We start from the raw sequence: 114,268 nt of genomic DNA on the forward strand, positions 1-114,268 counted from the left end.
CTCCCCCGCCCCCGCCCGGGCCCCGCTCTGCTTCCCCCGCGCGCCCCCCCCCCGGGGGGGGGGGGGGGGGGGGGGGGGGGGGGCCGCTGGGGGCCGCCGCGGGGGGCGCGGCGACCACACGCGCCGCCTGCGCGGCGACCGGACCTACGCGGCGTCGGTGCCCAGGGTGCCGAGGTAGAGGCCGATGACCTTGGGGTCGTTCAGCAGGTCGCGCCCGGAACCCTCGTACGCGTCGCGTCCCTGGTCGAGCACATAGCCCCGGTCGCAGATCTGCAGGCAGCGGCGCGCGTTCTGCTCGACCATGATGGTCGTCACGCCGGCCCTGTTGATATCGGAGACGCGGATGAACGCATCGTCCTGACGCACCGGCGACAGACCGGCGGACGGCTCATCGAGCAGCAGCACCGCCGGGTCCATCATCAACGCGCGCGACATCGCCACCATCTGGCGTTCACCGCCCGACAGGGACCCGGCGCGCTGCTTGAGGCGCTTGCCGAGTTCGGCGAAGATCCCGGTGACGAACTCCAGACGCTCCGTGTAGGCCTTGGGCTTCTGATAGAGCCCCATCTGCAGGTTCTCCTCGATCGTCAACGAGGGGAACACATTGTTCGTCTGCGGCACGAATCCGACGCCTCGGGCGACGAGCTTGTCGGCCTTCAGCCCGACGATGCTCTCGCCGTTGACGGTGACTTCGCCCTGACGGATCTGCACCATGCCGAAGATCGCCTTCAGCAGCGTCGACTTGCCGGCGCCGTTCGGGCCGATGATGCCGATCAGCTCGCCCTTGCGAGCGACGAGATTCGCGCCGTTGAGGATGTTGACGCCCGGAAGATATCCGGCGTGCACATCCGTCAGTTCGACGACGATGTCGCGGGTGTCTTCCCCGGTCATGGCTTCTCCTCCTTGGCGTCCTCGGATGCGTCGAGTTCGGCTTCCGCCTCGGCCTCGATCTGTTCGCGCAGGCGCGCGGCGTCGGCATCCGTCACGACGGGCATGCGTCCGGTGACGGCACCGAGATCGAGATCCTGGTGGGCGCCGAGATAGGCGTCGACGACCGCCGGATCCGCCATGACCTGATCCGGTGGGCCTTCGGCGACCACACGACCCTCGGCCATGACGACCACCCAGTCGGCGATGTGGCGGACCATGTGCATGTCGTGCTCGACGAACAGCACCGTCATGCCGAGATCCTTGAGGCTGAGGATGTGCTCCAGCAGCGACTGGGTCAGGGCCGGGTTGACGCCGGCCATCGGCTCATCGAGCATCACCAGCGTCGGATCGCTCATCAGCGCGCGGGCCATCTCGAGCAGCTTGCGCTGACCGCCGGACAGCGAGGCGGCGAAGTCCTTCTCCTTGGCATCCAGCTTGAAGCGGGCGAGCAGCTCGCGGGCGCGCTTCTCGATCTCCGCCTCCTGGTCGCGCCAGAGGAACGGGAACAGGCTGGCCCAGAAACCCTCACCGCGCTGGTGAGGGGCGCCGAGCTTCATGTTCTCGAGGACCGTCAGCAGCGACAGCGACTTGGTGAGCTGGAACGTGCGCACCTGTCCCATCTGGGCGACCTTGAAGGAGGGGACGCCCGAGAGGTTCTTGCCGTCGAACGACCAGGTACCGGAGTTCGGCTTGTCGAACCCGCAGAGCAGGTTGAACAGGGTCGTCTTGCCGGCGCCGTTGGGGCCGATGAGGGCCGTGATGGCACCCCGCGGGATCTCGATGTGGTCCACGTCGACGGCCGTCAGGCCGCCGAAGCGACGCGTCACGCCATCGGCGACGAGGATCGGGTCGACCTTCGCGACGCCGGGCGCCGCCGGTCCCTTGGCGAGGCCGGTCGTCTTCGCACGCGGCACGGCCGGCTGTGCGGGGTTCGATTCACTTGACAAAGGTCATCTCCCTCTTGTTTCCGAGGATGCCCTGCGGCCGGAAGATCACGATCAGCATCAGCACGACGCCGATCAGGATGTAGCGCACCATGTCGGCCTGCGCGGCGGTCATCGGCAGCAGCCCTGCATCCGCCATGGCGGGGAGCAGGCTTCCGAGGAAGGCGAAGACGACCCAGAACAGCACGGCGCCGAGCGTCGGGCCGAGTACGGTCGCCGCCCCGCCGAGCAGCAGGATGGTCCACAGGAAGAACGTCAGCGATGTCGAGTAGCTGCCGGGGATCACGGCCGACGGCAGCACGAACACGATGCCGCCGAGCGCACCGAAAACGCCGCCGACGACGAGCGCCTGCATCTTGTAGGCGAACACGTTCTTGCCGAGTGAGCGGACCGCGTCCTCGTCCTCGCGGATGCCCTTGAGCACGCGCCCCCACGGGCTGCGCATGAGCGCCCAGACCAGGAGCACCGCGATCGCGAGCATGATGAGGCCGAAGACGCGCACCCACAGGTCGTTCGCGTTGTACGTCCACGGCCCGAAACCGTACGTTCCGGGCGGGAACGGGTTGATGTCGCGGAAGCTCTGGTGGTAGCCGGACAGGCCACCGGCCGAGTTCGTCCACTCCTTGAACAACTCGGTCAGGAACAGCAGCCGGACGACTTCCGCTGCCGCGATCGTCGCGATGGCGAGGTAGTCGGCGCGGAGCCGCAGCGTCGGGATGCCGAGGACCAGGGCGAAGCCCGCACCGGCGATGAGGCCGATCAGCATGCCGATCCACCACGGGACGCCGAAGCTGAGGATCGAGATCGCGTAGCCGTATCCGCCGACCGCCATGAAGGCCGCCATGCCGAAGTTCAGCAGGCCGGTGTAGCCGAAGTGGACGGCCAGGCCCGTCGCCGCGAGCGCGTACGCCATCGTGGTCGGGCTGAAGAGATACGCGGCGGTGTTGCCGAGGATGTTGCCGAAGTCCATGCGTCAGCCCAACCTTTCCTTGCGGCCGAGCAGGCCCTGAGGCCGTACCAGCAGGATCACGATCAGCGCGACGAGCGCGGTGGCGTACTTGAGGTCGCTCGGGACGCCGAGCAGCGTCGACACCTCGACGGCGAGACCGACGATGATCGAGCCGATGAGTGCGCCGATGGCCGACCCGAGGCCGCCGAGGGTGATGGCGCAGAAGATGAGCAGCAGCATCTGCATGCCCATGTCCCATTTCACACCCGGCCGGAAGTATGCCCACAGGATGCCGGAGATCGCGGCCAGGACGCCGGCGAGGATCCACACGATGCGGATGACCTTGTCGACGTCGATGCCGGATGCCGCGGCCAGCTGCGGGTTGTCCGAGATCGCGCGGGTGGCCTTGCCGACCCTCGTGCGCGTCAGGAAGAACGCGACGCCGAGGATGACGAGCAGGCTCACTCCCATGCCGATCATGTCGATGTACGACAGCGAGATCGGGCCGAGCTTGATCGGCGTCGGGCTGGAGCCGGGCAGCTGGTAGGTGCCGCCGCCGATCATGTACTGCAGGGCGTAGCGCAATGCCAGTGAGAGGCCGATGCTCACGATCATGAGCTGTACGACGCCGAGGCCGCGTCGCCGCAGCGGGCGCCAGAGCCCGGCATCCAGACCCCACCCGAGCAGACCGCCGGCGATGACGGCGGCGATGATGCCGAGCCACATCGGCAGCTGCCAGAACGAGGTGACCAGCAGCGCGACGACCGCACCCCAGGTCACCATCTCGCCGTGCGCGAAGTTCGACAGCTTCGTCGTGCCGTAGATGAGCGCTGCGCCCATGGAGGCGAGCCCGAGCAGCAGACCGAAGTTCAGCCCTCCGACGGTGCGCGACAGCAGCTGGTCGAGGAACGACGTCGTCTCGCGCACGCCTTCGCCGAGGAACAGGTTGACGATCTTGGTCCCGGTGAGCCCGAACTCGACTTCGAACGACGCCGTGGTCCCGGAGATCGGCTGCATGCCCTCCGGCAGCTGCGTCGCGTCGACGATCACGCCGTCGGGGAGCGTGTCCTCGTCGACGGTGAGCGTGTACGTCGCTGCCTCGGGGACGTAGAGGCGCCATTTGCCCTCGGCGTCCGTCTCGGTGTCGGCTTCGAAGCCTTCGCCCTCGACCGACATCGTGACGTCGGCGACAGGATCGTCGTCGAAGGTGATGACGCCGGCGAGATAGAAGTCGGTGATCTCCTGGCCGTCGTCGGTCTCCTCTGCGGATGCCGAGGACACGGCCGAGGCGGGCGACGGCGGCTGGAGCGCCAGGAAGGCGAAAGCGAGGAGCGTCCCGATGAGGGCGATCGCCCATCGGATTCCGCTCCGCTTCGCCGAGATCGTCGGACTCACAGAACCTCCCGTCCAGTACACAGGCCAAGACGGAGTTGTGCATCGGCCCTGATGTACGACGGTATGAGCGTAGTGTGTCGATTCTGTTTCAGCCAATGCACGATCTGCTCACGATTCTCCCGTTCGCGCGAGCGATAGCCCTCGGGAATTCTGAGAGGCCCTGCGGCGCTTAGAATTGGTACACCCTCGCCGCCAGTCGCCCCCCAGGAGGATCATCCATGGACCAGCACGATCCGTTCGGTTTCGTCGGCCTCACCTACGACGACGTGCTGCTCCTTCCGGGGCACACCGACGTCATCCCGAGCGAGGCGGACACCTCGTCGCGGATCACGCGTCGCATCTCGGTCGCGACCCCGTTGCTGTCCAGCGCCATGGACACGGTCACGGAGTCGCGCATGGCCATCGCGATGGCACGAGAGGGCGGCATCGGCATCCTGCACCGCAACCTGTCGATCGCCGACCAGGCCGCGCACGTCGACCGCGTCAAGCGCAGCGAGTCGGGCATGATCACCGACCCGATCACGACGACCCCCGACGCGACCGTCGAAGAGGTCGACGCGCTGTGCGCGCGGTACCGCATCTCCGGTCTGCCGGTGGTCGACCCCGCCGGCAAGCTCGTCGGCATCATCACGAACCGCGACATGCGCTTCGTCTCCGGGTTCGAGCGTCAGACGACCTTCGTGAAGGACGTCATGACCAGCGAGGACCTCGTCACCGCTCCCGTCGGCGTGGCCGCGGGCGAGGTCATCGCCCTGTTCGCCAAGCACCGCGTCGAGAAGCTTCCGCTCATCGACGAGGACGGCAAGCTCGCGGGCCTCATCACGATCAAGGACTTCGACAAGAGCGAGAAGTACCCCCTCGCGACCAAGGACGACCAGGGCCGACTGCGCGTCGGCGCGGCGATCGGCTTCTTCGGCGACGCCTGGGAGCGCGCAGAGGCGCTGCGGGATGCCGGCGTCGACGTGCTCGTGGTCGACACCGCCAACGGCCAGTCGCAGGGCGTCATCGATCTGGTCAAGCGACTCAAGGCCGACCCGACGTTCGAGCACATCGACATCGTCGGCGGCAACGTCGCGACCCGCGAGGGCGCCCAGGCGCTCGTGGATGCCGGAGTAGATGCCGTCAAGGTCGGCGTCGGCCCCGGGTCCATCTGCACCACCCGCGTCGTCGCCGGCGTCGGCGTTCCGCAGGTCACCGCGGTCTACGAGGCGTCGCTGGCGGCGCGCCCCGCCGGTATCCCCGTGATCGCCGACGGCGGGCTGCAGTACTCGGGCGACATCGCGAAGGCACTCGTCGCCGGCGCGGATGCCGTCATGCTCGGCTCGCTGCTCGCCGGAACCGACGAGTCGCCGGGCGAGATCGTCTTCCAGAGCGGCAAGCAGTTCAAGCAGTACCGCGGGATGGGATCCCTCGGCGCCATGCAGACGAGAGGCAAGCAGACCTCGTACTCGAAGGACCGCTACTTCCAGGCGGATGTCCCGAGCGACGACAAGCTGATCCCCGAGGGCATCGAAGGCCAGGTCCCGTACCGCGGGCCGCTCGGTGCGGTCGCGTACCAGCTCATCGGAGGCCTGCGTCAGTCGATGTTCTACGTCGGCGCGCGCACGATCGAAGAGCTGAAGACCCGCGGCAAGTTCGTCCGCATCACGCCGGCCGGGCTCAAGGAATCGCACCCGCACGACGTGCAGATCGTCGTCGAGGCGCCGAACTACAAGCGCTGACCGGGCGCCGGGCATACCTGTCCCGGCATCGGATGAGGAGGGCCGGATGCGAGGCATCCGGCCTTCCGTCTGTCCGGCCGCGGGCGTAGCGTGCCGGTATGTGCCGAAACATCCACACCCTTCACAACTTCGAACCCGCCGCGACCTCTGACGAAGTGCAGGCGGCGGCGCTGCAGTACGTGCGCAAGATCGCCGGGACGACGAAGCCGTCGAAGGCGAACCAGGAGGCGTTCGACCGGGCGGTCGCCGAGGTCGCGCACATCACGCAGCATCTGCTCGATGATCTCGTCGCCACGACCCCGCCGAAGAACCGCGAGGAGGAGGCCGAGAAGAAGCGCGCCCGCGCGATCGCGTCCGGTCGCTACGCCGCCTGAGCGCGCCATCCTGCCAGCGCGTCCCCCGAGTGGGGCGCCATTAGAGTGAGCGCATGGATTCACCGGGGAGTTCGGCGCTGACCAGGAGCCAGGTCGCCCGCTACGCGATCGGCTCGCTCGGCACCGGCGGGTTCGCCACGCTGCCGGGCCTCGTGCTCGTCTACTACCTCACCGATTCGCTCGGGGTGACGGCGCTCGCCGCCGGCGCGATCGTCACGGCCGCGAAGATCTGGGACGTGCTGATCGATCCCGTGATCGGCGGGCTCAGCGACCGGTCCTACGCGCAGGCCGGGTCGCGCAAGCGGTTCATGGTCCTCGGGGGCATCGGCCTGCCGATCGCATTCGTGCTGACGTTCGCCGTCCCGGGCGGACTCGGACCGCTGCCGTCCGCCCTGTGGGTGCTGGTGGCCTTCATGCTCGCGGCGACCTGCTTCAGTCTGTTCCAGGTCCCCTACATCGCGCTGCCGGCCGAACTCACGGACAGCTATCGCGAGCGCACTCGACTGCTCAGCTGGCGGGTGGTGGTGCTCACCAGCGCGATCCTGCTGTTCGGCGCCGGCGGCCCGGAGCTGCGGGGGCTCTTCCCCGACGATCCGCTGCGCGGCTACCTCGTCATGGCGCTCGTCGCCGGCGTCGTGCTCGCGGCGGGGATGCTGGTGTCCGCGTCCGTCGCACCGCAGCGCCCGCCGCTTCCTGTGGTCGCAGGCCTGTCGATCGGTGCACACTACCGCGCAGGCATCCGCCTGCTGCGCGAGAGCCAGCCGTTCCGCACGCTGCTGGCGACGTTCATGCTGCAGGGGCTCGCGACCGGGCTGATGCTGGCGTCGGCCCAGTTCGTCGCGCGCTGGATCCTCGAGGACGAGGGCGCCGTCACGCCGCTGTTCGCGTCGCTCATCGCTCCGGCGCTGCTGATGGCGCCGGTGTGGAAGGGCATCGCCGATCGCGTCGGCAAGGAGCGCGCGTTCCGGCTGGCGAGCCTGATCTTCCTGCTCGCGACCCTCGTGCTCGTGGCGATGATCTGGGTGCCAGGCTGGTGGATCCTCGTCCCGGTGGCGCTCGCCGGCGCGGCGTACGCGGGCATGCAGACGCTGCCGATGGCCATGCTCCCCGACGTCATCGCGCACGACCGATCCGCACACGCCGGGACGAATCGTTCCGGCGTCTTCAGCGGAGTGTGGACCGCGGGGGAGACGACGGGGATGGCGCTCGGCGCGACCGTGCTGTCCGTCGTGCTCGCCATCACGGGCTATCTCGAGTCCACCGCGGGCGTGGTCGTCGACCAACCGGTCGCGGCCGTCGCCGGCATCGCGGTCGCGTTCAGCGTCCTGCCCGCCGTCCTGATGGCGCTGAGTCTCGTCGCGCTCTCGCGCTACCGGTTGCGTGAGCGGGACATCGCGGGGACGAGCGCATGAGCGGCGGCATCCTCGGTCGTCTGCGCGACCTGCGCGCGCTCGACGCTCTGACCCACGGCGGGCACGTGCTCGCCTATGTCTACGACTCCGGGATGCCGGAGCTGGATGAACTGGCGGATGCCGCGGCATCCCTCGCCCGACCGGTGAACGCGCTCGACCCCACCGTGTTCCCGTCCGTCGCGGCGATGGAGCGCGAGGTCCTCGGTTTCGTGCGTCGAGCCGTGCACGGTGGACGGGACATCGTCGGCTCGGTGACCAGTGGCGGCACCGAGAGCTGTCTGCTGGCGGTGAAGACGGCGCGCGATCTGTGGCGAGCGGAGCATCCGGATGCCGTTGCCGGCGGCGCGCGACCCCGCCTGCTCGCGCCCTCCACGGCGCATGCCGCGTTCCAGAAGGCGGCGCGCCTGTTCGACCTGGACTTCGATCCGGTGCCCTGCGGACCGGACGGCGCCGTCGCGGCATCCGACCTGATCAGCAGGATGGGCGGCGACGTCGCGCTGGTCGTCGTGTCGGCGCCGGCGTACCCGAGCGGCGCGCTCGATCCGATCCGTGCCGTGGCGGCGGCGGCGAAGGTCCGCGGCATCCGATGCCATGTCGACGCATGCTTCGGCGGCCTCGTGCTGCCCTGGTGGCGCGACGTGGCGGCGTGGGACTTCCGTCTTCCCGGCGTGACGAGCCTGTCGGCGGATCTGCACAAGTTCGGCTATGCGCCCAAGGGCGTCTCGGTGCTGCTGCATCGTGGTCGACGGCAGCACCGCGCACAGTTCTTCGCCACGACGCGCTGGCCGGGTTACCCCGTCGTGAATCCCACGCTGCTGGGGTCGAAGTCCGCGTCGCCGCTGGCCGCCGCGTGGGCGATCGTGCAGCGGCTGGGCGACGAGGGATTCGCCGAGTTGACCTCGTCGATCGAGCGCGTCGCGGCGGGCATCCGGAGCGAGGTAGCACGCATCCCCGGTCTGGTCGTGATGGGGGATCCGGTCGGCCCGGCGATCACGCTCGTCGCTGATGTCGACGCCTCTCGTGAGCAGCGCGTGGATCCGCATCGGCTCGCGGATGAGCTCGCTCGGCACGGCTGGCGCATCCAGCACCAGCCGGGGTTCGTGCAGAGCGACGGAACCCGCTTGCCGCGCAGCGCCCATCTCACGTTGACTCCGGTCCTCGAACGCCGCGTGAAGGACTTCCGCCGCGAGCTGACCCGGGCCGCCGACGCGGTGCGGGGACGACCGCCCGCCGACGCCCGGGTGCTGGCGGGTGCGGTGCGCCTGCTCGGCTACGGCGTCGATCGCGTGCCGGATCCCTCGGCGTCGTGGCGGCTGCTGCGGCTCGCCGGCGCGGGGCAGGTGAAGCAGAACCAGCCGATGGCGACGCTGATGGCGCTGATCGAAAAGCTTCCGGCGCCGGTGGCCGAAGCGCTGCTCTCCGAGCTGCTCGCGCGGATGTCGGAGCCACGCGTCCCGGGATCCTGATAGCCTGGTCGGCTTGCTGTGCGACGGTCGCGGTGGGCGGAAGGACGACCCACCGTGGGCTACATCGATGTCTCGGCGATCTCGCTGACCCTGCCGGATGGCAGGCCGCTGCTCGACGAGGTGACATTCCGTGTCGGCGCCGGCTCGACCAGCGCGCTGATCGGGCCGAACGGCGCCGGCAAGACGACGCTGCTGAGGATCATCCGCGCCGACGCGGCGGCGGATTCCGGCGCGATCACGATCGACGGCGGCCTGGGCGTCATGGACCAGTTCATCGGGCACGGTGAAGCGGGCCAGACCGTGCAGGATCTGCTGACGCGCGTCGCCCCTCGCCGCATCCGCACCGCCGCCGAGACGCTCGAATCGGCGGAGAACGCCCTCATCGAGCGCGACGAGCACGACACCCAGATGGCGTACGCCGCGGCGATCGCCGAGTACGCCGATGCGGGCGGGTACGAGCACGAGACGGTGTGGGATCAGTGCACGGTCGCCGCCCTCGGCGTGCCCTACGAACGCGCCAGGTACCGCGAACTGCTCACGCTGTCCGGAGGCGAGCAGAAGCGACTCGCCCTCGAGGCGCTGCTGCGCGGTCCTGACGATGTGCTGCTGCTGGACGAGCCGGACAACTATCTGGATGTCCCGGCCAAGCGCTGGCTGGAGGAGCAGCTGCGGCAGACGCCGAAGACCGTGCTGCTGGTCTCGCACGACCGCGAACTGCTCGCGAGGGCCGCCGACCGCATCATCACGCTCGAACCAGGCGGTGCCGGCGCCACCGCCTGGGTGCACGGCGGGGGATTCGCCACCTACCATCAGGCCCGCGAGGACCGGATGGACCGTCTGGACGAGCTGCGCAGGCGCTGGGACGAGCAGCACGAGAAACTGCGCACGCTGGTCGCGACGCTCAAGGTGAAGGCCGAGGCGAACGACGGCTTCGCGTCCCGGTATCGCGCAGCGCAGACTCGACTGCGCAAATTCGAGGAGGCCGGTCCTCCGGAGGAGCGGCCGCCGGCGCAGGACTTCGACATGCGCCTGCGCGGAGCGCGGACCGGCAAGCGGGCCGTCGTCGCCGAGCGGCTGGAGCTCACAGGGCTGATGCGGCCGTTCGACGCCGAGGTCTGGTTCGGAGACCGCATCGGCGTGCTCGGATCGAACGGCTCTGGGAAGTCGCACTTCCTCCGTCTGCTGGCCAGGGGAGGAACCGATCCGGACGCGACGCTCGGTCACGTGACGTCGACCGGCGAGAACCTGGCCGAGGTCCCCCATACCGGCCGTGCCGTCCTGGGGGCCAGAGTCGTGCCCGGTCTGTTCGCGCAGACGCACGCGCACCCCGAATTCGCCGGGCGGACGCTGCTGGAGATCCTGCACCGTGGCGACGACCGGCGGGATGGTCTGCCTCGGGAAGCCGCGAGCAGCGCACTGGACCGCTACGGCCTCGTCCGGCAGGCCCAGCAGAGCTTCGATTCGCTTTCGGGCGGGCAGCAGGCGCGATTCCAGGTGCTGCTGCTCGAGCTCTCGGGTGCGACGCTGCTGCTGCTGGACGAGCCGACGGACAACCTCGACCTCGAGTCGGCCGAGGCTCTGGAGGACGCGCTGACCCGCTTCGACGGAACGGTGCTCGCGGTGACGCACGATCGCTGGTTCGCGCGCTCGTTCGACCTGTTCCTCGTGTTCGGATCGGACGGCGAGGTGTACGCGGCCGACGAACCCGTGTGGGACGAGCGGCGGGTGGTGCGGGCGCGCTGACTTCCAGCCAGCCAGCCAGTCAGGGAAGGCGGAACGGCCCGGCGGCGCGCGCCGCCGGGTCGAGCGCGAGGTCGGCGAGCACACCGCCGACCCCGGTCGCGAACTTGAAGCCGTGCCCGGAGAAGCCCGCACCGATCACGATCCGGCCTCGCCGATCCAGCACGAAGTCGCTGTCATCGGTCGAGGTGTACGTGCAGCTCAGATGCACGGCGGAATCGGCATCCAGCCCCGGCATCCATTCGCGCACGTACGCGCGGAGCGACTCCGCATGCGTCGTGCGCCGGGGTCGAGCGTCCGGATCGACCTCGTCGCCGACCTGGTGGAAGCCCACCTTGATGCCTTCTCCCGGGGTGGGCATGCCGTAGACCGTCGCCGGGTAGTCGTTCGGCGGGACGTAATGGTTGAACGACGGCCAGGACGCGTCAGTGAGTGGCGGGAAGTGCGCGGGCGCCTCCTCCGTGACGCGCAATCGCGGCAGGCCGATTCCGCCGAGCAGCTTTGCGCTCCATGCTCCGGCCGTGACCACGACGGTGTCCGCCCTCAGGGTCGTCCCGTCGGCCAGAGCGAGCAGCGCACTGGCCGGATCCTGACCGATGCGATCGACCGGAGTCTCCCACCGCACGGCTCCACCACCGGCGACGATCCGCCGCTCCAGCTCCCGCAGCGCGTCGGCAGCCCGGACGACACCGGCATCCGAGGACCACAGCACGTCGGAACCGAATCGCATTCCCGGCCATCGCCGATGTGCCTCCGCCGGTGTCCACAGTTCGGCGGGGATGCCGCGGCGTGCGAGACCCGCCTGCACCGATACGACGTCGACGTCACCGTGCGTGACCAGTCCGTGCAGGCGCAGCAGTGGAGCGCCGTCGACGGGCCCGAGGGCATCCCATCCTGCGCGCGAACGCTCCAGCAGATCGAGGTAGTGCTCCTCGGAGTAGGCGTTGTTGAAGTTGCGCGTGGCACCATGCGAGGCACCGTGCGTGTGACCGGGCGCGAACCGCTCGAGCACGACCGGTCGGAGACCCCGCCGCACGAGCTCCCACGCCGTCGCCAGCCCCATGACGCCGCCACCGACGACGGCGATGTCCACGGCATCCTGCGCCATCCTCGCACCCTCCTGCTCTCTCCCAGTCTCTCAGCCGCGGTCGCCCCGGGTAGGCTGGACGGGTGAGCATGGACATCGAACTCGGCCGAGGCAAGCGTGCGCGTCGCGCGTACACGTTCGACGACATCGCGGTGGTGCCCTCACGGCGCACACGCAACCCGGAGGATGTCTCGACGGCGTGGACCATCGACGCCTACGGCTTCGACATCCCTGTGCTGGGCGCCCCGATGGATTCGGTCGTGAGCCCGGCGACCGCGATCAAGCTGGGCCAGCTCGGCGGGCTCGGCGTGCTCGACCTCGAAGGTCTCTGGACTCGATACGAGAACCCCGAGCCGCTGCTGGCCGAGATCGCGGGCCTCGCACCGGCCGAGGCGACGCAGCGCATGCAGCAGCTGTACAGCGAGCCCATCAAGCCGGAGCTGATCAAAGCTCGACTTGCCGAGATCCGAGCCGGCGGTGTCACGGTGGCCGGATCCCTCACACCGCAGCGCACCCAGGAGCTGTACGAGACGGTTGTCGCCGCAGGCGTCGACCTGTTCGTGATCCGCGGAACGACCGTGTCGGCCGAGCACGTCTCCAGTGCGGCCGAGCCGCTCAACCTGAAGAAGTTCATCTACGACCTCGACGTCCCCGTGATCGTCGGCGGCGCGGCCACCTACACCGCGGCGCTGCACCTCATGCGCACGGGTGCAGCCGGTGTGCTGGTCGGCTTCGGCGGGGGAGCGGCATCCACGACGCGCGCCACCCTCGGCATCCACGCGCCGATGGCGACGGCCGTCTCCGACGTCGCCGCCGCGCGGCGCGACTACCTCGACGAGTCGGGCGGACGCTACGTGCACGTGATCGCCGACGGCGGCGTCGGCACCTCGGGCGACGTCGTCAAGGCCCTCGCGATGGGTGCGGATGCCGTGATGCTCGGCGTCGCCCTCGCCCGGGCGACGGACGCACCTGGTCGTGGGTTCCACTGGGGCCCCGAGGCGCACCACCCCAAGCTCCCGCGCGGCCGCCGCGTGGCCGTCGACGGCATCGCGCCGCTCGAAGAGATCCTGTTCGGCCCGGCCCCGGTCGCCGATGGCACCGCGAACCTCATCGGGGCACTGCGCAAGTCCATGGCGACGACGGGATACTCCGACCTGAAGGAGTTCCAGCGCGTCGAGGTCGTGCTGGCTCCGTACGAGCAGGGCTGAGCATCCACCTGCCGTGACGACACCAGAGCTGTTCCCGCCGACGCTGCGCGAGGTGATGCTGCGTCCGCGATGGATCGGTGTGCTCGCGCTCTGTCTGCTCGTCGCGGGCGTCTTCGCCTTCCTCGGGCAGTGGCAGCTCGGACGAGCGATCCAGACCGACCCGCCGCCGGCCGGCGTCACCGAGGAGTTCCGCGCACTGGACGACGTCGTCGTGCCGGGCGAGTACCTGCCCGAGCCGTACGTCGGCCAGCGAACCGAAGCCGCTGGCACGTGGATCGGCGGCGACTTCCTGGTGGTCTCGTCGCGGTACAACGATGACATCGAGGGCTACTGGGTCACCGGCCAGCTGCGGCTGGACGGCGACGTGTCGATCGCCGTCGCGCTGGGATGGGCGCAGGAACGGGCCGACGCGGATGCCGCGGCCCTCGCGCTCGAACAGACCGCAGCGGGAACCGGAGCCACGATCAGCGGTCGCCTCATCTCGGACGAGGGTGTGCAGATCCCGCCGGTCGATGATCCGCAGCGCATGGACCGCATGTCGCCGGCCGCCCTGCTCAACCACTGGCACGACACCGAGAGCCTCTCGGTCTACCGTCCGTACCTCGCGAGCGTCGAGGCTCCTGACGGGCTCGTCGACATCTCCTCCCCGGCGCCCGATGAGCTGTCGCCGGTGAACTGGCTGAACGTGTTCTACGCGGCCGAGTGGGCGATCTTCGCATGCTTTGCGTTCTACATCTGGTACCGGCTCGCGAAGGATGCCTGGGAGCGCGAGGTCGAAGACCTCGAGGATGCTGCTGGCCCGGCGTCCTGAGCCCGTCGACCTGCGCATCCGAGCAGTTCTCCGTGCGCATCTGAGCGAGTTCGCGGCGATTCGGTGAGCGAGCGGTGACCATTCGGCGAACACCGTTGATCCTGTCCCCGGCCCTCCGTATGCTCCCGAATATGTGTGTGCGCTGAGAGCGTCCACGGGCGGTGGGTTCACGAGAGCCGCCGCACCACCCGATCGAGGAGACAGCAACGATGATGCCAGCCCCCGATGCCGGGAACCGAACGGTTCCGGCGTCCTTCCGCAGCAGGGGGCGCGTCAGCGTCCTCGCCGTGACCTGCGTCGCCGCCCTCGGCGCCGGCGCCCTGGTCGCGACACCCGCCATCGCGAACACGACCGGAACGGGGGTCGTCATCAACGAGGCGTACCTGTCCGGTGGCAGCGCTGGCGCGCTGTTCACGAACAAGTTCGTTGAGCTCTACAACCCGACCTCCGAGCCGATCACCCTCGACGGGCTTTCGCTGCAGTACCGCTCGGCGACCGGGACCGCGGCCTTCAACGGTGTCGTGCCGCTGACCGGTGAGATCCCCGCCGGCGGTCACTACCTGGTCCAGGGGGGCAGCAACGGTGCGAACGGTCAGGCGCTGCCGACGGCCGACGCCGTCGGCAACCTGAACCCGAGCGGTACGAACGGAACGCTCGCGCTGGTCGAGGGCACAGCGGCGGTCACGCTCACGCCCGGTTCGATCACGGACACCGACGGAGTCGTCGATCTGCTGGGCTACGGCACCTCGAACACCTTCGAGACCACCGCCGCGACGTCGCCGACGGGCAACACCGACGTCAAGTCGCTGAACCGCACCGACGCGGCCGACAGCGACGACAACAGCGCCGACTTCAGCCTGTCCGCGACGATCACGCCGCAGAACTCCGGCGGCACGGGACCGGAAGAACCGGAGGAACCGGAAGAGCCCACCGCGGTCTCGATCGCCGAGGTGCAGGGGTCAGGGGACGTCTCGCCGCTGAACGGCCAGAACGTCACTGTCGAAGGCGTCGTGACCGGCGACTACCGCACGGGCGGATACAAGGGCATCACGATCCAGACCCAGGGCTCCGGCGGCGAGAACGACGCGACTCCCGGTGTCTCGGACGGCGTCTTCATCTACCTGAACGCCCTCGCTCCGACGCTCGCCATCGGCGACCTCGTGTCGGTCACCGGCACGGTCAGCGAGTACTTCGGCCAGACCCAGATCAATCCGGCAGCGGCATCGGATGTGTCCGTGGTCACCGCCGGTGCGGGGCTTCAGGCCCTGACGCCGCTGGCCGACTCGGTGACCGGCGCGGACCGCGAAGCGTACGAGAACATGCTCGTCGCTCCGAGCGGCTCCTACGTGGTCGCCTCCAGCCACCAGCTGTACAACTTCGGCACGCTGTGGCTGAACCCGGGCGAGCTCAACGTCAAGAGCACTGAGACCACGCGCCCCGGCGAGGCCGCGAACGCGATCGCCGCGGAGAATCGTGCCGAGCGCATCCTGCTCGATGACGGGTGGTCTTCTCAGGTCACCAGCAACGCGCACCCCGGTCAGCAGCCGTATTTCACGGCCGACGCGGTGGTCCGCAACGGCGATGCGGTCGATTTCGCCGAGACCGGCTACGTGCTGCAGTACGGCTTCGACGACTGGCGGCTGCAGCCCGTCGTGCCGATCGATGACACCAGCGACGCCGCGTACAAGGCCGGCTTCACGGCGCAGAACCCGCGCACGGATGCCGCCCCGGAGGTCGGCGGAGACGTGCAGGTCGCAGCGTTCAACGTGTACAACTACTTCACGACGCTCAGCAGCGAGAATTCGGAGGCGCGTGGGGCCAAGACGGCTGAGCAGTTCGCGATCCAGAAGTCGAAGATCGTCACGGCGATCAACGCGCTCGACGCGGAGGTCGTCGGGCTGATGGAGATCGAGAACTCGATCCACTTCGGCAAGCCGGCCGACTCCGCGCTGGCAGACCTCGTCGACGGGCTCAACGCCGACGCGGGCTCGGATGTCTGGGCCTACGTGCCGACTCCGGCCGCGCTGCTGGAGACCGACACCGACGTCATCACCAACGCGATCATCTACAAGACGGATGCCGCGACGCCGGTGGGCGACAGCGCCACCATCGTCGACGAGACGGTGTGGGACAACGCCCGCGAACCCGTCGCGCAGACCTTCGACGTCGACGGCAAGCTCGTCTCGGTCGTCTCGAACCACTTCAAGTCGAAGTCGCCTCCTTCCGGCGGAGGAGCGGAGCCGGCGGACGGCCAGGGCTTCTTCAACGCCGACCGCGTCGCACAGGCGCAGTCGCTGCTGAGCTTCACCGAGACGATCGCCGACACCAGCGGCAGCGACGACATCCTGCTGCTCGGCGACTTCAACGCGTACGGTCAGGAAGACCCGATCGACGTGTTCGCGCAGGCCGGCTGGACCGACCTGGTTCCGGCTGAAGCCGCCGGCCAGCACACGTACACCTTCGACGGCGAGCTCGGCTCGCTCGACCACGCCATCGCGTCGCCGTCGCTGGTCGAGTCCGTGACCGGCACAGCCGTCTGGGGGATCAACTCCGCCGAGTGGAGCGACCGCGGCTACGCGTTCGGGGCCGCCGAGTCGGGCACGCCCTTCCGTTCCAGCGATCACGATCCGGTCATCGTCGGCATCTCGAGCGAGATCCCGCCGGTGTCGATCGACATCGTCACGATCAACGACTTCCACGGTCGGATCGAAGCCGATGGCAAGGCAGCGGGTGCCGCGGTGCTCGCCGGCGCCGTTCAGCAGCAGCGTGAAGCGAATCCGAACACGGTGTTCGCCGCCGCGGGCGACCTGATCGGGGCATCGACGTTCACTTCGTTCATCCAGGACGACAACCCGACGATCGACGCGCTCAATGCCGCAGGCCTCGACGTCAGCGCGGCCGGCAACCACGAGTTCGATCAGGGTTGGGAGGACCTCGACGGCCGCGTGCAGGACCGTGCGGACTGGGAGTACATCAGCGCCAACGTCTTCGTGACGGAGACGGGTGAGCCGGCGCTGGCGCCTTCGTGGGTGACCGAACTCGACGGCGTCAAGGTCGGGTTCATCGGAGCGGTCACCGAGGAACTCGATTCCCTGGTGTCTCCGGACGGCATCGCGGATCTCGAGGTGCGCAGCATCGTCGACTCCGTCAACGATGTCGCCGCCGATCTCACGGATGGCGACGCAGGCAACGGTGAGGCCGATGTGCTGATCCTCCTCGTGCACGAGGGGGCGTCCAGCGCGGACATCGCGAGCATCACTCCGGAATCCGCGCTCGGCGAGATCGTCGCGGGTGTCGACGACAGTGTGAGCGCGATCGTCTCGGCGCACACTCACCTCGCGTACAACCACGTGATCGACGGTCGCCCGGTGGTCTCGGCGGGTCAGTACGGAGAGAACTTCGGCCTGATGAACCTGCAGGTGGATGCCGAGTCCAAGGAGCTCATCTCGATCACCAACGAGATCAAGCCCCTGACGAAGGATGGCGTGGCGCTGTACCCGGCGGTGACCGAAGTGCAGGCGATCGTCGACGCGGCGAAGGCCGAGGCCGACGTGCTCGGTGCCGAGAAGGTCGGCGAGATCACGGCGGACTTCAACCGGGCGCGCCAGACCAATGGTTCCGAGAACCGCGGCGGCGAGTCGACCATCGGCAACTTCGTCGCCGATGTGCAGAAGTGGGCGACCGGCGCGGACATCGCGCTGATGAACCCGGGCGGCATCCGCGCCAACCTCGCATACGCGAGCGCCGGCGCGGCGGATCCTGACGGCAATGTGACGTTCCGCGAGGCGGCGACGGTGCAGCCGTTCGCCAACACGCTCGTCACGCTCGAACTCACGGGAGCCCAGCTCGAGAGCGTGCTCGAAGAGCAGTGGCAGCCGGCGGGTGCGAGCCGTCCGTTCCTGAAGCTCGGCGTGTCCGAGGGGCTGGTGTACACCTACGACCCGACGGCCGCCGTCGGCGAACGCATCACGTCCATCACGCTCGATGGCGCACCGATCGACGCTGCGGCGACGTATCTGGTGGCGGCGAACTCGTTCCTGGCCGCCGGTGGAGACAACTTCTTCACCCTGGCCGACGGAGCGAACAAGGCGGACACCGGAAAGATCGATCTCTCCTCGATGGTGGAGTGGTTCGACGCGAACGGAACGGCCTCGCCCGACCTCGCGCAGCGCGCGGTCGGTGCCGCGCTGAGCGCTGCGGATGCCGACGGCTACAGCGCCGGTGACCAGGTGACGATCGCCCTCTCCTCGCTGAACTTCAGCGCCGGTGAGGCGAACGGCGCCGAGGTTTCGGTGTCGCTGGGCGAGACGGTGCTCGCGTCCGGGCAGATCGATCCCGCGATCGTCGATACGACCGACGAGATCGGGCGGGCGAGCCTGACCTTCACGGTGCCGGAAGGCGTGTCGGGGGAGCAGTCGCTCACCGTCGCCGTCGCGAACACCGGGACGACCGTCCAGGTGCCGATCACGATCACGGCCGAGGAGCCGGTCGAGTTCGCCGGCACCATCGAGGTGTCCAAGAAGGTCTCGGCAGGCAAGAAGCTCAGCGTCGCAGGCGCCGACTTCGAGCCCGGCGAGACGGTCACCGTCCGGTTGCAGCCGAAGAAGGGCGCAGCGATCGACCTCGGCGATGTCGTGGTCGGCGAGGACGGCTCGTTCCAGGCATCCGTCACAGTGCCGAAGAACACCCACCCCGGCAAGCACACCGTCGAGGTGTCGCAGGCCGACGGCGACACCGCTACGGCCACCGTCACGGTCAATCGCGGTGGCGGCAACGGCGCGGTGCGCGACATCCTGGACGCGATCTGGGATCTGATCAGAGGCTGGTTCTGATCCGCTGAAACGCGATGGAGGCCGTCGGGGGTTATCCTGGCGGCCTCCGTCGTGTCCGAAGGCCAGGCGGCCGACGACCAGGCGAGGGCCTCACGGCGCAGCGTGCGCAGGCCAGGAGTGGTGCCCGTGCCCGGGTAGACTGGACGCCATGCCCGAACCGAAAGCCGCCTCCTTCCCGAAGATCCGTGGGGCGCTGAAGTTCTACCAGATCGCGTCGATCATCACGGGTGTCATGCTCCTGCTGCTGCTGGCGGAGATGATCCTGAAGTACAGCCCCACGCACGTCGAGCTCTTCGCGGGCGGTTCGGGTGGCCTGCTCTGGTTCGCACCGGTCATCGTCGGCGACGGATGCCAGTGGTACTCGCTGTTCGTGCCCGGTGGCATGGGATGCGACCTGGAGTCCACCGGTCAGACCGCCGGCGGACTGAACCTCTCCCTGTTCGTCCTCGTGGCGCACGGCTGGTTCTACGTCGTGTACCTGTTCGCGTGCTTCCGCGTGTGGAGTCTGATGCGCTGGGCGTTCCCGCGCTTCATCATGCTCGCTCTCGGCGGTATCGTGCCGCTGCTGTCGTTCTTCATGGAGGCCAAGGTCTCCCGTGAGGTGAAGACCTATCTCGCTTCCCGCGAGGCCGCGCTCGCGGCCGACGCGTCCGACCCCACTACCCAGGAGGCCGCGCGATGAGCGCTGACACCGCCCAGCGTCCCGTGCTCGTCGTCGACTTCGGCGCCCAGTACGCCCAGCTGATCGCCCGCCGCGTCCGCGAAGCAGGCGTGTACAGCGAGATCGTGCCGCACACGGTCACGTCCGCGGAGATCGCGGCGCAGAACCCCGTCGCGCTGATCCTTTCGGGCGGACCGTCGTCGGTGTACGAAGAGGGCGCCCCGTCGCTGGACACCGGAATCTTCGACCTCGGCATCCCGACCCTCGGCATCTGCTACGGCTTCCAGGTCATGGCCCGCGCCCTCGGCGGCGAGGTCGCGAACACCGGCCTGCGCGAGTACGGCGCCACGGATGCCGCGCTCACCGGTGACGGGGGAGTGCTGCTCGGCGGACAGCCGAACACCCAGAACGTGTGGATGAGCCATGGCGACCAGGTCGCGCGTGCACCGGAGGGCTTCGAGGTGCTCGCCTCCACGGACGCGACGCCCGTGGCCGCGTTCGGCAGCGCCGAGAAGTGCTTCTACGGCGTGCAGTGGCACCCCGAGGTCAAGCACTCCGACCACGGCCAGGAGGTCATCGAGAACTTCCTGCACAAGGCCGCAGGTCTCGCCGCCGACTGGAACAGCGGCAACGTCATCGACGAGCAGGTCGCGCGCATCCGCGAGCAGGTCGGCTCCGCTCGTGTCATCTCCGCGCTCTCGGGCGGCGTCGACTCCGCCGTCTCGACCGCGCTCGTGCACCGCGCGATCGGCGACCAGCTGACGGCGGTCTTCGTCGACCACGGTCTGCTGCGCAAGGGCGAGCGCGAGCAGGTCGAGCAGGACTACGTCGCCTCGACCGGCGTGCGTCTCATCACGGTGGATGCCGCCGACACCTTCCTCGGGCACCTCGCCGGCGTGACCGACCCCGAGCAGAAGCGCAAGATCATCGGCCGCGAGTTCATCCGCGCGTTCGAGAAGGTCCAGCGCGAGCTCGTGGACGAGGCCAAGGCATCCGGCGAGCCGGTCAAGTTCCTCGTGCAGGGAACGCTGTATCCGGACGTCGTGGAGTCCGGCGGCGGCACGGGAACCGCGAACATCAAGTCGCACCACAACGTGGGCGGCCTGCCGGATGATCTCGACTTCGAGCTCATCGAGCCGCTGCGCACCCTGTTCAAGGACGAGGTCCGCCAGATCGGACGCGACCTCGGACTGCCGGAGGCGATCGTCGGGCGTCAGCCGTTTCCGGGCCCCGGCCTCGGCATCCGCATCGTGGGTGAGGTCACCGCTGACCGCCTCGAGATCCTGCGCGACGCCGACGCCATCGCCCGCGAGGAGCTGACCAGGGCCGGTCTCGACCAGGAGATCTGGCAGTGCCCCGTCGTGCTGCTCGCCGACGTCCGTTCGGTCGGTGTCCAGGGCGACGGCCGGACCTACGGCCACCCGATCGTGCTGCGTCCGGTGTCCAGCGAAGACGCCATGACGGCGGACTGGACGCGTCTGCCCTACGACGTGCTCTCCAAGATCTCCAACCGCATCACGAACGAGGTGCGCGAGGTCAACCGGGTCGTTCTCGACGTCACGTCGAAGCCCCCGGGAACCATCGAGTGGGAGTGATCTGAACACAGGAGCGGATGCCGAGGCATCCGCTCCTGTGTCGTTTCCGGCATCCCGAGCGTCGGAGATCCCGCAGATCGGAGGGGTCGCCGACCGAGGGCACTTCTCCGACCGTGGGATACCGCTCGGATGCCGACTAGAACCGGCGGCCGCCGGAACGGCCGGACGAGCGGGTCCCGCCCGAGGAGCGGCTGCCGGACGAGCGTGAGGATCCGCCCCACGACGAGCGCGACGAAGACGAGCGCGAGGATCCGCCCCATCCTGAGGAGCTGCTGCTCCCGCCGCCGTTGCCGCCGAAGGCGCCGGAGAGGGCTCCGAGCACGACGCCGCCGATCACGAACATCACGATCAGCCCCGGCTCATCACCGGCGACGCTCAGGCTGCTGACGAATCCGACGATGCCGCCGCCGACTCCGCCCCAGACGGCCTTTCCGCCGGTGCCTTCGTCGTTCTCGTACGCGTACGAGCGGCGCCACTCCGAACGCGTGCTGGAGCCGGAGGCGGGCGCGTCGTACATGATGGCCGTGTCCTCGGCGGAGGGAGCGGACCGGACGAACCGGCGGCTCTCGGGGGCGACCGGCGTCCCGACGAGGCTCTGCACCTGTTCGGCGGCGGCGAGCGCGGATGCCGCTCGCAGCTCGATATCCTCCGCCCCGGTGGCGGCGACGGCCTCGGCGAGCTGCCGCTGAGCGAAATACAGACGCGTGAGGGGGAACGAGCTGACCTCGCCCGGCCGCGCCTGCACCGAGAGCTCTGCCGCCCGCACGGCCGCCTTCGCCCTGTCGAGGACCGATCCTGTCATCTGCTCCGGTGCCTCTGCTGCTTCTTCCGCGGGTTCCGCGGTCCGAGCGGCGAGAGCATCCGCCTCGGCGTCGACGGCATCGCGCAGATCCTTCGCCTCGGCCAGTAATCGCTCGATCTCGTGGACGGCGTCGCTGATCGCCTTCGGCCGGCGTGCGTCAACCGCCTTCTGCAGCGCCTCGATCTGCACGTCCGCCGCCCGCAGCCGCCCCTCGATCTCGTCCGGGTTGTCCGCCACGCCGACGAGTTCGGCCGCGGAGAAGGCAGTCGCGAGAGTCGCGAGGCGATCGGCGGCCGCGCCAGGGAAAGCGGAGGCCGTTTGGCGTTCGGATCGCAGTCGGGCGAGAGTGTCCGCCGCGCCATCCGCCAGGGCTCGGAGGGATGCGAGCTGGCGCTTGCGTCCATTCAGATCGTCGTCGACCTGCCTGCACAGCCGGATGATCGTGTCGGTCCAGGATCGGGTGTCGTGCGGGGTGTCCTCGTCGGCATCCTGGAGCTTCTCGAGCAGCTGGAACGCCTCCTGCAGGCGGGATCGGCATCCGTCGAGCACAGCGGCGAACTCGGCCGTGGTCTCCTCGCCGAACTCCGCGGTGACGAAGCCGAGCTCCTGCTCGCTGGTGCGCACCGCCTCGTCGGTCTGAACCAGAAGACGTGCGGCGCGCTTCTTCTGACCTTCCAGGGTCCGCAGCTCGGCGGCCGAAGCGGCTCGACGGCGCAGGAACAGTACGAGCCGCGTGATGAGGAAGATGATCAGTGCCAGCCCGGCGACGCCGAGCACCCACACCCACCACGGCCAGGGGACCTTCTCGAACTCGTCGGCGACGTACTCGATGCCGCCTGCCCAATCCTCGTCGGCGAGGTACCCGGCTCCGAGCTGGTCCTCGATGTCGAGCACGCGGGACTCGGAAAGGGGTCCAGCGGCGGCGCCGCCGTCTCCGTACTCGGCCGAGATCGCGAGGCTGCGACCGTCGGTGGCGATCGCCAGCAGGTACTGGTCCGAAGCGAGGTTGTTGCGCAGCGCGGTCTCGTCCGCCCACGTCAGCGCGTTGGTCGGATCCTCGAAGTCGGGGACCAGCGCGACGAAGAGTTCCGGACGATCGTCAGCCGCTGCCAACTCGCCGAGTCGCTGTTCCAGCCGTGCCTCGTCCGAATCGCTCAGCACGCCGGACAGGTCTGTGACGTAGCCCTGATCGAGTTCAGGCGGAGTCTCGGCGTACGCGACACCGGATCCGATCATGAGAACACTGAGCAGCGCGACCAGTCCCCGGGCGCGCGTCGGTCGTATCCGCTTCGTCACCCACAGAGGCTATCGCGTCGGCGAGACCAGAATTTCTGAAGATCTTCGGATGCTGTGTCGATCCGGTGTCTTCCCGATCGACGTCTTCAGTGAGAGGGTCGAGACACGACCCCACATCAAGGAGAACCATCATGAAGTACATGCTCATCATGCGCGCTGACGACTCCGGCGTCGAGGCGTACCAGGAGATCCCCTTCGAGCAGATCATCGAGGCGATGGGGAAATACAACGAGGCGATGATGAAGGCCGGCGTACTGCTCGCGGGAGAGGGTTTGACCGACGCCGCCGAGGGCTTCGTCGTCGATTTCTCCGCCGAAGCGCCGCTCGTCACCGACGGCCCCTACGGCGAGACGAAGGAGCTGTTCAACGGGTTCTGGATCATCGAGGTCTCCTCGCGAGAAGAGGCCGCGGAGTGGGCCAAGCGGGCGCCCCTCGGGCCGGGCGCGTTCCTCGAAGTGCGTCGTGTCACCGAGATGAGCGACTTCCCCGAGGACAACGAGTGGATCCAGAAGGAAGAGGGCTGGCGCGAAGAGCAGGCCCAGCGCGCCCAGGGCTGACATGAGCGAGACCTCACCCGCGCCGAGGGCGCACTCCGCCGAGAACGTGGAGCGCGCCCTCGCCGCCGTCTGGCGCATCGAATCGGCGAAGATCACGGCGACCCTCACCCGGATGGTCCGCGACTTCCCGCTCGCCGAGGACCTCGCACAGGAGGCGCTCGTCGAAGCGCTGAAGCAGTGGCCCGTCGAAGGCATTCCGCGCAACCCCGCAGCCTGGCTCACCGCGGTGGCCAAGCGTCGGGCGATCGACGGGTGGCGGCGGCAGGAGCGCTTCGACGACCGCGTCGCCGCGATCGCCCACGACCTCGAGCGCGAACAGGCGGATGCCGCGGCGTCCGACCCCTGGGACCCCGACGAGATCGATGACGACGTGCTCCGTCTCGTGTTCATCTCATGCCACCCCGTGCTGTCTCGCGAGGCGCAGGTCGCGCTGACGCTGCGCGTCGTCGCGGGCCTGTCCAGCGAGGAGATCGCTCGCGCGTTCATGATCCCGGTGGCGACGGTGCAGCAGCGCATCGTGCGGGCGAAGAAGACCCTGGCTGCCGCGAAGGTGCCGTTCGAAGTGCCGCCTCGAGAGGAGCGGCCGGTGCGGTTGAGCGCCGTATTGGGCGTGCTCTATCTCATCTTCAACGAGGGGCACGCGGCATCGAGCGGGCCCGACTGGATGCGCCCGGAATTGAGCGTCGAAGCGATCCGGCTCGCCCGCGTCCTCGTGGCGCTGCTGCCCAAGGAGGGCGACGCGCACAGCATCCTGGCACTCATGGAGCTGACCGCAGCGCGGTTCCCCGCGCGCGTGGACGCGAACGGCGACCCGGTTCTGCTCGCAGACCAGGATCGACGCCGATGGGACCGCGGACGCATCTCGGCCGGGCGCGCGGCTCTTGCCCGCGCTGATGCGCTCGGTGCTCGGACTGCGTACGGTCTGCAGGCGGCGATCGCCGAATGCCATGCGGTCGCCGCATCCATCGACGACACCGATTGGGACCGGATCGTGGTGCTCTACGAGGCGCTCGGTCGGATCGCGCCGTCACCGGTCGTCGATCTCAACCGCGCCGCGGCGATCGCGATGGCCACCGGCCCGGCGTCCGCGCTGCGGGAGATCGACCGGCTCACGGCATCCGGAGCGCTGAAGGGCTATCACCTTCTGCCCGCGACCCGAGGGGAACTGCTGCTCCGACTCGGGCGGCAGGACGAGGCGCGCACAGAGTTCGCGGCCGCTGCCCGGCTGGCGGGCAACGACCGCGAACGTGCGATTCTGGAGGCGAAGGCCGCCGACGTCAGTCGTTGACCTTCTGGCCTCGGCCGGCGATGAGGCCGTAGATCAGAAGCACGATGATCGCGCCGCCGATGGCGAGCAGCCAGGTGCCGAGGTCCCAGAATTCGGTGAGCGGTCGGTTGAGCAGGAGACTGCCCAGCCAGCCGCCGAGGATCGCGCCGACGACGCCGAGCAGAAGGGTGATGAACCACCCGCCGCCCTGCCGTCCCGGCAGGATCAGTTTGGCGATCGCGCCGGCGATCAGGCCGAGGAGGAGGAATCCGAGGAAGCTCATGGTGCGCTCCATTTCTGTTGTCGGTGTCCCCAGACTGGCGGTCGCGAGACGCCAGGACAACCCCTTGACAACGCGGAAGGCCCGCCTCCGAGGAGACGGGCCTTCCGTGAAGCGGGCTCGCGGCGTCAGTCGCCGCGCACGATCGCGATGATGCGCAGGATCTCGACGTACAGCCAGACGACTGTGACCATGATCCCGAAGGCGCCGAGCCAGCCGTACTTGCGGGGAGCGCCGTTGCGCACGCCCTGCTGGATCTGGTCGAAGTCCATGACGAGGGAGTACGCGGCCATGAAGACGACCAGGAGACCGATGAGCAGGCCCACCGGGATGCCCATGATCTTCATGCTGTAGATGCCGAAGGTCAGCTGCGGGTCGACGAGACCGGTCCACATGCCGATGAGGTTCAGAACGCCGAAGACGAGGTAGCCGATCATCGCGATCATGACGATCTTCGTCATCTTCTTGGAGGCGCGGACCTTGCCGCTGGCGAACAGCGCCAGGGTCACACCGACGACGGCGACGGTCGCGAGGGTCGCCTGACCCACGATGCCGGGCCAGATCATCTCGAAGAACGCGGAGATGGCACCGATGAAGAGACCCTCGAAGGCGGCGTACGCGAAGATCAGCGCCGGGCGGACCTTCTTGCGGGACGTGAACGTCACCACCATCGCCAGGACGAAGCCGACGAGCGCGCCCACCATCCACGGCACCATCGACACCGAAGCTGCGCGCTCGGGGAACGGCGTACCGCCCAGCGTCCAGACCCAGCCGACGGCCGCAGTCGCGAGAAGGATCACGAAGAGACCGACGGTCTTCCAGACGGTGTCCTCGACGCTCATCCGGTCGGTCTCGACGGCGCCCGCGGCAGGAGCGGCGTACATCCCCTCCAGCTGCGCGTTCGTGGCGGCGTCCACTCCGGCGTGCTGGAACGAGGCGGCCTGAGCGCCCTGAGCCGCCTGCGGTCCGCCGGGATACGTCGCGACATTGCGCGGATCCTGCTGCTGGAAAGCAGGATTGTTGAATGCGAAGTTGCTCATCGTGGCCTCACTCCAAGGGGGGTCTTGATATCGCTTGTTAATACAGTACCCGGGCGGCCCGATGCGTGCGCTGTTCTACGCTGAGAGCATGCCCAGGAACGCGCCCCTCGTCATCGGTCATCGCGGCGCATCGGGGTACCGCCCCGAGCACAGCCGGTCGGCCTACGAGCTCGCCCTGGCGATGGGCGTGGATGCTGTCGAGCCGGACGTGGTCGCGACCAGCGACGGGATCCTCGTCGTCCGGCACGAGAACGAGATCTCCGGAACCACCGACGTCGCCGATCATCCCGAGTTCGCCGACCGCAAGACCACCAAGCGGGTCGACGGCCAGCCGCTGACGGGCTGGTTCACGGAGGACTTCACCTGGGACGAGCTCGCCACTCTGCGCGTGCGAGAGCGGCTGCCGGAGGTGCGCGCGTCGAGCGCCAGCTTCGACCGCGCGCAGCCGATCCTGCGCCTGACCGACGTCCTCGACATCGTCCGCGACGGTGCGGCCGAACACGGACGCGAGATCGGCGTCGTGCTCGAGATCAAGCACGCGACGTACTTCGACAGCATCGGCATCGATCTCGCCGGACTGATCGCGCGCGACCTACGCGCCGCTGGATGGGCGGACGGCGAACTGCCGCTGATCATCGAGTCCTTCGAGTCCACCATCCTCGCGAAGCTGCGCACGGCCGGCATCGCGGCATCCTACGTGTACCTGATCGAGGCCAAGGGGCGGCCGTACGACCTCCTCGTCGCGCACGGCAAACAGGCGCTGACCTACCCGGCCACCGTCGAGCCGGCCGGTCTGGACGGCCTCGTCGGTCTGGTCGACGGGATCAGCGTGAACAAGCGGATGCTGCTGAGCGTGCCGAACTCGATCGTCGCCGATGCGCACCAGCGCGGTCTGCAGGTGTTCACCTGGACGTGCCGCCCCGAGAACGCGTTTCTCTCCCCGGAGTACCGTGGTGCCGGCGGACGCGAGGCCTATGGCGACTACGAGGGGGAGTGGCGGGCGATCGCGCGCACCGGTGTCGACGGGGTGTTCGTCGACCACCCGGATCTCGGCGTGGGGTTCTTCCGCGGCTGAGCCCAGACGTCACAGCGGGCCGAGGGCGTCTTTCACTGTGGCATCGACGGTCAGCGTGCGCAGCGGTTCGAGGATCTCACGCTCCTCGAACCGGAAGTGCGACTCCATGATGGCGCCGACCCCGTCGAGATGGCGTTCGATCGCGGCTGCGCTCTCGCCGCTCTCCACCGCATGGCGCAGGCCGGCGAGCAGGTGCGAGAGCATCGAGTGATCCTGCATGAGCTTGTCGATGGTGCCGCCGAGTTCAGGGTGCTCTTCCCGCAGTGCGGGGAACAGCGACCGGTCCTCGCTGCGGTGATGGCCGTCCAGCGCCGAGCAGAATCCGATGCAGAAGAGGGCCAGATCGCTCGTGGCGTCCGGCGCCGCGCCACCGGGGGAGAGTGCGGATCTGGTCGCCTCCAGCGCTGCCCGCAACAGGCTGTGCGCCGTGCGCAGTTCGCGGTCCCAGGCGATCAGTCGGTCGGCATCCATCCGCGACAGTCTAGATGCGGGTCACAGCGTCCGGTCGAAGGCTCCGGTGCCCGACTTGACGATCTCCTTGCCCAGCGGCATCAGGGACACCGGAACGAGCTTGAAATCGGCGATGCCCATCGGGATGCCGATGATCGTGATGCACAGCGCGATCCCCGACACGATGTGGCCGATCGCGAGCCACCACCCGGCGAGGATCACCCAGATGACATTGCCGAGGAATGATCCGACGCCGGCCGTCGGCCTGCTGACGACCTCGCGGCCGAACGGCCAGATGGCATAGCCGGCGATGCGGAACGAGGCGATCGCCCACGGGATCGTGATGATCGGGATGCACAGCAGGATGCCCGCCAGCACGTAGCCGAGGAACAGTGCCCATCCGGCCAGGATCAACCAGATGATGTTGAGGATCGTGCGCATGCCCCGATTCTGCCGGGGCGCGCCTGGGGATCGACCATGCGCTGGGCGTCACCTGGCAGTTCCGTGATTCGAGTGCTCCGCGATGCCATGATGACCGGATGAGCGGAATCATCGCCGAGGGCGTCACCAGATCATTCGGCGAAGTGCACGCCGTCCGGCACGCGAGCTTCCACGCCAGGGCCGGTCGGGTGACCGGCCTCGTCGGCCCGAACGGCGCGGGCAAGACCACGCTGCTGCTGATGCTCGCCTCGCTGCTGGCGCCGGATACCGGCAGCATCCGCATCGGCGACATCGATCCCGTGACCGAGCCGCTCGCGGCGAGGCGGCTCCTCGGATGGATGCCGGATGCGCTGGGCGCCTGGCCGTCGCTGACAGCCAGGGAGACCATCGCCACGACGGCTCGCCTGTACGACATGTCGAAGCCGGATGCCGCGGCCCGCGCTTCCGAACTGCTGGCGCTGGTCGACCTGCAGGACCTCGCCGACGCGCCGGCGAAGGTGCTCTCACGCGGGCAGAAGCAGAAGCTCGGACTGGCGCGCGCACTCGTGCACGACCCGCAGGTGCTGCTGCTCGACGAGCCCGCATCCGGACTCGATCCGCAAGCACGGGTGCACCTGCGCATGCTGCTGCGCGACTTCGCGAGCCAGGGACGAACCGTGCTGATCTCGAGCCACATCCTCTCCGAACTGGAAGAGGTCGTCGACGACGCGGTGTTCCTCGTCGCCGGTTCCGTCGTGGATGCGGCCCCCGCCCCGTCGGCGACCCGCGCGTGGCGCGTCCGGCTGGCAGGCGCGACCGATGAGCGCTTCAGCGCCGATGCCTGGCAGGTCGCGTCGACTCTCGGCATCCCGGTCGAGTCGGTCGGAGCGGACCGGGGTGCGGTCGTCGTCGGGTTCCCCGGTGAGGACGCCGCAGCCGACGCGCTGCGCCTGCTGGTCGAGGCGCGGCTCGCGGTCGCGGAGTTCGCACCGGCGCAGAGCGCTCTCGAGCACACATTCCTCAACCTTCGCAGCGCGCCGGCATCGCCGCCCGCGCACCCCTCGTCCGAAACGGAGGCGGGAGCATGAGCGCCGCGCACATCGCAACGATCGCACGACTCGAGCTGACCCAGCGGCTGCGCAGCGTCGGCTGGTACATCCTGCTCGGCGTCTTCGCGCTGCTGCTCGTCGGGATCACCGCCCTGGCCTTCATGGTGTACTCCTGGGGCGACGCGATCGGCGCCGGGGTGTACTCGATCATCGTGAACGTGGTGCTGCTGCTCGTCGTGCTCGTCTCTCCGACGCTCAGCGGCAACGCGATCAACGGCGACCGCGAGGCGGCGACGCTCGCAGCGATCCAGGTGACGGCGGCGTCCACGGGTGACATCATGCTCGGAAAGCTCCTCGCCGCGATCGCGACCGGCGGAGCGTTCCTGCTGGTCGCGCTGCCGTTCCTCGCGATCGGACTGCTCGGCGGCGGTGCGAACGCGCTCGTGCTGCTCGTCTCGCTGCTGATCCTCGCCGTCGAGATCGTGATCGTCGCCACGATCGGGGTGGGGCTGAGCGGGATCATCGCTCGCCCGCTGTTCTCGGTCGCCGCGACGTACCTCGTCGTCGCCGCCCTCACGATCGGGACGCTCATCGTGTTCGGGCTCGGCGGCGCAGCGCTGCGCAGCGAGGCGACCAGCTACAGCCGGCCGTACGACACGAACGGCGAAGTGGACTGCGACGAGTGGGAGACGTACACCTACGAGGTCCCCCGGTTCGATCGCGTGTGGTGGGCGCTGGCCGCCAACCCCTTCGTCGTTCTCGCCGACGCGACGCCGACCGAATTCAACGACGACGGCTATCCCGTCGACATGTTCGGTCAGATCAAGTTCGGCGTGCGGGCGGCGCAGCAGTCGCCGGTCGAGCAGCGGTGGGACGAGTGCGCCGGGGATTACGGCGACATGCGCACGCCGGAGGAGGTCATGCAGGGGACCGTTCCGAGCTGGTTCGTCGGCCTCGGCATCCAGATCCTGATCGCCGGAGGCCTGTTCGCGGGTGCCTGGTCGCGCACGCGGACGCCGGCGCGACGGCTGCCACCGGGTACGCGGATCGCCTGACACGGTCGTCGAACCGCGTTGTCGGCGGCGCCGCTTAGACTCGATGGGACATGACCGACGCACCTCTCATCGTTCCCGGAACAGCCGGGCCCCAGGCGCAGGACGACCTCCTCGCAGGCCTCAATCCGCAGCAGCTCGAAGCGGTGACCTATCGCGGCCCCGCGCTGCTCATCGTGGCGGGCGCCGGCTCGGGGAAGACGAGCGTGCTGACGCGCCGGATCGCTTCGCTGCTGCGTGGGCGCGAGGCGTGGCCGAGTCAGATCCTCGCCATCACGTTCACGAACAAGGCCGCCGGCGAGATGCGCGAGCGAGTCGGCGCCCTCGTCGGCGAGGCCTCCCGCGGCATGTGGATCTCGACCTTCCACTCCGCCTGTGTGCGCATCCTGCGCCGGGAAGCCGAGCAGTTCGGCTTCACCAAGACGTTCACCATCTACGATTCCGGCGACTCGCGCGCGCTCATCAAGCGGCTCGTGAAAGAGCACGAAGCCGACGCATACGGGCTCACCCCGGCATCCGTGCAGTCCCGCATCTCGAAGTTGAAGAACGAGCTCTCGGATGCCGAGGCCTACGCCCGCCAGGCCAAGATGTCCGACCCTGCGGAGCGCCTCTTCGTCGAGATCTTCGGCGACTACCAGCGCCAGCTGCAACGGGCGAACGCTTTCGACTTCGATGACCTCATCGGGCAGACGGTGTTCCTGTTCCGCGCGTTCCCGCAGGTCGCGGACACCTATCGGCGCCGGTTCCGGCACGTCCTCGTCGACGAGTATCAGGACACCAACCACGCGCAGTACGCGCTCATCCACGAGCTGACGCGACCCGTGTCATCGACGTCGCCCGACCCGTATGCCGCGAACGGCATGATGATCTTCGAGCCCGAGACGACGCCCGCGCTCGAGGGCGCCTCGCTGACCGTCGTCGGCGACAGCGACCAGTCGATCTACGCGTTCCGCGGTGCAGACATCCGTAACATCAGCGAGTTCGAGCGCGACTTCCCCGGCGCGAAGGTCGTTCTGCTCGAGCAGAACTACCGGTCGACGCAGAACATCCTCTCCGCGGCGAACGCCGTGATCGGCAACAACTTCGACCGCAAGGACAAGAAGCTGTGGACCGATCGGGGTGAGGGCGAGAAGATCGTCGGATTCACCGGGTACTCGCAGCACGACGAGGCGCAGTTCGTCGCGGACGAGGTCGAGGCTCTGCATCGCAAGGGGTTCCCGTACTCCGAGATGGCGGTGTTCTACCGCACCAACTCGCAGTCGCGCGCGCTGGAAGAGATCTTCATCCGCTCGGCCGTGCCGTACAAGATCATGGGCGGCACGAAGTTCTACGAGCGCGCTGAGATCAAGGATGCGCTCGCGTATCTCGTCTCGGTCGCGAATCCCGCGGACGAGATGGCGCTGCGGCGCATTCTGAACCGGCCGCGCCGCGGCATCGGAGACGTCACGGCGTCCGCGATCGCCCGGTTCGCCGAAGAGCACGGCATCACGTTCAGGGAGGCTCTGGCGCGTCCAGCCGAACTCGGTGTCGGGCCGAAGCTGCAGGCGGCGATCGGGCGGTTGGACGCGGTGCTCGCCGAAGCATCCGAGATCCTGCTGCCCTCGTCCGGCGAGGTTCCACCGGCGACGTCGGTCGCGGACGGGCTCACCGTGCTGCTCGCGAAGAGCGGGTACCTGGACGCGCTGCGCGCGAGCCGCGACCCGCAGGATGAGGCGCGTGTCGAGAACCTCGACGAGTTCGTGGCCGTCACGCGGGACTTCGCGCGCAACAACCCCGACGGGACGATCGTCGACTTCCTCACCGACGTCGCGCTCGTCTCGGACGCCGATGACCTGGACGACGAGTCCGGTTCGGTGTCGATGATGACGATGCACACCGCGAAGGGCCTGGAGTACGACGCCGTGTTCGTCACCGGTGTCGAGGAGGACCTCATCCCGCACCGGATCTCCGCGGGAGAGCCCGGCGGCCCGCAGGAGGAACGGCGGCTGTTCTACGTCGGCATCACTCGTGCCCGCAAGCGCCTGCACCTGTCGCTCGCCATGACCCGGGCGCAGTTCGGCGAGGTCACCGTGGCGATGCCGAGCCGGTTCCTGCAGGAGATCCCCGCCGGTCTCATCGACTGGCGACAGTCGCCGGGCGATGTGAACTCGCGCGGCGGCACGCAGTCGCGTGCGCTCAACGCGCGCCGTCCGGGCGGCGGCGACCGGTTCGGTGTCAAGCCGCTCGGCACCTCGCTGAAGCCGCTGTCGACGTCGATGGATCGCTTCCCGAACAAGGTCACCTCGAAGGTTCGGGACAACGGCGACCTTGAACTCGTCGCAGGTGACCGCATCCGTCATGACGACTTCGGCGAGGGGCGAGTGGATGCCGTGACGGGCGAGGGGGCGAAGCGCATCGCGCACGTGCGGTTCGATTCGGCCGGCCAGAAGAAGCTCCTCATCAAGATCGCTCCGATCGAGAAGCTGTAGCGGTCCCGACGCGGCGGTGTGTTGCGCCGGCGACGATTAGGCTGGCTGGCATGGCCCTGTTCTCCCGCCGCAAGAAGTCCGCCGACGACGCCGTCCCGGTCGCAGAGCCGACGACCGTCGAGGCGGATGAAAGGGATCCGTCCGACGACCAGGGCACGGAACAGACCGAGGTCGAGACGGCAGCCCCCACCGTCGGCATCTCCGTGCAGGCATTCCGGGGCGTCGGCGCCGAAGCGGGCCCCGAGGTCGCGCTCCCGAGCGATGAGCCCGCCGCCGTTCGCCCGACGGTCCAGGCTCCTGCCGCGCCCGCAGCACCGACGGCGCCCGCCGCTCCGGTGAAGCGGACTCTGCCGCTGGCCGCAGCGCTCCCGCCGGAACAGACCGAGACGGTCCCCGGCATGAAGGACAACGTCCTGCTCCGCGAGGCACTCGCCGAGCTCGCCGAGGGCGCGACCAACGAGCAGCTGCTCGGGGTCCTGCGCCAGGCGCTCCAGGGTCACCTGTACCTGCGCGTCAACGGCGACGCCAGCACGCAGATCAGCGAGGGCAAGGCACTGTCGATCGCCGTGGTCCGCGATGAGGACCGTTCGTTCATGCTCGCGTTCAGCAACGCAGCTTCCGTCCGCGATTCCGTGCAGCGCGAAATCGACCCGACCGCGACATCGGCCGTCGCGCAGCCGGTCGCATCGGTCATCCAGCAGGTCGTCGCGGGGGAGTTCACCGGGCTGATCATCGACAACGCGTCGGGCGTCCACCGCGCGGTCTTCCCGACCGAGGTGCTCAAGAAGGCGCTGGATCAGGCCGACCCAGGGCTCACCATCAAGACGCTGCTGTCAGCTCCTCGTGAAGCGGACACCGCGGTCAAGGTCGGCGAGGCACTGGCGAAGACGAAGGCGTGGGTCGCCGTCAACGACGGCACGTCGAGCGGACAGGTGGGCATCGCCGAGGCCCAGACGCCCGACGGCAAGCGCTTCCTCCAGCTCTTCTCGCACCCGCTCGAGGTCGTGGCGCTCGGCCGCGGCGACCGGCCGATGCCGTTCACGCCTGAGCAGCTCGCGAAGGTGCTCTCCACGCACCCCGAGATGGCCGGTGTCCTCGTCGACGCGGCCGGTCCGTCAATCATCGTGGAGCGCGACGCCCTCGCGCCGGTGCTGGTGCTTGCGGTAGACCTCGGCGACTGAGCAGGCACCGACCCTGGCCGACGTCGTCGGTTCGCAATAGGGTCGACGCATGGCCTCAGAACGCGTCACCGTGACCGTGTCCGACCCCGAAGGCGAGCGCGATCTTGCGCTGTCCAGCCCGAATCGTGTGGTGTGGCCGGAGATCGGCATCACCAAGGCCGAGCTGGCGGAGTACGTGCAGCAGGTGGCGACGCCGTTCCTGAACGCGAACGGGCATCGTCCGGTGTCGCTCGAACGTTTCCGCGACGGCATCGGCGGGGAAGGATTCTTCTCGAAGAACCCGCCCAAGGGAACACCCGACTTCGTGGACGCCGTGACCGTGACGTACAACAGCGGGCGACGCCATCCGCAGATCGTGCTCAACCGCCCGAGCGCGATCGTCTGGGCGGTGCAGATGAACACGATCGTGTTCCACCCCTGGGCTTCGCTGGCCGACGAGCCCGACAACCCGGTCGAGCTGCGCATCGATCTCGATCCTCAGCCGGGCACGGACTTCGCGGATGCCGTCGTCGCCGCCCACGGCCTGCGCGAGGTGCTGCGCGAAGGCGGCCTGGAGCCGTTCATCAAGACCAGCGGCAATCGCGGTCTGCACGTGTTCTGCCCGATCGTCCCCGAACACGAGTTCCTCGATGTACGGCACGCGGTCATCGCGGCCGGTCGCGAGCTCGAGCGCCGGATGCCGGAGCGGGTGACGATGAGCTGGTGGAAGGAAGAGCGCGGAGAGCGCGTCTTCGTCGACTTCAATCAGGCCAACCGGGACCGCACGATGGCCGGCGCCTACAGCCCACGGGCGCTTCCCGGTGCAACGGTGTCGACGCCGGTGCACTGGGACGAGCTGGACGACGTCGACCCGAAGCGCTTCACGGTCCGCAGCATCCCGCGCCGCCTGGCGGATGTCGGTGACCCGTGGGCTGAGATGCAGGCCGCGCCAGGACGCATCGACACGCTGCTGGAATGGTGGCAGCGGGACGTCGCCGATGGCCTCGGTGAGCTGTCGTTCCCGCCGGAGTTCCCCAAGATGCCCGGGGAGCCGCCGCGGGTGCAGCCCAGCAAGAAGGTCGCCGAGAACTGGGATGAGAACGGCGAACGGGTCGAGGACTGATCGTCAGCCGATCGCTTCGCCTCCGGGCATGCGCGGCTCCGAGACCGGCAGGAACTGCGACGGATCCGGATGACGGATGCTCTCCGGATCCGGCTCCATGAACACATCCGTCGGAGCGGATCCGTCCGCAGCCACCCACAGCAGCACGGTTCCGCCGACCACGGGCGCATCGTCGATCCCGGTGAGAAGGCGCTCGCCGACCTGATGGGTGCCGGATCGCGTGGTGTATTCGGCGGTCACCTCGAACAGCATCATCGCTCCCACCCAGACCTGAGTGAACTCCGCGTCGATGACCTGGGCCCGCACCCGCCGCCCATGCGCGCGCAGCGCGTCGACCCTGGCGTACTCGGCTCGCGCGGAGACGATCTCGTCGCGGAGCATTCGAGCGCGCAGCACCGAGAAGACCGTCGCGGTGACGGCGACCGCTGCGGCGACGATCCGCAGCACGAGATCGCTGACGGTCAGCGCGGCGACGAGGGCGCCCAGTGCCATTGCGGCGAACCATGCGACGGAGGGCAGGAAGGACTTCGCAGGGATCGCGTCGAGCCACTCGTCGGCGCGATGCAGTGTCCGCGCGGACAGGCCGGCGATGACACCGGCGACGACCGCCAGGAGCAGCCACCATCTCACGGTCTCGGCGTCCGCCCAGGTGGCGGCGCCGATCAGATCCGTGGCGACGGCGAACGCGGCCCAGACGACCACCGCGCCGCCGAGCACCACGAGCCCGATCGCCGTACCGACTCGCCATTCACCGCTCATCGTCGTCTCCCCTCAGACGGCATTCATCCTAGGGTGAGGGTCCGGATCAGACCTGCTCCAGCACGTCGTCCAGGTCGTAGCCTGCGACGGTCTCCAGCTGCGCATACGTGCACGAGCGGGCGTCGCGATCGGGCCGCCAGCGCTCGAACTGCACGGTGTGCCGGAAACGCGCGCCCTCCATCTGGTCGTAACGCACCTCCAGCACGCGTTCGGGGCGCAGCCGCACGAACGAGACGTCCTTGGCGCCGGAGAACCGGCTGCGCTCGCCTTCTCCCGTGATCGCCGCGCCCTCGGGATCCCGCTCGACGAGCGCAGCGAGTTCCGCGACGAGCTCCTGCCGCCTGGCATCGCTGAACGCCGCGACGCCGCCGACCTGGCGGAGCGCGCCATCGCCGTCGTAGAGCCCCACGAGAAGCGAGCCCACCCCCGAGCCCGATTTGTGGATGCGATAGCCCAGCGCCACGACATCGGCGGTTCGGGCGTGCTTGACCTTGATGAGCGTGCGCTTTCCCGGAGCGTACCGCTGGTCCAGAGGCTTGGCGATGACGCCGTCCAGGCCGGCGCCCTCGAACTCGGCCAGCCAGCGCCGGGCGAGTTCGCTGTCGCGGGTGGTGCGCGTCAGATGGAACGGATGGGGGATGCCGGTGAGCAGCCGTTCGAGACGGTCACGGCGCTCGGCGAACGGTCGATCGTGCAGCAGGTCGTCCCCGTCGGCGAGGAGGTCGAATGCGATGAACATCGCCGGAGTCTCGGCGGCCAGCCTGGCGACGCGGGACGCTGCGGGATGGATGCGCTGGCTGAGCGCCTCCCAGTCCAACCGCTGCGCGCCTCGTTCGCCCGTGGCGACGACGATCTCCCCGTCCAGCAGACATGGGCCCGGCAGGGCAGCCGCCGCGGCATCCGCCAGCTCGGGGAAGTACCGGGTCAGCGGCTTCGCCCCGCGCGATCCGATCTCGAGCGTCTCGCCATCCCACGCGAGCAGCCCTCGGAAGCCGTCCCACTTGGGTTCGTAGAGCAGTCCTCCCGGTGTCTTGGCAGGGTCGGGGACGGTGGATGCCGCCTTCGCGAGCATGGGAGCCGGGATCTCGTAGGCCATGGTGCCATCCTGCCCGGTGCCGAGGCGCGGCCGATAGTGCGCAGCGTCAGAACAGGTCGCCGAGGGAGACCCGGGTGCCGGCATCCTTGAGCGCGGTACGAGCGGCGTACCAGCCCGCCATGCCGTTCACGCCGGGACCGGGGGGAGCGGATGCCGAGGCCAGATACACGCCGGGCATCGGCGTCCGCCATGGCGCCGTGGAGAGCGTGGGTCTGCGCAGCGCCTGCGCGATCGTGAACGCACCGCCGAGGATGTCTCCGCCGATCTCGGCGGGATTGATCGCTTCGCGCGAGGATGCGGGCACGGAGTGGTGCGCGAGGATGCGATCGCGGAATCCGGGCGCGAAGCGCTCGACCTGGTTGGTGATCAGTTCGGTCGCATCCAAGTGCGAGCCCTGCGGTACGTGGATGTATGCCCACAGCACGGCCTTGCCCTCGGGCGCGCGGGTGTCGTCGAGGACGGATGGCTGCACGGTGAGCACATACGGCCGCTCGCTGACGATGCCGTGGGCGACGGCGTTCTCGCTCGCCCAGACCTCCTCGTACGTGCCTCCGACGTGGACCGTCGGCGCGGCGGCGACATCCGGGTTCGTCCACGGCACCGGACCGTCGAGAGCGAAGTCGACCTTGGCGGCCGCGGGGCCGTAACGATACGCGTCGATCGCACGAGCGTACCGGCGCGGGATGTCGGGATGCGTGCGGAGAAGCCGCGGCGACGTGTTCAGCAGCAGGACGTCGCCGCGGGCGGGGTCGCCCCAGTCGAGGGCGGCAAGATCTGTGACGTGCACGTCGGTCTCGATCGTGCCGCCGTGGGCGGCGAGGTCGTCCGTCATGGCGTCGGCGATCCGTTGAGCGCCGCCCCGTGGATACATCCAGCCGCCCGCGTGCGCCTGCGCGGCGAGCAGCAGACCGGCCGCCGCGCCGGCGAGCGAGGGCATGGGTGTGTTGGCGTGGGCGAGGACGCCGGACAGCAGGGCGGCGGCCTCTTCCGTGCGGAACGTCCGTTCGGCGAGCGGCGTGCCCTGATCCAGCATCCGCAGGGCGAAGCGGACCGCCGTGATCGGGTCGTGCGGAACGCGCAGCATCTGGTTGCCCGTGAAATCGACGACGCCGCCGATGTGCGAACTCAGCGGGCGCAGTCGGCTCAGCCAGGCCTTCTCGTCGACTCCGAGACCGGCTGCGGTGCGTTCGATGTCGCGCCAGGCGATACCCGCACGGCCGCCGTCCAGCGGATGCGCGTACGAGATCGCGGGACGGATCCAGTCGATCCGCTCGGCGAGGCCGAACGCCTGGAAGAAGGGAGAGGCGAGCGCTGCAGGGTGAACGGCCGAGCAGACATCATGACGGAAGCCTGAAAGGGTCGATTCCTGCGTGCGAACACCGCCGCCGATCGTGCGCGCCGCCTCGAGCACGCGCACCTCGTAGCCGGCGCGCGCCATCGACACGGCCGCTGCCAGTCCGTTCGGACCGCTGCCGATGATCGTCGCCCGCACCATGGGGCCAGTCTTGCACGTCGGACATTGGTGTGTGCGACCCCTCTGCGCGTGAGATCCTGGAAGTAATGAACGAAGTACAGGGGCCGACCCCCGCAGGCACCTCCCGTCCGTATCGCAATCTTCCCGAGGCGTTGCGTGCGCACCGGATCGACCCAGCGAATCACGCATTCATCACGGCGATCACGGATGCCGTCGGCATCTCGTCCTTCATCGACCGCGGCCGCTACATCGAGGCGGTCAGGACAGGTGAGGGTGCGCCACTGCACATCGGCAAGACGTACACCAACGGTTTCGAGTCGTGGGAGCAGATCGTCGTGGGCTCCACGATGCTGCGACTGCAGCCGAGCGACGGGCGTGCGCCGTACTTCTTCGTCACGCATCCGAGCGCGTATGCCGAGACCACCCCGTTGAAAGCATCCACCAAGCGCACGCCCGGCTCCAACAAGCCGGCGGCGCCGCGCGCGGCTGCTGCTGCGCGGCCGGTCCGCGCCACCAAGCTCGAAGAGCGCGACTACGGCGTGTGCGACGTCTGCTTCATGGTGAAGGGGCCCTCCGGCGCCTGCGGCTGCACCGGCTGACGCCTTCCGCGGCGCGCAGGACGGATCGCGAACAGCACGGCGAGGATGACCGATGCGATCGCCTGGAAGAGGAACCAGGCCGACCACGAGCCGTCGACTCCTCGGCTCGCGGCGAGGAGTGCGGCCCCGGCGGTCACGACCCAGGCGGAGTCGTGCACGGAGAGCATGATGACCTGTCGGCGCCCTGCATGCCGGCTGGCGACGATCTCGACGATCCCGGATCCGGCAACCAGGACCGCGGTGGCCTGGATGATCCATCCCGGCACGTCCAGCGCATTCGAGAGCGGCGTACTGAACGCGCCATAGACGGCCGCGAGGACGAGCTTGAAGCATCCGTCGGCGAGCACCCCGATACGGATGCGGCGCGAGCCGGAGCCGGTGCGCGGCTGATCACTCATGAGCGCGCCTCCGGTCGGCTGGCGATCCCGTACGAGACGCCCGCGGCATCTTGACGTCCGGCGACCTCCAGCAGAGCACCGGCCAGATCCGCACGGTGCACGACGCCCATCGCATTCGACTCCGCGACGAGCTCGTACGGGCCGCCGGGTCGGTCCACCAGATAGCCCGGTCTGACGATCGACCAGTTCACATCACCGTCCGACCGGCGCAGCGCCTCCTCCATCTCCTCCAGGTCTGGGTAGATGCGTCTGCCGGTCCACCGAACGACCGGACGCACGGTCGCGCGGAACCAGAGCGGCTCCCCGTTGGCGCGGCGAAGAACGGGAGAAGCGGAGGTGACGACCAGCCGCCGGACCCCTGCCCGCCTCATCGCGGTCATGACGTGCTTGGTGCCTGCTGCGCTGACAGGGGTGCGATCGTGGGTCGTGTTCTTCCCGAGCGTCGAGATGACGGCGTCCGCGTCGGGCGGCAGCTCGATGTCTGCACTGCGGACGACGTCCGCCTGCACGGGCTCCACCCCTTCCGGCAATCCGGCAGCGTCCGGGTTGCGAGCGACCGCGGTCACGTGGTGGCCGTCGCGCACCGCCTGTCGTGTGACGAGCTGCCCGGTTCTTCCATTCGCTCCGATGACGACGATATGCATCTCTCTCCTTCGGTTTCGGTCTTCGCGCAGGGCGTTGATCTAGATAGTACAGTTTGACTACGACATCGGGTTTGGGTTCGGACCGACGAGGGGAGAGGATGACGAGGGTGACTGCGACTCGACTGCTGCTGCTCGGAGCCGTGCGTGAACGAGGCAACGCACACGGCTACCAGATCCGCCGCGATCTGGAGTCGTGGGGCGTTCAGCTGTGGGGCAACGTGCAACAGGGTTCGATCTACCACGGGCTCAGGAAGCTGCATGGCGAGGGCCTGCTCGAACAGGTGGAGGCAGAGTCCGCGGAGTCAGGACCGGCGCGGATCTCGTATTCGATCACCGAGCGCGGCGATGCGGCGTTCCGCGACCTGCTGGAGAACGCGCTCAGCTCCGATCGGGTCGACCTGACCATGACGATCGCCGGCATCGGCTTCATGACCGAGCTGACCAGGGAGCGGGCGCTGGAACTGCTGCACACGCGAGTGCGTTCGTATCTGGAATGGCGCGCGCGGGTCGTCGGTCAGTACGAACGGGAACCCGACGCGGACTGGGAGCATCATGTCGAGGCGATCCGCCTCTGGGCTCATACCGCGGACAGCGCGCTCGATTGGACCCGTGCGCTCATCGGGCGACTGGAATCCGGCGAGTACCGGATGGCGGGCGAGCGCTGACGACGGGTCTCGCCGCGCTCAGGCGAACGCGCTCATCCCGGTGATGTCGCGACCCAGCAGCAGCGCCTGCACGCTCTCGGTGCCCTCGTACGTGTGGATCGCCTCGATGTCGGCCATGTGCTGGATGACGCCGTTCTCGAGCAGGATGCCGTTGCCGCCGAGCACATCCCGCGCGGTCGACGCGACCCTTCTGGCGGCGCGCGTGTTGTGGAACTTGGCGAGCGAGGCCTGCGTCGGCCGCAGCGCACCGGCCGTCTCGAGATCGGCGAGCCGCCGGCAGTACAGCTGCATCGCGGTGAGGTCCTCGAGCATGTGCGTCAGGCGTTCCTGCACCATCTGGAATTTCGCCAGCGGCTTGCCGAACTGCACGCGCTGCATCGCGTACGACAGCGCCGCCTCGTAGCAGGCCGTGGCGTGGCCGAGCGCCGACCATGCCACGCCGGAGCGGGTGGCGTACAGCACCGTCGACGCGTCCTTGAAGCTGCGCGTGCCAGGGAGCACCGCGTCCAGCGCAACGCGCACGTCGTCGAGGCGGATCAGCGCCTGATGGATGCCGCGCAGCGACCCCTTCCCCGGAATCACGGTTCCGGTGTATCCGGGCGTCTCCTGCTCGACGAGGAAGCACCGCACCGCACCGTGTTCGTCGGCATCAGGGTCGTCGATCCGTGCCCACACGAACGTGATGCCGCCGGACGCGCCGTTGCCGATCCACTTCTTGGCACCGCGGATGACCCATTCATCGCCCTCGCGCCTCGCCACGGTCTCCAGCGACACCGAGTCGGAGCCGTGATCCGGCTCGGTGAGCGCGAAGGACCCGAGCACCGAGCCGTCGGCCAGCGCCGTCAACCATCGTGCCTGCTGCTGGTCGCTTCCGAACAGGGCGAGCGTGCGCAGCGCGAGTCCGCCCTGCACCGCGAGGACGGTGCCGAGCGAACCGTCGCCACGCGAGATCTCCATGTTGACCAGCCCGGCGGCCAGAGGCGAGATCCGCGTGAGCGCCGGGTGATCGATGCCGTCGACCACCAGGTCCATCTCGCCCATGCGCCGCGCGACGTCCAGCGGATAGTCGCCGCGGTCCCAGGCATCCGCCATGCGCGGGCCGACCTCGTCGATGTACGCCTTCGCGCGATCCCATGCGGCACGGTCGGCGGCGGGGATGTCGTCGAAGACCGCGTAGTAGTCGCTGTCGCGGCGACCGGTCGTGTCATAACCGGTCACGCGCTCGCCGGGGAAGGATGTGGCTTCATCGCTCATGCGCGCCACTCTACCGCGCAGCGGCACTCGGTTTCACGCTGCGGGGCACCCAGTCTCAACCGAGCTGCGCTCCGAGGCGCCGGGTGATCTCCGCCGTGGGCATCGACCGGGGGAAGACGGCGACGACGACGTCGTCCGATGCGGAGTCCACGGCATCCGTGCCGACACCGTAGCGGCGACGCACATCGACCAGCGCGGTCTGCAGCGTCGACACCGGCACCTTCTTCGTCTCGCGCAGCAACCGGCGCAGCACGTGGTTGTGCACGGCCGTGACGAGCGCGGCGAAACCGACGGCATCCAGCGGGTCGATTCCGGGCAGAGCGGAACGCAGGTACTCGTCGAACAGGCGCTCGTAGCGGAACACCGTGATGATCTCGCGCTCGCGCAGCGCCGGCACCTGCCGGACGATCTGATAGCGCTGCCGCGCCATCTCGGGATCATGCGCGAAGTGCGCGTAGACCCGCTCGGATGCTTCGCACACCGCCGCCCATGGGTCGTCGTGGCCCTCGGCCAGGAACCCGCGCAGCTCGGTCAGCAGCACCTCATGATCGGCGAAGACCACGTCCTCCTTGCCGCCGAACTGGCGGAAGAACGTCGAGCGGCTGACACCGGCGGCCCTGGCGATCTGCTCCACGGAGGTCTGGTCGTAGCCCTGCGCCTGGAACAGTTCGAGCGCTGCGGCGACGACGGCGGAGCGCGGTTCTGCGGATTCGTGCATAGCGAGAAGCCTAGACCGGCGCGAAAGGCTGATGACAGACGGTAGTAGGCTGTTGGATCGGGTCGATTCATCTATCGGCAACCGACATTCTTGTCGCGTCCCACCCGCCGCAACCAGCGAAGGACTGCACGTGGATCTCTACGAGTACCAGGCACGAGACCTTTTCGAGAAGTACGGGGTGCCGGTTCTCGCCGGCATCGTCGCGGACACTCCTGAGGAGGTGAAAGCGGCAGCCGAGAAGATCGGCGGTGTGGTCGTCGTCAAGGCTCAGGTCAAGACCGGTGGCCGCGGCAAGGCCGGTGGCGTCAAGGTCGCGAAGACCCCGGACGAGGCCTACGAGGCGGCCAAGGCGATCCTCGGCCTCGACATCAAGGGCCACGTCGTCAAGCGCGTCATGGTCGCGCAGGGCGCCGCGATCGCCGAGGAGTTCTACTTCTCGGTGCTGCTGGACCGCGCCAACCGCTCCTACCTGTCGCTCTGCTCCGTCGAAGGCGGCATGGAGATCGAGCAGCTCGCCGTCGAGAAGCCCGAGGCGCTCGCGCGCATCGAGGTCAACCCGCTGACGGGCATCGACAAGGACAAGGCGATCGAGATCGCCCGCGCCGCGAACTTCCCCGAGGACCTCGTCGAGAAGGTCGCCGACGTCTTCGTGAAGCTCTTCGAGGTCTACAAGGGCGAGGACGCCACGCTGGTCGAGGTGAACCCGCTGGTGCGCACCGAGTCGGGCGACATCATCGCCCTGGACGGCAAGGTCTCGCTCGACGAGAACGCCTCCGAGATCCGCCACCCCGAGCACGAGGAGCTCGAGGACAAGGACGCAGCGGACCCGCTCGAGGCCAAGGCCAAGAAGAGCGGCCTGAACTACGTCAAGCTCGACGGCCAGGTCGGCATCATCGGCAACGGCGCAGGACTGGTCATGTCCACGCTGGACGTCGTCGCGTACGCCGGTGAGAACCACGGCGGCGTGAAGCCCGCCAACTTCCTCGACATCGGCGGCGGCGCCTCTGCCGAGGTCATGGCCAACGGCCTGGACGTCATCCTCGGCGACCCGCAGGTCAAGAGCGTGTTCGTGAACGTCTTCGGCGGCATCACGGCGTGCGACGCGGTCGCAAACGGCATCAAGGGCGCGCTGGAGACGCTCGGCGCCACGGCATCCAAGCCGCTGGTCGTCCGCCTCGACGGCAACCGCGTCGAGGAGGGGCGCGCGATCCTCGCGGAGTACGCGCACCCGCTCGTGACCCTCGCGGCCACCATGGACGAGGGCGCCGACAAGGCCGCTGAGCTGGCGAACGCCTGAGACGAAGGAATCAGAGAAATGTCGATCTACCTCAACAAGGACTCCAAGGTCATCGTCCAGGGCATCACCGGCGGCGAGGGCACCAAGCACACCGCTCTGATGCTGAAGGCCGGCACGCAGGTCGTCGGCGGCGTCAACGCCCGCAAGGCCGGCACGACGGTCTCGCACACCGACAAGGACGGCAACCCCGTCGAGCTGCCCGTCTTCGGCTCCGTCGAAGAGGCCATCAAGGAGACCGGCGCCGACGTGTCGATCGCCTTCGTCCCCGGCGCCTTCACCAAGGCAGCGATGATCGAGGCCATCGACGCCGAGATCCCGCTGCTGGTCGTCATCACCGAGGGCGTTCCCGTCGGCGACAGCGCCGAGGCCTGGGCGTACGCGCAGTCCAAGGGCAACAAGACCCGCATCATCGGCCCGAACTGCCCCGGCATCATCACCCCCGGTGAGGCGCTCGTCGGCATCACGCCGGCGAACATCACGGGCAAGGGCCCGATCGGCCTCGTCTCGAAGTCGGGCACCCTGACGTACCAGATGATGTTCGAGCTGCGCGACCTCGGCTTCTCCACCGCCATCGGAATCGGCGGCGACCCCGTGATCGGAACGACGCACATCGACGCGCTCGCCGCATTCGAGGCCGACCCCGAGACCAAGGCGATCGTGATGATCGGCGAGATCGGCGGCGACGCCGAGGAACGCGCCGCGGATTACATCAAGGCGAACGTGACGAAGCCGGTCGTCGGCTACGTCGCCGGCTTCACGGCACCGGAGGGCAAGACGATGGGCCACGCCGGCGCCATCGTCTCGGGTTCCGCCGGTACCGCACAGGCGAAGAAGGAGGCCCTCGAGGCCGCCGGCGTCAAGGTCGGCAAGACGCCGAGCGAGACCGCCGCTCTCATGCGAGAGATCGTCGAGTCGCTCTGACGCGGTAAGCTGTAGACGAAGGCCCGGGCTCCACCCCGGGCCTTCGTCATATCCGGGGTCGTCTCGAACCGCGCGCCGTGTCGAGAAACCGGCAACCGTGCGCGCGGTGGGTTCCCGAGTCGAGAACGGTTCTGCTGCGGCGGCGCTAGCGGATGCCGTCGAGCAGCCCGTCCAGCGCTTCATGAGCGGCGGCGAGTGCTCCGGTGTCGGCCTGGTGGCGGGAGAGCCAGAGGGCGAGTTCGTTCATCGCACCGGACAGCGCGGCCGTCATCGCATCGACGAGGGCGGCCGAGACGCCGGCGTCTGCGAGTCCGGCGCGCAGCTCCGCCTCCGGGCCTGCAGCATCCATGCGCCGCCAGTCGTCCCAGCTGAGCACCGCGGGGCCGTCGACGAGCAGGATGCGCGCGGCGTCCTCGCGCGTGATCGCATCGAGGAAGGCATGGCTGCCGTCACGCAGTGCATCTGCGGGCCTCGAACGCGCGGTCGCGGTCGCGATCGCATCGGCGATGCCCCGCTGCTGTGCTGCGGCGACGGCCGAGAAAAGTCCCCTTTTCGACGCGTAGTGGTGGTAGACCGCACCGCGCGTCACGCCGGCGGTGCGTGCGATCTCGTCCACGGATGCCGAGGCGAACCCGCGATCGGCGAAATGAGCCGTGGCGACCTCGAGGATCCGCCGTGCGGTCTCGGCGGCATCGGCGGCACTGGCTCTGGGCATCGGGCTTCCTTTACGTGCGTCGTGTATGTATCCTAACCGGAGTCCGATACAAACATGTTGTATGTAAAAGAGGGAGTCATGGAGATCACGAGTTTCTACCCGGTCCTGATGGTCGAGGACCTCCCCGCGAGCGTGCGCTTCTACCGTGAGGTGCTCGGCTTCGAGACGACGTTCGAGGCCGACTGGTATGTGAGCATGCGCTTCGACGGCGGCGAGTTCGCCGTGCTCGATCACCGGCACGAAAGCATCCCGGTCGGTTTCCGCGAGCCGGCTCGAGGGCTGCTGCTGAACGTCGAGGTTTCCGATGCCGTCGCAGAGTACGCTCGCCTCGTCCGCGAGCTCGGTCTGCCGGAACGCCTGTCCTTGCGGGATGAGGCATTCGGGCAGCGGCACTTCATCGTCGAGGCGCCGGGCGGGGTGCTGCTGGACGTCATCGAGCCGATAGAGCCGGCGCCGGAGTTCGCCGCCGCCTACGCGGTCGGCTGAGCAGCACGAGACGACGGAGGGTCGGATGCCGAAGCATCCGACCCTCCGTCGTGACCCTGGCCTCAGACGACGCCGAAGGCAGCCTCGATCGGGCCGCGGGCGAAGAACAGCACGAAGCCGATGCCGACGATCCACAGAAGCGGATGGATGGTCTTCGCCCTGCCGGACAGAGCGTTCACGACGATCCAGCTGACGAAGCCTGCGCCGATGCCGTTGGCGATCGAGTAGGTCATCGGCATGACGGTGATGGTCAGGAACACCGGAAGCAGCACGCGGAAGTCGCCGAAGTCGATGTGCTTGATCTGCGACAGCATCATGGCGCCCACGAGCACGAGCGCCGCGCCGGCGATCGCGCCGGGAACCAGTGCGGTGAGCGGTGTGAAGAACATCGCGAGCAGGAACAGCCCGCCCGTGATGACGGTCGCGAAGCCGGTGCGTGCTCCTTCGCCGATGCCCGCGCCGGACTCGACGAACACCGTGGCGGAGGACGACGAGGTCCCGCCGCCGACGATCGCGCCGACGCCTTCCACGACCAGTGCCGACTTGATCCGCGGGAAGTCGCCCTTCTCATCGGCGAGGTCGGCCTCCTTGGCGAGGCCGGTCATGGTGCCCATCGCATCGAAGAAGTTCGAGAACACCAGAGTGAACACGAACATCACCAGGGCGACGAAGCTCACCTTGGCGAGGTCGAATCCGAAATCGACCTTGCCGATGAGGCTGAGATCCGGCAGTCCGACGATGCCGCCGGAGAAGTCGAACCCGAGACCCTCGACCTTCCAGATGAGGTTGATGAGCGCGCCGATGACGGTTCCGCCGACGAGGGCGATGAGGATCGCGCCCTTGACGCGCAGAGCGATCAGCACGCCGCCGAGCAGCAGCGTGATGACGAACAGCAGCGTCGGAACGCTCGCGACGGATCCGCCAACGCCGAGGTCGACAGGGGGAGACGGGTTGCCGGTCGCCGTGACGAAGCCGGCGTTCACGAACCCGATGAAGGCGATGAACAGGCCGATCCCGACGGTGATCGCGAGCTTGAGCTGCACCGGAACCGCATCGAAGATCATCTTGCGCAGTCCGGTGGCGGCCAGCAGCACGATCACGATGCCGTTGATCATCACCAGCGCCATGGCTTCGGCCCACGTGACGGATCCGACCACGGAGAACGCCACGAACGCGTTGATCCCGAGACCGGCGGCGAACGCGAACGGCAGGCGGGTTATCACGCCGAACAGCACCGTCATGACGCCGGCCGTGAGTGCCGTCGCGGCGGCGACGGCCGGACCGGGCAGCGTATCGCCGGCGACGTCGGGCGTGGCGAGGATGATCGGGTTGAGGATCACGATGTACGCCATCGTCACGAAGGTGACGATGCCACCGCGGATCTCGGTGCCGATCGTCGATCCGCGTCTCGAGATCTCGAAGAACCTGTCGAGGGCGTTCTTCGGCTCCGCAGACGGGGTCTGTGCAGGGGCAGGGGCAGTTGTCATCGGGGGACCTCCGCAGAAACGTTATCGTGTGGCGGGCATCGCGCGCGCCCTCGGTGCTCTGTCGGGAACTCGTCGTAGTCTCGTTGAGTCATGCAACGCCTCCTCGTCGCGCTCCTCGCCGCCGTCGATGCCGCCATCGCGGCCGCCGTGGGGCTGGTCGTGCTGCTCGCGCCGCTGACCCTGCTGTGGACATTCGCCTTCGGTGCTCGTGCCGACTGGGGAGCGCTCTGGCCGGCGGCCGGGATCCTGTGGCAGTTCGGGCACGCCGTTCCTCTGGACATCTCGCTCTCCGACGAGGTGCTGGTCGCCGTGGGCATCGGAGCGGATGCCGCGGCATTCACGCTCTCCGTCGCGCCGATCGCGTTCCTCCTGTGCACGCTTCTCGCCGCGGCGAGGTCCGGGCGCAGGGCCGCTCGCGCCGGCGCTTGGGGAACCGGAGTGCTCGCCGGTTCGGTCGTGTTCGCCGCCATCGCGGTCGGCGTCGCCTCGACCGCGCACGTCGCGGGCGTCGCAGCCGGCCCGGTGATCGGCGTCCTGCTCCCGGCCGGGTTCTACCTGACAGGTGCCCTCGGTGGCGCCGTGGTCGAGGCGTGGCGCGACGGCGACGGCGACGGCGGCCTCGTCGACCGCGTCCATGACGTGGTGGACGGCTGGGGTGACTACGGACCCGCCGTCACCGAGGCGGTGCGAGGCACCGCGATCGTCGCCGTCATCCTCACGGGCATCGGCGCGCTGTCGGTCGCGCTCTCCGTGCTGGCGCGCGGAAGCGAGGTCGTCACCCTGTTCGAAGCGGCGCGCGTCGACGCGCTCGGTGCGACCGTCATCACGCTCGCGCAGCTGGCCTATCTGCCGACGGCCGTCGTCTGGGCGGTCTCCTGGCTCGCCGGCCCCGGTTTCGCCGTCGGTGCCGGAACGGCGGTGTCGCCGGTCGGCACGCAGCTCGGTGTCGTCCCCGGCGTCCCGATCTTCGGACTCATCCCCGAGAACAGCTCCATCTGGATGCTCATCGTGATCCTGATCCCGGTCGGCGCCGGTGCTGTCGCCGGCTGGATGGTGCGCTCGCGCCTGGTGTGGGAGCAGACCGCGCTCGGATGGGCACCGCGCGCCGTGATCGCCGGTGGCATCGCGTTCCTGTCGGCAGTCGTCGCAGCACTCGCCGCGCTGCCCGCATCCGGATCGATCGGACCAGGCCGCCTGGCCGAGGTGGGGCCGCACCCCGGATGGTTCGCGCTGGCCATCGGCCTCGAGGTGCTGGTCGGTGCGGGCATTCTGCTGCTGTCGCCGCGCAACCGGGACGAACTCGCCGAAGAGCGCACCGATCGCTGGACCGCTCAGATGGGCATCTCGCCGGTCGAGGTCGATGAGCCGATCACCGCACCCCACCCTGCCGGGTCACGTCGCGCCTCCGCGTCGCGCCCGACGGATGCCGTCCCCGGCGACCAGGACGAGACCGCGCCCATCGAAGAGTCCGAATTCTTCCGCGGACGCACCGGCGACGGCGGCACCTCGGACCGCCGGTAGACTGACCGGGTGCTCACGGTCGCCGTCCTCATCTCGGGCGCGGGTTCCAATCTCCGGGCCCTCCTCGAAGCCGCTCGTCACCCCGATTTCCCCGCTCGGATCGTCGTCGTCGGCGCCGATCGCGACGCCGACGGGCTCGCGCACGCGGAGGAGTTCGGCATCCCGAGCTTCTCGGTGCCGTTCCGCGCGTTCGCGACGCGCGACGAATGGGGCGAGGAGCTCGGACGGCAGCTCGACGTGTGGTCACCCGATCTCATCGTGCTCTCCGGGCTCATGCGGCTGCTGCCCGCCGCCCTGGTCGCGCGCTACGCGCCGCACATCATCAACACGCATCCGGCGTACCTGCCCGAGTTCCCCGGCGCGCACGGGGTCCGGGACGCTCTCGCAGCAGGGGTCACCGAGACGGGCGCCAGCGTGATCGTCGTCGACGACGGCGTGGACTCCGGTCCGATCCTCGCCCAGGAGCGCGTTCCGGTGCACCCCGGCGACACCGAGCACAGCCTGCACGACCGCATCAAGCCGGTCGAGCGACGCCTCCTGATCGACGTCGTCCGTGCCATCGCGGTCGGCGACATCGATCTGACCTCCGCTTCCTGAACACCCGACGCACGAAGGAGCCCTCCATGGCCGGCCCCCGCCACGATCCCACTCTCTACCGTGACCGCGACGTCGTGCCGATCCGGCGCGCACTGGTGTCGGTGAGCGACAAGACCGACCTGCTCGCGCTCGCGGAAGCGCTCGCGGCCGCCGGGGTCGAGATCGTCTCGACAGGCTCGACAGCGGCGACGATCAGGGATGCCGGGTACGACGTCACCGACGTCGCCGCCGTCACCGGCGTCGCCGAGATGCTCGACGGTCGGGTCAAGACGCTGCACCCCAGCATCCACGGCGGCCTGCTCGCCGACCTGCGCCTCGCGGATCATGAGCGTCAGCTGGCAGATCTGGAGATCGCGCCGTTCGAACTCGTCGTCGTGAACCTGTACCCGTTCGTCGAGACGGTCACCTCCGGTGCCGTCGGCGACGACGTCGTCGAGCAGATCGACATCGGTGGCCCTGCGATGGTGCGCGCATCGGCGAAGAACCACGCGAACGTCGCCATCGTCGTCTCCCCGGAGTCCTACCCGGCCATCATTGACGCCGTCGCCGCCGGCGGCACCAGCTTCTCGCAGCGTCGTGAGCTGGCGGCCCGCGCCTTCGCGCACACCGCCGCGTACGACACCGCCGTCGCGGCCTGGTTCGCCGAGGGGACGCTGTCGGACGGCGGCGAGCTGCCGGCTCACCTGACGATCAAGGCGGAGCGCCTGACCACGCTCCGCTACGGCGAGAACTCCCACCAGCGCGGCGCGATCTACTCGCGCGTCGGCGGACACGGCATCGCTCAGGCCGTGCAGCTGCAGGGCAAGGAGATGTCCTACAACAACTACGTCGACGCGGATGCCGCGCTGCGCGCCGCGTTCGACATGGTGCTCCCCGCCGTCGCGATCGTGAAGCACGCCAACCCGTGCGGCATCGCGACCACGGCGCCCAACGCCCTCGACCCGATCGCCAGCGCGCACCTGCGTGCGCACGAGTGCGACCCGGTTTCGGCGTACGGCGGCGTGATCGCCGCGAACGGCACGGTGACGCTGAAGATGGCCGAGAACCTCAAGGACATCTTCACCGAGGTCATCGTCGCGCCGGCGTTCGAGCCTGCGGCACTGGAGGTCTTCAAGGCCAAGAAGAACCTGCGTCTTCTGCAGCTGCCGGCCGATTGGCGTCAGGAGCAGATGGACGTGCGCCTGGTCTCCGGCGGACTGCTGCTCCAGGACGCCGATCGGTTCCCCGACGACATCGAGTCCGTCGCGAAGAACTGGGAACTCGTCTCCGGCGAGCGTCCGGCGGACGACGAGATGCAGAACCTCATCTTCGCGTGGAAGGCCTGCCGTGCGGTGAAGTCGAACGCGATCGTGCTCGCCAAGGGCAACGCGACGGTCGGCATCGGCATGGGCCAGGTCAACCGCGTCGACTCCTGCCGACTCGCGGTCGAGCGGGCGGGTGACAGGGCAGCCGGTTCCGTCGCGGCCTCCGACGCGTTCTTCCCGTTCGCGGACGGACCCCAGGTGCTCCTGGATGCCGGCATCACGACGATCGTGCAGCCCGGTGGTTCGGTGCGCGACGAGGAGGTCGTCGCCGCGGCCAAGGCCGCAGGCGTCACGATGTTCTTCACCGGAGAGCGTCACTTCTTCCACTGACCCCGCGTGGGACGTCCAGCGGCCTCGATCAGATCGGCAGCCGCACGACCCGGTCGGCGGCGGCGATCGTCGTCGGCCGGTGCGCCACCAGGAGGATCGCGCTGGTCGATCCCCTGAGCAGCTCGAGGACGGCCGCATCGGCATCATGATCGAGGGACGCCGTGGCCTCGTCGAGCACGAGTACGTGCGGTTCCCTCAGCAGGGCGCGGGCGATGGCGACGCGTGCGCGCTGACCGCCCGATAGGCCGACGCCGTATTCGCCGACCGGCGTATCCAGTCCACCGGGGAGACCCGCCGACTCGGAGAGCAGGCCGGCGCTCAGCGCCGCGCGCCGGACGTCCGCCTCAGTCGCTTTCGGGGCGCCCAGGACGATGTTGGATCTGATCGTCCCGCGCAGGACCGGCGAGGACTGCGGCACGACGGAGACGAGGCGCCGCATCTCGCGATCGGGCAGCGCGCGCACGTCGACCCCGTCGATGCGCACCATCCCCGCATCCGGGTCCCACAGGCGGAGCGCCAGGCTGGTCGCCGTCGTCTTGCCCGCGCCGGACGGGCCGACGAGAGCGACCGTCTCACCGGGCCGCACCGTCAGATCGAAGCCGTGCAGCACCGGCATCGCGCTGTCGTAGCCGAAGCGCACGCCGTCGAACACGAGCCCCCGCTCCGTCGACCATGAACTGTCGTCGCGGTCGCCGCCGATGATGACGTCCTCCACGGCCGGCGGCTCGTCGAGGGCATCGACGATCCGGGCGGCCGATGCGCGCAGGGCACCGACGCTGCGCAGCAGATCCAGGATCTGGGCTGCCGGTCCGAGTCCCGCGACGGAGACGGCGACCGCCAGCGGCAGCAGAGACGGATCGAGCTCTCCGCCGGCGACGACGGCGATTCCGATGGCGCCGATCGCGGCGCCGGAGAAGATCAGATCGGCGATGCCGCGCTCGAAACCGAGGCGGGAGGCGTCCTTCACCTGAATGCGGGCGAGCGCACGGACGTCGGCGGCCAGCCGCTCGTGCTGCATCGAGCGCGTCAGCTCCGCGGAGATCGCGCACGCCGCGGATCGTGTCGAGCAGGTCGGAGCGGACGTCGGCCGAGCCCTGTGCGAGCGCATCGCCGTGGCGCCGCGCCATCCGCTCCGTGACGAGGGGGACGAGGACGCCGGCGGCGAGCAGGGGGATCCACACCACGAGCAGGAGCGGATCGATCATCACCGAGACGACCGCACTGACGGCGAGCACGCAGCCGGCGGAGATCGTCTGGGCGACGGTGTGGGCGTACAGCCATTCGAGGGTCTCGATGTCCGCGACGAGCGTGGACACGAGATCCCCGGTGCGACGACGCTCACGCCGTGAAGGCAGTGCGCGACGCATCGCGTCGAACACGCGGCTGCGCAGCACACCGATCAGCCGGTACGCCAGGTCATGCGACACCCACGACTCGCGCCAGGTCGCGGCGGCCGCGAGCACGCAGATCGCACCCAGCGCTGCGGCGACGGATCCCTGGTGCACGTCCCCGCCGGCCAGAGCGCGTCCGACGACGGCGGCGAGTCCGAGGGCGATCGCCAGAAGGGCGGCCTGGACCACGGTGCTCCACAGCACCGTCTCGATGAACGGCCGCCGGTGGGTGGCGATGATCGGCAGCAGCCGTGCGATCGACTTCACGCGGGTACTCCGATCGTCGCCCGTCGCGGAGGGCCGTCGCCGCCCGCGGTGACGCGCCCGTCCCGCAGCGAGATCCATCGATCGGCATGCCGGCAGGCGCTCTCCCGGTGGGCGATCACGATCGTGGTGCGAGCCGGATCGTGAGCGGCGATGCCGTCTACGACGCGGCGTTCGGTGTCGACGTCGAGCGCGGCCGTCACCTCGTCCAGCACGAGCACCGGCGTGTGCGCGAGCAGGGCGCGCGCGATCGCGAGCCGTTGGCGCTGACCGCCGGAGAGCTGCCCGCCGTTCTCGGTGAGGACGGTCTCGTATCCGTCCGGCAGCGCGCGGATCATGTCATCGACATCGGCCGCCCTGGCGGCCCGCACGATCTCGTCCTGGGTGGCGTCCGGGCGGTGCAGACGCAGATTGTCGCGCACGCTCCATGCGAACAGGACGGGATCCTGCGGGACGACGGCGATGCTGCGCGCGCGCGCTCGTCGCGTGTAGTCGCGCAGGGGGATGCCGCCGATCAGGATCTCGCCGCCGTCGGGATCGACATCACGCGCGAGCAGGCGTCCGAGCGTGCTCTTGCCCGATCCGGACGGCCCGAGCAGAGCGAGAGTCTCGCCGCCGAGTACTTCGAGCGATACCTCCTGGACGCCGCGGTCGCCGCCGGGATGCCGATACGAGACAGCGCGGATCTCGACGCCCGCGCCACTGGTCGCCGGCGTGTCGACCGCGCCGGTCTCGGCCACGACCGCTCGCGCGGACAGCAGACGGTCGAGACCGTCGACGGCGGCGAGCCCGACGTAGCCCGCATGCCAGTGCGCGCCCAGGTCGACGAGGGGGCGGAAGCTTTCCCGAGTCAGCAGCAGCACGGCGATCGCCGTGAACGAGGGGGCGCCGGTGAGAACCGCGCCGACACCGGCGATCACGGCGAGCACCGTTCCGAGCTGCATCACCAGCGCGCTGAAGCCGCTCTCGATCAGAGAGACGCGCATCTGCCGCATGGTCGACGCGCGAAGCGCCTCGGCCCGCTGCGTGAGCGCGGATCCCGTCCGCTCGGCCGCACCGAATGCCCGCAGCAGCGGCACCGATTGCAGCGCCTCGACGTAGTCGGCGGACAGCCGGGCGAAGGCGCTCCACCGCGCCCGCCCGTTACGCAGCAGGAGCGCGTCCCAGAACCGTGGAACGACCACTGCGGCGACGGTCGCGCACGCGAGGATCAACCCGGCCGTCGCATCGAGCCGCCACACCACCACGACGATCCCGGCCGGGACCAGCGCGACCACGATCAGTTGCGGCAGGTAGCGCGTGTAGTACGGATCGAGCCCGTCCACGCCCTCGATCACCGTCGCGGCGGTGTCTCCTGCGCGGCGGTCGGCCTCCGACATGACCGCCATGCGCTCCAGGAGCCGGCGACGGAGTCGGATGCGCACGCCCGCACCCACCTTCGTGGCGAGCGGCTCGCGCAGCCACACGAGCACCGCGCGCGCCAGCGCGATGGCGACGAGCGCCGCCACGGCTGCTCCCGGGGCGGCGGCGCCGTGCGTCAACGCGGTGATCACCCCCGCCATCGCGAAGGCGAACGCCACGTGCAGCGCCGAGACGAGGATGCCGATCGCGGCGAGTACGGCGATGGCGCCGGGCACCGCCCCCGCGACCTGCAGCAGGCGTCTGTGGATCATGGCTCAGAACGCCTCGGGGTAGAGCCCCTCGGCGATCTGGCGGACGGCGCTCACATTGCCCAGGGTGCCCGGGAAGACATCCGCGCTGGAGACGGCGATGAGACGCCCCTCCCGCACGGCGGGGAGGTCGGGGAACGTGCTGGTCAGATAGTCGCGCACGGCGGACTCGTGGTTCTCGTCGTACACCGTGAACACGAGCGCATCCGGCGCTTCGGCGGCCAGCGACTCCGGGGTGATGGCGGCGGCGAAGAAATCGGCGAAGGCCGGCTGGTCGGGGGAGAACACGTTGTCGGCGCCGGCGAGTGCGAGGATGTCGTATTCCACGCCGGCGCCGATGGCCGACAGAGTCGTGCCTTCGACGTAGACCTGGGCGACGCGCAGCCGATCGACGTCCTCGATCGCGTCGGCGACGACAGCGAGATCGGCCCGCGCCTGCGACACGAGCTGATCGGCCTCGGCCCGCACGTCGAAGATCGCTCCGAGGTTGTCTATGTCCGTGAACAGGTCGGCGACCTCTCCGGTCATACGGCGATCCGAGCATCCGCCGGTCGCCACGTAGACGGCAGAACCTGCCTGATCGAGCTGCTCGATGCTCGCGAACCCCTGTTCGGCCGTGAACTCGTACGTCGTGGGCGAGTAGACGAAGTCGGGCTGCACGGAGAGCAGATCCTCCCGGCTGGGCGGCATGGCGCCGCCGATGACCGGAACGTCGGCGGCGAGGTCCGCGACGTCGGCGGGAAGCGCCTGTGCGGCGGCCTGCGCCTGGCCGACGAGGCGATCGGCGACCCCCAGACGAAGGAGCAGCTCCGTCTGGGACGGATGCATGCCGACGACGGCATCCGGAACCTCGTCCACGACGAAGTCGCGGCCGCAGTTCTGCAGGCTCACCGGTTCGCGTCCGTCATCGGTGCCGGTGGCGGCCGGGGCGACGGCGGATCCGCATCCGGCGAGCAGCAGGGCGCCCGCGGCGAGGAGGGAGCTCACGGCGAGGCGGCGAGGAGTGATCGTGGTCATGTGTGCAGTCGGCTTTCTCTCGGGGTGGTCAGAGCGGACGGGGCGCGGAATGAGAGCACGCGGTCGTCCGTATCGGTCAGCAGGCGAGCGTCGACATCGAACGCCGTCCGGATCAACTCGGGAGTGAGGACCTCGGCGGGCGGGCCGGCCGCGAGCACGCGTCCGTCGACGAGGACGACGACGCCGTCGCAGTACTGCAGCGCCAGGTTGAGGTCGTGCAGGGCGGCGATCACCGTCCGGTCGAGGCCGCGGATGATGGTCATCAGGTCGATCTGATGACGGATGTCGAGGTGGTTGCTCGGCTCGTCCAGCACGATCACGGGAGTCTGCTGGGCGAGGGCCCTGGCGAGCATGACGCGCTGGCGCTGGCCTCCCGAGAGCGTCCCGATCATCCGATCGGCCAGGTCGTCGACGCCGACGCTCTGCATGGCCTGATCGACGACTTCCAGGTCGTGCGAGGACTCCCGACCGAGCGCGCGACGATGCGGTGACCTGCCGAGCAGCACGAGCTCGTGCACCGTCAGGTCGAAATCGGTATGCGGGTCCTGCAGCATGACTGCGACGGCGCGAGCGGCCTCGCGGCCCGTCATCCCGGCGATGTCGACGTCACCGAGATGCACGCTCCCCGTCCGCGGCCGCACGGCGCGGTAGAGGGTGCGCAGCAGGGTCGACTTTCCGCTGCCGTTCGGCCCGAGCAGACCGACCACGGCCCCCGACTCGGCGGTCAGCGACGCCTCGTGCACGACGTCTCGACCACCGAGCGCCACGGTGACGCCGTCGAACCGCACCCTCATCGGCTCAGCCCCGCCCGTGTGGCGCTGCCGCGGCGCATCAGCCACAGGAAGAACGGCGCGCCGACGAATGCCGTGAGGATGCCGAGGGGAATCTCGGTCGGTGCGGCGACCGTGCGCGCGAGCAGGTCGGCCAGCATCAGGAACACCGCACCTCCCAGCACCGTGACCGGGAGCATCCTGCGGTGATCGGCGCCGACCGCGATACGAGCGATGTGCGGCACGACGAGCCCGACGAAGCCGATCCCGCCGGCGACGGAGACGATCGCGCCCGTGAGCAACGACGCCAGGATCAGCATGAGCGCGCGCAGCCGGGTCGGGTCGACCCCCAGCGAGGTCGCCGATTCGTCGCCGGTCATCAGCGCGTTCAGCGGGCGGGCGAGGGCGGCGGCCGCGATCGCGGCGACCCCGAGAGCGAGCGCCGGGCCGATCAGACTGGACATGGTCGCCGCTGAGACGCTGCCCAGCAGGAAGAACAGGACGCTGACCACGTTCTGGGCATCCGTGGAGATCGTGAGATAGCTCGTGATGGCGCTGAACAGAGTGCCGAGGGCCACACCCGACAGGATCATCCGGGTGGGGGAGAGCGTGCCGCCCTGGTAGGCCATGGCGGCGACGCAGGCACAGGCCGTCACCGCGCCGATGAAGGCGGCGATGTTCAGCGACAGTCCTCCCAGGGCCGCTGAGCCGAAGACGATCACGAGGACCGCCCCGACGCTGGCGCCGGAGGACACTCCGAGGATGTAGGGCTCCGCCAGCGGGTTGCGCACCGTGACCTGCATGAGCGCGCCTGCGAGGGCGAGGCCGGCGCCGGCGAGCCCGGCCAGCAGCGAACGGGGGAGTCGGAACTGCCACACCGCCTGATCCTGCAGCGGGGTCAGGCTGCCGTCGGTCATCCACGGCATCCCCGGCACGAGGTGCCCGAGGATGATCTGCGCCGACTGCAGCGGGTCGACGCTCACGGTGCCGACCGCGCATGACACCACCAGGAGCGCGACGGCGGACACGCTGAGTCCGATCGTGAGGGCGCGGGCGCGGCGGGCCAGTCGTCGTCCGGGGTGGGAGACCACGGACGTGGTTCTGCCCGTTCCAGGGGCCGTCATCGGGAGAGCATGCACAAGCGCTCACCTTACTGAGAATGATTCTCGGTATCAACTCGGGTCGAATCCGCCGTGCACCGCCATGTCCGATTTCCGCGTGCGGGCGATATCCGGACGTGTCAGAGTTGAGGCATGAGCCTCCCCGTGATGAGTTTCGATGAGCGATACCGGGCGATCGATGCGCGCGACGTCCGCTTCGATGGACAGTTCGTCACGGCCGTGCGATCGACAGGGATCTACTGTCGTCCGAGCTGCCCGGCGCGCACGCCCAAGCCGGAGAACGTCACGTTCTTCCCGACCAGCGCTGCGGCCCACGAGGCCGGCTACCGTGCGTGCAAACGCTGCCTCCCGGAGGCAGCACCTGGCTCGCCCGAGTGGAACCTCCGTGGCGACGCCGCAGCACGAGCGATGCGCCTGATCGCCGACGGAGTCGTCGAACGGGAGGGTGTGCCGGGGCTCGCCGCGCGACTGGGATACTCCAGCCGTCACCTGACCCGGCTGCTCACCACCGAACTCGGCGCCGGTCCGCTCGCCCTCGCCAGGGCGCATCGTGCTCACACCGCGCGGATGCTGCTGGTCGGCACGGACATGCCGATCTCCGATGTCGTGTTCTCCTCAGGCTTCGCCAGCATCCGGCAGGCCGGTGACACGATCCGCGAGGTGTTCGGCATGACACCGAGCGAGCTGCGCGCCCGTCGCCACCGCACCGGCGTGTGCGCGCCAGGTGAGATCGACCTGCTGCTTCCGCATCGTGAACCGCTTGACGCGGCAGGCGTCTTCGCCTGGATGTCTGCTCGGGCCCTCCCCGGCATCGAGGCGTCAACGCCGACCTCCTTCGCCCGCCACCTGCGGATGCCGGGCGGCCCGGCGTGGTTCGAGATCCGCGAACAGGAGGGGCGACTGCGCCTGCGTGCGCGCGTCAGCCGGCTCGGCGACCTCACACCGCTGGTCGCGACCGCGCGTCGGCTGTTCGACCTGGATGCCGACCCGATCGCGGTGGACGCCGCGCTCTCGAATCACCCGGAGCTCGCAGCCGCGGTCGCGCGCACACCGGGCATCCGTGTCCCCGGCGCCGCCGACCCGCACGAGATGCTCATCCGCGCCATGGTCGGCCAGCAGATCACCGTCGTCGCGGCGCGCACGGCCCTCACGGCGCTCGCCGAACAGCTGGGCGAGCGAGTGGACGACGGCATCCTCTTCCCGACGATGACGGCGATCGCCGAGCACGGCGCCGAGGTCCTGCGTGGACCAGGCGCGCGAATCCGCGCGATCACGAACGCCGCGGCGTCCCTCGCCGACGGGACGCTCCGTCTCACCGTCGGCGACGACGCCATGGACCAGCGTGCGGCACTGCTCGCCATGCCGGGCATCGGACCCTGGACCGCCGACTACGTCGGAATGCGCGTGCTCGGCGACCCGGACGGCTTCCTGCCGGGCGACGTCGCCGTCCGGGCTGGCGCCGCGGCGCTCGGCCTTCCCTCCGACCCGGCCGGTCTGACGGCCTGGTCGACCCGCGCTGCGCCGTGGCGCAGCTACCTCACCGCTCACCTGTGGCGGGCTGCACCCGTGCGTCCGACACGAATCCGCTCGTACCGAATCGAGGAGACCTCATGACCGCGATCATCCAGACCATCGACACGCCGGACGGCGCGTTCACGATCCTCGCGGACGAGACGCAGCGCGTGCTCGCATCCGGCTGGACCGGGGAGCACGACGAAATCCTCACCCGGCTCGCGGTGCGCAACCGCCCCGAGCAGGTGCGCATCGGGACGACGGACGCCGCTGATGCCGCCCTGGCCTACTACGGCGGCGACCTCGGCGCCATCGACGAGGTCCGCGTCGCTCAGTTCGGCACCGAGATGCAGCTGCGCGGGTGGGCGGCGCTGCGGCGCATCGATGCCGGGGCCCCGTTGACCTATACGGGGTTCGCCGCGGCGCTGGATCAGCCGAGCGCCGTGCGCGCAGCGGCATCCATCTGCGCCCGCAATGCACCCGCGCTGTTCGTGCCCTGCCACCGGGTGCTGCGCACCGGCGGATCGCTCGGCGGCTTCGCCTGGGGCCTCGACGTGAAGCAGTCCCTGTTGGCTCGAGAGGCGGCGGCCTGATCCGTCCTCCGGGGTGACACGAGTCAATTCAGTGGTCGAAAGTCTTGCACCCAGCGGGTTCACAGGCATAGGCTGGTGGGCTGTCGCACCGACCGGGCGGCAGCCCACCACCCCGAGGAGGACATCATGATCTCGATCGCCGTCGCACAGGTGTCCGCTCCGGGTATTCGCGTAGCGACCTGCCGCGGGTAGATCCTCCTCCTCGATCTCCGTTCTCCCGCCGTCACGATCACGCTGTCGGCGCTCTTTCGTCACCTCTTTCTCGCCTCGTCACTCCTGAGAGTCATGTCTGCCACGCCTGCCCCGCATATTCCTCCTTCCTCCTCCTCTCTCTCCACTCCCGCCGCACTCTGGCGGCTGAAGCCCTTCGTCCGCCCGATCGTCTGGCGTCTCGTCGGCGGCGCCGCAAGCGCGCTCGCCGCGGCGATCATCGCTCTGATGGTGCCGATCGTGCTCGAGCAGGTCGTCCGCGGCCTCGACACTCCCACCGAGGTCGTGAACCTCGGGCTGATCGTCGGCGGCGCCGCCGTGGTGCTGCTGCTCGGGTTCGGCGAGGCAGCCATGGTGTGGCTGCGCCGCTGGTTCGTCCTCACTCCGGCGACCGAAGTCGAGTTCCGCATGCGCTCGGAGATCTACGCGCGCCTGCAGACTCTGCCCGTCGCCTTCCACGACCGCTGGCAGTCCGGCCAGCTGCTCAGCCGGATGATGCAGGACATCGGCCTCATCCGTCGCTGGATCGCCTTCGGCCTCATCCTTCTCGTCGTCAACGTGCTGACGATCATCATCGGCTCCGTGCTGCTGTTCCAGTGGCACTGGATGCTGGGGGTCATCTTCCTCGTCACCGGCGTGCCCATGTGGATCCAGGGCTACCTGTTCGAGAAGCGCTACGGCGCCCTCGCCAGGCAGAGCCAGGACCAGGCCGGCGACCTCGCCACGAGCGTCGAGGAGAGTGTGCACGGCATCCGCGTTCTGAAGGCATTCGGTCGCGGTCAGCACGCACTCCGCCGCTTCAGCTCCCAGGCCGAGTCGCTGCGGGAGACCGAGCTCAACAAGGCGCGTGCCGTCGGGCGGATCTGGTTCTGGCTGGATCTCATGCCGCAGGTCGCCTTCGGGCTGAGCCTGATCACCGGCATCTGGCTGGTGTGGCAGGGGCAGATCGATGAGGCCCAGCTGTTCGCGTTCTTCGCGATGGCGACCGTGCTGCGCTGGCCGATCGAGTCGATCGGCTTCCTGTTCTCGTTCATGCTCGACGCCCGCACGGCGACGGACCGCGTGTTCGACATCTTCAACGAGACGAACTCGATCACCGACCCGGAGAAGCCGGTGCACATCGCCGAGCCGCGCGGTGAACTGGCGTTCGAGAACGCGCACTTCCGCTATCAGGACGCCGGTGCGTCCGAGCGCGATCTGCTCGACGGCATCGACCTCGTGCTGCGCCCCGGCGAGACCATGGCGCTGGTCGGACTCACCGGCTCCGGCAAGACGACGCTCACGACCCTGCCCGCACGTCTGTACGACGTCACGGGAGGCCGAGTGACGCTCGACGGCGTCGACGTGCGCGATCTGCCGCTGGCCGAGCTGCGCACCCACATCGCGATGGCCTTCGAGGACGCGACGCTGTTCTCCGCGACCGTGCGCGAGAACGTGCTGCTCGGCCGTGCAGATCTCGACCCGCACAGCGAAGAGGGCGAGCGCGTCATGCGCGAGGCGCTCGACGTCGCCCAGGCCGCATTCGTGGACGCGCTGCCCGAGGGCACCGAGACCATCATCGGCGAGGAGGGTCTGAGCCTGTCCGGCGGCCAGCGGCAGCGCCTCGCTCTCGCCAGAGCGGTCGCCGCCGCACCGAAGGTGCTCGTGCTGGACGACCCGCTGTCGGCACTGGACGTCGACACCGAGGCGCTCGTGGAGGAGGCGCTGCGTCACGTGCTCGCCGAGACGACGGCACTGGTCGTCGCGCACCGGCCGTCGACCGTGGCGCTCGCCGACCGCGTCGCGCTGCTGGAATCGGGCAGGGTCACGGCGGTGGGCACCCACAGCGAGCTGCTGAGGACGAGCTCGCACTACCGGCACGTGATCTCGAGCCTCGAAGCCGAGGAGGCCGCCAGGACAGGGGCCATCCCGATCATCACGGAGGAGATGCTTGCGCAAGCTCCGGCCACCGAGGACGAGGAGGTGCAGGCATGACTCTCACGGGAACCCAGGGCGAGGATCGCTCCAACTACACCCGCGAAGAGAGCCGCGACATCCGGCGCCGCTCGCTGCGCCTGCTCGGCTCGCTGATCACCCCGCTGCGCACGCGGATCACGCTCGCCGCGGTCGTGCTCGTCGTCTCGACCGCACTGCAGGTGTCCGGCCCGATCCTCATCGGCATCGGCATCGACCGGGCTCTGCCCGTGCTGCTGGAGCAGACCGATTGGATGCCGGCGATCGTCGTCACCGTCGTCTACATCTTCGCCGGTGCCACGGCTGCGGCCCTGATCGGCTGGTACGTCGTCATCGCGGCGCGCATCACGCAGGCCGTGCTGCTGGATCTGCGCAAGCGCATCTTCCTGCACACTCAGAAGTTGAGCCTCGAGTTCCACGAGTCCTACACGTCGGGGCGCATCATCTCGCGCCAGACCAGCGATCTCGACTCGATCCGCGAGCTGCTCGACGGCGGCCTGAACAACCTCGTCTCCGGTGTGCTGTTCGGAGTCTTCACGTTCATCGCGCTCGTGATCGCTGACTGGCAGTCCGGGCTCATCCTGCTGCTCGCCGGCGTGCCGCTGGCGTTCCTGATGCGCTGGTTCTACTCGCGTTCGCAGCTGGTGTATCGCGAGTCGCGGGTCATCAGCGCGAAGGTGATCGTGCAGTTCGTCGAGACGATGACGGGTATCCGTGCCGTGAAGTCGTTCCGCAAGGAACCGCGCAACGACAAGACGTTCCGCAAGCTGGCCGGCGACTACCGCGACGTGAACCGACGCTCGATGGTGCTGTTCGGCACCTTCGAACCCGGCCTCATGGCTGTCGCCGCGCTGACCACCGCGTTCGTGGTGCTGTGGGGCGGGATGCGAGTGTCGACCGGAGCCATCGGCATCGGTGTGCTGCTGAGCGCGGTCCTGTACGTGCGGAACTTCTTCGCGCCGATGCAGGAGATCGCGATGTTCCTGAACTCCTACCAGTCGGCGACGGCTGCGCTGGAGAAGGTGTCCGGCGTCCTGGAGGAGGTTCCGACGGTTCCGGATCCCGCGAAGCCGGTGGATCTGTGGGAGTCGCGCGGTCACATCTCGTTCGACGAGGTCACCTTCGGGTACAACGGCGAGAAGACGATCCTGCCGAACTTCTCCCTCGACATCCCCGCCGGGCAGACCGTCGCACTGGTCGGCACGACGGGTGCGGGCAAGTCCACGCTGGCGAAGCTGATCTCGCGGTTCTACGACCCGTCGAAGGGACGCGTGACGCTGGACGACGTGGATCTGCGATCGCTGCACCCGAAGGATCTGCGTCGGGCGATCGTCATGGTCACCCAGGAGGCCTACCTGTTCAGCGGCACCGTCGCGGACAACATCGCGCTCGGCAAGCCGGACGCCACGCTCGACGAGATCCGTGCGGCGGCCAAGGCGGTCGGGGCCGATGAGTTCATCTCATCGCTGCCGGACGGCTACAGCACGGACGTGAACAAGCGCGGCGGTCGCGTGTCGGCCGGTCAGCGTCAGCTGATCTCGTTCGCTCGTGCCTTCCTGGCCGACCCTGCCGTGCTGATCCTCGACGAGGCGACGGCGTCGCTGGACATTCCGTCGGAGCGGCTGATCCAGGACGCCCTCCAGACGCTCCTGGCCGACCGCACCGCGATCATCATCGCGCACCGCCTGTCGACGGTCGCGATCGCCGACCGCGTGCTCGTGATGGAGCACGGTCGCGTGATCGAGGACGACAGTCCTGAGGCACTGATCAACGGCACGGGCAAGTTCGCCCAGCTGCACGCGGCCTGGCAGGAGACGCTGGTCTGATCCGAACCGGGACGGATGCCGAGGCATCCGTCCCGGTTAGCATGAAGGGCATGGACCCCCTGCTGCTGGCCGAGTTCTGGTGGGCGGCACCGGCGGCTGTCGGTGCCGTGGGGGCCGGTGCGTGGGGAGTGCACAGAGTGAACGCCGAACGACGACTCGCATACGATGCCGCCAAGTTGGAGCTGCGCGCGGCGATCTCCGCGGCGATCGCCGCACAGAACGCCGCCCGGGTCGCGAAGGCTGATCTCACCCGGGTGTCCGCCGACCGGGCGGCGTCGAGGGCGAGCCTGGAAGACGTGAACCGCGCTCGGCGAGACCTGCAGAGCGCACAGCGCGAGGCGAAGGCGGCCACTGCGGCGGTCAAAGCGCTGCGTGCCCGCGTGACGGCGGCGAGGGCCGAGATCCCGTCGCGGACGGAGCCGACACCGCTCGAGCGCCTGCGCTCTGAGCACGACACCGTGCTGGTGCGCTGGATGCAGTACGAGACCGACCCGGCACGGCTCATCGCGTATCCGACGATGAGCGACGGGCACGTGCCGCAGACGGCGGCGTTCCTGTCGGCCCTCGAGCATGCCCAGGACAGCAGACCGGCACCCGGGAAGGTGACCCCCGCCGAATTCACCGCATACCGGCTGTCCGTCGTGCGTCTGCAGCGCGCCTTCGACGACGCGGAGAACGCGGCGCACATCGCCGCGGGGGAGCGTTCGCCGATCGGCCCCGGGTGGCAGGACGCGGCGCAGCAGGTCATCACGCTGTCTGCTGATGTGCTCGATCGCGCGGCCGCTGCCGCGGCATCCGCTATCGCCGCCTGGCGCGACCGCTCACGTCCCGGCGGCGACGAGAACGTCCGCTGAGACCGCCCGCGCCGGTGTCTGCGGGCGCGCTGAAGGAGGCGACGGGGTCTCGGTGGGGGAGGGGATCCGAGGCCCCGCCGCCGGTCTCAAGAGTCGATTCTGATCTCGGCGATGACCTCGCCGTACTCCGTCTCACCGACGGGGGAGAAGCCGACTCGGTTGAAGAAGGCCTCCGGGCCTCCTTCGCCGGCTTCGTAGATGACGTCGACGTGATCGAACTCGCGTCGTCGCGCCTCTTCGACGAGTGCTTCGACGGCGAAGCGGCCGACGCCGCGACCCTGATCGTCCGCGTCGACGTTGATCCGCCACAGGACGGAGCGGAAGTGGTCCTCCGGCGCCTCGGGGTCGAAGTTCGCGCTCACGAAGCCGACGACCTCGTTGCGGTCGAGGATGACGCGCTGCCACGACGTCTTCGGATTGATCACCGTGGCGGCGATCCCGTACGAGACCGGAGCGAGGAACTGCTCCTGCCCGGGCTTCAGGGACAGGTTGTTGACCGCGACGATCGTCGCGGCGGACAGTTCGACCACACGGAGTTCCGACATAAGCCCAGGGTAACCGCTCCCGATGGTTCTGACACCAGAGGGCGGGACGAATCCATCGGATGAACGGCGCAGCAGGCCCTCAGGTATCTTGGTATCGAGACAAATGCCCTCGTGAACGGAGATCTCCCGGTGACCGACGACGCCATCATCTACACCTACACCGACGAGGCCCCGGCTCTGGCCACCGCTTCGCTTCTGCCGATCGTGAAGGCGTACGCCGGAAAGGCCGCCATCGCGCTCGAGACGCGTGACATCTCGCTCGCCGGACGCATCCTGGCCGCGTTCCCGCAGCGGCTGAGCGCCGACCAGGAGGTCTCCGATGCTCTCGCCGAGCTCGGCGGGCTGGCCACGACGCCCGAGGCCAACATCATCAAGCTGCCGAACATCTCGGCATCCATCCCGCAGCTGAAGGGCGCCATCGCCGAGCTGCAGTCCCAGGGCTTCGACGTCCCCGACTTCCCCGACGAGCCGTCGACGCTCGAGGAGAAGGACGTGCGCGCCCGCTACGACCGCATCAAGGGCTCCGCCGTGAACCCCGTGCTGCGCGAGGGCAACAGCGACCGACGCGCTCCCCTGGCCGTGAAGAACTACGCGAAGAAGCACCCGCACCGCAACAAGGCCTTCGCCGAAGGGTCCAAAACGCGCGTCGCCACGCTCGGTCACGACGACTTCAAGGCGAACGAGAAGAGCTGGGTCGCCCCGGCCGACGATGTGCTGACGATCCAGCACGTCGCAGAGGACGGCACCACCACGGCGCTGAAGGAGAACCTGAAGGTCCTTCCCGGTGAGATCGTGGACGCCACGTTCCTGTCCGCCGCCGCTCTTGACGCCTTCCTCGCCGAGACGCTCGCCGCGGCCAAGGCCGACGACGTGCTCTACTCGGTGCACCTCAAGGCGACCATGATGAAGGTCTCCGACCCCATCATCTTCGGCCACGTCGTCAAGGCGTACTTCGCGGATGTGTTCGCCCAGCACGGCGACGCACTCGCAGCCGCCGGCCTGAGCGCGAACGATGGACTCGGCTCGATCCTGTCCGGACTGGCCGATGTCGAGGGCGGCGAGGCGATCGCCGAGGACTTCTTCCGCGCCATGCAGAACGGCCCGCGGCTGTCGTACGTGAACTCCGACAAGGGCATCACGAACCTGCACGTTCCCAGCGATGTCATCGTGGATGCCTCGATGCCGGCGCTCGTCCGCAACGGCGGCAAGCTGTGGGGCGCCGACGGCGGCGAGGCCGACACGCTCGCGGTCATCCCCGACTCCTCGTACGCCGGTGTCTACCAGGCGACGATCGACGACGTGATCGCGAACGGTCCGCTGGACCCCGCCACGATCGGCACCGTGCCGAACGTGGGTCTGATGGCCCAGGCCGCCGAGGAGTACGGCAGCCACGACAAGACGTTCGAGGTCACCGAAGCCGGTCGCATCCAGGTCGTCACGTCGGCCGGTGATGTCGTCATCGAGCACACCGTGCAGCCGGGCGACATCTGGCGTGCCACGCAGACCAAGGACATCGCGATCCGCGACTGGGTGAAGCTGGCCGTCTCGCGCGCCCGCGCCACGGGTTCGCCCGCGGTGTTCTGGCTCAACGCCGACCGCTCGCACGATGCCGCGCTGATCGCCAAGGTGGACGAGTACCTGAAGGACCACGACACCGAGGGCCTCACGATCGAGATCCTCGCTCCCGAGGATGCCACCCGCTACTCGCTCGAGCGTCTGCGCCGCGGCGAGGACACGATCTCGGTCACCGGCAACGTGCTGCGCGACTACCTCACCGACCTGTTCCCGATCCTCGAGGTCGGCACCAGCGCCAAGATGCTCTCGATCGTCCCGCTGCTCGCCGGTGGCGGACTGTTCGAGACCGGTGCAGGTGGCTCGGCTCCCAAGCACGTGCAGCAGCTCGTCGAGCAGAACTACCTGCGCTGGGATTCGCTGGGCGAGTTCTTCGCGCTGGCGGCGTCTCTGGAGCACTTCGCGGACTTCGCAGGCAACGAGAAGGCACGGGTGCTGGCTGAGACGCTGGATGCCGCGACCGGCACGTTCCTCGAGGAGGACCGTTCGCCCGGCCGCGCGCTCGGCACGATCGACAACCGCGGCAGCCACTTCTACCTGGCGCTGTACTGGGCGCAGGAGCTGGCGAAGCAGACGAAGGATGCCGAGCTCGCCGCCGCGTTCGCCCCGATCGCCGAGGCGCTCACGGCCAAGGAACAGGACATCGTCGCCGAGCTGAACGCCGTGCAGGGCTCGCCCGCCGACATCGGTGGCTACTACCGTCCTGACGCAGCGAAGGTCGAGGCGATCATGCGCCCGTCCGCGACGTTGAACGCGGTGATCGACGCCCTCTGACCGACGGCACGGAAAAGGGCGGATGCTTCGGCATCCGCCCTTTTCGTCGTTCCGTGCGTTCGCGACGCCGCCAGCGTCAGTTGTGCACGTTGACCTCGAGGCCGTCCGGTGCCCACTCGTACACCCACTGGGCAGCCGAGACGGGCATGTTCACGCATCCGTGGCTCATCACATTGCCGAAGTTGTTGTGCCAGTAGGCCCCGTGGAACGCCTGGTCGCCGTTGAAGTAGGTGACCCAGGGGACGTCCTTGGTGCGGTACTTGGTGCCGTCGCCGTTGTTGCCGACCATGTCCTGGATGCGCACGTGAGCACGGATCTTGTAATTGCCGGTCTCGGTCTCGTGACCCGGCTTGCCGGACGAGATCGCCCACGAGTTGACGAGCTTGTCGTTCTCGTAGAAGTTGGCGCGCTGCGCTCCGAGGTCGACTTCGGCACGACGCACGACGGCGGTCGTCTCGAACGGAGTCTCGGTGACCGCGAGTGCGAAGTTGGCGTTGCCGTCGGCCAACTGCGCGGCGAAGTCGTCGGCGACCGTCGAGGTGTCGCCCAGGGCACGGCCGGTCTGGCCTGCGGTGACCTCGCGGAGCACGTTGCCGCTCGAGTCGGTGATGTTCGAGGCGTTGACCGGCGCGCGGTCGACGGCCGCGGCGAGTCCGTCCACCGTGGCCTGGATCACTGCAGGATCGGCCTCGACGACGAGTTCTCCATCGACGTTCTCGACGGTCAGCCAGGTCGCGGCCACCGCCGGAGCCACGGGTACCGTGCGCTCTTCGCCGACGTAGAAGCCGATGCCGGCGAGCATCGTGTTCAGCTCGGTCGCCGTCGCCTGCGCGGTCTCGGTGGAGATCTCCGGGAGAGCCTCGGTCGGATCGCCGGTGAACTCCAGGTCGGACCTGCCGTCGCCGATCGCCTCGACGAAGGCGGTCGAAAGCGCATCGACGTTGATGCCGGTGCCGGATTCGGCCGGTGTGACGATGTAGGTGCCGCTCGCGGCGTCGAAGACGACGGTGGCGTCGGTGGCGTCGGTGAACGAGGCCGGCGACGCGGAGCGCAGAGCGCTCGCGGCTGCCTCGGTGTCGAGCGTGATGGTCGCCGGAATCGCCTCGCCGCCCCACTGAGTGACGTTCCAGAGCGGGTGCTCGGCGAAGGCCTGTTCGGCGAGGGCTTCGGCGTCGACGGATGCGCCGAGGTCGGCGCCGGTGACGACGGCGTCGTCGCCCATGCCCGTCAACGTGACCTGAGTCTCGGCGAGCCGGTTGCTGATCGTCTCGGCGGCCATGCCGGGGGTGAGCCCACCGACCTGGATGCCGGCGACGCTCGTACCAGGGGCGATGAGGATCATGGAGGCCGCGGCGGCGCCGAGCGCGACGACTCCGGCGCCGATGCCGACCCACAGGCCGACGCGCTTCTTCTTGGGTGCCGGCTCGAGCGGAGCCCACTCCGCGTGCTGGTCCCCGGGGGGAAGCTCTCCGTTCGCGGAGGCACCAGAAGGAACGGTCTCGGTGATCACCGCGGTCTTCGCGGTGTCTGAGCCGGATGCTGCAACAAGATCGGTCACGATCTCACCCCCCGTGATCGGCGTGACACGTATATCCCTCCATGTTAGAGGATCGCTTATCACGGAAAGGCAACGGTCGGCAACTTCACCGCCGTCGGTCAGGAACAGCGCGGCATCGGTCGCGCCTGGCGCAGAACGGCGGATGCCCGCGACCACGAGGGTCGCGGGCATCCGTCGAAGGCGGTGCGCTGGATCAGCCTGCGCAGAGGGTGCTGAGGGCGGTCGAGGATTCCGTGATGTCGGTGGTGATCGTGGTCATCTCGGATGCGACCGACATGTCCTGATCGATCAGGACGGCCGACAGCACGTCGCGCATCTGGCCGAAGTCCTCGTAGAGAGCCGTGACCGCCTCCTTGACCTCGGCGTTGTTCACCGAGTCTGCGGCAGCACCGATGGCGTCGACCGTCTCGGTGAACGCGTCGACCGTGCCCTGCGGGTCGGCAGTGGCGGCTTCGATGTCGAGGCCGGCCAGCGTGGAACTGGCCTCGGCGACCTGCGCATTGGCGGCGGCGCACGCGTCGGCGACCGACTGGTCACCGGTGTTGTCGTTCTTGTTCTCCGCCGGTGCCTCGCTCGACGAGGACTCCTGGGACCCCTCGGACGCGCTCGGCGTTCCCGAGCATGCGGTCAGGCCGAGGACGGCGACAGCCGCGATGGTCCAGGCTGCGATCTGGCGGTTCATAGATTTCCCCCTGTGGTGGCGCACTGCGATTCGGTGCTGATTCTCCGGTCGCTTCCAGTCAATCACAGCAGCCGGAACGTCCCGACGGGCAGAGCTGCCCACCGCGCCGATGCAGGTCAGGCGTCGACGATGGCGATGCCGTCGATCTCGACGAGCATCTCCTCGCGGGGGAGCCCGGTGAAGACGGTGGTGCGCGACGGCAGGACGCCGCTGGTCGTGTGGGCCTCGACGAAGGCGCCGTAGGCGTCGTTCATGATCGCGAAGTCCTCGCGCTTGGTCAGATAGACGCGCAGCATCACGACGTCGTCGAATGCCGCTCCCGATGCTTCGATGATCGCCTTGACGTTCTCGAGCGTGCGAGTCGTCTGCGCTGCGACATCGCCGGGGAAGAGATACTCGTTCGTCACCGGGTCCACCGGGCCCTGGCCGGAGACCTGGACGAACGGGCCCTTGCGGATGCCCTGGGAGAAGGTGTGCGCCGGTGCGGGGGCGGCGTCGGTGGTGACACGGATCTTCGAGCTCATGGCTTCAGCCTAGTAGCCTTGTTAGGTGCCTCTACAAATTCCGGACCCCGTGCTCGGCCCCTGGACCAAGGCCTTCCCCGCTCGCGCCCACGGACTTCGACTGTCCGAGGTGGCGGATGCCGGCCTGCGGCTGTCGGAGTTCTCCACACCCGTGATGACGATCCACGAGGAGGCGTTGTCGCACAATGAGCGGACGGTGTTCGACTGGGCCGGCGACCTCGGCATCCTGCTCGCCCCGCACGGCAAGACGACGATGGCGCCGGCGCTCTGGCAGCGACTGCTGGATGCCTGGGCATGGGGGATCTCGGTCGCAACCCCGTGGCAGGCCGGCGTCGCCGTCGACGCCGGTGTGCGCACCGTGCTGATCGCGAACGGCGTGACGGATGCCGATGCAGCCGCTCGGCTCGGTGAACTCCTCGCGCAGACCGAAGGCCTCCGCGTGCTCTGCTGGGCGGACTCAGAGGACGCGGTCGCGATCCTGGCAGATGCGGTCTCCGACACGGCCCATCCTCTGGACGTGCTCGTCGAGCTGGGAGGATCCGGGGGCCGCACCGGCGCTCGGACCATCGACGAGGGCGAGCGCATCGCCGACGCCGTCTCCCGGGCCCCCGGGCTCCGCCTGGCCGGCGTCGCCGGGTACGAGGGGCCATTCGGACCCGACAGGACCCCGGCATCCGTGGCCGCGGTCGATGCCTATCTGCAGACCCTCGTAGACCTGCACGAGCGGCTGGATTACCCGGCTGGCATCCGGCCGATCCTCTCCGCCGGAGGCAGCTCGTTCCCCGATCGGGCGGCGGCCGTGCTCGCCCCGCGCCGCGCGAAGGCCGATGTCGTCCTCAGGTCCGGCGCCTTCCAGATCCACGACGACGGGTTCTACACCCGTATGTCGCCGTTCGGCGCCGCCGTGCCGACGGCGCCGCTGCGCTCGGGGATGCACGCGTGGTCCAGGGTCGTCTCGCATCCGGAGCCGGGACTGGCGCTGCTGGATGCCGGGCGCCGCGACGTCCCCTTCGACATCGACCTCCCGGTGCCCCAATCCGTCGCCGGACGCATCACCGCGTTGAACGACCAGCACGCGTTCCTGAATCTCGACGACGGTGCGGAGATCGCGGTCGGCGACGTCGTGCGGCTCGGGCTCTCGCACCCCTGCACGGCCTTCGACAAGTGGCGGGTCGTCGCGGTGATCGACGACCCGGACGCCGAGGACCCTCGTGTGATCGGCGCGGTGGCGACATGCTTCTGAGCGCTGAGCAGGCGGCCGCCGGCCGCGTACGGGTGTACCGCGGCGTCGACGTCGTGGACGGCACGGGAGCCGAGCGATTCACCGCAGATGTCGCAGTCGAGGGCGCGCGTGTCGTCGGCATCCGTCGCCCCGGCGAGGACGACTTCGGCCTGCCGGAGGGGGCGGTCGAGGTGGAAGCCGCCGGGCTCGTGCTCGCCCCGGGTTTCATCGACATGCACGCTCACAGCGATCTGGCCGTGCTCCGAGGAGCCGAGCACACCGCAAAGGTCCGGCAGGGGGTCACGTGCGAGGTCATCGGCCAGGACGGCCTCGGCTACGCGCCTCTCGACGACCGCGCCGCGGCGGCCATCCCTGCGCAGATCGCCGGATGGAACGGGCGCGCCGACGTCGCGTGGCGGTCGATGGCCGAGTTCCTGGACGCGATCGGTGCGGCCACTGCGGCGAATGTCGCTGTCCTCGTGCCGCAGGGCAATCTGCGCATGATGGTCGTCGGCCACGAGGATCGCGCGGCCGAACCGCACGAGCTCGCACGCATGGCCGCGCTGCTGGATGCGGCGCTGGACGCCGGCGCGTTCGGGATGTCCAGCGGACTGACGTACACACCGGGGATGTACGCCTCGACCTCCGAGCTCGAGACGCTGTGCCGCGTCGTCGCCGAACGCGGCGGGTACTGGGCGCCGCATACGCGCAGTTACGGAGCCGCCGCACTCGACGCGTATCGGGAGGTGCTCGACATCGGCCGACGGACCGGCTGCCCGATCCATCTCACGCATGCGACGATGAACTTCGCTCCGAATCGAGGGCGCGCCGGAGACCTGCTCGCACTCGTCGATGAGGCGATCGCCGATGGCGTGGACGTCACTCTCGACACCTATCCGTACCTGCCGGGAGCCACGACGCTCGCGGCGCTGCTGCCGAGCAGACTGGCCGCCGGCGGGGATCTCGTCGCCTCGATCGCCGCGCTGGATGCGGCGGGCCGCGAACAGGTGCGCGTCGAGCTGGAGGACGTCGGCTGCGACGGCTTCCACGGCGAACGCGCCGACTGGTCGGTCATCGAGATCTCCGGCGTCGGCGATCCGGCTCTCGCCGATCTCGTCGGCCGTCGCGTCGACGAGATCGCCCTCGCTCTGGGGCGTCGCCCGGTGGACGTGGTGCTCGACACCGTGGTGCGCGATGCCGCGGCCACCGGCATCCTCATGCACATCGGCGACGAGCAGAACGTCAGGTCGATCATGCGGCATCCGCGGCACAGCGGCGGCAGCGACGGCATCCTCGCCGGCGACAAGCCGCACCCGCGCGGCTACGGGACATTCCCGCATTATCTCGGCCACTATGTGCGCGAACTCGGTGTGCTGAGCCTCGAAGAGGCCGTGCAGCACCTGTCCGCGACGCCGGCGCGCCGACTCGGCCTCGACCTGGGCGATGCGCCGCGCGGCGTCATCCGACCGGGTGCGACCGCCGACCTCGTGCTGTTCGACCCGCAGACAGTCGGCGCGGGTGCGACCTTCGACGAGCCGAGAGCCGAGCCCGTGGGGATCCTCGAGGTTCTCGTCGGGGGAGTGCCGGTGATCGAAGCCGGCTCGCCGACCGGTCATGCCCCTGGCTCCGCGCTTCGCAGCGCTCCGCCCGCCCACCGCGCCGTTGTGCCGCGTCTCGACGTCGACATCGACGCCCAGGCCGAGCCGTTCGTGCTCGCGGCCGGCACGCGCATCGAAGCCTCGGACGAATTCGGGGACGTGATCGACCGCCTGCGGGAGACCCTCCAGCTGCGCGAGGAGGCGGCGTCGGATGCCGGGACCATCGCTCTGCTGCAGGATCCCGCCCAGACCGACCAAGAGTCGTTCCGCATCGAGGTCGATTCGGCGCGCATCGAGGTGCACGCCGCCGACGCGGTCGGCGCCTTCCGCGGCGTCATGGCGCTGCGGCAGCTCCTGCCCCCGGAGAAGGTGCACGGAGCACGGCTTCCCGCAGGACGATGGCGGGGGGCTCCGGCGTTCGGCTGGCGGGGCGCGATGCTCGACGTCGCGCGTCATTTCCGTCCTGCCGCCGACATCCGGCGCCTGATCGACGTGCTCGCGGCCCACCAGCTCAACATCCTGCACCTGCATCTCACCGACGATCAGGGCTGGCGGTACGAGGTCCCTGGCTACCCGCGGCTCACAGAGGTGGGCGCTCGCCGCGCTGCCACGCAGCGGGGTCACGGCCCGCTCGCCACCGTCGAATCGGGGGTTCACGAGGGGTATTACACGACGGCAGAGCTGCGCGATCTGGTCCGCTACGCCGCTGAACGCTTCATCACCCTGGTACCCGAGGTCGAGCTGCCGGGCCACGTGCAGGCCGCGCTCGCCGCATACCCCGCGCTGGGCAACACGGATGCCTCCGAGGCCGTCGAAGGACCCTGGGAGCGATTCGGCGTGAACGAGCGGACGCTGGCGCCCACCGAGGGATCGCTCGCCTTCGGCCGCGCCGCGATCGACGCCCTGTGCGACGTCTTCGACTCGCCGTGGATCGGCATCGGCGGCGACGAAGTGCCGGTGACCGAATGGGAGCGCAGCGCCGCGGCGCACGAGCGCATGAGCGAGCTGGGTCTGGAGTCCGCGAAGGACGTGCAGCCGTGGTTCACCGCGCATCTCGTCGCGCACGTCCGCGCGCGCGGACGAACGGCGCTGGCCTGGGACGAGGTGCTCGAGGGAGATGTGCCCGAGGGCGTCGAGATCCTCGCCTGGCGCGCACCGGTGGCGCTCGAGGAGGCGCTGGACCGCGGCATCCCTGTCATCGCCTGCCCCGATCTGGAGGTGTACCTGGACTACCGCCAGTCCGACTCGTCGGACGAGCCGGTGCCGGTCGGTCCGCCCCTGACGATCGAGCACGCGTACACGCTGCGCATCGACGAGCGCGCGCTCGGCGGCCAGGCGAACACCTGGACCGAGCACCTGCCGACGCGTGATCGGGTCGATTACGCGATGTTCCCTCGGCTCTCCGCCATCGCCGAACGACTGTGGGTGGGCGGCGAGCCAGGGGAGTGGGACTCGTTCGAACGTCGCCTCCCAGTGCAGTTGCGCCGTCTGGCCGGCCTCGGGGTGCGGTATCGTCCACTCGACGGTCCGTCTCCCGATCAGCGTCGACCTGGCGTTCCGGGCAAGCCGATGAGCGTAGAGGCTCGGCAGCAGATCGTCGCCGACCTCGTCTCCGGTCTCGGTTCGCACGGTGGGTCAGGGGGCGCTCGCCGCTAGGTAACGTTTCGGTAACCCTCCATCGCGCCGACCTCGCAGAGGTTGCGCAACTCTATGTTCGTAAGGTCTACTAACAAACATGTCCGAATCGGATGGGATGCGTGTGCCGGCGGCGGCTGAGTACACCGGCGCCACAGCGCACGGATTCGCGGGTGCACGGCACCTCCGCTCACGCGCGAAAGTGCTGCCGGAGCATGCACGCGGACACAACCGCGCCCTGGTGCTGCAGACCCTGTACCACGCCGGCGCGATGAGTCGCGCCGATCTGTCGCGCGAGACCGGTCTCACTCGCGTGACCATCTCGGACCTGGTCGCGGAGTTCATCGCTGACGGAATCGTCGTCGAGAAGGGCATTCGCGAGACCGCGGGCCCCGGTAAGCCGCCGATCCTCATCGACATCGATCGCGAAGGCCACCAGATCATCGGTCTTGATCTGTCCGGCCCTGAGGCGTTCCACGGTGCCGTACTCAGTCTCGACGGCGAGGTGCTCGAGCGCCGCGAGGTTCCGCGACCCGCGCAACCGGACGGCGCAGCGACATACGACGCGCTGGTCGATCTCGCCCGTCAGCTGATGGCGGCTTCGACGACGACGCTGCTCGGCGTCGGCGTCGGAACACCGGGCATCGTGCGCCCTGACGGAGTCGTGATCGAATCCCCGAACCTCGGGTGGACCGACTTCCCACTCGAGGCGCGCCTGGGCCTCGACCTGGATCTGCCGGTGACGGCGCGCAACGACGCCAACGCGGCTGTCCTGGCCGAATACACGTTCGGTGAGGCGCGGGCCGACGTCATGCTGATCAAGATCGGCCGCGGCGTCGGCGCAGGTCTGATCACCGGCAGCCAGCCTCTGCTCGGCAGCCGTTTCGCCGCAGGAGAGATCGGACACGTCGTGGTCGGCACCGATGGCGGTCCGCGGTGCGTGTGCGGCAAGGACGGATGCCTTGAAGCGTGGCTCAGCGGCAGCCGGCTCGCCTCCGCCATCGCGGCGGCTCCGGAGTCGCGCGACGACCTCCTCCGCGATGCGGGGACGAGGATGGCCGTAGCGATCGCGCCCATCGTGAGTGCGCTGGATCTCTCCGAGATCGTGCTCTCCGGGCCCGCCGATCTGCTGGACGACACCTTCTTCGATGCGGCGACGGCGACGCTGCGCGCGCGCACGCTGGACGGCGTGTTCGACGACGTCGTCATCCGACTCACCCGCCAAGACGACATCGTGCTGCGGGGAACCGCCGTCATGGTGCTCTCCGGCCAGCTGGGCGTCTCGTGAGGCGCGCTTCGACGTCACCTGAGGTCGCCGCAGAGTCTGGCCGCGTCCGCTGATGGGCCAGCACACGAGCACCGGCCTGCGCGGTCGGGCGATTCGAGTGGGCCTCGATGTCGGCGGAACCAAGACCGATGCGGTCGCTGTGGCTCCAGACGGCGACATCCTCGCGCGCGTGCGACGCCCGACCGGATGGGGCGACGAGGCGGTCATCGCCAGCATCCTCGAGAGCGTCGCCGCGCTCTCGCAGGAGGGCGGTTTCGCGGCTTCGGAGCTCGGCTCCGTCGGCGTCGGCATCCCCGGCCTCGTCGAGCCGGGCACCGGACGCGTCCTGCACGCGGTGAACCTCGGCGTCGAATCATTGGACATCTCGGCGCGCGCCGGCGAGGTGCTGCACGTGCCGATCGCCGTCGAGAACGACGTCAAGGCGGCGGCTCTCGGTGCGGCCGCTCTGCGCGGCGACGGCGCATCGATGGCGTACCTCAACCTCGGCACCGGCGTAGCAGCCGGCATCGTGGCCGATGGTCTGATCTGGCGCGGCATGCACGGCACCGCAGGGGAGGTCGGCCACCTCAGCGTCGACCCGGCCGGACGGCTGTGCGGCTGCGGCCAGCGGGGCTGCGTCGAGACGCTCTGCGGAGGCGGCGCGCTCGCGAAGGCGTGGGGGCGACCCGGTGCGCTCCCGGTGCGCGACATCTTCGACGCCGCCGAAGCAGGGGATGCGCATGCGATCGCGCTGCGCTCCGACCTGGCGCGGGGGGCGGCGGCTGCGGTGCGCATCCTGGTCCTCTCGGTCGACGTGGAGACCGTCGTCATCGGCGGAGGGCTCACGGCGCTCGGCGATCGCCTGCATGCCGACATCGTCGAGACACTGCGACGCGAGGCGGACGGGTCAGCGTTCATGCGCTCGCTGCGCCTCGATGAGAGGATCGAGCTGCTGCCCAGCGGCTCCCCGGCGGCGGCGCTCGGCGCAGCGCTCGTCGGCGCATCGGATTCTGCCCCCGTACCTGACAAGGAGATCGTGTCCCATGGCTGAAGTCGTCATCGTGGAGAACAGCACTGCGGCAGGCGCCCTGGTCGCGGAGGAGATCGTCGCGCTCATCGCCAGTCGGCCGGATGCCGTCCTCGGGCTCGCCACAGGGTCGACTCCGTTGCCGGTCTACCAGGCGCTGCAGAGTCGGCTGGCAGGCATCGATGTCTCCCAGGTGCGCGGTTTCGCTCTCGATGAGTACGTCGGCCTCGATCCGGCGCATCCCGAGAGCTACCGGTCGGTCATCACGAGCGAGGTCGTCGAGCCGCTCGGCCTCGATCCGCAGCGGATCCATGTTCCCAATGGCGCATCGGACGGCATCGAGCACGCGGGTCCTGACTACGAGGCCGCGATCGCCGCTGCCGGCGGTGTGGATCTGCAGATCCTCGGTATCGGCACCGACGGGCACATCGGCTTCAACGAGCCGGGTTCATCGTTCGCGTCGCGCACACGGGTGAAGACGCTCACGCAGCAGACCCGCGAGGACAACGCTCGGTTCTTCGACTCCATCGAGGACGTGCCGATGCACTGCATCACCCAGGGGCTCGGCACGATCCTGGAGGCGCGTCACCTCGTGCTGCTCGCCTTCGGCGAGAGTAAGGCGCAGGCCGTCGCGGATGCCGTGGAGGGGCCGTTGTCCGCGTTCCTGCCTGGTTCGGCGATCCAGCTGCACGCGCACGCGACGGTCGTCGTCGACGAGGCCGCCGCATCGAAGCTGAAGCTCGCGGACTACTACCGCTACACGTTCGCCAACAAGCCGGCGTGGCAGGGCATCTGAGCCGCGCCCGCGCGGTGTAGGGGGCAATGAAGCGTCGACGATTCAGCCCGAATGGTCCGGCGTGACGGTGCGTCGGCTGATGTGGACCTGCTCGTGGCGGAGTTCGAATGCGATTCGAGATGCCGACCAGTCGTCTTCACGGCGCATTCTTTCGATCCGCGTCACCACGTCGCGATTGCCCGCGAGATGACCATCTCGCGGGCAACGTGAGCGATCGGACGGGATCGGCAGCGTTCGACGAGCCGATGGCGTCCCTCAACTGTCAGGCTGAGCCGAGATGGCGGGCGAAGAAGCCAGCGGCATCCTCACCCGCGAATTGCGGGATGCCTGTGTGGCCGCCCATGTTGGCGTAGAGGGTCTTCTCAGTGGATCCGAAGGCCTCGAAGAGATCAAGAGCCATTCCCCGATCATTCCCCTCGTCATCCCACTGGAGGAGAACGTGCAGCGGGATGGTGACCTGACGCGCCTCCTCCATCGTCAGGCGCGGCACGTAGCTGCCGGCGAAGAGTCCGGCTGCCGCGATACGTGAGTCTATGGCGGCGAGGCGTGTGCCGATCGCGATCACTCCGCCCGAGAAACCGACCTTCTCGCCGAACTCAGGGCGGTCGAGGACCTCGTCGAGAGTGATCTGCCACTCTGGTACCGCCTGATCGACGAGCGGAAGAATCAGCCGGTCGATAACGTCCGCTCCGGGCCGGTCGCCATTGGAAAGTGCATGGATGAGGTCTGCTCGAGCCTGCTCCACGCCGGGTAGCGGGGTGCGGTCGCCCGCACCAGGCATCTCTATGGAGACCGCAGCGAAGCCTTGCGCAGCGGCGCTGAGCGCCCGTGCAACCAGACGGGGATACATCCGTCGGATCCCGAACCCGCCGGGCTGGCCCATCAGGATGAGGGGAACCGGCGTGGACGAGGACGCTGCTGGTGGCGTCCACAGAATGCCGGAGAAATCACGGAGAGTGAACTCGCGCTCGGTGATGCCTTCGTCGAGAATCTGTTCAGAAGTGAAGTGCATGGTCGTGCCTTTCGGGAGTGCGGCAAATATGCGGCGCTCCCAGACGACCTATCGCCCGACCGTGACTCCCCGGAGGAGCACCAACGTCAATTCGTTCACGGGTACCACCTCCTCGAATTCCTGCACGGACGCCCCAGCGTATCAGCGCCCAGCCGAGCTCGCGAGAGCGCACGCTCAGACGTCGACAGCCTCATGGCGACGACAGCTAAGCATCCGGCCACGCCAGCGGGAGCAGATGCTCCAGGCTGAGAGGGGCCAGCGGCAGCGTGGCGATGTCAGCGGGCGTGATCCAGCGCAGTTCGGCGAGTTCGGCCTGCGCCGTGACCTCGTCCGGTTCGGCGCGCATCGCGAAGGCGGCGGCGATGACGCGGTGTCCAGGCTCGTTCGCGGCATCCGAGATGAATTCGCCCAGAGGAGTGAGGTCGGTCTCTGCGACTCGGAGGCCGAGCTCCTCCTCGAGCTCGCGGGCGAGGGTCTGCGCCGGGCTCTCGCCGTGCTCCGGCTTGCCTCCAGGCTGCATGAAGCGCACCGTGCCCTGTTTACGCACGACCAGCACACGATCGTCGGAGTCGCGGATGATCGCCGCGCTCACATGGATGTCCGTCATGAGGCTGTGAACACCTTTCCGGGGTTGAGGATGCCGGCAGGGTCGAACACTCGCGCGATGTCGCGCTGCAGCCGCCATTGGTCCTCGCCGAGCTCTTCGGCCAGCCATCGGCTCTTGAGAGTGCCGATGCCGTGCTCGCCGGTGAGCGTGCCGCCGAGGCCGATAGCCGCGCGGAACAGTTCGTCGGCGGCGGCCCAGACGTGGTCAGGGACATCGGGGCCGTCGAAGATGAAGTTCGGGTGCAGGTTGCCGTCACCGGCGTGCACGACTGTGGGGATCGTCAAGCCGTAGTTGTGCTCGATCCGGGTGATCTCGTCGAACATCGCCGGCAGCGCGCTGCGCGGTACGGAGACGTCCTCGATGAGTGTGGTGCCCAACGCCGCCATCGCTGCGTGCATCGAACGGCGGATCGTCAACAGGCGTTCGCCTTCGGCTGGGTCGTCGGAGAGGGTCACGGCGCCCCCGTGGGCAACCAGGAGTTCCGCGATGCGGTCGGCTTCCTCGCGCGCGGCCGGGCCGTCCGTCTGGATGGTCAACTGTGCCGATCCGGTGGCCGGCGCGGGGAGCACGAGCAGTGCGTGCACGGCCGCGAGCGCCGCGGCATCCATCAGTTCCATGATCGCGGGCTGGATGCCTGCGGCCGTGACCGCAGCGGATGCCGTGGCTGCTGTTCTCGCGTCTGAGAAGACGGCAGCGATCGCGCACGTGGTGCCGGGAGTGAGGCGGCGCAGCTTCAAGGTGGCGCCGACGACGACGCCGAGCGTGCCCTCCGATCCGATCACCAGCGAGGTGAGGTCGAGCCCGGTGACGCCCTTGACGGTACGGTGCCCGAGGTGGAGCAGGCGCCCGTCGGCGAGTACGAGATCGATGCCGAGGACCGCGTCCCGCACGACTCCGTACTTCGCGCAGAGCAGTCCACCGGCACCTGTGGCGATGTTGCCGCCGACGGTCGAGATGTCGCGGCTGGCCGGATCCGGGGCCCACCACACTCCGTGCGGGGCGAGCGCCGCGTTGAGGTCGGCGTTGAGGATGCCCGGTTCGACGACTGCGAGCAGGTCATCGGGTCGGATTTCGTGGATCCTGGCCATGCGGCGCGTGGACAGCACGATCTCGCCCGTGCCCGCGTTTGCGGCGCCGGCGAGTCCGGTGCCTGCACCGCGGATGACGACCGGAGTCCCGGTCTCGGTGGCGATCCGCATCGTCTGCTGGACGTGCTCGACGGTCTCGGCGTGCACGACAGCGAGCGGTCGGCCGACGGCGGCGTGACCAGAGCGGTCGGCGCGTGCGCCTTCCAACGACGCGTCGGACACGTCGACGATGTCGCCGAGTGCCGCGCGCAGCGCCGCGAGAGCGCTCATGCCAAGGATCGCCGCCCGGCGATGACACCGGCAGTGATCGCGACGACCGCGAAGACGGAGCCGATCACGGCCTGGCCCATCGACCACCAGGCGATCGTGACGCCCACGTACAGCAGCAGTTCGACGATGGCCCGCAGGAACGGGTGCAGGTGCAGCACCGGTCGAGGGGACAGGAACAGCGCCCACACCACCAGCACGACGACGGGGGCGCCGATGCCGAGGATCAGGTTCCACGGCAGCTCCCACGTCGCGAAGCCCCACAGGGCGAGCGAGGCGAGCGCCACCAGCAGGATGATGACCCGGATGATGTCGAGCGGGGTGACGTTCGGGCGGTTCACGCCCGGTTCGGCCGGTGTCTCCTGGGTCATGCTCCCAGTCTATTCGGCGGGGGCGGTCGCCTCGTCTGCGGGGGCGGGCGACTCGATCGGGAGGGCCGCGTCGGCAGGTGGGGCCGGCTCGCTCGCGGGAGCGACCTGCTCGGCGACGGGAACGGTTGGCGTCGTTGGGGGCGTGGGTTCCTCGACGGGGCCGACTGTCGTCGGCTCGTCGGTCGTCGGAGGCACGGGACTAGTGGTCGAGTCGGGTGCGGTCTGATCGTTCGGGCTCGCCTCGACCGAAGGCGCCTCTACGGGGACCTCCTCGTTCGGTGGTGGCTCGACGGAGGTGCCGGCCTCCGGGGTGGGAGCCTCAGGCGCAGGGTCCTCGATTGGTGGCGCCTCTGTATCAGGCTCGTCTTGACCCGCGGGCGGAGACTGTTCCTGAGGGGCTTCGTCCGAAGGAGAGAGTGTCCGGTCCTGAAGTGCTCTCAAAGTCGTTGTGGCCGACGGTCCGACTGACCCGTCACCCAGCCTGTACTGAAAGGTCACAGTTGTCAGAGAGGGAAACAGGTACTGACCGAGATTCGGGCGAAGGTCGATCGCGCCCGCTCCTGCCGCGTCGAGTTCGATGGTGTCGCCACCGCCACGCTCGCCGTCGAGTAGCGCTTCGACGGTTGCTCCAGGAACTCCGGAAACGGGAATGGAGTAGTGAACTTTCGTCCCTTCCCACCATTCCGCGGCCCTTCCGAATACCGGAGCTTCGGTGGGGATCTCAGGATCCGTGGGCGTGGGCTCGGGTTCCGTGGGCGGCTCGGTCGGCTGCGGGCTGGGCGTCGGCTCAGGCTCCGGGGCCGGCGTGGGCTCCGCCGGAGGTGGGGTCGGCTCCGGGGTCGGAGACGGTTCCACCGGGGGCTCAGTCGGCTCAGGCTTCGTGGGGGGCTCAGTCGGCTCAGGCTTCGTGGGCGGCTCAGTCGGCTGCGGGCTGGGCGTCGGCTCAGGCTCGGGGGCCGGCGAGGGTTCCACAGGTGGCTCGGTCGGCTGCGGGCTAGGAGTCGGCTCCGGAGAGGCGGGCGGGGCAACCGGCGGATCCGACGGCTCCACCGGCTCTTCGGGTGCCTCGGGTGCCTCGGGTGCCTCGGGTGCTGCCTCGCCGCCGGAGTCGGAATCCTCAGGTGCGGGCGCGACTGGGGTCGCCAGCGGCGCCTCGACGACAGGATCTGTATCGGGAGCCGGTGCCTCGCCGGCATCCTCGTCCTCGATCGGCTCGTCGATCACGAGCACCTGGTCATCGAAGGCTTCGAGATCCTCGTCCGGGCCGACCTCGGCCGGGATCGAGGGCGAATCGGCGACATCGCCGGCGCTCGGCAGGCTCGTCATCGCGGGCGTCGAGATAAGACCGGGCATGATCGCCGCAGCGGCGACGACACCCGCGACGATCAGCGCCGCTGTTCCGACTCCGACGAGCGCTCCGATGCCGGTGACTGCTCCCGCCGTCGCGCCGGCCGCCCCGCCGCCGACCGCGCCGGCACCGCCGGCTGCACCACCTGCACCGCCCGCACCGCCGGTCGAACCGGATCCTGCGGATGCCCCGGCCACGGCCGCGCCCCCCGACCCGGACACGACGACCGCCCCTTCGACGACACTGGAGGGCATCGCGGCCAGCGCCACGATCGGCGCTGAGCCGCCCTGGAGCGTGGCCAGGTAACCGGCGGACCCCGCCACGCCCAGCACGAGCGGCAGCAGCACCATCGCCAGGCGCTGCGAGACGTCCTTCGCTTCGGCGACGACGATCATGCAGCGCGCGCAGTCCGACAGATGCTCGTCGAGGCGCTTCCGGTCGCGGTTGCTGAGATTCCCGCGTGAGTAGGCGCCCATGTGCTCGATGCTCCACTGGCACTCCGAGCCTGGAGCGGCGCTGCGCAGGTGCGCCTGGATCCAGGCTTCACGCAGCCCCTCGCGCGCGCGGAAGGCGAGCTGCGCGACGGCCCCGGCCTTCATTCCCAGCAGCGGAGCGACCTCGGCCGGCTTCATCTGCTCGATCTCGGTGTACCAGAGCACCTCCTGCCAGCGGGAGGGGAGGCTGCGGAACGCCTGCGCGGTGAGGCCGCGATCGAGGGCCTCGTCGGTGGCCTGCTCCGTCGTGTCGGGGTCGGCGACGGCATCCATCTCGTCGATGGCAGTCTCGCGACGTGCCTTGCCCCAGGCGGCCGCGGTGTTGCGGATGCTGGTGAACAGATAGGCGCGGAACGACCCGTTGGGCCCTCCGCCCTTGAGGATGGCGTTGTAGATGCGCGTGTACGACTCCTGGACGAGGTCGTCCGGGTCGAGAGAAGACGTGATCGATCGCGCCACGGCGATCCCCGATGGGTAGTGCCGCCGCCAGAGTTCGCCGAAGGCCTTCCGGTCGCCCGACCGGGTGCGCAGGATCAGATCGGCGTCAGCGATCTGCGCGTCGTCGTTGTTCTCGTTAGGCACAGTCATCCAGGTCTCGTGGAGCGTCGGGTCGGCTCCACAGGAAGAGACGCGCGAATCGGGTCCCCATCACGCGCCTCGTCTATTCTCACCCCGTTTTCCCAGCCTGACCAGCCCTGTGGACAACTCGGAGCGAACTCTCTGCGAGGAGCCGCGAGAAACGGCGAAAAGAATTTCTTCGAATCGCGTGATGATTCGCCTTCGACCCCGTCTCATCAATCAGAGCACGCTGTGCGATCTCCACCGGGGGGCGGAGATCACGCAGCGCCGGCGCGAGGGGCAATTGCGTCGGCTCAGGGCGGGCTCGGGACCCTCGGGGGAGGAGTTCCCGAGCCGCCCGCTCGTTCTGGAGGGAGCATGGCCGCCGCTGGCTGGGGCGCGGCGGCCTCCTTCCGCGAAGCTGCGGGTGCGTCACGTGCGGTCACGCCGCTCGGCGGCCTCCCACCCACACGTGCCGCACCTGCAGCCGCGCGTCAAGCAGAACGGCATCCGCGAGCCGTCCCCGCTCCAGACGTCCGAACCTTGCGCTTTCGCCGATGACGGATGCCGGTGTGTCGGTGAGCGCTCGTACGGCGGCGGCGAGCGGCACTCCGGCCTGGACGGCGCGCTGCAGCGCGACATCCTGGGTGAGCGTCGAACCGGCGATCGAGCCGGTCGCATCGGTCCGGGCGATGCCGTCCGCCACCGTCACCTTGACCGCACCCAGGTCGTAGCGGCCGTCCTCGCTCCCCGCTGCCGCCATCGCGTCCGTCACCAGCGCGACGCGATCCGGGGCCATGTCGAAGACGAGTTTGATCACGTGCGGGTCGAGGTGCACATTGTCGGCGATCGCCTCGAGCACGACGCGCGGATCGGCCGCGGCCGCGAGCACAGGGCCCGGTGCGCGGTGATGGATGCCTCGCATGGCGTTGAACGCGTGCGTGAGGATCGTCGCGCCGGCGTCGAACGCGGTCGCGGCGATCTCGGCATCCGCGTCGGTGTGTCCGACCGCCGCTGCGGCGCCGGCGGCGACGATCAGGCGGATCGCCTCGATTCCGCCGGGCAGTTCGGGGGCGATCGTGACCTGGCGGACGGTGCCGCGCCCGGCGTCCAGCAGACGCCGGACGTCCTCGGTCGCCGGCGCACGCAGCAGGGTCGGCTCGTGAGCGCCCTGATGGCCTGGATCGAGGAAGGGGCCCTCCAGGTGGGAGCCGAGGATCTCGGCATCCGACTCGGTCAGCTCCGCGATCTCGGCCACACGGCGGGCCAGGTCGTCGACTGACGCCGTCACGAGCGAGATGACCGCGCGCGTCGTGCCGTGCGCCCGATGCAGAGCGCGAGCGGTGCGGATGGCCTCGACGCCGTCGTCGTACGACGCGCCGGCCCCGCCGTGTCCGTGGATGTCGACGAAACCGGGGGTGAGGACGGCGTCGGGTCCGGCGACCTCTGACGCATCGACGACCTCGTCCGCAGCGGTCCAACTCGCACCGGTGCCGCTGTCCGCCACTACGCCGTCCTCGAAGCGGATCCAGGCGTCATCCGTCTCCAGGCCGTGCGAGATCAGCCGGGCGGAATGGATCACCGTTGCGGTCATGGCGTGCTCCAGTCGATCTCGGCGGGGCGGTGTCCTCCCCATCCTTCGCCATCCCAGACCTCTCCGAGCGCGCCGACGCGCTCACGGAACGAGTTCCAGTCCTTGGCGGATGCCGGAGACCAGGCGATCTCGGCCAGGGCTGCGGCGCGGGGGAAGAAGAGCTGATCGATGTCGTCGAGCGTCTCGAGCGTCTCGGCCCAGAGCGGCCCCTCGACGCCGAGGACGGCGGACGGATCCAGGCCGGGGACGATCGTGTCCGGCTCCCAGGAGTACGCCGTCTCGAGGTCGATGACGGCGGCCCAGCTGAGTCCGAGCGGGAACTCGGGTGTGTACTTCATGTCGAGATAGGCGCGCGTGGAGGGCGACAGGATGACGGAGCCGCCTCGGTCGGCGAAGCGGCGCGCGTGTTCGGCGTGCTCGTCCGTGGGGATGTCGCTTCCCCAGAACTGTCCGACGGTTCCTTCGGCGACGACGGCGGATCCTGCCTCGTGCCACGCCACCGGTGTCTTGCCCACCTCGGCCGTGAGCGCGGTGATGCGTTCCACGAACGCGTCGAAGTCGGCCTGCGGCGTGCCGAGGCATTCATCGCCGCCGACGTGCAGGTACGGACCAGGCGTGATCTCGGCGACCTCCCGGAGCACATCGCGCAGGAACTCCCACGTCGACTCCTCGCGGATGCGCACCGAGGAGTGGCCGACACCCCAACCCTGGTACGGCTCGCCCGCGACGGGCAGAGGCTGGCCGAGAGACTCCGACTGCGCGAGGAGCATGTCGTTCATCACCGGAACTTCGACGATCTCCGGGTAGGCGAGCCCGATCGCGTGCGTGTGGCCGGGGAGGTCGATCTCCGGGACGACGACCATGTGGCGCGCGGCCGCATACGCGATGATCTCGCGGAAGTCGTCCTTCGTGTAGAAGCCGCCTGGCCGGCCCAGCACGGAGGTCCCCGAGGCCTTCTCGGTCAGCAGCGGGCGGCTGTCGATGTGCAGACGCCAGCCCTGATCGTCGGTGAGATGCAGGTGGAGGTGATTGAACTTGAGCGACGAGGCGCGGTCGATGAACGCCTTCACCGTGGCGACGTCGAAGAACGTGCGCGCCACGTCGAGCATGACGCCCCGATAGGCGAACCGCGGCGCGTCGAAGATCGATACCCGCGGGATCGACCACGCGCCGGCGTCCTCGCGCAGCAGCTGTCGCAGAGTCTGGATGCCGTAGAACAGGCCGGCCGGCGAGCCGATGAGTTCGACGCGTTCTCCGACCTCGAGGCGGTACGCCTCATCAGAGGCGCCGGTGGCGCGCACGACGATGTCGCCGCGGACCGGTGCGTCGGATGTGACCTCCGGCCGGAGGCCGGCGCGCTGCGCGAGCAGGTCGGAGAGGGCGGATGCCGCGGCATCCGCACCGTCGACGATGACGATGCGCGTGGCGGGGGAGAGGGCGAAGGTTCCGGAGTCCGCCGTGACGGACGAGGGCAGAGGTACAAGAGTAAGGACCATGAACAAAACCTACCCGTGGCGGTGGCGACATCCAAGCGTTCCGAGCGATCTGATCCGCTATGCTCGAAACCGTCGCGACTGGCGTCTGGGTGGACTACCACCGGGGAGCGGCTTCTCATGGGAATCGACCGCGCGCCTGGGCCGATCAGGAACCACCCCCTTCCACCGTGAGATCAGGAGCACGTCATGACCGACCCGTATTTCAACGCACCGCTTTCCGAGGTCGACCCCGAGATCGCCGAGGTCCTCGAGCGTGAGCTGAACCGCCAGCGCGGATTCCTCGAGATGATCGCATCCGAGAACTTCGTGCCCGTGTCCGTTCTGCAGTCGCAGGGCTCTGTGCTGACCAACAAGTACGCCGAGGGCTACCCCGGCCGCCGCTACTACGGCGGCTGCGAAGAGGTCGACGTCGCCGAGTCCCTCGCGATCGAGCGGGCGAAGTCGCTGTTCGGATCCGAGTTCGCCAACGTCCAGCCGCACTCCGGCGCGACGGCGAACGCCGCTGTGCTGCACGCCATCGCGCGCCCCGGCGACACGCTGCTCGGTCTGTCGCTCGACCATGGCGGGCACCTGACGCACGGCATGAAGATCAACTTCTCCGGTCGGCTGTACGACATCGTCGCCTACGGCGTCGACCCGGAGACCTCGCTCGTCGACATGGACGAGGTCCGCCGACTCGCGATCGAGCACAAGCCGAAGGTCATCATCGCCGGATGGTCGGCGTACCCGCGTCAGCTCGACTTCGCGAAGTTCCGGGAGATCGCCGACGAGGTGGGCGCGTACCTGTGGGTCGACATGGCGCACTTCGCCGGACTCGTCGCCGCCGGTGTCCACCCGAGCCCCGTCCCGCACGCGCACGTGGTCTCGTCGACGGTGCACAAGACGATCGGCGGACCCCGTTCCGGCTTCATCCTCACCAACGACGCCGACCTGGCCAAGAAGATCAACTCGGCCGTCTTCCCCGGTCAGCAGGGCGGTCCGCTCATGCACGTGATCGCCGCGAAGGCGACCGCGTTCAAGATCGCCGCGACTCCCGAGTTCGCCGAGCGTCAGGAGCGCACCGTCCGCGGCGCAGCCCTCCTGGCCGAGCGCCTGGGCCGTCAGGACGTTCAGGATGCCGGCATCAAGGTCCGCTCGGGCGGAACCGACGTGCACCTCATCCTCGTCGACCTGCGCGACGCCGAGATCGACGGCAAGCAGGCTGAAGACCTGCTGCACGACATCCACATCACGGTCAACCGCAACGCGGTGCCGAACGACCCTCGCCCGCCGATGGTCACCTCGGGTCTGCGCATCGGCACGCCGGCGCTCGCCACCCGCGGATTCGGGGATGCCGAGTTCACCGAGGTCGCGGACATCATCGCCCTCGCGCTGCTGCCCGGTGCCGACGTCGCCGCTCTCAAGGCGCGCGTCGACGCGCTCGCCGCAGCCTTCCCGCTCTACCCGGGGCTGACCCAGTGACGGCTGTCGTCCTGGACGGCAAGGCGGCGTCCGCCGAGATCAAGGCGGAGCTGGCCGAGCGGGTCGCCGCGCTGAAGACGAAGGGGATCGTCCCCGGCATCGGCACTGTGCTCGTCGGCGCGGACCCGGCATCCCAGCTGTACGTCGGGATGAAGCATCGGCAGTCCGAGGCGATCGGGATGAACTCTATCCAGCGCGAGCTGCCGGCCGATGCCACGCAGGCCGAGGTCGAGGCGCTGATCGATGAGCTCAACGCCGATCCGTCCTGCCACGGGTACATCGTCCAGCTGCCGCTGCCGAAGCACATCGACACGGACGCCATCCTGGAGCGCATCGACCCGGCCAAGGATGCCGACGGCCTGCACCCGACCAACCTCGGCCGGCTCGTGCTGAACGTCAACGCGCCGATCCACACGCCGCTGCCGTGCACGCCCCGCGGTGTGATCGAGCTGCTGCTGCGCAACGACTACGACCTCACGGGCAAGCACGTCGTCGTCGTCGGACGCGGTGTGACCATCGGCCGCCCGATGGGGCTGCTGCTCACGCGCCGCGACATCAACGCGACCGTCACGCAGGTCCACACCGGCACGCCCGATATGGCGCCGTACCTCCGTCAGGCGGACGTGATCGTCGCAGGCGCCGGAGTGAAGCACCTGATCCGCGCGGAGGACGTCAAGCCGGGCGCCGCCGTGCTGGACGTGGGCGTCACGCGCGAGAGCGACCCCGAGACCGGCAAGAGCAAGGTCTACGGAGACGTGCACCCGGACGTGGCCTCGGTCGCCGGATGGATCTCGCCGAACCCGGGCGGCGTCGGCCCGATGACCGTGGCGCTGCTCATGACGAATGTCGTGGAAGCCGCGGAGCGCCTCGCCGGCTGACCGTCAGCGCACAGCGTCGGAGATATCCCGGATGTCGGGGCGGATCGCATGATCTGCTCCGACATCCGTCGTTTCTCCGACCTTCGGGACCGACGCGGCTACAGCTCGTCGAGCATCCGACGCTGTTCGGGGGTGAGTCCGTCGTTCGGCTCGGCATCCGCACGCGGTGTCGTCGGCTGCGGGGCAGCGGATGCCGCGGCATCCTTCGGCTTCCTCGCGCCGGCGACCCTGTCGTAGACGTCTGCGGCCTTGCGACGCAGCACGTCGTCGACCTGGTCGTAGATCACCCACCCGAGCAGCAGAAGCAGTGGCGGCAGGACGTATCCCCAGAAGCCGTTGATCGAGACCGGACTGAGCCACACAGTCAGCACCCAGATGATCAGCTCGACCGCGTAGACCAGCGCGTACTGGACGACCTTCTCGCCGGTCCGCGTGCGGTCGGCGGCCGAGCGCGCAGCCGACTTGCGGAACGCGCTCTTCAGCAGCGGCTTGATGAACAGCGCGGCGAGCGTCAGGATGACGGATGCCCAGAGCGCATGCCAACCGACCCGTACGCTCGGCAGCACCAGCCCGATCACGAGCAGGACGACGACGTTGAAGACGTAGAGCGCGCCGAAGCGGATGATGCCGTTCCTCATATGCCCAGGTTCGCATACTCCCGACCCGAGGCGAAACGTCACCGGGAACACGCCGTGGCACTGGGGCATGGTGCGCCGCGGCATCCACCGATAGTCTGACGCCGAATCCAGCGCCCGTTGAAGGAGCGATCGATGGAAGCCGTCCTGTTCATCCTGCAGTTGCTGGTCGTGCTGGGCTGCATCATCATGGGTACCCGCTCCAGCGGTGTCGGACTCGGACTCTGGGGCGGCACAGGTGTCGCGATCCTGGTCTTCGTCTTCCAGCTGGCCCCAGGCTCACCGCCCGTGGACGCACTGCTCATCGTGTTGTCTGTGGTCCTGGCGGCCTCCATGATGCAGGTCGCCGGTGGCATCGACTGGATGGTCTCGGTCGCGGCCAAGCTGATCGCGCGCAACCCCAAGCAGATCACGCTCGTTGCGCCGCTCGTGTCCTTCCTGTTCGCCGCGGGCGCTGGCACGTCGAACATCCTGTATCCGCTGCTGCCGGTCATCCAGGATCTGTCGTACCGCAACGGCATCCGTCCTTCGCGGCCGCTCTCGCTCTCCGTCGTCGCGACAGGGGTCGCGCTCGCCTGCAGTCCGGTCTCGGCGGCGATGGCGGCGATGGTCACGCTCACCGACGTGCCGCCGTACGATTTCGAGCTCATCGACATCCTGAAGGTCACGATCCCCGCCGCCGTCGTCGGCATCGTGCTCAGCTCCCTGGTGGTCAACCGCCTGGGCAAGGACCTCGCGGACGACCCGGAGGTCCAGGCGAAGATCGCCAGCGGCGAGCTCGCGCCTCCCCGCGCAGGTGCGGCTGAGGTCAAGGCCGATGTCACCGTGACGTCCGCCGGGCGAAACGCGGCCATCATCTTCCTCACCGGGGTGCTCGTGATCGTGGTCTTCGGGCTCTTCAAGGGGATCCGCCCGCTGGATGCTGCAGGCGACCCCGTGGGCATGACACCGATCATCGAGATCGTGATGTTCTTCGTCGGAACCGTCATCCTGATCGTCTCCCGCCCCAAGGTGGCCGACGTTCCGACCGCGACGGTGTTCAAGGCCGGCATGGTCTCGGCGATCGCCCTGTTCGGTCTGGCCTGGTTGACCGACACCTTCCTCAACGCGCATGTGGAATTCATCTCCGAGAGCATCGGCGCGCTAGTCGGGGCGGCGCCATGGATCTTCGCGCTCGGCGTGTTCCTCGTCTGCGTCCTCACGACCAGTCAATCGACGGCCACGCGCACGATCGTCCCGATCGGGCTGGCGGCCGGCATCCCGCTGGGCCTGATCAGCGGCATGTGGGCCGGCGCGTTCGCCGGCATCTATCTGCTGCCGACCAACGGATCGCAGATCGCCGCCGCCAACTTCGACACCTCGGGGACGACGAAGCTGGGCACCAAGCTCGTCGACCATTCGTTCTTCCTGCCGACGCTCATCCTCGCCGTGACGACGGTCGGCGCCGGCGCGGCGTTCGGCGCACTGTGGGGCGGATGATCGCAGGTCGCCGCCGCGTCAGAACTCGCGGTAGAGCTCCCAGGTGCGTCGGCACGCGGCAGCGATCCCATCGACGTGCGACCGGTCCTCGGTGATCCAGTCCCTTCCTGGTTCGTGCAACACGGCCACGGCCTCGTCGCCGAGCAGATACTCGCGGCGGAACTCGGCCTGGACCGCATCGAAGTGGGCGCCGCTGCGCTGCGCCTCGTCCGCGAGTTCGCGGAAGCGGACACCGGCGGCCAGGATCTCCTGACTGCCGAGGTAGGGCTTGTTCAACGCGACGTCGGTGGGGGAATCAGTCGCGAACCCCGCACGGTGTGCCTCGGCGAGGATGCGCAGGCGGCCGGGATCCATGGTCGGAGGATCGGTGGGATCGCGCTCCTCGCCTCTGGAATCCCCGCGGTTGGACAGCGCCACGACGTTCGGCAACCGATCCTTCTCGTCGCGCGGGACGTTCACGGCACCGTCCTTCGTCGTCGTGGTGTTCATGGTGTCGTGGAACGACAGCCGAGTGAAGCGGCCCCCTGCGGGGAGCTTCTCGGCGATGAACCGCTCGGTCAGATCGTCGCGGATGCGCTCGTACACGCCGAGTCCGCGCTCTGCGACCTCGACGAAGGCATCGACGAGGCGGCGGAGACCGGCATCCGAGTCGGGGAATTCGAGAATGGGGAAGAACGAGAAGGTCACGGGGCGGATCGCATCAACGCCGGTCAGATCGACCTTCTGCCATGCGCCGGCCGCTCTCGTCCGCTCGATCGCCTCCGTGAGGTCGGCCGCGACGTCCGCCGGTTTCGCGCGGTTCGGATCGCGCACCAACCGTGGATGCGGGTTGAGAACGGCGACCACGCGGGGATCCTGCGACGCCCAACGCCGGACGATCGCATCCGTGGCGACGTCGGTGAAATCGAACTGCAGCCGGCGCGTCAGCGCGGGGGAGAGGAACTCGGCGATCTCCGCGGGGATGGCGGCCCCGGCGTGCGGACAGCTGATCAGCACGTCGGCATCCCTGATCGCCTCGTCCAGCGTCCGGTCGCCGGCATCGGCGTAGACGACCATCTCGGCTTCGGTGAAGGTCTTTCCGGCGGGGATCAGCTCCAGAGCGGACATGCGCTCATGCTAGCGAGCAGCGGCCACTGAGCCCAGGGGTCAGGCGGGAGTGCTGCCGCCCATCGAGCCCTCGATGCCCGTGATGCGCGCCTGCTCGTCGAAGCGGAACGTCGCCGAACCCGACTCATCGCTGACGACGGCACCGGAGAAGGCTTCGTCGGTCCATTCCAGATTCCAGCCGGCCAGGCGCGCGGCGTCCCAGACCGACGAGCGGGCATCAGGGAGGTTCAGGGACGCGAGCATCCGGGGTGCGGCGATGACGGCATCCGAGACGGTCAGCGCAGCGAGCGGCGCGTCCAGCAGGAAGACGGCGCGGGTGCCGCCGCCGACCGGCGCGGAGTAGTACGGCGAGCGTCCGGTGATCTCGACGGCGACGGAGCCGATCACGTGCGTCGCCTGCGCGATCCACGCTTCCGTGTCGTCTCCGGCGTCATCGGGGAAGGGCAGCTCCGCGTGAGTCAACTCGGCGATGCCGTACTGCTGGCCGTAGTCGCGCAGCTGAGCGGCGACGCCCTGCGCGTCGCCCTGCGGGTGCGCCCATGCCCACAGCAGCGAGCGCGGACCAGGGGCGAGCGTCGCGATGAGGTGCGGGCGCGTGACGAGCTGCTTCGTCGCGTCGTCGTTCGCCGTGAACGTCAGGGTGCCGGCGTTCAAGTCGGCGTCCCATCGGTGCTCTCCGAGGGCGTCGGTCGCGTCGACGAGCGCGTCCTGGCGGAGGGCGGTGAACAGGGCGGCTCGGTCGGCCAGGGGCTGGAGTGCGGCGAAGCTCATGGCACCAGTCTGGCCTGGGACGCTATGAATCCGCCAGTTGCTTCTGGACCTCGAGGGGTCGTCCCATCCGCCACACGCTCGGCACGGCGAGCGTCGAGAGGGCGATGACGGCGTAGAGGATGCCGGACACGACGAGGACCGTCGTGACATCGGCGCTCGTGATGAGCCATCCGTATGCCAGCGTGCCGATCGGCATCACCACGAAGCTGCCCAGCATGTCGTAGCTCGACACCCGCGACAGCCGGTCGATCGGGACGTTCTCCATCATGGCGACGTTCCAGCCGGTGCTGAACAGCTCGTGCCCCGTGCCCGCGATGAACGCCGCGATCGCGAGCAGCACGACCGCAGGATGCACGCCCAGCATGGTGAGCGGGATCGCGAACACAGCCATGCCGATCATGCCGAGTCGCAGCGGACGCTTCAGCGGAACCCACATGAGCACGAGCGTCATCAGCAGAACGCCGACGCCTTCGGCGGCGAGGACCCAGCCCCAGCCGGCGATACCGAGCCGATCGTCGTTCTTCGCGATGTACGGGCCTGCGACGCTCCACGCTCCGACGTGGATCGCGTTCATCACCATGAAGGCGAGCACGATCGTCCACAGCCAGGTGCGACTCCAGAACTCGTTCCAGCCGAGTCGGAGATCGTGGAACAGCGAAGAGCTGCCGTCGCCCGCGGGCGGCGGCAGTCTGACGAGCGCGAGCACGGGAATGGCGATGAGCCATCCGAAGACCTGGACGACCATCGCCCACGCAGGACCGACAGCCGTGACCAGGATGCCGGCGATGATCGGGCCGCCGATCGTCACGGCCGAGCGCACGAACGAGAGCATGGCGTTCGCCTGCTGCAGATGCTCAGGCGTGGTGAGCTGCGGGATGATGCCCTGCATCGCGGGCATGACGAACGCGGTCGATGCTCCGGTCACGATCGACAGGAGCATGAGAAGGGGCACCGTGGCGGTGCCGGTGAACAGCAGAGTCGCCATCGCGCCGACGGACAGGATATCGATGACGTAGCAGGCCTGGATGACGAGTGCCCGCGGCATCCGATCGGCGACGACGCCTCCGAACAGGATGAACACGATGTTGCTCACCGTGAACGCGGCCAGCACGTAGGACAGCGAGCGGGCATCGTTGTCGATTTCGAGGACCGCGAAGGCGAGCGCGATCGATGACATCGAGCCTGTGATCATCGTGATCGCCCTGGCGATGAAGAACCACCGGAAGCTGCGGTCCTGCATCGCGGCGAGACCGCGGATCATCGTGGCGCTCTCGTCGGCATCCTTCTATCCTGGCACCCTTCCGCCTGGCGTTCGTGTCACTCCGACTGCTCGAAATCCGGCGAATTCGGGCGGACGAAGTGACACGTAGCCGGTGCGGTGACGGGGAAGGGGCTACCAGGAGGGGCGGTCGCCGGTGAGGGCCCAGGCCGCCTGCACGGCTGCGCCGAGGGCGACGTATTCGCCCGGCTCCGGGACGACGACGGGGGCGTCGAAGATCTCGGCGGCGATCGTCGAGACGGCAGCGCTCTGCGCTGCCCCGCCGATCAGGAGGATGCGCTCCGCGGTGACGCCGTGCTCGCGCATCGCGTCCAGGCCGAACGCCAGCCCCTTCAGGACGCCCTCGATCGCCGCGCGCGCGAGGTTCTCGCGCGTGGTCGATGCCAGCGTCATGCCCGACAGCGTCGCGGTGGCATCCGGACGGTTCGGCGTCCGCTCGCCCTCGAACCACGGCTGCAGGGAGAGGCCGTCCGCTCCCGCATCCGCCGCGAGGGCGAGGCGGGAGAACTCGTCGTGGTCGACGCCCAGCAGTGCTGCCGTGACGTCGAACACGCGGGCGGCGTTCAGTGTCGTGACGATCGGCAGGCGCCCGCCCGCGGCATCCGCGAACCCGGCGACGGTGCCGCTCGGGTCGCTGATGGCGACGTCGGTCACGGCGAAGACCGTGCCGGACGTGCCGATCGAGACCCCCACGTCGCCGCTGGCTGCGCCGATGCCGAGCGCGGCGGCGGCGTTGTCGCCGGCGCCGGCCGAGACGACGAGACCGCCCGGACCCGCCACATGCTCGGACGGACCGAGGATGCGGGGGAGGATGATGTCCGCGGCATCCCGTCGCAGCGCGAGCGCGAGCAGTTCGCGGTCGTACTCATCGGTCGTCGGATCGAAGTAGCCCGTCCCGCTCGCTTCGGACCGGTCGGTCACCAGCTCGGTGAGCACGGGGCCCCGCTGCGACTCGTCCGCCGGTCCGAAGCCGCGCAGGCGCCAGGTGAGCCAGTCGTGCGGCAGTGCGACGGCCGCGACCAGCGCGGCGTTGTCCGGCTCGGCATCCGCGAGCCAGCGCAGCTTGGTGACGGTGAACGATGCCACGGGCACGAGGCCGGTGCGCGCGGCGTACTCCGCGGCGCCCACCTCTTCGGTGAGCGCCGCGGCGGCATCCGCCGAGCGCGTGTCGTTCCACAGCAGCGCGTCACGGATGACGCGGCCGTCGGCGTCGAGCGCCACGAGTCCGTGCTGCTGGCCGCCGATGCCGATCGCCGCGACATCCGTCAGCCCTCCGGCATCCGACAGCGCGGTCTGCAGAGCATCCCACCATGCCGAGGGGGCGACCTCGGTGCCGTCGGGATGCGAAGCGCGTCCCGTCCGCACCACGGCACCCGTCGACGCATCGCGGATGACGACCTTGCAGCTCTGCGTCGACGAATCGACCCCGGCGACCAGCGTCATCTCAGCGGGCTCCGAGGAGGTGCTCGGTGGCGAGCTGCTGCAGGCGGACGAAGCCGAAGCCCTTGCCGCCCAGGTATGCGTTCGCGTCGAAGTCCTCGTACGCGGAGCGGTCCGCGAGGAAGGCGTCGTAGGACTCGCCCTCGTTCAGCGTCGGGGTCGACAGTTCGTCGACCTTGGCCGCCGCGAGAGCCTCCTGCACCTCGGGGTCGGCGCGGAATGCCGCGGCGCGCTCCTTGAGCAGCAGGTAGGTGCGCATGTTGGCCGCAGCGGACTCCCAGACACCCTTCTCGTCCTCGGTCCGGCTCGGCTTGTAGTCGAAGTGACGGGGGCCCTCGTACGCGGGGACTCCGCCGGGGCCGCCGTTCTCGAGCAGGTCGACGAGCGAGAACGCGTTGTGCAGGTCGCCGTGACCGAACACGAGGTCCTGGTCGTACTTGATGCCGCGCTGTCCGTTGAGGTCGATGTGGAAGAGCTTGCCGTGGAACAGAGCCTGGGCGATGCCGGCCGTGAAGTTCAGGCCGGCCATCTGCTCGTGCCCGACCTCGGGGTTCACGCCGACCAGCTCGGGGCGCTCGAGGGAGTCGATGAAGGCGATCGCGTGGCCGAGCGTCGGCAGCAGGATGTCGCCGCGGGGCTCATTCGGCTTGGGCTCGATCGCGAAGCGGATGTCGTAGCCCTTGTCGGTGACGTAGTCGCCGAGCAGGTTGACGGCCTCGCGGTAGCGCTCCAGCGCAGCGCGCACGTCCTTGGCGGAGTCGTACTCGGCGCCCTCGCGGCCGCCCCACATGACGAAGGTCTTGGCGCCGAGTTCAGCACCCAGGTCGAGCTGGCGGAAGACCTTGCGCAGCGCGTAGCGGCGCACGTCGCGGTCGTTGGAGGTGAAGCCGCCGTCCTTGAACACCGGGGCGCTGAAGAGGTTGGTCGTCACCATCGGGACGATCAGGCCCGTGTCGGTCAGAGCACCCTTGAGGCGGTCGATCTGGGTCTGTCGCTCTGCGTCGGTGGATCCGAAGGCGAACAGGTCGTCATCGTGGAACGTGAGTCCGTACGCGCCGAGTTCGGCGAGCTTCTCGACGGCGTGCACGACGTCGAGAGCCGGACGGGTCGGGCCGCCGAACGGGTCGGTGCCGTTGTAGCCGATCGTCCAGAGGCCGAACGAGAACTTGTCTTCGCGGGTGGGTGTGAGTGCCATGGCGCATCGCTTTCAACGTCGGTGGTGAATTGTTGTGAGCTAGAACATATCAACCCGACGCTTAATGCGCAATGTCAGCCGGCCGGCGCGGCGGTGGAGCTGCGGGTGATCAGTTCCGCGGGCATCTGGACGTGCTCGGCGTCGCCGCCGCGGAGCATCTCGAGGAGCATGCCGACAGCCGCCGACCCCATCTCCGCGAGCGGCTGGCGCACGGTCGTGAGCTGAGGCGTATGCGCGGACGCCTCGGGGATGTCGTCGAAGCCCACGACCGACAGGTCATCGGGGATGCGCAGTCCGCTCTCGGTCGCCACCCGCATCATCTCGATCGCGGACAGGTCGTTCGCGGCGAACACGGCGGTCGGTCGATCTGCGAGGTCGAGCAGCGCGTGCGCACCGTCCGTGGCCGAGGCGGCGCGATAGCCGCCCTCCGCGACGAGCGCGCGGTCGTACGGGATGCCGGCATCCTTCAGTGCCTCGCGGTAGCCGCGCTCGCGCTGGTGGGCGGATTCGAGGTCGGTGCGTCCGCGGAGGTGGGCGATCCGGCGGTGCCCGAGCGAGATCAGGTATTCCGTCGCGGCTCGGGCACCGGTGATGTTGGCCACGGAGACCGTGGCCGGTCCATCGGGGCCGGTGTGCGGGTCGACCGCGACCAGGGGGATCGATGCCTGCGTCGGCATCGCGGTCGGCGTGACGAGGATCGCGCCGTCGATCAGCGTGCCGCCCAGGCGTGACAGCGACCGGCGCTCCCAGCCGAGGTGATCGCCGGCCGAGACGCTGCCGGCGTAGGCGAGCACGTCATAAGGGGTGTCCTGCAGGGCTGCGGAGACGCCTCGGAGCAGCTGCAGGGCGAACGGCTCGAACTCGGCGACGAGCACGCCGATCACGTTCGTTCGGCCGCGCCGCATCGACGTGGCGACGAGTGAGCTCTCGTAGCCGAGCTCGGCCACGACGCCGAGGACGTGGGAGAGCGTCGCCGCGGAGACGCCGTCGCGGCCGTTGATCGCCTTGGAGACCGTCGCGACGGAAACCCCTGCAGCGAGGGCGACGTCGGTGATGGTGGGCCGTCGGTTCATGCGCTCAGCCTAACGAATGAATAGAAAACGTTATCGATATCGTTTGACATGTGCGTGTCGACGGTGTCAGAGTGGTGCGCACAACACATTGGTGTGGCTGGCAACAAATGCGTTCCGCCGGCTGCACGACTCGATGAAGAGGAGAACACAGCATGAAGATGCGCAAGGCATGGGCCGCCGGTGCGGCCGTCGCAGCGCTGGGAATGCTCGGCCTGACCGGCTGCACCGCCGGAGGCGGCGACGCGGGTGACGGCGGCGGCGAGCTCACGATGTGGCACAACTCCACCACCGGTGACGGAAAGCAGTACTGGGAGGACGCGGCGGCGGCTTTCACCGAGGAGAACCCTGACGTGACCATCAAGGTCACGTCGATCCAGAACGAGGACATGGACGGCAAGCTGCAGACCGCCGTCAACTCGGGCGACATGCCGGACATCTTCATGGCGCGCGGCGGAGGCAAGCTCGCCGACATCGTGTCGGCAGGCAAGGTCAAGGACCTCACCGACCTCATCGACGACGACGTGAAGTCGGCATTCGGCGACGCGTCGTTCAGCGCCTTCACGGTCGACGACAAGATCTACGGGATGCCCAGTGCCGTGCTCCCCGGCGGCATCTTCTACAGCAAGGACCTGTTCGCACAGGCCGGGATCACTGAGGCTCCGACCACGATCGATGAACTCGGCGATGCCGTGGAGAAGCTGAAGGCCGCCGGCATCCAGCCGATCGCGCTCGGTGCCAAGGACGCGTGGCCCGCTGCGCACTGGTACTACTTCTTCGCCCTGCGCGCCTGCGGCCAGGACGTGGTCCAGAACCTCGCCACCGATCCTGACTTCACCGACGGATGCTGGCTCGAGGCCGCCGAGAACCTCGACGAATTCGCATCGATCGAACCGTTCAACGAGGGATTCCTGACGACCTCTGCTCAGGAGGGCGCCAACTCGTCCGCCGGTCTGGTGGCCAACCACAAGGCGGCCATGGAGCTCATGGGCGCGTGGAACGTGGGCGTCATCGCGAGTCTCACGCCGGATCAGAAGCCGCTCGCGGACCTCGACTGGTTCCCGTTCCCCGAGGTCGACGGCGACGGCGAGCCCGGCGCGATGATGGGCGGCGCGGACGGATACTCGTGCTCCAACGACTCTCCGGCGGCGTGCGAGGAGTTCCTCAACTTCGTCTCGTCGAAGGAGTGGCAGGAGAAGTACGCGGTCGCGTTCCAGACGATCCCCGCGTCGCAGGAGGCCACCGGTGCCGTCACCGACCCGTCGCTCGCACCGCTCATGGCGGCGTACAGCGAGGCGCCGTACGTGTCGCTGTGGCTGGACACCTCTCTCGGGCAGAACGTCGGCAACGCGCTGAACACGGGCGTCGTCGAGATGCTGGCAGGTCAGGGCGATCCCCAGAAGCTCGTCGACGGCGTCGAAGCCGCCGCAGCGAGGGGCTGATCCGCGACATGACCGATTCACAGGCGCTGACGGAGACGCCCGCGCCTGCGAGAAGCACCCGTGCCGGGACCGATCAGGTCCCGGCACGGCGATCCCCGCGGCCTGACTGGCGCAAGCGCGGCGAGATCGTGCTTCTGGCAGGCCCCGCGCTTCTCGTCTTCCTCGGCTTCGTCATCTTCCCGGTGCTGATGGCGGGCTTCTACGGCTTCTTCCGCTGGAACGGCTTCGGCTGGCCCACCGACTTCGTCGGACTCGACAACTACGTGCTCATGCTGCAGGACGAGACGTTCCGGCAGGCCGTGCTGCACAACTTCATCATCGTCGTGCTCTCGCTGGTCATGCAGGGTCCGATCGCGATCCTGTTCGCTCTGCTGCTGAACCAGAAGATCCGCGGACGCTCCGTCATCCGCGTGCTGATCTTCGCCCCGTACGTCATCGCAGAGGTCGTCGTCGGCACGGGCTGGAGCCTGATGCTGCAGGATGCCGGCGCCCTGAACTCCCTGCTCGAGAAAATGGGGCTCGGGGCACTGCAGCAGTCCTGGATCGCCGACCCGGCGATCGCGATGTGGTCGCTCATGGTGATCATCACGTGGAAGTACATCGGATTCGCCGTCATCCTCATGCTCGCCGGGATGCAGTCGATCCCCGAGGAGCTCTACGAGGCGGCCGCCATCGACGGCGCGGGATTCTGGCGCGCGCAGTGGAGCATCACACTCCCGCTGCTGGGGCCGACGATCCGCATCTGGGCGTTCCTGTCGATCATCGGCTCGCTGCAGCTGTTCGATCTCGTCAACATCATCTGGGGCCAGTACATCTCGGCCACCGCCGGGACCTCGACCATGGCCACGTACATGTACCAGAACGGCCACCTGGCGGGGAACTACGGCTTCGGCAACGCCGTCGCGGTGATGCTGTTCCTCATCTCGCTGGTCGTGGCGCTCATCTATCAGCGCTTCGTGCTGCGGCGCGACACCGAGGGCGCACTGACCGGAGACAGCCGAAAGGGCCGTAGGCGATGACCGACACACTCAAGACCTCCGTGGCCATCCAGGCCATCGGCCCGCGTCGCCGCCGTGCGGAGTCCGGCGTGCGCTGGGGGAGCCCCGGCGTGTACCTGCTCGCGCTGGTGCTGATCACGATCTGCGTGACCCCGCTGCTGTACATCATCGTCGGAGGCTTCCGCACGAACTCGCAGATCACGACGGATCCCGCCGCGTGGCCGGATCCGTGGGAGATCGCCAACTACACCGACGTGCTCGCCAGCAGCGAGTTCTGGACGGCGATGCTGAACTCCACGCTGTCGGCCGTCGGCACCACGCTCGGCGCCGTCGTGCTCGGGGTCATGGCCAGTTACGTCATCGCGCGCTACGACTTCTCCGGGAAGGCCGTGATGTATTCGGTGTTCGCGGCAGGACTGATGTTTCCGGTGACGGTGGCGATCACGCCGCTGTACCTGCTCATCCGCAACCTGGGCCTCGTGAACAGCCTGGCCGGCATCATCCTGCCCCAGATCGCCTTCGCGCTGCCGACGACGATCATCATCCTGGTGCCTTTCCTGCGGGCCATCCCGAAGGAGCTCGAGGAGGCGGCGTCCATCGACGGTGCGTCCCGGCTGGGCTTCTTCTGGCGCATGGTGATCCCGCTGAGCCTGCCGGGCGTCATCACCGTCGGCATCCTCGCGTTCATCGGCGCCTGGAACGGCTACATGCTGCCGCTGTTCATCCTCAACGATTCCAGCCTCTTCACTCTGCCTCTGGGCGTGCAGAACTTCGCGTCGCAGTACTCGGTCGACACCGCGCGTGTGCTCGCGTACACGTCGCTGTCGATGCTGCCGGCGCTGATCTTCTTCAGCATGTTCGAGCGCCGCATCGTCGGCGGTCTGACCGGCGCGGTCAAGGGCTGACGCGCACGACCCATGGAGACACCTATGACCGCGGACATCCCCGCATTCCCGACCCCTTCGGCGCGCGTCGCCGATCTCCTCGCGCGCATGACGCTCGAGGAGAAGGCGGCCCAGATCGTCGGCTACTGGCTGGATCGGGGCGGCGAGGTCGTCGCCCCCATGCAGAACGACATGGCCGGGGATGCCGGTGGTGACACGCTCGCCGAGATCACGCGACACGGCATCGGGCACTACACCAGGGTCTACGGCACCAGGCCGGTGGATGCCGGGGAGCGCGCCGCGTGGCTCTGGGCGGAGCAGCGCCGGTTGCAGCGCGAGACGCGCCTCGGCATCCCGGCGATCGTGCACGAGGAATGCCTGACCGGGCTCGCAGCCTGGAAGGCCGCGACCTTCCCGACGCCCCTGGCCTGGGGCGCCTCGTTCGACGCGGACCTCGTCGCCGAGATGGGTGCGCTCATCGGGGAGTCGATGCGCGGCCTCGGCATCCATCAGGGGCTGGCGCCGGTGCTCGACGTCGTGCGCGACCCGCGATGGGGCCGCGTCGACGAGTGCATCGGCGAGGATCCGTACCTGGTCGGCACCGTCGGGACGGCGTTCGTGCAGGGGCTGCAATCGTCCGGGGTGCACGCGACGCTCAAGCATTTCCTCGGGTACTCGGGCTCCCGCGCCGGGCGCAACCATGCACCGGTACCCGCTGGGCCTCGGGAGGTGGCCGATGTCTTCCTCCCGCCGTTCGAGATGGCGATCCGCGACGGCGGCGTCCGCAGCGTCATGAACAGCTACGCCGAGATCGACGGGATGCCGGTGGCGGCCGATCCCGACCTGCTGACGGAGTTGCTGCGGGAGCGACTCGGCTTCGACGGCGTCGTGGTCGCCGACTACTTCGCCGTGGCGTTCCTCGAGGTGATGCATGCCGTCGCGGCGGACCGCGGCGAGGCGGCGGAACTCGCACTGACCGCGGGCATCGACGTCGAGCTTCCCTCCGGTGACGCGTACCTCGCGCCGCTGATCGAACGGGTCCGCTCCGGCGCGTTCGACGAGCGCTACCTCGACCGCGCGGTGATCCGCGTGCTCGCGCAGAAGGAGGAACTCGGGCTTCTCGAGGCCGATGCGTTCGAGGACGAGCCGCCGACGTCGGTCGATCTCGACACGCCGCAGCACCGGGCGGTCGCACGGCGTCTCGCCGCCGAATCCCTCGTGCTGCTGTCGAACGACGGCGTGCTCCCGCTCGCGCGCGGCGCGCGAAGGATCGCGCTGATCGGTCCGAACGCGGACCGATCCGATGCCCTTCAGGGGTGCTATTCGTTCGCCAATCATGTGCTCGCGCATCACCCGGACCACGAGATCGGCTTCGAGATCCCCACCGTGCGCGAGGCACTGGCCGCCGCGCTGCCCGGCACCGAGATCGTGCACGTGCGCGGCGCGGACGTCGAGGGAGAGGATCGATCGGGGTTCGATGCCGCTGCGCACGCCGCGGCATCCGCCGACGTCGCGATCGTCGTGGTCGGAGATCAGGCCGGGCTCTTCGGCCGCGGCACGGTCGGCGAGGGCAACGACGTCGACTCGCTGGAGCTTCCGGGCGTGCAGCGCGAGCTCGTCGAAACCCTGGTGGCGACGGGGACGCCCGTCGTCGTCGTGCTGATCACCGGGCGCCCGTACGCGATCGATTGGGCGCTCGATGCCGACGGCAGACCGCCGGCGGCGGTCCTGCAGGCGTTCTTCCCCGGGGAGGCGGGCGGCACGGCCATCGCCGACGTGCTGATCGGCGACGTGTCGCCATCGGGTCGGATGCCGGTGAGCCTGCCTCGCTCGTCCGGGGCGCAGCCGTACAGCTACCTCCGTCCGCTCCTGGGCGGGCCGTCCGCGGTGACCGCGCTGGATTCGACACCGCTGCGGCCGTTCGGCTTCGGTCTGTCCTACACGACGTTCGCGTACGACGAGTTCGCGGTGTCGGCGGATGCCGCGACCGACGGCGCCTTCACGGCATCCGTCCTGGTGACGAACACCGGCGATCGGGACGGTGCCGACGTCGTCCAGCTCTACGGCAGGGATGTCGCGGCATCCGTCACGCGCCCCGCCGCCCAACTGCTCGCCTACGCGCGCGTCGAACTGACGGCAGGTGAGAGCCGCATCGTGCGGTTCGAGGTCCCCGCGGCGCGGTTCGCCTTCACGAATCGCGCCATGACCAGGGTCGTCGAACCGGGCGACGTGCAGGTCTGGGTCGCATCCCACGCCGAGGCATCGGCGGGTGGTGAGATCTCGGATGCGACCGGCGGCGCCATCTCGAACGAACGCACGGTCGTGCGGCGCGACATCGGCGGTATCGCGACCGACGCACGCATGGTGACGCTGACCGGTCACGTGCATGCGGTGACCGCGGAGGACGCGCGAATCGCGTCCGCCGTGCTCGAAGACGCGAGTGTCGCGGCGGAGCCTCGATAACCTGGGCGGATGAACGAACGAGCGACGACGGTCGAAGGCGTACGCCGGACCAATCTCGGCGAGGTCCTGCGCCTGGTGCACCATCACGGTGCGCGTTCGCGCGCGACCATCACGGCCGACACAGGACTGAACCGTTCGACGGTCGCCGATCTCGTGTCGGAGCTGGCCACGAGCGGCCTCGTCGTCGAGCAGGAGCCGGACGCCACGCGTCGCGTCGGGCGCCCGTCGCCGATCGTCGCGCCGTGCCCTGACGTGGTCGCGATCGCCGTGAACCCCGAGGTGGACGCCATCGAGATCGGCGTGATCTCGCTGGGCGGAACGGTGCAGGAGCGCGTTCGCGTCGCGTTCGCGCATCCGCCGACACCGGCGGATGTGGTGGAAGCGGTGTCACGATTCGTCAAGGACTGGAGGGTCGGTTCGCCCCGCGTGCGCATCGTCGGCGTCGGTCTCGCCGTACCCGCGCTCGTGCGCGCGGATGACGGGATCGTGCGCCTCGCTCCGCACCTGGGCTGGCACGACGAGCCGATCGCCGATCAGCTGAGCGCTGTGCTGGAGCTGCCGGTGCTCATCGACAACGACGCGTCCCTCGGCGCACGAGCCGAACGGCTCTTCGGTGCTGCCCGCGAACATCGCGACGTCGTGTATCTCAACGGCGGCGCGAGCGGCATCGGCGGCGGTCTCATCCTGGACGGCCGTCTCATCTCCGGCGCAGGGGGATACGCGGGGGAGTGGGGCCAGACGCGCCCCGGCATCCTGTCGGACGAGGATCGCCGCACGGACGGCGGTGTACTGGAGGACGAGGTCAATCGCGCGCGGCTCCTGCAGACCGCACGGCTGGGTGCCGTCGACGACGCCGCCCTCGCGGTGGTGCTGGCGGCGACGAGCGACGCCGCGGTGGTCGCCGAGATCGACCGTCAGCGGCGCATCCTGATCGCTTCGCTGGCGAACGCGGTGAACGTGCTGAACCCGTCGATCGTGGTGCTGGGCGGATTCCTCGCGATGCTGAGGGATCGAGACGCCGAGGCCTTCGACGCCGCGGTGCGCGCCGGTGCGCTTCAGGCGCCGGCCGAGCAGGTCGAACTGCGGGCCGCGGCGCTCGGCGCCGACCGGCTCCTGATCGGCGCTGCCGAGGCGGCGTTCGCCCCGCTGCTGTCCGACCCGCTCGGGCCGACGGCGTTCGAATCGCGCCGATGACCCTTTCCGGACGGCCTCTCGCGTCGTTCAGGCTCGAAGCGGACGTCAGCCGCTGAACCGCGCCGCGAGCGCTTCCGAGGCGCGCGCGAGCATCGCGACGTCTGCACCTACCGCCACGAAGTCCGCGCCCTGAGCGATGTAGGCGTCTGCGCCCGTCGGATCGAAGGCGTTCACTCCGACCGCAGCGCCGGCGGCCCTCACCGCGGTGAACGTGCGGGTCACAGCATCCACGACGTCCGGATGCGCCTGCTGACCGAGGCGGCCGAGGGAGGCCGCGAGATCCGACGGGCCGACGAACACGGCGTCGACGCCGTCGACCGCCGCGATCTCCGCCGCGTTGTCGACACCGGACGCGGTCTCGATCTGCACGATGAGCGAGATGTGCGAAGCGGCATCCTGGAGGTAGTCGTCGACGCGGTTCCACCGCGCGCTGCGCGACAGCGCGCTGCCGACGCCGCGGAGCCCGTGCGGGGGATACCGCGTCGCCGCCACGGCGGCCTCGGCCTCGGCAGCAGACGACACCATCGGCACGATGATGTTCTGGGCGCCGAGATCGAGCACCTGCTTGATCATCACGGCGTCGTTCCAGGGCACGCGCACCACCGGGACGACGGGGTAGGCGGCGACGGCCTGCAGCTGATGCAGGACGCTCTCGAGCGAGTTCGCGGCGTGCTCCATGTCGATCAGGAGCCAGTCCACGCCGGAGCCGGCGACGATCTCGGCGATCACCGGGCTGCCGGAGCAGACCCACATCCCGGTCTGAGAGCGATCGGATTCCGCGAGCCGGTCGCGGAAGCAGGGGGCTAGATGAAGCGGCATTCGATCGTTCCCATCTCGCGGTAGTCGCACAGAATCGTGTCGCCCTCGGACACCCACATCGGGCGCGTGAACGATCCTGCCAGGATGATCTCCCCGGCCTCGAGGCGCGCGCCGTGCTGGTGGAACTTGTTCGCCAGCCACGCGACGCCGCGCGCAGGGTGGCCGAGGACGCCTGCTGCGACGCCGGTCTCCTCGATCTCGCCGTTGCGGCTGAGCACGCCGGGCACCCACCGCAGATCGATCTCGTCCGGCCGCTTGCGCACGGTTCCGAGGATCATGGCGCCGTAGGCGGCGTTGTCGCTGATCGTGTCGACGATCGTTCTGCCCTCCAGCTCGATGTGCGAGTTCAGCACCTCGAGCGCCGGAACGGCGTAGTCGATCGCTGCGAGGGCGTCTTCGAGCGTGCGGTCGGGGCCTTCGAGCGGATGCTTCAGCACGAACGCCAGCTCGACTTCGACACGCACGTTCGAGAAGTTCGCGAACTCGATCTCCGCGCCGGACTCGTGGACGGTGTCGTCGAACATGACCCCGTAGTCGGGCTCGGTGATGCCCGTGGCCTGCTGCATCGCCTTCGAGGTCAGGCCGATCTTGCGACCCACGAGCCGGCGTCCCGCGGCGACCTGCGCGTCCCTCCAGACGCCCTGGATCGCGTACGAGTCCTCGATCGTCGCCTCTGGGTGACGCGCCGTGATCCGGGGGATCACGCCGTGCGTCCGATCGGCCTCCGCCAATTCCTCGGCGATCTGAGTGATGGCGTCTGCTGACAGCATCCGAACCTCCCTACAGCTGATGGCCGAGCTTGTACTCGCCCTGTTTCCACTCCGGCATGGCCTCGTCCTCCGGCCGGGTGTAGCTGAATCCGTCGGCGCCGATCGTGACGGCCATCTCGCTGTCGTCGGTGCGGGCGACGACCGGCTGCGGGTTGCCGTCGAGGTCGAGCACGAGCGAGGCATCCGTGTACCAGGAGGGAACGACGGGGTTGCCCCACCAGTCCCGGCGCTGGTTGTCGTGCACGTCCCAGGTGATGACGGGGTTGTCCGGATCACCGGTGTAGTAGTCCTGCGTGTACACCTCGACCCGGTGTCCGTCGGGGTCGCGCAGATACAGGTAGAACGCGTTGCTCACGCCGTGACGGCCGGGGCCGCGCTCGATGGCATCCGAGCGACGCAGGGCGCCGAGCTTGTCGCAGATCGCGAGGATGTTGTGCTTCTCGTGCGTGGCGAAGCACACGTGGTGCATCCTGGGTCCGTCGCCACCGGTCATGGCGGTGTCGTGCACGGTCGGCTTGCGACGCATCCAGGCGGCGTACACCGTGCCCTCCTCGTCCTGGATGTCCTCCGTGACGCGGAAGCCGAGGTCCTGCATGAACTTCACCGCGCGCGGCACATCGGGGGTGACCTGGTTGAAGTGGTCCAGCCGAACGAGCTCGCCCGGCGTGTGCAGGTCGTAGCGCCACGACATCCGTTCGACGTGGTCGGTCTGGTGGAAGAACTCGTACGGGAAGCCGAGCGGGTCGATGACCCGCACCGAGTCGCCGATGCCCTTCACGAACCCGTCGGGATTGCGACGGACGTCGCAGCCGAGCTCGGTGTAGAACGCGACGGCGCGGTCAAGGTCCGCAGGTTCGCGCACGCGGTACGAGAACGCGGCCACGGCGGCGATCGGTCCCTTGCGGAGCACCAGGTTGTGGTGGATGAACTCCTCGGTCGAGCGCAGGTAGATCGCCTCGTCGTCCTCCTCGGTGACGTACAGACCCAGCACATCGACGTAGAACACCCGGGAGGCGGCGAGGTCCGTGACCACGAGCTCCATGTAGGCGCAGCGCAGCACATCCGGCGGCGTGCCGGTCGGGGTCGGAGTCGGGTGCGCAGTGTTGATCGGCGCCTCCTGGCTCACGTAGAAGCCGGACGAGGTCAGCGTCATGTCATCTCGGTTGGTCATATCAGCGTCCTTGCCGGGTTCCAGGGTCAGTTCTTGCCGAAGGTGGGGTTGTGCACCGCGCCGAGCGTGATGTGCACGGCCTGCTGGTCGGTGTAGAAGTCGATCGAGCGGTACCCGCCCTCGTGGCCGAGGCCAGACGCCTTCACGCCGCCGAACGGAGTGCGCAGGTCTCGCACGTTGTTGCTGTTCAGCCACACCATGCCGGCCTCGACGGCGCCGGCGAAGTTGTGCGCGCGCGTGAGGTCGTTGGTCCAGATGTAGGCGGCCAGGCCGTACTTCACACCGTTCGCGAGCGCCAGAGCCTCCTCCTCGGTGTCGAACGGGGTGATGGCGACGACGGGTCCGAAGATCTCCTCCTGGAAGATGCGGGCATCGGGAGAGACGTCGGCGAAGACGGTGGGGGCGACGAAGTTGCCCTCCTCGAATCCCTCGGGGCGTCCACCGCCGGCGACCAGTCGGCCCTCGGTCTTGCCGATCTCGACGTACGACATGACCTTCTCGTAGTGCTCCGGGTGCACGAGCGCGCCCACCTCGGTCGTCTTCTCGTGTGGATAGCCGACCTTGACCCGCTTCGCCTGGGCGGCGTATCGCTCGACGAACTCGTCGTAGACGCTGCGCTCCACGAGGATGCGGCTGCCGGCCGTGCAGCGCTCGCCGTTGAGGGAGAACACCCCGAAGATGGTGGCGTCGATCGCGGCATCCAGGTCGGCGTCGGCGAACACGACCGCCGGCGACTTGCCGCCGAGCTCCATCGAGAGGCCCTTCAGGAACGGCGCCGCGTTTCCGAAGATGATCTGCCCGGTGCGGCTCTCGCCGGTGAAGGAGATCAGGGGGACATCCGGATGCTTCACGAGCGCGTCTCCGGCATCCTCGCCGAGGCCGTTCACGAGGTTGAAGACGCCCTGGGGGAGCCCGGCCTCCTCGAAGATCCCCGCCCAGAGGGATGCCGACAGCGGCGTGAACTCGGCGGGTTTGAGCACCACCGTGTTGCCGGTCGCGAGTGCGGGGCCGAGCTTCCACGATTCGAGCATGAACGGCGTGTTCCACGGCGTGATGAGACCGGCCACGCCGATCGGCTTGCGGTTAACGTAGTTGATCTGGCGACCGGGGACCTTGAACGTGTCGTCGGCCTGGGCGACGATGAGGTCGGCGAAGAAGCGGAAGTTCTCGGCCGCCCGTCGCGCTTGACCGAGCGCCTGCGTGATCGGCAGCCCGGAGTCGTAGCTCTCGAGCTCGGCGAGGCGCTGATCGCGGGACTCGACGATGTCGGCGATGCGGTGCAGCACCCGGCTGCGCTCGCGCGGCAGCATCCGCGGCCACGGACCCTCGTCGAACGCGCGCTTGGCCGCGGCGACGGCGAGGTCGATGTCGTCCTTCTTTCCGGCGGCCGCGGTGGTGTAGGTCTTGTTCGTCACCGGGTCCAGCACGTCGAACGTGTCACCGTCCGCGGAGTCGACGAACGCACCGTCGATGTAGTGCTGGATGTGATCCGGCAGGTCGGCCGGGATACGGGAGTCGGTCATGGCTTCTCCTGGTGGTTCCGATTCAGAGGATGTGCATTCCGACGGCTTCGTCGGGATGCTCGTGGTCGAGATAGGCGTCAAGGGTGGCCGCGTGGTGACGGCGCGCGGCGTGCTCGATCTCGTTCAGTGGGGCGCCTGCCTCGATGAGGGCGACGATCTGCTCGTGCTCGCGCACGGATTCGTGTGCACGACCGGGGACGAAGCTGAACGTGGAGTCGCGAAGGCGGCTCAGTCGCGCCCACTCCGCCGTCACGAGCTCGTGCAGCCGGGGGTTGGGGCACGGGGCGATGAGGGTCGAGTGGAAGCGCTGGTTGAGCGCGGTGAACGCCGGCGGATCGAAATGATCGAGCGTCTGCACCATCTCGTCGTTGATGGCGCGCGCCGCGCGCAGGTCGTCGGGGGTGAGCGCCCGGGCCGCCATGGCGGTCGCGGTGCCCTCCAGGATGCTGAGCGCCTCCATGCTGTGCCGGTACTGCGCGTCGTCGACCATCGCGACGCGCGCGCCGACGTTGTGCTCGAACTGGACGAGGCCCTCGGCTTCGAGCTGGCGGATGGCCTCTCGGACCGGAACGACGCTCATGTCGAGTTCGCCCGCGATCGCGCCGAGCACGAGGCGGTAGCCGGGGGTGTAGGTCTGAGACGCGATGCGCTCTTTGATCCAGTGATAGGCGCGTTGCGACTTGCTGAGCGTGCGAGTCATGCGCGGTCCTCGCTCTGCGGCCTGGCCGACTCGTAGCGTTCGCGCCACTCGGCGTTCAGCGGGAACAGTCCGTCCACCGGGTGGCCGGCGGCGACCTGCTCGGCGATCCAGGCGTCCTCGTCCTCCTGCGCGAGGGCCGCGTCCGCGACCTCTTCGGCGATGGACGGCGGGATGACGATCACGCCGTCGCCGTCGCCGACGATGATGTCGCCGGGCTGCACGGCCGCGCCGCCGCAGGCGATCGTGACGTCGACGTCCCAGGGGACGTGCTTGCGGCCGAGGACCGACGGGTGCGCGCCGCGAGAGAACACCGGCAGTCCGATCTCCGCCACGGCATCGAAGTCGCGTACGCCGCCGTCCGTCACGACGCCGGCGGCGCCGCGGGTCAGCGCGCGCAGTGCCAGGATGTCTCCGAGCGTGCCCGTGCTCGCGTCGCCTCTGGCCTCGATCACGATGATCTCGCCGTCGCGGACGGCGTCGAACGCGCGCTTCTGCGCGTTGTAGCCTCCGCCGTGGGCGGCGAACAGATCCTCGCGGAACGGGACGAAGCGCAGGGTCTTCGCGGTGCCGACGACCTTGGTTCCTGCGATGTTCGCCGTCACCCCATCGATGAAGCAGGCGGTGACGCCGCGTTTGCGCAGCTGTGTCGAAAGCCCTGCCGTAGGGGCGGCTTCGAGCTTGGCGCGGAGGGCGGGGTCCAGGCCCGGCTCGGCCTCCGGAAGTCCGGCCGCTTCGCGTGAGCCCCACGCCTCGGAGCGCTGGAGGTCGTCGACCGAGGGGAGGGAACCGAGCGCAGGGTCGAACGGGACTCCGCCCTGCACGACCGTCGTCACGAGCCGGCCGGACGTGGCGTCGGCGGCATCCACCTCGACCTCGACGACGTCGCCCGGAACGATGACGCTCGAACCGGCCGGTGTGCCGGTGAGGATGACGTCGCCGGTCTCGAGCGTGAAGTGCTGCGACAGGTCGGCGACGAGCTGGGGGAGCGGGAACAGGAGGTCCGCTGTGGTGTCGTCCTGGCGCAGCTCCCCGTTGACCCAGGCGCGCACGCGCAGGGCGGACGGGTCGACCGTGCGGGCGTCGATGAGGCGGGGTCCGAGCGGCGTGTAGCCGTCGCCGCCCTTCGAGCGCACGTTCGATCCCTTGTCGTTCGCGCGCAGGTCGTACAGCCCCAGATCGTTGGCTGCGGTGACCGAGGCGACGTGGGCCCAGGCATCCTCGATCGTCACTCGGCGCGCCGGCTTCCCGATGATCAGGGCGATCTCGCCTTCGAAGGCGAGCAGTTCGGTCCCGGCCGGGCGCTCGACGACGCCGTCGGATGCCGCGACGGAGCTGGCGGGCTTGAAGAAGTAGGAGGGGTGAGCAGGGCGGCGCCCGCGCTGGTCGGCGCGAGAGGCGTAGCTGAGGTGGATCGCGATGATCTTGCCGGGGCGGGCGATCGTGTCCGTCACGGGTATGCCTCCTTGCGTCGTTGCCGTCTCAGCTGTCTTGTGCGACGTATTCGAAATCGTATATCATCGCCGCATCGGGTGGCAAGCAACAGTCCGCCACCGGATGCAGACGACGACGTCGAACAAGGAGCATCAATGACTGATCACCCCGGCTTCACACCGACCGGCACCATCGCGACCTCCGCCGACAGGCGACGCGTCGTGTTCGCGACCGTGGTCGGCACCACCGTCGAGTGGTACGACTTCTTCATCTATTCGACCGCCGTGGCGCTGGTGTTCAATGAGCTCTTCTTCTCCGCGCTCGGGGCGAACAGCCTGCTCCTCGGTTTCGCCACGGTCGGGATCAGTTTCCTGTTCCGTCCGCTCGGCGCCTTCCTCGCAGGACACTTCGGCGACAAGTACGGGCGCAAGACCGTGCTCATGTGGACGCTCATCCTGATGGGTGCGGCGACGGCGCTGATCGGTGTGCTGCCGACGGCCGCCGCGATCGGAGTCACGGCGCCGATCCTGCTCGTGCTGCTGCGCATCCTCCAGGGGCTGTCGGCCGGCGGCGAATGGGGCGGTGCCGTGCTCATGGCCGTCGAACATGCGCCGAAGAAGCGCCGCGGCATCTTCGGAGCCTCGCCGCAGATCGGCGTTCCGCTCGGACTGCTGCTCGCGTCCGGTGTGATGGCGATCATGACGGCGGTCGCCCCGGGTGACCAGTTCCTCGCGTGGGGCTGGCGCATCCCCTTCCTGCTCAGTGTCGTCCTGATCCTGGTCGGCTTCTACGTGCGTCGGCGCGTCGAGGAGAGCCCGGTCTTCACCGAGCTCGCCGAGCGCAAGGAGAAGGCCCAGATGCCGATCGTGCAGCTGTTCCGCAAGCACCTGCTGCTCGTGGTCATCGCCGCCCTCGTGTTCGCCGGCAACAACGCCGTCGGATACATGACCACCGGCGGATACATCCAGAACTACTCGACGAACCCCGATGGGCCGCTCGGTCTCGACCGCGGACTCGTGCTGTGGGCGGTCACCGGATCGGCCGTGACCTGGCTGCTCGCCACACTGCTCGCGGGCTGGGTGTCTGATCGCATCGGTCGCCGCAGCACCTACATCATCGGCTGGATCCTCCAGCTCGGCGGCGTGATCCTGCTGTTCCCGCTCGTGAACACGGGCGACATCTGGCTGCTGTTCGCCGCGCTGGCCATTCTGACGGTCGGACTCGGCTTCACGTACGGCCCGCAGGCGGCGCTGTACACGGAGCTCTTCCCCGCCAGCATCCGGTTCTCCGGCGTCTCGATCTCGTATGCGATCGGCGCGATCGCGGGAGGTGCCTTCGCGCCGACGATCGCGACGGCGCTCGTCGCCGCCACCGGTTCCACGGACGCGGTCACCTGGTACCTCGCCGGTATGACGGCGATCGGTCTCGTCGCCACGCTGCTGCTGCGCGATCGCAGCGGCATCCCGCTCGGGCCCGACCACGAGGAGGAGCAGGCGGTCAGCCCGATCCACGGGGTCGCGAAGGCCTGATCGCTCGGTGCTGCCTCTCTGGGCCTCGTCGATCGGAGAGATCCCGTCGGTCGGACGCTTCCTCGTGAAGCCTGCCGACTTCCGGGATCTCTCCGACGCGCGGGCCTCGGACGGACGGCGCTCGCGGCCTCGTCTGTCAGGATGGGCGCATGAAGACGACCCAGCTGCGCCGCTACGTCCTTGTCGATGGAGAGTACGACGCGTTCGTCGACTGGTGGGAGCAGTGGATGCCGCGGGTGCGCCCCGCGGCCGGATTCACGATCGAATTCGCATACGGCATCCGAGAGTCGAATGAGTTCGTCTGGGCGGTCAGTGCCGAGGGCGACGCGGATGCGTTCCTCGCGCTCGAGGCCGAGTACATGGGTTCCGAGGCGCGCGCCGCGGCCTTCGACGGACTGCCGCAGCGCGTCGCGTCCTACGACATCCGCCTCGTCACGGACCATCCGCCGACGAGCTGATCTCCGCGGCATCCTTCGATGCTCGTGCGCTCGATCGGAGATATCCCGCCGGTCGGAGGAAGACGGCTGACCGTCCGATCCGCGATATTTCTCCGACCGCGAAGACGACCGCCGTGCCGAGATCAACCGCCCAGCGCTTCGCGCACCGCCTCCGCGGCATGCGTCAGCCGCGCAGCGATGGCGTCGTCGTCATGGCTGCTGGCGACGAACACGACGGCGATCGCGGCCGGGGCGCGCCCGCGGAGCACGAGGGGGACTGCCACGGAGCGCAGTGTGGGGATGACCTCATCGTGGCTGGTGGCATAGCCGCGCGCGGCTGCGATGTCGAGCTCCTCCGCCAGCGCAGACGGCAGCCGGGGCCGTGATGGGGCGCCCAGCTGCGTCAGAATCGCCTTGCCCGGCGCGCCACGAGTGACGAGGTGGCGCGTGCCAGGGCGCTGCGCGACGGGGTTGATCGCGTGCCGCGGCTCGACGCTGACGAGCGTGACGCACTCGTCGTGATCGAGCACTGCGAGAAAGGAAGTCGCCCCCAGCTCGTTCGCCACCACGGTCAGCTCGGGGAGGGCTTCGGCCTGCAGATCGTGGGCGACGCCGGCGGCGAGGGCGGCGAGTCCCGTCCCCAGCTGCACGCGACCGCCCGAGTCGCGGCTGACGAGCCCGTGCTCTTCGAGCGTGCGCAGCAGGCGATACGCGACGGAGCGGTGCACTCTGAGGCGGGCGGCGACGTCATCGATCGTCAGGGGGCCGCGTTCGTCCGCGAGGACTTCGAGGATGCGGATGCCCCGACTGAGCGTCTGGGAGGCGGGCGCCTGCGGCGGCGTAGCGGCCATGAGAGTCCTGTCCGCGGGGCGGGCTTGTCGGTCCGTATCCGCTTCGTATACGATCTGTTCAATAGTAGAACGGCGTGTTCGAATATAGAACGCGCC

The 114,268-nt window shown here is 69.0% G+C and carries 96 protein-coding genes, 2 pseudogenes and 1 riboswitch; of the genes and pseudogenes, 47 read left to right on the forward strand and 51 right to left on the reverse strand.

What is annotated here, in order from left to right:
• Positions 1-144 precede the first annotated feature (144 nt).
• From ACFCYE_RS11990 to ACFCYE_RS12005, 4 genes are read right to left on the reverse strand one after another with little or no spacing between them, the layout of a single operon-like run.
• Entirely contained in the window at positions 145-891 is a 747-nt protein-coding gene (locus tag ACFCYE_RS11990; RefSeq protein ID WP_376179010.1) for an ABC transporter ATP-binding protein, read from the reverse strand.
• Complete coding sequence (locus ACFCYE_RS11995) at positions 888-1,877, reverse strand: ABC transporter ATP-binding protein (protein WP_376179012.1); 990 nt, start codon at positions 1,875-1,877, stop codon at positions 888-890. The genes ACFCYE_RS11990 and ACFCYE_RS11995 overlap by 4 nt, the downstream gene beginning before the upstream one ends.
• Positions 1,867-2,844 (reverse strand): branched-chain amino acid ABC transporter permease, encoded by a 978-nt coding sequence (locus ACFCYE_RS12000; protein ID WP_376179014.1) that lies wholly within the window; start codon positions 2,842-2,844, stop codon positions 1,867-1,869. Before ACFCYE_RS12000 ends, ACFCYE_RS11995 begins: the two co-directional genes overlap by 11 nt.
• Before the next feature lie 3 nt (positions 2,845-2,847).
• Entirely contained in the window at positions 2,848-4,218 is a 1,371-nt protein-coding gene (locus ACFCYE_RS12005; RefSeq protein ID WP_376179015.1) for a branched-chain amino acid ABC transporter permease, read from the reverse strand.
• 218 nt (positions 4,219-4,436) lie between these two features.
• On the opposite strand from ACFCYE_RS12005, the gene guaB reads away from it, so the two are divergent.
• The 5 genes from guaB (at position 4,437) to ACFCYE_RS12030 (ending at position 10,934) form a co-directional block, all read left to right on the forward strand.
• Positions 4,437-5,939 carry an IMP dehydrogenase gene (gene guaB, locus ACFCYE_RS12010; protein ID WP_376179017.1) on the forward strand — a complete coding sequence of 501 codons (1,503 nt, stop codon included), beginning with the start codon at positions 4,437-4,439 and terminating at the stop codon, positions 5,937-5,939.
• Positions 5,940-6,037: 98 nt separating this feature from the next.
• Positions 6,038-6,313: a DUF2277 domain-containing protein gene (locus ACFCYE_RS12015; RefSeq protein WP_376179018.1), complete on the forward strand. Its 276-nt coding sequence runs from the start codon at positions 6,038-6,040 to the stop codon at positions 6,311-6,313.
• Between the two features lie 53 nt (positions 6,314-6,366).
• Positions 6,367-7,725 (forward strand): MFS transporter, encoded by a 1,359-nt coding sequence (locus ACFCYE_RS12020; protein ID WP_376179020.1) that lies wholly within the window; start codon positions 6,367-6,369, stop codon positions 7,723-7,725.
• The gene (locus tag ACFCYE_RS12025; RefSeq protein WP_376179022.1) at positions 7,722-9,191 is read left to right on the forward strand and encodes a pyridoxal phosphate-dependent decarboxylase family protein; all 1,470 of its coding nucleotides are present in this window, start codon (positions 7,722-7,724) and stop codon (positions 9,189-9,191) included. Before ACFCYE_RS12020 ends, ACFCYE_RS12025 begins: the two co-directional genes overlap by 4 nt.
• A gap of 54 nt (positions 9,192-9,245) precedes the next feature.
• Complete coding sequence (locus ACFCYE_RS12030) at positions 9,246-10,934, forward strand: ABC-F family ATP-binding cassette domain-containing protein (RefSeq protein WP_376179024.1); 1,689 nt, start codon at positions 9,246-9,248, stop codon at positions 10,932-10,934.
• Positions 10,935-10,953: 19 nt separating this feature from the next.
• Here the strand turns inward: ACFCYE_RS12030 and ACFCYE_RS12035 are convergent, their stop codons facing one another.
• Complete coding sequence (locus ACFCYE_RS12035; RefSeq protein ID WP_376179026.1) at positions 10,954-12,039, reverse strand: FAD-dependent oxidoreductase; 1,086 nt, start codon at positions 12,037-12,039, stop codon at positions 10,954-10,956.
• Between the two features lie 68 nt (positions 12,040-12,107).
• Here ACFCYE_RS12035 and ACFCYE_RS12040 point away from each other — a divergent pair, with 68 nt between their 5' ends.
• The 5 genes from ACFCYE_RS12040 to guaA all read left to right on the forward strand — a co-directional run bounded on the left by ACFCYE_RS12040 (position 12,108) and on the right by guaA (position 21,125).
• Positions 12,108-13,226 (forward strand): GuaB3 family IMP dehydrogenase-related protein, encoded by a 1,119-nt coding sequence (locus ACFCYE_RS12040; protein WP_376179569.1) that lies wholly within the window; start codon positions 12,108-12,110, stop codon positions 13,224-13,226.
• A 55-nt stretch (positions 13,227-13,281) separates the two neighbouring features.
• On the forward strand, positions 13,282-14,037 hold the full coding sequence (locus tag ACFCYE_RS12045; RefSeq protein WP_376179571.1) for an SURF1 family protein: 756 nt from the start codon (positions 13,282-13,284) through the stop codon (positions 14,035-14,037).
• 209 nt (positions 14,038-14,246) lie between these two features.
• Complete coding sequence (locus tag ACFCYE_RS12050) at positions 14,247-18,869, forward strand: ExeM/NucH family extracellular endonuclease (protein ID WP_376179028.1); 4,623 nt, start codon at positions 14,247-14,249, stop codon at positions 18,867-18,869.
• Positions 18,870-19,017: 148 nt separating this feature from the next.
• Positions 19,018-19,551 (forward strand): DUF3817 domain-containing protein, encoded by a 534-nt coding sequence (locus ACFCYE_RS12055; protein ID WP_376179030.1) that lies wholly within the window; start codon positions 19,018-19,020, stop codon positions 19,549-19,551.
• Positions 19,548-21,125: a glutamine-hydrolyzing GMP synthase gene (gene guaA / locus ACFCYE_RS12060; protein WP_376179032.1), complete on the forward strand. Its 1,578-nt coding sequence runs from the start codon at positions 19,548-19,550 to the stop codon at positions 21,123-21,125. The genes ACFCYE_RS12055 and guaA overlap by 4 nt, the downstream gene beginning before the upstream one ends.
• A 136-nt stretch (positions 21,126-21,261) precedes the next feature.
• Here guaA and ACFCYE_RS12065 read toward each other — a convergent pair whose 3' ends face one another.
• Positions 21,262-23,223: a TPM domain-containing protein gene (locus ACFCYE_RS12065; protein ID WP_376179034.1), complete on the reverse strand. Its 1,962-nt coding sequence runs from the start codon at positions 23,221-23,223 to the stop codon at positions 21,262-21,264.
• 131 nt (positions 23,224-23,354) lie between these two features.
• On the opposite strand from ACFCYE_RS12065, the gene ACFCYE_RS12070 reads away from it, so the two are divergent.
• Both ACFCYE_RS12070 and ACFCYE_RS12075 read left to right on the forward strand, forming a co-directional pair.
• Positions 23,355-23,780 carry a YciI family protein gene (locus ACFCYE_RS12070; RefSeq protein ID WP_376179036.1) on the forward strand — a complete coding sequence of 142 codons (426 nt, stop codon included), beginning with the start codon at positions 23,355-23,357 and terminating at the stop codon, positions 23,778-23,780.
• A 1-nt stretch (position 23,781) separates the two neighbouring features.
• Positions 23,782-25,068 carry an RNA polymerase sigma factor gene (locus tag ACFCYE_RS12075; RefSeq protein WP_376179037.1) on the forward strand — a complete coding sequence of 429 codons (1,287 nt, stop codon included), beginning with the start codon at positions 23,782-23,784 and terminating at the stop codon, positions 25,066-25,068.
• On the opposite strand, the gene ACFCYE_RS12080 is transcribed toward ACFCYE_RS12075, so the two are convergent.
• Together ACFCYE_RS12080 and ACFCYE_RS12085 are read right to left on the reverse strand one after the other, a co-directional pair.
• Complete coding sequence (locus ACFCYE_RS12080) at positions 25,058-25,330, reverse strand: GlsB/YeaQ/YmgE family stress response membrane protein (protein ID WP_264155504.1); 273 nt, start codon at positions 25,328-25,330, stop codon at positions 25,058-25,060. The genes ACFCYE_RS12075 and ACFCYE_RS12080 overlap by 11 nt on opposite strands.
• 125 nt (positions 25,331-25,455) lie before the next feature.
• Positions 25,456-26,367, reverse strand: a complete 912-nt coding sequence (locus ACFCYE_RS12085) for a Bax inhibitor-1/YccA family protein (protein ID WP_376179039.1) — start codon at positions 26,365-26,367, stop codon at positions 25,456-25,458.
• An 88-nt stretch (positions 26,368-26,455) separates the two neighbouring features.
• Here ACFCYE_RS12085 and ACFCYE_RS12090 point away from each other — a divergent pair, with 88 nt between their 5' ends.
• Positions 26,456-27,442 (forward strand): glycerophosphodiester phosphodiesterase family protein, encoded by a 987-nt coding sequence (locus tag ACFCYE_RS12090; protein ID WP_376179041.1) that lies wholly within the window; start codon positions 26,456-26,458, stop codon positions 27,440-27,442.
• Positions 27,443-27,451: 9 nt separating this feature from the next.
• On the opposite strand, the gene ACFCYE_RS12095 is transcribed toward ACFCYE_RS12090, so the two are convergent.
• Together ACFCYE_RS12095 and ACFCYE_RS12100 are read right to left on the reverse strand one after the other, a co-directional pair.
• The gene (locus tag ACFCYE_RS12095; RefSeq protein ID WP_376179043.1) at positions 27,452-27,913 is read right to left on the reverse strand and encodes a hemerythrin domain-containing protein; all 462 of its coding nucleotides are present in this window, start codon (positions 27,911-27,913) and stop codon (positions 27,452-27,454) included.
• 21 nt (positions 27,914-27,934) lie between these two features.
• Positions 27,935-28,333, reverse strand: a complete 399-nt coding sequence (locus tag ACFCYE_RS12100; RefSeq protein WP_376179045.1) for a YccF domain-containing protein — start codon at positions 28,331-28,333, stop codon at positions 27,935-27,937.
• A 98-nt stretch (positions 28,334-28,431) separates the two neighbouring features.
• On the opposite strand from ACFCYE_RS12100, the gene ACFCYE_RS12105 reads away from it, so the two are divergent.
• The 5 genes from ACFCYE_RS12105 to ligD are packed head-to-tail and all read left to right on the forward strand — an operon-like array spanning position 28,432 to position 35,164.
• Entirely contained in the window at positions 28,432-29,400 is a 969-nt protein-coding gene (locus tag ACFCYE_RS12105; protein ID WP_376179047.1) for an ABC transporter ATP-binding protein, read from the forward strand.
• Positions 29,397-30,416: an ABC transporter permease gene (locus tag ACFCYE_RS12110; RefSeq protein ID WP_376179049.1), complete on the forward strand. Its 1,020-nt coding sequence runs from the start codon at positions 29,397-29,399 to the stop codon at positions 30,414-30,416. The genes ACFCYE_RS12105 and ACFCYE_RS12110 overlap by 4 nt, the downstream gene beginning before the upstream one ends.
• A gap of 50 nt (positions 30,417-30,466) precedes the next feature.
• Positions 30,467-32,881, forward strand: a complete 2,415-nt coding sequence (locus ACFCYE_RS12115) for an ATP-dependent helicase (protein WP_376179051.1) — start codon at positions 30,467-30,469, stop codon at positions 32,879-32,881.
• A gap of 50 nt (positions 32,882-32,931) precedes the next feature.
• Positions 32,932-34,062: an SseB family protein gene (locus ACFCYE_RS12120; protein ID WP_376179053.1), complete on the forward strand. Its 1,131-nt coding sequence runs from the start codon at positions 32,932-32,934 to the stop codon at positions 34,060-34,062.
• 49 nt (positions 34,063-34,111) lie between these two features.
• Entirely contained in the window at positions 34,112-35,164 is a 1,053-nt protein-coding gene (gene ligD / locus ACFCYE_RS12125; protein ID WP_376179054.1) for a non-homologous end-joining DNA ligase, read from the forward strand.
• Positions 35,165-35,167: 3 nt separating this feature from the next.
• On the opposite strand, the gene ACFCYE_RS12130 is transcribed toward ligD, so the two are convergent.
• From ACFCYE_RS12130 to ACFCYE_RS12140, 3 genes are read right to left on the reverse strand one after another with little or no spacing between them, the layout of a single operon-like run.
• Complete coding sequence (locus ACFCYE_RS12130) at positions 35,168-35,923, reverse strand: hypothetical protein (RefSeq protein ID WP_376179055.1); 756 nt, start codon at positions 35,921-35,923, stop codon at positions 35,168-35,170.
• Positions 35,924-35,969: 46 nt separating this feature from the next.
• Positions 35,970-37,019 carry an ATP-dependent DNA ligase gene (locus tag ACFCYE_RS12135; RefSeq protein WP_376179056.1) on the reverse strand — a complete coding sequence of 350 codons (1,050 nt, stop codon included), beginning with the start codon at positions 37,017-37,019 and terminating at the stop codon, positions 35,970-35,972.
• 46 nt (positions 37,020-37,065) lie between these two features.
• On the reverse strand, positions 37,066-38,514 hold the full coding sequence (locus tag ACFCYE_RS12140) for a phytoene desaturase family protein (RefSeq protein ID WP_376179058.1): 1,449 nt from the start codon (positions 38,512-38,514) through the stop codon (positions 37,066-37,068).
• A 65-nt stretch (positions 38,515-38,579) separates the two neighbouring features.
• Here ACFCYE_RS12140 and ACFCYE_RS12145 point away from each other — a divergent pair, with 65 nt between their 5' ends.
• Positions 38,580-39,092, forward strand: a complete 513-nt coding sequence (locus ACFCYE_RS12145) for a hypothetical protein (protein ID WP_376179060.1) — start codon at positions 38,580-38,582, stop codon at positions 39,090-39,092.
• On the opposite strand, the gene ACFCYE_RS12150 is transcribed toward ACFCYE_RS12145, so the two are convergent.
• The gene (locus tag ACFCYE_RS12150) at positions 39,026-39,490 is read right to left on the reverse strand and encodes a hypothetical protein (protein ID WP_376179061.1); all 465 of its coding nucleotides are present in this window, start codon (positions 39,488-39,490) and stop codon (positions 39,026-39,028) included. The two genes, ACFCYE_RS12145 and ACFCYE_RS12150, sit on opposite strands and share 67 nt — an antisense overlap.
• On the reverse strand, positions 39,487-40,134 hold the full coding sequence (locus tag ACFCYE_RS12155) for an NAD(P)-dependent oxidoreductase (RefSeq protein ID WP_376179063.1): 648 nt from the start codon (positions 40,132-40,134) through the stop codon (positions 39,487-39,489). The genes ACFCYE_RS12150 and ACFCYE_RS12155 overlap by 4 nt, the downstream gene beginning before the upstream one ends.
• 107 nt (positions 40,135-40,241) lie before the next feature.
• Between ACFCYE_RS12155 and ACFCYE_RS12160 the strand changes: the two genes are divergently transcribed.
• Positions 40,242-40,799, forward strand: coding sequence for a PadR family transcriptional regulator (locus ACFCYE_RS12160; RefSeq protein WP_376179065.1), 558 nt, complete (start codon positions 40,242-40,244; stop codon positions 40,797-40,799).
• Positions 40,800-40,817: 18 nt separating this feature from the next.
• Here ACFCYE_RS12160 and ACFCYE_RS12165 read toward each other — a convergent pair whose 3' ends face one another.
• Both ACFCYE_RS12165 and ACFCYE_RS12170 read right to left on the reverse strand, forming a co-directional pair.
• Positions 40,818-42,053, reverse strand: a complete 1,236-nt coding sequence (locus tag ACFCYE_RS12165; RefSeq protein ID WP_376179067.1) for an acyl-CoA dehydrogenase family protein — start codon at positions 42,051-42,053, stop codon at positions 40,818-40,820.
• Between the two features lie 55 nt (positions 42,054-42,108).
• Positions 42,109-42,771, reverse strand: a complete 663-nt coding sequence (locus tag ACFCYE_RS12170) for a TetR/AcrR family transcriptional regulator (RefSeq protein WP_376179068.1) — start codon at positions 42,769-42,771, stop codon at positions 42,109-42,111.
• Positions 42,772-42,901: 130 nt separating this feature from the next.
• Between ACFCYE_RS12170 and sucC the strand changes: the two genes are divergently transcribed.
• Together sucC and sucD are read left to right on the forward strand one after the other, a co-directional pair.
• A complete protein-coding gene (sucC, locus tag ACFCYE_RS12175) occupies positions 42,902-44,068 on the forward strand; it encodes an ADP-forming succinate--CoA ligase subunit beta (RefSeq protein WP_376179070.1) in 1,167 nt (388 codons plus the stop codon).
• Positions 44,069-44,086: 18 nt separating this feature from the next.
• Positions 44,087-44,989, forward strand: coding sequence for a succinate--CoA ligase subunit alpha (gene sucD / locus ACFCYE_RS12180; protein WP_264155480.1), 903 nt, complete (start codon positions 44,087-44,089; stop codon positions 44,987-44,989).
• A 145-nt stretch (positions 44,990-45,134) separates the two neighbouring features.
• On the opposite strand, the gene ACFCYE_RS12185 is transcribed toward sucD, so the two are convergent.
• The gene (locus tag ACFCYE_RS12185) at positions 45,135-45,704 is read right to left on the reverse strand and encodes a TetR family transcriptional regulator (protein WP_376179072.1); all 570 of its coding nucleotides are present in this window, start codon (positions 45,702-45,704) and stop codon (positions 45,135-45,137) included.
• A 78-nt stretch (positions 45,705-45,782) separates the two neighbouring features.
• Here ACFCYE_RS12185 and ACFCYE_RS12190 point away from each other — a divergent pair, with 78 nt between their 5' ends.
• Positions 45,783-46,190, forward strand: a complete 408-nt coding sequence (locus tag ACFCYE_RS12190) for a VOC family protein (protein WP_376179074.1) — start codon at positions 45,783-45,785, stop codon at positions 46,188-46,190.
• Positions 46,191-46,252: 62 nt separating this feature from the next.
• On the opposite strand, the gene ACFCYE_RS12195 is transcribed toward ACFCYE_RS12190, so the two are convergent.
• Complete coding sequence (locus ACFCYE_RS12195; protein ID WP_376179075.1) at positions 46,253-47,677, reverse strand: NCS2 family permease; 1,425 nt, start codon at positions 47,675-47,677, stop codon at positions 46,253-46,255.
• Between the two features lie 90 nt (positions 47,678-47,767).
• Between ACFCYE_RS12195 and ACFCYE_RS12200 the strand changes: the two genes are divergently transcribed.
• Genes ACFCYE_RS12200 through purH form a run of 3 tightly spaced genes read left to right on the forward strand, consistent with a single transcriptional unit; the run spans position 47,768 to position 51,429 of the window.
• Positions 47,768-49,198, forward strand: a complete 1,431-nt coding sequence (locus ACFCYE_RS12200; protein ID WP_376179076.1) for a DUF6350 family protein — start codon at positions 47,768-47,770, stop codon at positions 49,196-49,198.
• A 9-nt stretch (positions 49,199-49,207) separates the two neighbouring features.
• Positions 49,208-49,795: a phosphoribosylglycinamide formyltransferase gene (gene purN / locus ACFCYE_RS12205; protein WP_376179078.1), complete on the forward strand. Its 588-nt coding sequence runs from the start codon at positions 49,208-49,210 to the stop codon at positions 49,793-49,795.
• Positions 49,796-49,821: 26 nt separating this feature from the next.
• Positions 49,822-51,429, forward strand: coding sequence for a bifunctional phosphoribosylaminoimidazolecarboxamide formyltransferase/IMP cyclohydrolase (gene purH, locus ACFCYE_RS12210; protein ID WP_376179079.1), 1,608 nt, complete (start codon positions 49,822-49,824; stop codon positions 51,427-51,429).
• A gap of 28 nt (positions 51,430-51,457) precedes the next feature.
• Here the strand turns inward: purH and ACFCYE_RS12215 are convergent, their stop codons facing one another.
• From ACFCYE_RS12215 to ACFCYE_RS12240, 6 genes and pseudogenes are all read right to left on the reverse strand, one after another.
• Positions 51,458-52,447 (reverse strand): ATP-binding cassette domain-containing protein, encoded by a 990-nt coding sequence (locus ACFCYE_RS12215; RefSeq protein WP_376179080.1) that lies wholly within the window; start codon positions 52,445-52,447, stop codon positions 51,458-51,460.
• An 85-nt stretch (positions 52,448-52,532) separates the two neighbouring features.
• Positions 52,533-53,165: pseudogene (locus ACFCYE_RS12220) on the reverse strand (ABC transporter transmembrane domain-containing protein); the annotation flags it as partial.
• Positions 53,084-54,757 (reverse strand): ABC transporter ATP-binding protein/permease, encoded by a 1,674-nt coding sequence (locus ACFCYE_RS12225; RefSeq protein WP_376179081.1) that lies wholly within the window; start codon positions 54,755-54,757, stop codon positions 53,084-53,086. The gene ACFCYE_RS12225 and the pseudogene ACFCYE_RS12220, both read right to left, overlap by 82 nt.
• A 3-nt stretch (positions 54,758-54,760) precedes the next feature.
• Complete coding sequence (locus ACFCYE_RS12230) at positions 54,761-55,771, reverse strand: ABC transporter substrate-binding protein (RefSeq protein WP_376179082.1); 1,011 nt, start codon at positions 55,769-55,771, stop codon at positions 54,761-54,763.
• The gene (locus ACFCYE_RS12235; RefSeq protein WP_376179083.1) at positions 55,768-56,565 is read right to left on the reverse strand and encodes an ABC transporter ATP-binding protein; all 798 of its coding nucleotides are present in this window, start codon (positions 56,563-56,565) and stop codon (positions 55,768-55,770) included. Before ACFCYE_RS12235 ends, ACFCYE_RS12230 begins: the two co-directional genes overlap by 4 nt.
• Positions 56,562-57,665, reverse strand: coding sequence for a FecCD family ABC transporter permease (locus ACFCYE_RS12240; protein WP_376179084.1), 1,104 nt, complete (start codon positions 57,663-57,665; stop codon positions 56,562-56,564). Before ACFCYE_RS12240 ends, ACFCYE_RS12235 begins: the two co-directional genes overlap by 4 nt.
• A 129-nt stretch (positions 57,666-57,794) precedes the next feature.
• Here ACFCYE_RS12240 and ACFCYE_RS12245 point away from each other — a divergent pair, with 129 nt between their 5' ends.
• The 5 genes from ACFCYE_RS12245 (at position 57,795) to ACFCYE_RS12265 (ending at position 64,610) form a co-directional block, all read left to right on the forward strand.
• Positions 57,795-59,276 (forward strand): DNA-3-methyladenine glycosylase 2 family protein, encoded by a 1,482-nt coding sequence (locus ACFCYE_RS12245; protein ID WP_376179085.1) that lies wholly within the window; start codon positions 57,795-57,797, stop codon positions 59,274-59,276.
• Complete coding sequence (locus ACFCYE_RS12250; RefSeq protein ID WP_376179087.1) at positions 59,273-59,767, forward strand: methylated-DNA--[protein]-cysteine S-methyltransferase; 495 nt, start codon at positions 59,273-59,275, stop codon at positions 59,765-59,767. The genes ACFCYE_RS12245 and ACFCYE_RS12250 overlap by 4 nt, the downstream gene beginning before the upstream one ends.
• 285 nt (positions 59,768-60,052) lie before the next feature.
• A complete protein-coding gene (locus ACFCYE_RS12255; protein ID WP_376179088.1) occupies positions 60,053-61,951 on the forward strand; it encodes an ABC transporter ATP-binding protein in 1,899 nt (632 codons plus the stop codon).
• The gene (locus ACFCYE_RS12260) at positions 61,948-63,756 is read left to right on the forward strand and encodes an ABC transporter ATP-binding protein (RefSeq protein WP_376179090.1); all 1,809 of its coding nucleotides are present in this window, start codon (positions 61,948-61,950) and stop codon (positions 63,754-63,756) included. The genes ACFCYE_RS12255 and ACFCYE_RS12260 overlap by 4 nt, the downstream gene beginning before the upstream one ends.
• A gap of 50 nt (positions 63,757-63,806) precedes the next feature.
• Positions 63,807-64,610, forward strand: coding sequence for a hypothetical protein (locus ACFCYE_RS12265; protein ID WP_376179092.1), 804 nt, complete (start codon positions 63,807-63,809; stop codon positions 64,608-64,610).
• Between the two features lie 86 nt (positions 64,611-64,696).
• Here the strand turns inward: ACFCYE_RS12265 and ACFCYE_RS12270 are convergent, their stop codons facing one another.
• Positions 64,697-65,155 carry a GNAT family N-acetyltransferase gene (locus tag ACFCYE_RS12270; protein ID WP_376179093.1) on the reverse strand — a complete coding sequence of 153 codons (459 nt, stop codon included), beginning with the start codon at positions 65,153-65,155 and terminating at the stop codon, positions 64,697-64,699.
• A 129-nt stretch (positions 65,156-65,284) separates the two neighbouring features.
• On the opposite strand from ACFCYE_RS12270, the gene ACFCYE_RS12275 reads away from it, so the two are divergent.
• On the forward strand, positions 65,285-67,501 hold the full coding sequence (locus ACFCYE_RS12275) for an NADP-dependent isocitrate dehydrogenase (RefSeq protein ID WP_376179095.1): 2,217 nt from the start codon (positions 65,285-65,287) through the stop codon (positions 67,499-67,501).
• A gap of 76 nt (positions 67,502-67,577) precedes the next feature.
• On the opposite strand, the gene ACFCYE_RS12280 is transcribed toward ACFCYE_RS12275, so the two are convergent.
• From ACFCYE_RS12280 to ACFCYE_RS12290, 3 genes are all read right to left on the reverse strand, one after another.
• Positions 67,578-69,059, reverse strand: a complete 1,482-nt coding sequence (locus ACFCYE_RS12280) for a L,D-transpeptidase family protein (protein WP_376179096.1) — start codon at positions 69,057-69,059, stop codon at positions 67,578-67,580.
• Between the two features lie 193 nt (positions 69,060-69,252).
• On the reverse strand, positions 69,253-69,741 hold the full coding sequence (locus tag ACFCYE_RS12285) for a hypothetical protein (protein WP_376179098.1): 489 nt from the start codon (positions 69,739-69,741) through the stop codon (positions 69,253-69,255).
• Positions 69,742-69,857: 116 nt separating this feature from the next.
• On the reverse strand, positions 69,858-70,265 hold the full coding sequence (locus tag ACFCYE_RS12290; protein ID WP_376179100.1) for a RidA family protein: 408 nt from the start codon (positions 70,263-70,265) through the stop codon (positions 69,858-69,860).
• A 25-nt stretch (positions 70,266-70,290) separates the two neighbouring features.
• On the opposite strand from ACFCYE_RS12290, the gene ACFCYE_RS12295 reads away from it, so the two are divergent.
• From ACFCYE_RS12295 to nagB, 5 genes are all read left to right on the forward strand, one after another.
• Entirely contained in the window at positions 70,291-71,508 is a 1,218-nt protein-coding gene (locus ACFCYE_RS12295; RefSeq protein WP_376179102.1) for an amino acid deaminase, read from the forward strand.
• Positions 71,499-74,741 carry a family 20 glycosylhydrolase gene (locus tag ACFCYE_RS12300; protein ID WP_376179103.1) on the forward strand — a complete coding sequence of 1,081 codons (3,243 nt, stop codon included), beginning with the start codon at positions 71,499-71,501 and terminating at the stop codon, positions 74,739-74,741. The genes ACFCYE_RS12295 and ACFCYE_RS12300 overlap by 10 nt, the downstream gene beginning before the upstream one ends.
• A gap of 79 nt (positions 74,742-74,820) precedes the next feature.
• Entirely contained in the window at positions 74,821-76,008 is a 1,188-nt protein-coding gene (locus ACFCYE_RS12305; RefSeq protein WP_376179105.1) for an ROK family protein, read from the forward strand.
• Positions 76,009-76,060: 52 nt separating this feature from the next.
• A complete protein-coding gene (locus tag ACFCYE_RS12310; protein ID WP_376179106.1) occupies positions 76,061-77,038 on the forward strand; it encodes an ROK family protein in 978 nt (325 codons plus the stop codon).
• Positions 77,031-77,810, forward strand: a complete 780-nt coding sequence (gene nagB, locus ACFCYE_RS12315) for a glucosamine-6-phosphate deaminase (RefSeq protein WP_376179107.1) — start codon at positions 77,031-77,033, stop codon at positions 77,808-77,810. The genes ACFCYE_RS12310 and nagB overlap by 8 nt, the downstream gene beginning before the upstream one ends.
• A 19-nt stretch (positions 77,811-77,829) precedes the next feature.
• On the opposite strand, the pseudogene ACFCYE_RS12320 reads toward nagB, so the two are convergent.
• The 8 genes and pseudogenes from ACFCYE_RS12320 to ACFCYE_RS12355 all read right to left on the reverse strand — a co-directional run.
• Positions 77,830-78,076: pseudogene (locus ACFCYE_RS12320) on the reverse strand (IS481 family transposase); the annotation flags it as partial.
• Entirely contained in the window at positions 78,073-78,822 is a 750-nt protein-coding gene (locus ACFCYE_RS12325) for an alpha/beta hydrolase (RefSeq protein ID WP_376179109.1), read from the reverse strand. The pseudogene ACFCYE_RS12320 and the gene ACFCYE_RS12325, both read right to left, overlap by 4 nt.
• Before the next feature lie 205 nt (positions 78,823-79,027).
• A complete protein-coding gene (locus ACFCYE_RS12330; RefSeq protein ID WP_376179111.1) occupies positions 79,028-79,429 on the reverse strand; it encodes an NUDIX domain-containing protein in 402 nt (133 codons plus the stop codon).
• On the reverse strand, positions 79,426-80,787 hold the full coding sequence (locus tag ACFCYE_RS12335; RefSeq protein ID WP_376179112.1) for an FAD-binding oxidoreductase: 1,362 nt from the start codon (positions 80,785-80,787) through the stop codon (positions 79,426-79,428). The genes ACFCYE_RS12330 and ACFCYE_RS12335 overlap by 4 nt, the downstream gene beginning before the upstream one ends.
• Positions 80,784-81,155 carry a YrdB family protein gene (locus ACFCYE_RS12340; RefSeq protein ID WP_376179113.1) on the reverse strand — a complete coding sequence of 124 codons (372 nt, stop codon included), beginning with the start codon at positions 81,153-81,155 and terminating at the stop codon, positions 80,784-80,786. Before ACFCYE_RS12340 ends, ACFCYE_RS12335 begins: the two co-directional genes overlap by 4 nt.
• Before the next feature lie 9 nt (positions 81,156-81,164).
• Positions 81,165-83,585 carry a sigma-70 family RNA polymerase sigma factor gene (locus ACFCYE_RS12345; RefSeq protein WP_376179114.1) on the reverse strand — a complete coding sequence of 807 codons (2,421 nt, stop codon included), beginning with the start codon at positions 83,583-83,585 and terminating at the stop codon, positions 81,165-81,167.
• 412 nt (positions 83,586-83,997) lie between these two features.
• The gene (locus ACFCYE_RS12350) at positions 83,998-85,149 is read right to left on the reverse strand and encodes an N-acetylglucosamine-6-phosphate deacetylase (protein WP_376179116.1); all 1,152 of its coding nucleotides are present in this window, start codon (positions 85,147-85,149) and stop codon (positions 83,998-84,000) included.
• Positions 85,146-86,645, reverse strand: a complete 1,500-nt coding sequence (locus tag ACFCYE_RS12355) for a family 20 glycosylhydrolase (protein WP_376179118.1) — start codon at positions 86,643-86,645, stop codon at positions 85,146-85,148. The genes ACFCYE_RS12350 and ACFCYE_RS12355 overlap by 4 nt, the downstream gene beginning before the upstream one ends.
• 64 nt (positions 86,646-86,709) lie before the next feature.
• A riboswitch (ZMP/ZTP riboswitch) is annotated at positions 86,710-86,794 on the forward strand.
• Positions 86,795-86,831: 37 nt separating this feature from the next.
• On the opposite strand from ACFCYE_RS12355, the gene glyA reads away from it, so the two are divergent.
• Together glyA and ACFCYE_RS12365 are read left to right on the forward strand one after the other, a co-directional pair.
• Positions 86,832-88,106, forward strand: coding sequence for a serine hydroxymethyltransferase (glyA, locus tag ACFCYE_RS12360; RefSeq protein ID WP_376179120.1), 1,275 nt, complete (start codon positions 86,832-86,834; stop codon positions 88,104-88,106).
• A complete protein-coding gene (locus ACFCYE_RS12365; protein ID WP_376179121.1) occupies positions 88,103-88,984 on the forward strand; it encodes a bifunctional methylenetetrahydrofolate dehydrogenase/methenyltetrahydrofolate cyclohydrolase in 882 nt (293 codons plus the stop codon). The genes glyA and ACFCYE_RS12365 overlap by 4 nt, the downstream gene beginning before the upstream one ends.
• A gap of 98 nt (positions 88,985-89,082) precedes the next feature.
• On the opposite strand, the gene ACFCYE_RS12370 is transcribed toward ACFCYE_RS12365, so the two are convergent.
• Positions 89,083-89,622 (reverse strand): hypothetical protein, encoded by a 540-nt coding sequence (locus tag ACFCYE_RS12370; protein ID WP_376179123.1) that lies wholly within the window; start codon positions 89,620-89,622, stop codon positions 89,083-89,085.
• A 132-nt stretch (positions 89,623-89,754) separates the two neighbouring features.
• Here ACFCYE_RS12370 and ACFCYE_RS12375 point away from each other — a divergent pair, with 132 nt between their 5' ends.
• Positions 89,755-91,098, forward strand: coding sequence for an anaerobic C4-dicarboxylate transporter (locus ACFCYE_RS12375; RefSeq protein ID WP_376179124.1), 1,344 nt, complete (start codon positions 89,755-89,757; stop codon positions 91,096-91,098).
• An 18-nt stretch (positions 91,099-91,116) separates the two neighbouring features.
• On the opposite strand, the gene ACFCYE_RS12380 is transcribed toward ACFCYE_RS12375, so the two are convergent.
• The 6 genes from ACFCYE_RS12380 to ACFCYE_RS12405 form a co-directional block, all read right to left on the reverse strand.
• On the reverse strand, positions 91,117-92,205 hold the full coding sequence (locus ACFCYE_RS12380; RefSeq protein WP_376179125.1) for an N-formylglutamate amidohydrolase: 1,089 nt from the start codon (positions 92,203-92,205) through the stop codon (positions 91,117-91,119).
• Positions 92,206-92,244: 39 nt separating this feature from the next.
• On the reverse strand, positions 92,245-92,976 hold the full coding sequence (locus ACFCYE_RS12385; RefSeq protein WP_376179126.1) for a DUF6882 domain-containing protein: 732 nt from the start codon (positions 92,974-92,976) through the stop codon (positions 92,245-92,247).
• A gap of 22 nt (positions 92,977-92,998) precedes the next feature.
• Complete coding sequence (locus tag ACFCYE_RS12390; protein WP_376179127.1) at positions 92,999-94,237, reverse strand: MFS transporter; 1,239 nt, start codon at positions 94,235-94,237, stop codon at positions 92,999-93,001.
• 132 nt (positions 94,238-94,369) lie between these two features.
• Positions 94,370-95,698 (reverse strand): xylulokinase, encoded by a 1,329-nt coding sequence (gene xylB, locus ACFCYE_RS12395; protein WP_376179128.1) that lies wholly within the window; start codon positions 95,696-95,698, stop codon positions 94,370-94,372.
• Position 95,699: 1 nt separating this feature from the next.
• Entirely contained in the window at positions 95,700-96,890 is a 1,191-nt protein-coding gene (gene xylA, locus ACFCYE_RS12400; RefSeq protein ID WP_376179130.1) for a xylose isomerase, read from the reverse strand.
• A gap of 74 nt (positions 96,891-96,964) precedes the next feature.
• Entirely contained in the window at positions 96,965-97,963 is a 999-nt protein-coding gene (locus ACFCYE_RS12405; protein WP_376179132.1) for a LacI family DNA-binding transcriptional regulator, read from the reverse strand.
• Positions 97,964-98,115: 152 nt separating this feature from the next.
• Here ACFCYE_RS12405 and ACFCYE_RS12410 point away from each other — a divergent pair, with 152 nt between their 5' ends.
• From ACFCYE_RS12410 to ACFCYE_RS12430, 5 genes are read left to right on the forward strand one after another with little or no spacing between them, the layout of a single operon-like run.
• On the forward strand, positions 98,116-99,402 hold the full coding sequence (locus tag ACFCYE_RS12410) for an extracellular solute-binding protein (protein ID WP_376179133.1): 1,287 nt from the start codon (positions 98,116-98,118) through the stop codon (positions 99,400-99,402).
• An 8-nt stretch (positions 99,403-99,410) separates the two neighbouring features.
• Complete coding sequence (locus ACFCYE_RS12415; protein WP_376179134.1) at positions 99,411-100,421, forward strand: carbohydrate ABC transporter permease; 1,011 nt, start codon at positions 99,411-99,413, stop codon at positions 100,419-100,421.
• Complete coding sequence (locus tag ACFCYE_RS12420) at positions 100,418-101,305, forward strand: carbohydrate ABC transporter permease (protein WP_376179136.1); 888 nt, start codon at positions 100,418-100,420, stop codon at positions 101,303-101,305. Before ACFCYE_RS12415 ends, ACFCYE_RS12420 begins: the two co-directional genes overlap by 4 nt.
• 24 nt (positions 101,306-101,329) lie before the next feature.
• A complete protein-coding gene (locus ACFCYE_RS12425) occupies positions 101,330-103,747 on the forward strand; it encodes a glycoside hydrolase family 3 N-terminal domain-containing protein (RefSeq protein WP_376179138.1) in 2,418 nt (805 codons plus the stop codon).
• Positions 103,748-103,756: 9 nt separating this feature from the next.
• On the forward strand, positions 103,757-104,941 hold the full coding sequence (locus tag ACFCYE_RS12430; protein ID WP_376179139.1) for an ROK family protein: 1,185 nt from the start codon (positions 103,757-103,759) through the stop codon (positions 104,939-104,941).
• A 45-nt stretch (positions 104,942-104,986) separates the two neighbouring features.
• On the opposite strand, the gene ACFCYE_RS12435 is transcribed toward ACFCYE_RS12430, so the two are convergent.
• The 6 genes from ACFCYE_RS12435 to ACFCYE_RS12460 are packed head-to-tail and all read right to left on the reverse strand — an operon-like array spanning position 104,987 to position 111,375.
• A complete protein-coding gene (locus tag ACFCYE_RS12435; protein WP_376179141.1) occupies positions 104,987-105,760 on the reverse strand; it encodes an aldolase/citrate lyase family protein in 774 nt (257 codons plus the stop codon).
• Positions 105,745-106,530 carry a 2-keto-4-pentenoate hydratase gene (locus ACFCYE_RS12440; protein ID WP_376179143.1) on the reverse strand — a complete coding sequence of 262 codons (786 nt, stop codon included), beginning with the start codon at positions 106,528-106,530 and terminating at the stop codon, positions 105,745-105,747. Before ACFCYE_RS12440 ends, ACFCYE_RS12435 begins: the two co-directional genes overlap by 16 nt.
• Positions 106,531-106,540: 10 nt before the next feature.
• A complete protein-coding gene (gene hpaD / locus ACFCYE_RS12445; protein ID WP_376179144.1) occupies positions 106,541-107,701 on the reverse strand; it encodes a 3,4-dihydroxyphenylacetate 2,3-dioxygenase in 1,161 nt (386 codons plus the stop codon).
• 26 nt (positions 107,702-107,727) lie between these two features.
• Positions 107,728-109,224, reverse strand: a complete 1,497-nt coding sequence (gene hpaE, locus ACFCYE_RS12450) for a 5-carboxymethyl-2-hydroxymuconate semialdehyde dehydrogenase (protein ID WP_376179146.1) — start codon at positions 109,222-109,224, stop codon at positions 107,728-107,730.
• 22 nt (positions 109,225-109,246) lie between these two features.
• Positions 109,247-109,924 (reverse strand): GntR family transcriptional regulator, encoded by a 678-nt coding sequence (locus ACFCYE_RS12455; protein ID WP_376179148.1) that lies wholly within the window; start codon positions 109,922-109,924, stop codon positions 109,247-109,249.
• Complete coding sequence (locus ACFCYE_RS12460; protein ID WP_376179149.1) at positions 109,921-111,375, reverse strand: fumarylacetoacetate hydrolase family protein; 1,455 nt, start codon at positions 111,373-111,375, stop codon at positions 109,921-109,923. The genes ACFCYE_RS12455 and ACFCYE_RS12460 overlap by 4 nt, the downstream gene beginning before the upstream one ends.
• Before the next feature lie 135 nt (positions 111,376-111,510).
• Between ACFCYE_RS12460 and ACFCYE_RS12465 the strand changes: the two genes are divergently transcribed.
• Together ACFCYE_RS12465 and ACFCYE_RS12470 are read left to right on the forward strand one after the other, a co-directional pair.
• Positions 111,511-112,884: an MFS transporter gene (locus tag ACFCYE_RS12465; RefSeq protein WP_376179150.1), complete on the forward strand. Its 1,374-nt coding sequence runs from the start codon at positions 111,511-111,513 to the stop codon at positions 112,882-112,884.
• 149 nt (positions 112,885-113,033) lie between these two features.
• Positions 113,034-113,342: a hypothetical protein gene (locus tag ACFCYE_RS12470; RefSeq protein ID WP_376179152.1), complete on the forward strand. Its 309-nt coding sequence runs from the start codon at positions 113,034-113,036 to the stop codon at positions 113,340-113,342.
• A gap of 122 nt (positions 113,343-113,464) precedes the next feature.
• Here the strand turns inward: ACFCYE_RS12470 and ACFCYE_RS12475 are convergent, their stop codons facing one another.
• Positions 113,465-114,172 (reverse strand): IclR family transcriptional regulator, encoded by a 708-nt coding sequence (locus tag ACFCYE_RS12475; RefSeq protein WP_376179154.1) that lies wholly within the window; start codon positions 114,170-114,172, stop codon positions 113,465-113,467.
• Between the last annotated feature and the right edge of the window lie 96 nt (positions 114,173-114,268).

Origin of the sequence: Microbacterium sp. NPDC056234 (genome assembly GCF_042267585.1) — a bacterium.
Lineage (GTDB): Bacteria > Actinomycetota > Actinomycetes > Actinomycetales > Microbacteriaceae > Microbacterium.

Coding starts and splice junctions, on each gene's coding strand:
- ACFCYE_RS12475 (WP_376179154.1), bottom strand. CDS start 114,172: ATGGCCGCTACGCCGCCGCAGGCGCCCGCCTCCCAGACGCTCAGTCGG.
- ACFCYE_RS12025 (WP_376179022.1), top strand. CDS start 7,722: ATGAGCGGCGGCATCCTCGGTCGTCTGCGCGACCTGCGCGCGCTCGAC.
- ACFCYE_RS12070 (WP_376179036.1), top strand. CDS start 23,355: ATGAAGTACATGCTCATCATGCGCGCTGACGACTCCGGCGTCGAGGCG.
- ACFCYE_RS12110 (WP_376179049.1), top strand. CDS start 29,397: ATGAGCGCCGCGCACATCGCAACGATCGCACGACTCGAGCTGACCCAG.
- ACFCYE_RS12350 (WP_376179116.1), bottom strand. CDS start 85,149: ATGACCGCAACGGTGATCCATTCCGCCCGGCTGATCTCGCACGGCCTG.
- xylB (WP_376179128.1), bottom strand. CDS start 95,698: ATGACGCTGGTCGCCGGGGTCGATTCGTCGACGCAGAGCTGCAAGGTC.
- ACFCYE_RS12120 (WP_376179053.1), top strand. CDS start 32,932: ATGGCCCTGTTCTCCCGCCGCAAGAAGTCCGCCGACGACGCCGTCCCG.
- ACFCYE_RS12470 (WP_376179152.1), top strand. CDS start 113,034: ATGAAGACGACCCAGCTGCGCCGCTACGTCCTTGTCGATGGAGAGTAC.
- ACFCYE_RS12055 (WP_376179030.1), top strand. CDS start 19,018: ATGCCCGAACCGAAAGCCGCCTCCTTCCCGAAGATCCGTGGGGCGCTG.
- ACFCYE_RS12095 (WP_376179043.1), bottom strand. CDS start 27,913: ATGGATGCCGACCGACTGATCGCCTGGGACCGCGAACTGCGCACGGCG.
- ACFCYE_RS12415 (WP_376179134.1), top strand. CDS start 99,411: ATGACCGATTCACAGGCGCTGACGGAGACGCCCGCGCCTGCGAGAAGC.
- ACFCYE_RS12270 (WP_376179093.1), bottom strand. CDS start 65,155: ATGTCGGAACTCCGTGTGGTCGAACTGTCCGCCGCGACGATCGTCGCG.
- ACFCYE_RS12080 (WP_264155504.1), bottom strand. CDS start 25,330: ATGAGCTTCCTCGGATTCCTCCTCCTCGGCCTGATCGCCGGCGCGATC.
- ACFCYE_RS12410 (WP_376179133.1), top strand. CDS start 98,116: ATGAAGATGCGCAAGGCATGGGCCGCCGGTGCGGCCGTCGCAGCGCTG.
- ACFCYE_RS12215 (WP_376179080.1), bottom strand. CDS start 52,447: ATGCAGCACGAGCGGCTGGCCGCCGACGTCCGTGCGCTCGCCCGCATT.
- ACFCYE_RS12190 (WP_376179074.1), top strand. CDS start 45,783: ATGGAGATCACGAGTTTCTACCCGGTCCTGATGGTCGAGGACCTCCCC.
- guaB (WP_376179017.1), top strand. CDS start 4,437: ATGGACCAGCACGATCCGTTCGGTTTCGTCGGCCTCACCTACGACGAC.
- ACFCYE_RS12285 (WP_376179098.1), bottom strand. CDS start 69,741: ATGAACCGCCAGATCGCAGCCTGGACCATCGCGGCTGTCGCCGTCCTC.
- ACFCYE_RS12140 (WP_376179058.1), bottom strand. CDS start 38,514: ATGGTGCGGGCGACGATCATCGGCAGCGGTCCGAACGGACTGGCAGCG.
- ACFCYE_RS12035 (WP_376179026.1), bottom strand. CDS start 12,039: ATGGCGCAGGATGCCGTGGACATCGCCGTCGTCGGTGGCGGCGTCATG.
- ACFCYE_RS12015 (WP_376179018.1), top strand. CDS start 6,038: ATGTGCCGAAACATCCACACCCTTCACAACTTCGAACCCGCCGCGACC.
- ACFCYE_RS12420 (WP_376179136.1), top strand. CDS start 100,418: ATGACCGACACACTCAAGACCTCCGTGGCCATCCAGGCCATCGGCCCG.
- ACFCYE_RS12155 (WP_376179063.1), bottom strand. CDS start 40,134: ATGCATATCGTCGTCATCGGAGCGAATGGAAGAACCGGGCAGCTCGTC.
- ACFCYE_RS12085 (WP_376179039.1), bottom strand. CDS start 26,367: ATGAGCAACTTCGCATTCAACAATCCTGCTTTCCAGCAGCAGGATCCG.
- ACFCYE_RS12045 (WP_376179571.1), top strand. CDS start 13,282: ATGCTGCGTCCGCGATGGATCGGTGTGCTCGCGCTCTGTCTGCTCGTC.
- ACFCYE_RS12435 (WP_376179141.1), bottom strand. CDS start 105,760: ATGCCGCTTCATCTAGCCCCCTGCTTCCGCGACCGGCTCGCGGAATCC.
- ACFCYE_RS12225 (WP_376179081.1), bottom strand. CDS start 54,757: ATGATCCACAGACGCCTGCTGCAGGTCGCGGGGGCGGTGCCCGGCGCC.
- ACFCYE_RS12455 (WP_376179148.1), bottom strand. CDS start 109,924: ATGACTCGCACGCTCAGCAAGTCGCAACGCGCCTATCACTGGATCAAA.
- hpaD (WP_376179144.1), bottom strand. CDS start 107,701: ATGACCAACCGAGATGACATGACGCTGACCTCGTCCGGCTTCTACGTG.
- ACFCYE_RS12130 (WP_376179055.1), bottom strand. CDS start 35,923: ATGAGCGGTGAATGGCGAGTCGGTACGGCGATCGGGCTCGTGGTGCTC.
- ACFCYE_RS12230 (WP_376179082.1), bottom strand. CDS start 55,771: ATGACCACGATCACTCCTCGCCGCCTCGCCGTGAGCTCCCTCCTCGCC.
- ACFCYE_RS12355 (WP_376179118.1), bottom strand. CDS start 86,645: ATGGTCCTTACTCTTGTACCTCTGCCCTCGTCCGTCACGGCGGACTCC.
- ACFCYE_RS12440 (WP_376179143.1), bottom strand. CDS start 106,530: ATGCTGTCAGCAGACGCCATCACTCAGATCGCCGAGGAATTGGCGGAG.
- ACFCYE_RS12390 (WP_376179127.1), bottom strand. CDS start 94,237: ATGATCCGCGGTCTCGCCGCGATGCAGGACCGCAGCTTCCGGTGGTTC.
- ACFCYE_RS12150 (WP_376179061.1), bottom strand. CDS start 39,490: ATGAGTGATCAGCCGCGCACCGGCTCCGGCTCGCGCCGCATCCGTATC.
- ACFCYE_RS12240 (WP_376179084.1), bottom strand. CDS start 57,665: ATGACGGCCCCTGGAACGGGCAGAACCACGTCCGTGGTCTCCCACCCC.
- ACFCYE_RS12100 (WP_376179045.1), bottom strand. CDS start 28,333: ATGCGCACGATCCTCAACATCATCTGGTTGATCCTGGCCGGATGGGCA.
- ACFCYE_RS12370 (WP_376179123.1), bottom strand. CDS start 89,622: ATGAGGAACGGCATCATCCGCTTCGGCGCGCTCTACGTCTTCAACGTC.
- ACFCYE_RS12200 (WP_376179076.1), top strand. CDS start 47,768: ATGCAACGCCTCCTCGTCGCGCTCCTCGCCGCCGTCGATGCCGCCATC.
- ACFCYE_RS12165 (WP_376179067.1), bottom strand. CDS start 42,053: ATGAGCGATGAAGCCACATCCTTCCCCGGCGAGCGCGTGACCGGTTAT.
- ACFCYE_RS12345 (WP_376179114.1), bottom strand. CDS start 83,585: ATGACTGTGCCTAACGAGAACAACGACGACGCGCAGATCGCTGACGCC.
- xylA (WP_376179130.1), bottom strand. CDS start 96,890: ATGGCACTCACACCCACCCGCGAAGACAAGTTCTCGTTCGGCCTCTGG.
- ACFCYE_RS12385 (WP_376179126.1), bottom strand. CDS start 92,976: ATGAGCTTCGCCGCACTCCAGCCCCTGGCCGACCGAGCCGCCCTGTTC.
- sucD (WP_264155480.1), top strand. CDS start 44,087: ATGTCGATCTACCTCAACAAGGACTCCAAGGTCATCGTCCAGGGCATC.
- purH (WP_376179079.1), top strand. CDS start 49,822: ATGGCCGGCCCCCGCCACGATCCCACTCTCTACCGTGACCGCGACGTC.
- ACFCYE_RS12105 (WP_376179047.1), top strand. CDS start 28,432: ATGAGCGGAATCATCGCCGAGGGCGTCACCAGATCATTCGGCGAAGTG.
- ACFCYE_RS12115 (WP_376179051.1), top strand. CDS start 30,467: ATGACCGACGCACCTCTCATCGTTCCCGGAACAGCCGGGCCCCAGGCG.
- ACFCYE_RS12145 (WP_376179060.1), top strand. CDS start 38,580: ATGAACGAAGTACAGGGGCCGACCCCCGCAGGCACCTCCCGTCCGTAT.
- ligD (WP_376179054.1), top strand. CDS start 34,112: ATGGCCTCAGAACGCGTCACCGTGACCGTGTCCGACCCCGAAGGCGAG.
- ACFCYE_RS12335 (WP_376179112.1), bottom strand. CDS start 80,787: ATGAGCGCTCTCGCGGCGCTGCGCGCGGCACTCGGCGACATCGTCGAC.
- ACFCYE_RS12020 (WP_376179020.1), top strand. CDS start 6,367: ATGGATTCACCGGGGAGTTCGGCGCTGACCAGGAGCCAGGTCGCCCGC.
- nagB (WP_376179107.1), top strand. CDS start 77,031: ATGGCTGAAGTCGTCATCGTGGAGAACAGCACTGCGGCAGGCGCCCTG.
- ACFCYE_RS12235 (WP_376179083.1), bottom strand. CDS start 56,565: ATGAGGGTGCGGTTCGACGGCGTCACCGTGGCGCTCGGTGGTCGAGAC.
- ACFCYE_RS12430 (WP_376179139.1), top strand. CDS start 103,757: ATGAACGAACGAGCGACGACGGTCGAAGGCGTACGCCGGACCAATCTC.
- ACFCYE_RS12305 (WP_376179105.1), top strand. CDS start 74,821: ATGTCCGAATCGGATGGGATGCGTGTGCCGGCGGCGGCTGAGTACACC.
- ACFCYE_RS12090 (WP_376179041.1), top strand. CDS start 26,456: ATGCCCAGGAACGCGCCCCTCGTCATCGGTCATCGCGGCGCATCGGGG.
- ACFCYE_RS12075 (WP_376179037.1), top strand. CDS start 23,782: ATGAGCGAGACCTCACCCGCGCCGAGGGCGCACTCCGCCGAGAACGTG.
- ACFCYE_RS12375 (WP_376179124.1), top strand. CDS start 89,755: ATGGAAGCCGTCCTGTTCATCCTGCAGTTGCTGGTCGTGCTGGGCTGC.
- ACFCYE_RS12325 (WP_376179109.1), bottom strand. CDS start 78,822: ATGCACTTCACTTCTGAACAGATTCTCGACGAAGGCATCACCGAGCGC.
- ACFCYE_RS12195 (WP_376179075.1), bottom strand. CDS start 47,677: ATGACAACTGCCCCTGCCCCTGCACAGACCCCGTCTGCGGAGCCGAAG.
- ACFCYE_RS12000 (WP_376179014.1), bottom strand. CDS start 2,844: ATGGACTTCGGCAACATCCTCGGCAACACCGCCGCGTATCTCTTCAGC.
- ACFCYE_RS12185 (WP_376179072.1), bottom strand. CDS start 45,704: ATGCCCAGAGCCAGTGCCGCCGATGCCGCCGAGACCGCACGGCGGATC.
- glyA (WP_376179120.1), top strand. CDS start 86,832: ATGACCGACCCGTATTTCAACGCACCGCTTTCCGAGGTCGACCCCGAG.
- ACFCYE_RS12465 (WP_376179150.1), top strand. CDS start 111,511: ATGACTGATCACCCCGGCTTCACACCGACCGGCACCATCGCGACCTCC.
- ACFCYE_RS12265 (WP_376179092.1), top strand. CDS start 63,807: ATGGACCCCCTGCTGCTGGCCGAGTTCTGGTGGGCGGCACCGGCGGCT.
- ACFCYE_RS12380 (WP_376179125.1), bottom strand. CDS start 92,205: ATGTCCGCTCTGGAGCTGATCCCCGCCGGAAAGACCTTCACCGAAGCC.
- guaA (WP_376179032.1), top strand. CDS start 19,548: ATGAGCGCTGACACCGCCCAGCGTCCCGTGCTCGTCGTCGACTTCGGC.
- ACFCYE_RS12330 (WP_376179111.1), bottom strand. CDS start 79,429: ATGACGGACATCCATGTGAGCGCGGCGATCATCCGCGACTCCGACGAT.
- ACFCYE_RS12300 (WP_376179103.1), top strand. CDS start 71,499: ATGCTTCTGAGCGCTGAGCAGGCGGCCGCCGGCCGCGTACGGGTGTAC.
- ACFCYE_RS12135 (WP_376179056.1), bottom strand. CDS start 37,019: ATGGCCTACGAGATCCCGGCTCCCATGCTCGCGAAGGCGGCATCCACC.
- ACFCYE_RS12040 (WP_376179569.1), top strand. CDS start 12,108: ATGGACATCGAACTCGGCCGAGGCAAGCGTGCGCGTCGCGCGTACACG.
- ACFCYE_RS12250 (WP_376179087.1), top strand. CDS start 59,273: ATGACCGCGATCATCCAGACCATCGACACGCCGGACGGCGCGTTCACG.
- ACFCYE_RS11990 (WP_376179010.1), bottom strand. CDS start 891: ATGACCGGGGAAGACACCCGCGACATCGTCGTCGAACTGACGGATGTG.
- ACFCYE_RS12405 (WP_376179132.1), bottom strand. CDS start 97,963: ATGAACCGACGGCCCACCATCACCGACGTCGCCCTCGCTGCAGGGGTT.
- hpaE (WP_376179146.1), bottom strand. CDS start 109,224: ATGACCGACTCCCGTATCCCGGCCGACCTGCCGGATCACATCCAGCAC.
- ACFCYE_RS12310 (WP_376179106.1), top strand. CDS start 76,061: ATGGGCCAGCACACGAGCACCGGCCTGCGCGGTCGGGCGATTCGAGTG.
- ACFCYE_RS12340 (WP_376179113.1), bottom strand. CDS start 81,155: ATGACCCAGGAGACACCGGCCGAACCGGGCGTGAACCGCCCGAACGTC.
- ACFCYE_RS12290 (WP_376179100.1), bottom strand. CDS start 70,265: ATGAGCTCGAAGATCCGTGTCACCACCGACGCCGCCCCCGCACCGGCG.
- ACFCYE_RS12260 (WP_376179090.1), top strand. CDS start 61,948: ATGACTCTCACGGGAACCCAGGGCGAGGATCGCTCCAACTACACCCGC.
- ACFCYE_RS12255 (WP_376179088.1), top strand. CDS start 60,053: ATGTCTGCCACGCCTGCCCCGCATATTCCTCCTTCCTCCTCCTCTCTC.
- ACFCYE_RS12245 (WP_376179085.1), top strand. CDS start 57,795: ATGAGCCTCCCCGTGATGAGTTTCGATGAGCGATACCGGGCGATCGAT.
- ACFCYE_RS12170 (WP_376179068.1), bottom strand. CDS start 42,771: ATGCACGAATCCGCAGAACCGCGCTCCGCCGTCGTCGCCGCAGCGCTC.
- ACFCYE_RS12425 (WP_376179138.1), top strand. CDS start 101,330: ATGACCGCGGACATCCCCGCATTCCCGACCCCTTCGGCGCGCGTCGCC.
- ACFCYE_RS12050 (WP_376179028.1), top strand. CDS start 14,247: ATGATGCCAGCCCCCGATGCCGGGAACCGAACGGTTCCGGCGTCCTTC.